The sequence below is a fragment of the Longimicrobium sp. genome (genome assembly GCF_036399935.1).
GTDB lineage: Bacteria > Gemmatimonadota > Gemmatimonadetes > Longimicrobiales > Longimicrobiaceae > Longimicrobium.
The window spans coordinates 56,819-156,990 of the sequence record NZ_DASWMD010000069.1 but is presented as its reverse complement, the minus strand read 5'-3'; the positions used below and the strand labels follow the sequence as shown (position 1 = coordinate 156,990).

The 100,172-nt window shown below is 69.6% G+C and carries 93 protein-coding genes (1 of these 93 cut by a window edge); 57 read left to right on the top strand and 36 right to left on the bottom strand.

The features are described 5' to 3' along the window. Positions 1–61: 61 nt before the first annotated feature. The 4 genes from VGB24_RS21090 to VGB24_RS25515 all read right to left on the bottom strand — a co-directional run bounded on the left by VGB24_RS21090 (position 62) and on the right by VGB24_RS25515 (position 3,475). The gene (locus tag VGB24_RS21090; protein ID WP_331074898.1) at positions 62–463 is read right to left on the bottom strand and encodes a metal-sulfur cluster assembly factor; all 402 of its coding nucleotides are present in this window, start codon (positions 461–463) and stop codon (positions 62–64) included. Then, positions 463–1,404 carry a Phenylacetic acid catabolic protein gene (locus VGB24_RS21085; RefSeq protein ID WP_331074897.1) on the bottom strand — a complete coding sequence of 314 codons (942 nt, stop codon included), beginning with the start codon at positions 1,402–1,404 and terminating at the stop codon, positions 463–465. Before VGB24_RS21085 ends, VGB24_RS21090 begins: the two co-directional genes overlap by 1 nt. 604 nt (positions 1,405–2,008) lie before the next feature. Continuing rightward, positions 2,009–3,139, bottom strand: coding sequence for a DUF4238 domain-containing protein (locus VGB24_RS21080; protein WP_331074896.1), 1,131 nt, complete (start codon positions 3,137–3,139; stop codon positions 2,009–2,011). Between the two features lie 66 nt (positions 3,140–3,205). Beyond that, positions 3,206–3,475, bottom strand: a complete 270-nt coding sequence (locus tag VGB24_RS25515; protein WP_414676739.1) for a helix-turn-helix domain-containing protein — start codon at positions 3,473–3,475, stop codon at positions 3,206–3,208. A gap of 199 nt (positions 3,476–3,674) precedes the next feature. Here VGB24_RS25515 and VGB24_RS21075 point away from each other — a divergent pair, with 199 nt between their 5' ends. Beyond that, positions 3,675–3,848 (top strand): hypothetical protein, encoded by a 174-nt coding sequence (locus tag VGB24_RS21075; RefSeq protein WP_331074895.1) that lies wholly within the window; start codon positions 3,675–3,677, stop codon positions 3,846–3,848. A 65-nt stretch (positions 3,849–3,913) separates the two neighbouring features. On the opposite strand, the gene VGB24_RS21070 is transcribed toward VGB24_RS21075, so the two are convergent. The 7 genes from VGB24_RS21070 to VGB24_RS21040 form a co-directional block, all read right to left on the bottom strand. Then, a complete protein-coding gene (locus VGB24_RS21070) occupies positions 3,914–4,270 on the bottom strand; it encodes a hypothetical protein (protein WP_331074894.1) in 357 nt (118 codons plus the stop codon). Continuing rightward, on the bottom strand, positions 4,267–4,491 hold the full coding sequence (locus VGB24_RS21065) for a DUF433 domain-containing protein (protein WP_331074893.1): 225 nt from the start codon (positions 4,489–4,491) through the stop codon (positions 4,267–4,269). The genes VGB24_RS21070 and VGB24_RS21065 overlap by 4 nt, the downstream gene beginning before the upstream one ends. 101 nt (positions 4,492–4,592) lie before the next feature. Next, positions 4,593–5,087 (bottom strand): nuclear transport factor 2 family protein, encoded by a 495-nt coding sequence (locus tag VGB24_RS21060; RefSeq protein ID WP_331074892.1) that lies wholly within the window; start codon positions 5,085–5,087, stop codon positions 4,593–4,595. A 153-nt stretch (positions 5,088–5,240) separates the two neighbouring features. Further along, positions 5,241–5,462, bottom strand: coding sequence for a pinensin family lanthipeptide (locus VGB24_RS21055; protein ID WP_331074891.1), 222 nt, complete (start codon positions 5,460–5,462; stop codon positions 5,241–5,243). 668 nt (positions 5,463–6,130) lie between these two features. Then, positions 6,131–6,268 (bottom strand): hypothetical protein, encoded by a 138-nt coding sequence (locus VGB24_RS21050; protein WP_331074890.1) that lies wholly within the window; start codon positions 6,266–6,268, stop codon positions 6,131–6,133. A 23-nt stretch (positions 6,269–6,291) separates the two neighbouring features. Next, entirely contained in the window at positions 6,292–7,446 is a 1,155-nt protein-coding gene (locus VGB24_RS21045) for a PQQ-binding-like beta-propeller repeat protein (protein ID WP_331074889.1), read from the bottom strand. Between the two features lie 165 nt (positions 7,447–7,611). Beyond that, complete coding sequence (locus tag VGB24_RS21040) at positions 7,612–8,040, bottom strand: YciI family protein (RefSeq protein WP_331074888.1); 429 nt, start codon at positions 8,038–8,040, stop codon at positions 7,612–7,614. 233 nt (positions 8,041–8,273) lie between these two features. Here VGB24_RS21040 and VGB24_RS21035 point away from each other — a divergent pair, with 233 nt between their 5' ends. The 9 genes from VGB24_RS21035 to VGB24_RS20995 all read left to right on the top strand — a co-directional run bounded on the left by VGB24_RS21035 (position 8,274) and on the right by VGB24_RS20995 (position 21,158). Further along, on the top strand, positions 8,274–10,427 hold the full coding sequence (locus VGB24_RS21035; RefSeq protein ID WP_331074887.1) for an efflux RND transporter permease subunit: 2,154 nt from the start codon (positions 8,274–8,276) through the stop codon (positions 10,425–10,427). 104 nt (positions 10,428–10,531) lie between these two features. Then, complete coding sequence (locus tag VGB24_RS21030) at positions 10,532–11,449, top strand: GNAT family N-acetyltransferase (RefSeq protein WP_331074886.1); 918 nt, start codon at positions 10,532–10,534, stop codon at positions 11,447–11,449. 610 nt (positions 11,450–12,059) lie between these two features. Next, a complete protein-coding gene (locus tag VGB24_RS21025; protein ID WP_331074885.1) occupies positions 12,060–13,646 on the top strand; it encodes an AMP-binding protein in 1,587 nt (528 codons plus the stop codon). Between the two features lie 110 nt (positions 13,647–13,756). Further along, positions 13,757–15,235 carry a class II fructose-bisphosphate aldolase gene (locus tag VGB24_RS21020; protein WP_331074884.1) on the top strand — a complete coding sequence of 493 codons (1,479 nt, stop codon included), beginning with the start codon at positions 13,757–13,759 and terminating at the stop codon, positions 15,233–15,235. A 184-nt stretch (positions 15,236–15,419) separates the two neighbouring features. After that, complete coding sequence (locus VGB24_RS21015; RefSeq protein ID WP_331074883.1) at positions 15,420–17,123, top strand: two-component system sensor histidine kinase NtrB; 1,704 nt, start codon at positions 15,420–15,422, stop codon at positions 17,121–17,123. Positions 17,124–17,729: 606 nt separating this feature from the next. After that, on the top strand, positions 17,730–19,097 hold the full coding sequence (locus tag VGB24_RS21010) for a sigma-54 dependent transcriptional regulator (RefSeq protein ID WP_331074882.1): 1,368 nt from the start codon (positions 17,730–17,732) through the stop codon (positions 19,095–19,097). A 641-nt stretch (positions 19,098–19,738) separates the two neighbouring features. Further along, positions 19,739–20,293: a hypothetical protein gene (locus tag VGB24_RS21005; RefSeq protein ID WP_331074881.1), complete on the top strand. Its 555-nt coding sequence runs from the start codon at positions 19,739–19,741 to the stop codon at positions 20,291–20,293. A gap of 117 nt (positions 20,294–20,410) precedes the next feature. Then, complete coding sequence (locus VGB24_RS21000) at positions 20,411–20,809, top strand: hypothetical protein (RefSeq protein ID WP_331074880.1); 399 nt, start codon at positions 20,411–20,413, stop codon at positions 20,807–20,809. A gap of 160 nt (positions 20,810–20,969) precedes the next feature. Then, on the top strand, positions 20,970–21,158 hold the full coding sequence (locus VGB24_RS20995) for a hypothetical protein (protein ID WP_331074879.1): 189 nt from the start codon (positions 20,970–20,972) through the stop codon (positions 21,156–21,158). A gap of 87 nt (positions 21,159–21,245) precedes the next feature. On the opposite strand, the gene VGB24_RS20990 is transcribed toward VGB24_RS20995, so the two are convergent. Continuing rightward, positions 21,246–22,595 carry a TldD/PmbA family protein gene (locus VGB24_RS20990; RefSeq protein WP_331074878.1) on the bottom strand — a complete coding sequence of 450 codons (1,350 nt, stop codon included), beginning with the start codon at positions 22,593–22,595 and terminating at the stop codon, positions 21,246–21,248. Between the two features lie 2 nt (positions 22,596–22,597). Next, positions 22,598–24,208 (bottom strand): TldD/PmbA family protein, encoded by a 1,611-nt coding sequence (locus tag VGB24_RS20985; RefSeq protein WP_331074877.1) that lies wholly within the window; start codon positions 24,206–24,208, stop codon positions 22,598–22,600. A 101-nt stretch (positions 24,209–24,309) separates the two neighbouring features. On the opposite strand from VGB24_RS20985, the gene VGB24_RS20980 reads away from it, so the two are divergent. From VGB24_RS20980 to VGB24_RS20965, 4 genes are all read left to right on the top strand, one after another. Further along, positions 24,310–25,659 carry a protoporphyrinogen/coproporphyrinogen oxidase gene (locus VGB24_RS20980; protein ID WP_331074876.1) on the top strand — a complete coding sequence of 450 codons (1,350 nt, stop codon included), beginning with the start codon at positions 24,310–24,312 and terminating at the stop codon, positions 25,657–25,659. A gap of 76 nt (positions 25,660–25,735) precedes the next feature. Then, positions 25,736–26,434 carry a hypothetical protein gene (locus VGB24_RS20975; protein WP_331074875.1) on the top strand — a complete coding sequence of 233 codons (699 nt, stop codon included), beginning with the start codon at positions 25,736–25,738 and terminating at the stop codon, positions 26,432–26,434. A gap of 54 nt (positions 26,435–26,488) precedes the next feature. Further along, positions 26,489–27,682 carry a threonine synthase gene (locus VGB24_RS20970; RefSeq protein ID WP_331074874.1) on the top strand — a complete coding sequence of 398 codons (1,194 nt, stop codon included), beginning with the start codon at positions 26,489–26,491 and terminating at the stop codon, positions 27,680–27,682. Between the two features lie 108 nt (positions 27,683–27,790). After that, a complete protein-coding gene (locus tag VGB24_RS20965; RefSeq protein ID WP_331074873.1) occupies positions 27,791–28,597 on the top strand; it encodes an energy transducer TonB in 807 nt (268 codons plus the stop codon). An 81-nt stretch (positions 28,598–28,678) separates the two neighbouring features. On the opposite strand, the gene VGB24_RS20960 is transcribed toward VGB24_RS20965, so the two are convergent. Then, the gene (locus tag VGB24_RS20960) at positions 28,679–29,275 is read right to left on the bottom strand and encodes a hypothetical protein (protein WP_331074872.1); all 597 of its coding nucleotides are present in this window, start codon (positions 29,273–29,275) and stop codon (positions 28,679–28,681) included. 163 nt (positions 29,276–29,438) lie between these two features. Beyond that, positions 29,439–30,080 carry a regulatory protein RecX gene (locus tag VGB24_RS20955; RefSeq protein WP_331074871.1) on the bottom strand — a complete coding sequence of 214 codons (642 nt, stop codon included), beginning with the start codon at positions 30,078–30,080 and terminating at the stop codon, positions 29,439–29,441. 89 nt (positions 30,081–30,169) lie between these two features. Between VGB24_RS20955 and VGB24_RS20950 the strand changes: the two genes are divergently transcribed. The 12 genes from VGB24_RS20950 (at position 30,170) to VGB24_RS20895 (ending at position 40,657) form a co-directional block, all read left to right on the top strand. Then, entirely contained in the window at positions 30,170–31,348 is a 1,179-nt protein-coding gene (locus tag VGB24_RS20950; protein WP_331074870.1) for an aminotransferase class V-fold PLP-dependent enzyme, read from the top strand. After that, entirely contained in the window at positions 31,345–32,394 is a 1,050-nt protein-coding gene (locus VGB24_RS20945) for an SH3 domain-containing C40 family peptidase (RefSeq protein ID WP_331074869.1), read from the top strand. The genes VGB24_RS20950 and VGB24_RS20945 overlap by 4 nt, the downstream gene beginning before the upstream one ends. Before the next feature lie 276 nt (positions 32,395–32,670). Next, entirely contained in the window at positions 32,671–33,255 is a 585-nt protein-coding gene (locus VGB24_RS20940; protein WP_331074868.1) for a YdeI/OmpD-associated family protein, read from the top strand. Positions 33,256–33,261: 6 nt separating this feature from the next. Then, the gene (locus VGB24_RS20935) at positions 33,262–34,023 is read left to right on the top strand and encodes a hypothetical protein (RefSeq protein WP_331074867.1); all 762 of its coding nucleotides are present in this window, start codon (positions 33,262–33,264) and stop codon (positions 34,021–34,023) included. A 49-nt stretch (positions 34,024–34,072) separates the two neighbouring features. Further along, the gene (locus VGB24_RS20930) at positions 34,073–34,642 is read left to right on the top strand and encodes a hypothetical protein (protein ID WP_331074866.1); all 570 of its coding nucleotides are present in this window, start codon (positions 34,073–34,075) and stop codon (positions 34,640–34,642) included. 98 nt (positions 34,643–34,740) lie between these two features. Continuing rightward, positions 34,741–36,417, top strand: coding sequence for a D-aminoacylase (locus VGB24_RS20925; RefSeq protein WP_331074865.1), 1,677 nt, complete (start codon positions 34,741–34,743; stop codon positions 36,415–36,417). A 173-nt stretch (positions 36,418–36,590) separates the two neighbouring features. After that, complete coding sequence (locus VGB24_RS20920) at positions 36,591–37,634, top strand: DUF1028 domain-containing protein (protein ID WP_331074864.1); 1,044 nt, start codon at positions 36,591–36,593, stop codon at positions 37,632–37,634. A 68-nt stretch (positions 37,635–37,702) separates the two neighbouring features. Further along, the gene (locus tag VGB24_RS20915; RefSeq protein WP_331074863.1) at positions 37,703–38,008 is read left to right on the top strand and encodes a hypothetical protein; all 306 of its coding nucleotides are present in this window, start codon (positions 37,703–37,705) and stop codon (positions 38,006–38,008) included. 621 nt (positions 38,009–38,629) lie between these two features. Next, positions 38,630–39,178, top strand: a complete 549-nt coding sequence (locus tag VGB24_RS20910; protein ID WP_331074862.1) for a GNAT family N-acetyltransferase — start codon at positions 38,630–38,632, stop codon at positions 39,176–39,178. Between the two features lie 9 nt (positions 39,179–39,187). Beyond that, positions 39,188–39,718, top strand: coding sequence for a GNAT family N-acetyltransferase (locus VGB24_RS20905; RefSeq protein ID WP_331074861.1), 531 nt, complete (start codon positions 39,188–39,190; stop codon positions 39,716–39,718). A gap of 80 nt (positions 39,719–39,798) precedes the next feature. Continuing rightward, the gene (locus tag VGB24_RS20900; protein WP_331074860.1) at positions 39,799–40,152 is read left to right on the top strand and encodes a hypothetical protein; all 354 of its coding nucleotides are present in this window, start codon (positions 39,799–39,801) and stop codon (positions 40,150–40,152) included. Positions 40,153–40,174: 22 nt separating this feature from the next. After that, entirely contained in the window at positions 40,175–40,657 is a 483-nt protein-coding gene (locus VGB24_RS20895) for an NUDIX domain-containing protein (protein WP_331074859.1), read from the top strand. 1 nt (position 40,658) lies between these two features. On the opposite strand, the gene VGB24_RS20890 is transcribed toward VGB24_RS20895, so the two are convergent. Further along, positions 40,659–41,048, bottom strand: coding sequence for a hypothetical protein (locus tag VGB24_RS20890; RefSeq protein ID WP_331074858.1), 390 nt, complete (start codon positions 41,046–41,048; stop codon positions 40,659–40,661). A gap of 246 nt (positions 41,049–41,294) precedes the next feature. Next, positions 41,295–43,874 (bottom strand): zinc-dependent metalloprotease, encoded by a 2,580-nt coding sequence (locus VGB24_RS20885; RefSeq protein ID WP_331074857.1) that lies wholly within the window; start codon positions 43,872–43,874, stop codon positions 41,295–41,297. A gap of 407 nt (positions 43,875–44,281) precedes the next feature. Here VGB24_RS20885 and VGB24_RS20880 point away from each other — a divergent pair, with 407 nt between their 5' ends. Further along, a complete protein-coding gene (locus VGB24_RS20880; RefSeq protein WP_331074856.1) occupies positions 44,282–44,698 on the top strand; it encodes a hypothetical protein in 417 nt (138 codons plus the stop codon). Positions 44,699–45,671: 973 nt separating this feature from the next. Here the strand turns inward: VGB24_RS20880 and VGB24_RS20875 are convergent. Next, on the bottom strand, positions 45,672–46,793 hold the full coding sequence (locus tag VGB24_RS20875) for an RDD family protein (RefSeq protein ID WP_331074855.1): 1,122 nt from the start codon (positions 46,791–46,793) through the stop codon (positions 45,672–45,674). A 251-nt stretch (positions 46,794–47,044) separates the two neighbouring features. Here VGB24_RS20875 and VGB24_RS20870 point away from each other — a divergent pair, with 251 nt between their 5' ends. From VGB24_RS20870 to VGB24_RS20790, 17 genes are all read left to right on the top strand, one after another. Further along, the gene (locus VGB24_RS20870) at positions 47,045–47,494 is read left to right on the top strand and encodes a hypothetical protein (RefSeq protein WP_331074854.1); all 450 of its coding nucleotides are present in this window, start codon (positions 47,045–47,047) and stop codon (positions 47,492–47,494) included. 24 nt (positions 47,495–47,518) lie between these two features. Further along, the gene (locus VGB24_RS20865) at positions 47,519–47,956 is read left to right on the top strand and encodes a DUF3293 domain-containing protein (RefSeq protein WP_331074853.1); all 438 of its coding nucleotides are present in this window, start codon (positions 47,519–47,521) and stop codon (positions 47,954–47,956) included. Between the two features lie 75 nt (positions 47,957–48,031). Further along, on the top strand, positions 48,032–48,703 hold the full coding sequence (locus VGB24_RS20860) for a CBS and ACT domain-containing protein (protein WP_331074852.1): 672 nt from the start codon (positions 48,032–48,034) through the stop codon (positions 48,701–48,703). Continuing rightward, positions 48,700–49,878 (top strand): acetoin utilization protein AcuC, encoded by a 1,179-nt coding sequence (locus VGB24_RS20855; RefSeq protein ID WP_331074851.1) that lies wholly within the window; start codon positions 48,700–48,702, stop codon positions 49,876–49,878. The genes VGB24_RS20860 and VGB24_RS20855 overlap by 4 nt, the downstream gene beginning before the upstream one ends. Next, positions 49,879–50,415: a GNAT family N-acetyltransferase gene (locus VGB24_RS20850; RefSeq protein ID WP_331074850.1), complete on the top strand. Its 537-nt coding sequence runs from the start codon at positions 49,879–49,881 to the stop codon at positions 50,413–50,415. 892 nt (positions 50,416–51,307) lie between these two features. Then, positions 51,308–52,300 (top strand): deoxyribose-phosphate aldolase, encoded by a 993-nt coding sequence (gene deoC, locus VGB24_RS20845; RefSeq protein ID WP_331074849.1) that lies wholly within the window; start codon positions 51,308–51,310, stop codon positions 52,298–52,300. Positions 52,301–52,432: 132 nt separating this feature from the next. Beyond that, positions 52,433–52,606 (top strand): hypothetical protein, encoded by a 174-nt coding sequence (locus tag VGB24_RS20840; protein ID WP_331074848.1) that lies wholly within the window; start codon positions 52,433–52,435, stop codon positions 52,604–52,606. A gap of 188 nt (positions 52,607–52,794) precedes the next feature. Next, positions 52,795–55,968, top strand: coding sequence for a hypothetical protein (locus tag VGB24_RS20835; RefSeq protein ID WP_331074847.1), 3,174 nt, complete (start codon positions 52,795–52,797; stop codon positions 55,966–55,968). A 199-nt stretch (positions 55,969–56,167) separates the two neighbouring features. Further along, positions 56,168–56,773 (top strand): TetR/AcrR family transcriptional regulator, encoded by a 606-nt coding sequence (locus tag VGB24_RS20830; RefSeq protein WP_331074846.1) that lies wholly within the window; start codon positions 56,168–56,170, stop codon positions 56,771–56,773. Between the two features lie 112 nt (positions 56,774–56,885). Then, on the top strand, positions 56,886–57,044 hold the full coding sequence (locus tag VGB24_RS20825) for a hypothetical protein (RefSeq protein WP_331023042.1): 159 nt from the start codon (positions 56,886–56,888) through the stop codon (positions 57,042–57,044). A 141-nt stretch (positions 57,045–57,185) separates the two neighbouring features. Continuing rightward, on the top strand, positions 57,186–59,693 hold the full coding sequence (locus VGB24_RS20820) for an MHYT domain-containing protein (RefSeq protein WP_331074845.1): 2,508 nt from the start codon (positions 57,186–57,188) through the stop codon (positions 59,691–59,693). 166 nt (positions 59,694–59,859) lie between these two features. Then, complete coding sequence (locus VGB24_RS20815; RefSeq protein ID WP_331074844.1) at positions 59,860–62,178, top strand: DUF2723 domain-containing protein; 2,319 nt, start codon at positions 59,860–59,862, stop codon at positions 62,176–62,178. A gap of 186 nt (positions 62,179–62,364) precedes the next feature. Further along, positions 62,365–62,547, top strand: a complete 183-nt coding sequence (locus VGB24_RS20810; protein ID WP_331023045.1) for a DUF1540 domain-containing protein — start codon at positions 62,365–62,367, stop codon at positions 62,545–62,547. A 590-nt stretch (positions 62,548–63,137) separates the two neighbouring features. Then, positions 63,138–63,899, top strand: coding sequence for a hypothetical protein (locus VGB24_RS20805; protein ID WP_331074843.1), 762 nt, complete (start codon positions 63,138–63,140; stop codon positions 63,897–63,899). 334 nt (positions 63,900–64,233) lie between these two features. Then, positions 64,234–65,631, top strand: a complete 1,398-nt coding sequence (locus VGB24_RS20800; RefSeq protein WP_331074842.1) for a hypothetical protein — start codon at positions 64,234–64,236, stop codon at positions 65,629–65,631. 58 nt (positions 65,632–65,689) lie between these two features. Next, on the top strand, positions 65,690–68,950 hold the full coding sequence (locus tag VGB24_RS20795; protein ID WP_331074841.1) for an error-prone DNA polymerase: 3,261 nt from the start codon (positions 65,690–65,692) through the stop codon (positions 68,948–68,950). A 545-nt stretch (positions 68,951–69,495) separates the two neighbouring features. Next, complete coding sequence (locus tag VGB24_RS20790) at positions 69,496–70,191, top strand: hypothetical protein (protein WP_331074840.1); 696 nt, start codon at positions 69,496–69,498, stop codon at positions 70,189–70,191. Positions 70,192–70,968: 777 nt separating this feature from the next. Here VGB24_RS20790 and VGB24_RS20785 read toward each other — a convergent pair. Beyond that, the gene (locus tag VGB24_RS20785) at positions 70,969–71,142 is read right to left on the bottom strand and encodes a hypothetical protein (protein WP_331074839.1); all 174 of its coding nucleotides are present in this window, start codon (positions 71,140–71,142) and stop codon (positions 70,969–70,971) included. Positions 71,143–71,354: 212 nt separating this feature from the next. Between VGB24_RS20785 and VGB24_RS20780 the strand changes: the two genes are divergently transcribed. The 9 genes from VGB24_RS20780 to VGB24_RS20750 all read left to right on the top strand — a co-directional run bounded on the left by VGB24_RS20780 (position 71,355) and on the right by VGB24_RS20750 (position 78,817). After that, positions 71,355–71,594, top strand: coding sequence for a hypothetical protein (locus VGB24_RS20780; protein ID WP_331074838.1), 240 nt, complete (start codon positions 71,355–71,357; stop codon positions 71,592–71,594). A 128-nt stretch (positions 71,595–71,722) separates the two neighbouring features. Continuing rightward, positions 71,723–72,658 carry a DUF4062 domain-containing protein gene (locus VGB24_RS20775; RefSeq protein WP_331074837.1) on the top strand — a complete coding sequence of 312 codons (936 nt, stop codon included), beginning with the start codon at positions 71,723–71,725 and terminating at the stop codon, positions 72,656–72,658. A 168-nt stretch (positions 72,659–72,826) separates the two neighbouring features. After that, positions 72,827–73,267 carry a hypothetical protein gene (locus VGB24_RS20770; protein WP_331074836.1) on the top strand — a complete coding sequence of 147 codons (441 nt, stop codon included), beginning with the start codon at positions 72,827–72,829 and terminating at the stop codon, positions 73,265–73,267. 248 nt (positions 73,268–73,515) lie between these two features. Then, positions 73,516–73,692: a helix-turn-helix domain-containing protein gene (locus VGB24_RS25510; RefSeq protein ID WP_414676738.1), complete on the top strand. Its 177-nt coding sequence runs from the start codon at positions 73,516–73,518 to the stop codon at positions 73,690–73,692. 822 nt (positions 73,693–74,514) lie between these two features. Further along, positions 74,515–75,192, top strand: a complete 678-nt coding sequence (locus tag VGB24_RS25505; protein ID WP_414676737.1) for an energy transducer TonB — start codon at positions 74,515–74,517, stop codon at positions 75,190–75,192. 141 nt (positions 75,193–75,333) lie between these two features. Beyond that, positions 75,334–75,552, top strand: coding sequence for a hypothetical protein (locus VGB24_RS20765; protein ID WP_331074835.1), 219 nt, complete (start codon positions 75,334–75,336; stop codon positions 75,550–75,552). Between the two features lie 256 nt (positions 75,553–75,808). Beyond that, positions 75,809–76,315: a hypothetical protein gene (locus tag VGB24_RS20760; RefSeq protein WP_331074834.1), complete on the top strand. Its 507-nt coding sequence runs from the start codon at positions 75,809–75,811 to the stop codon at positions 76,313–76,315. A 487-nt stretch (positions 76,316–76,802) separates the two neighbouring features. Beyond that, positions 76,803–78,113: a serine hydrolase domain-containing protein gene (locus VGB24_RS20755; RefSeq protein WP_331074833.1), complete on the top strand. Its 1,311-nt coding sequence runs from the start codon at positions 76,803–76,805 to the stop codon at positions 78,111–78,113. Between the two features lie 269 nt (positions 78,114–78,382). Continuing rightward, positions 78,383–78,817, top strand: coding sequence for an alpha/beta hydrolase (locus VGB24_RS20750; RefSeq protein WP_331074832.1), 435 nt, complete (start codon positions 78,383–78,385; stop codon positions 78,815–78,817). Here the strand turns inward: VGB24_RS20750 and VGB24_RS20745 are convergent. Continuing rightward, the gene (locus tag VGB24_RS20745; RefSeq protein WP_349263944.1) at positions 78,808–79,131 is read right to left on the bottom strand and encodes a hypothetical protein; all 324 of its coding nucleotides are present in this window, start codon (positions 79,129–79,131) and stop codon (positions 78,808–78,810) included. The two genes, VGB24_RS20750 and VGB24_RS20745, sit on opposite strands and share 10 nt — an antisense overlap. Positions 79,132–79,364: 233 nt before the next feature. Between VGB24_RS20745 and VGB24_RS25500 the strand changes: the two genes are divergently transcribed. Continuing rightward, entirely contained in the window at positions 79,365–79,706 is a 342-nt protein-coding gene (locus tag VGB24_RS25500) for a hypothetical protein (protein WP_414676736.1), read from the top strand. Positions 79,707–79,916: 210 nt separating this feature from the next. Continuing rightward, a complete protein-coding gene (locus tag VGB24_RS20740; protein WP_331074830.1) occupies positions 79,917–80,399 on the top strand; it encodes a nuclear transport factor 2 family protein in 483 nt (160 codons plus the stop codon). A gap of 359 nt (positions 80,400–80,758) precedes the next feature. Here VGB24_RS20740 and VGB24_RS20735 read toward each other — a convergent pair whose 3' ends face one another. Continuing rightward, positions 80,759–81,061 carry a hypothetical protein gene (locus VGB24_RS20735; protein WP_331074829.1) on the bottom strand — a complete coding sequence of 101 codons (303 nt, stop codon included), beginning with the start codon at positions 81,059–81,061 and terminating at the stop codon, positions 80,759–80,761. Between the two features lie 278 nt (positions 81,062–81,339). On the opposite strand from VGB24_RS20735, the gene VGB24_RS20730 reads away from it, so the two are divergent. After that, positions 81,340–82,422, top strand: coding sequence for a serine/threonine-protein kinase (locus VGB24_RS20730; protein WP_331074828.1), 1,083 nt, complete (start codon positions 81,340–81,342; stop codon positions 82,420–82,422). Here the strand turns inward: VGB24_RS20730 and VGB24_RS20725 are convergent, their stop codons facing one another. Beyond that, the gene (locus VGB24_RS20725) at positions 82,423–83,340 is read right to left on the bottom strand and encodes an NAD(P)/FAD-dependent oxidoreductase (RefSeq protein WP_331074827.1); all 918 of its coding nucleotides are present in this window, start codon (positions 83,338–83,340) and stop codon (positions 82,423–82,425) included. It lies immediately after the preceding gene. 199 nt (positions 83,341–83,539) lie between these two features. Between VGB24_RS20725 and VGB24_RS20720 the strand changes: the two genes are divergently transcribed. Continuing rightward, complete coding sequence (locus VGB24_RS20720) at positions 83,540–84,922, top strand: M28 family peptidase (RefSeq protein WP_331074826.1); 1,383 nt, start codon at positions 83,540–83,542, stop codon at positions 84,920–84,922. Positions 84,923–85,002: 80 nt separating this feature from the next. Here the strand turns inward: VGB24_RS20720 and VGB24_RS20715 are convergent, their stop codons facing one another. From VGB24_RS20715 to VGB24_RS20650, 14 genes are all read right to left on the bottom strand, one after another. After that, positions 85,003–86,661, bottom strand: coding sequence for a type II secretion system protein GspD (locus tag VGB24_RS20715; protein WP_331074825.1), 1,659 nt, complete (start codon positions 86,659–86,661; stop codon positions 85,003–85,005). Continuing rightward, positions 86,649–87,164 carry a hypothetical protein gene (locus VGB24_RS20710; RefSeq protein ID WP_331074824.1) on the bottom strand — a complete coding sequence of 172 codons (516 nt, stop codon included), beginning with the start codon at positions 87,162–87,164 and terminating at the stop codon, positions 86,649–86,651. The genes VGB24_RS20715 and VGB24_RS20710 overlap by 13 nt, the downstream gene beginning before the upstream one ends. Further along, positions 87,161–87,829, bottom strand: a complete 669-nt coding sequence (gspM, locus tag VGB24_RS20705; protein ID WP_331074823.1) for a type II secretion system protein GspM — start codon at positions 87,827–87,829, stop codon at positions 87,161–87,163. Before gspM ends, VGB24_RS20710 begins: the two co-directional genes overlap by 4 nt. After that, positions 87,826–89,037, bottom strand: a complete 1,212-nt coding sequence (locus tag VGB24_RS20700) for a hypothetical protein (RefSeq protein WP_331074822.1) — start codon at positions 89,035–89,037, stop codon at positions 87,826–87,828. The genes gspM and VGB24_RS20700 overlap by 4 nt, the downstream gene beginning before the upstream one ends. Then, positions 89,034–89,966 carry a hypothetical protein gene (locus VGB24_RS20695; RefSeq protein ID WP_331074821.1) on the bottom strand — a complete coding sequence of 311 codons (933 nt, stop codon included), beginning with the start codon at positions 89,964–89,966 and terminating at the stop codon, positions 89,034–89,036. The genes VGB24_RS20700 and VGB24_RS20695 overlap by 4 nt, the downstream gene beginning before the upstream one ends. Then, complete coding sequence (locus VGB24_RS20690) at positions 89,963–90,523, bottom strand: prepilin-type N-terminal cleavage/methylation domain-containing protein (RefSeq protein WP_331074820.1); 561 nt, start codon at positions 90,521–90,523, stop codon at positions 89,963–89,965. The genes VGB24_RS20695 and VGB24_RS20690 overlap by 4 nt, the downstream gene beginning before the upstream one ends. Further along, complete coding sequence (locus VGB24_RS20685; RefSeq protein ID WP_331074819.1) at positions 90,507–90,911, bottom strand: hypothetical protein; 405 nt, start codon at positions 90,909–90,911, stop codon at positions 90,507–90,509. Before VGB24_RS20685 ends, VGB24_RS20690 begins: the two co-directional genes overlap by 17 nt. Next, positions 90,898–91,203, bottom strand: coding sequence for a prepilin-type N-terminal cleavage/methylation domain-containing protein (locus VGB24_RS20680; protein WP_331074818.1), 306 nt, complete (start codon positions 91,201–91,203; stop codon positions 90,898–90,900). The genes VGB24_RS20685 and VGB24_RS20680 overlap by 14 nt, the downstream gene beginning before the upstream one ends. 62 nt (positions 91,204–91,265) lie before the next feature. Then, positions 91,266–92,462 (bottom strand): type II secretion system F family protein, encoded by a 1,197-nt coding sequence (locus VGB24_RS20675; RefSeq protein ID WP_331074817.1) that lies wholly within the window; start codon positions 92,460–92,462, stop codon positions 91,266–91,268. A gap of 4 nt (positions 92,463–92,466) precedes the next feature. Then, complete coding sequence (gspG, locus tag VGB24_RS20670) at positions 92,467–92,922, bottom strand: type II secretion system major pseudopilin GspG (protein ID WP_331074816.1); 456 nt, start codon at positions 92,920–92,922, stop codon at positions 92,467–92,469. Further along, complete coding sequence (locus VGB24_RS20665) at positions 92,906–94,366, bottom strand: GspE/PulE family protein (RefSeq protein WP_331074815.1); 1,461 nt, start codon at positions 94,364–94,366, stop codon at positions 92,906–92,908. The genes gspG and VGB24_RS20665 overlap by 17 nt, the downstream gene beginning before the upstream one ends. Positions 94,367–95,294: 928 nt before the next feature. Next, positions 95,295–96,392 carry an RHS repeat-associated core domain-containing protein gene (locus tag VGB24_RS20660; RefSeq protein ID WP_331074814.1) on the bottom strand — a complete coding sequence of 366 codons (1,098 nt, stop codon included), beginning with the start codon at positions 96,390–96,392 and terminating at the stop codon, positions 95,295–95,297. A 632-nt stretch (positions 96,393–97,024) separates the two neighbouring features. Then, entirely contained in the window at positions 97,025–97,489 is a 465-nt protein-coding gene (locus VGB24_RS20655; protein ID WP_331074813.1) for a hypothetical protein, read from the bottom strand. A gap of 12 nt (positions 97,490–97,501) precedes the next feature. Next, positions 97,502–100,172 carry the final stretch of a PA14 domain-containing protein gene (locus VGB24_RS20650; protein WP_331074812.1) on the bottom strand. The gene runs 3,059 nt beyond the window's last position, so 2,671 of the gene's 5,730 nt are visible here — the last part of the coding sequence; the start codon falls outside the window, past its right edge; it ends in the stop codon at positions 97,502–97,504.

Sequence of the window (100,172 nt, the reverse complement as noted above, 5' to 3'; positions counted from 1 at the left end):
GTGGCGCCTCGTGCAGTTTACTCCCGCACTAACGCACTCACGCACTTCCGCACTTCTTCGTTTACATCGACACGCCGAAGGTCTTCAGCGCCGCCCTGCCTTCGGGCGAAATCCGCGACTTGGTCCACGCCGGGGTCCAGGTCTCGATCACCTTTACCTCGTCAACGCCCGGCTCGCGCTGCAGGCGGTCCTGGATGTCGTAGTGGATGAATGCCATGCAGGGGCAGGCCGTGGCGGTGAACGTAAGGTCCACCTCCACCGATCCGCCGTCCTGGCGCACGTCGTAGATCAGCCCCAGGTCCACCAGCGAGATGGGGATCTCGGGATCCATCACCTCGCGCAGCGCGTTCCACAGCGGGCCGGTGCGCGCCTCGGGGGGAACGGGATAGGGGCGTGGCTCGTCGAGAACGGCGACGCCGCCGTCCGCCTCCCTGAACCGGTCGGGGCTCGTGGCGCAGGCCATCAGGCGGCGGCCAGCTGGGCGCGGAAGCCGCGGCCGTCCTGGATGGCCTCGATGAACTGCTTGTTGGCCGGGCCGCGGCGCTTCCAGCGCTCGAACACGGCCTCCCAGCTGATCTGGCCCTCGCCGAACAGCCAGCGCTTCTCGTCTTCGTCGTACTGGCAGGGGAAGGCGAAGTCCAGCACGAACTTCTGCTCGTCCTCGCTCCAGTGCGCGGGCACGTCGATGCCCAGCCCCTCGCACAGCGGGACGGTGGACTTCATCCACGTCTGCCGGAGCTCGTCGTTGGTCATCCCCTTGAGCTTGTAGTCCAGCTGGCCCGAGTGGCGCTTCATGTCGTCGGGCAGGCCGAACCACTCCACCGCCATGGGGAACATCCAGTCTACCGCGCGCTGGATCTGCTCCTTGGCCTCGCCGCCCGCGTTGGCCAGGCGCTTCATCCACATCTCGCCGTGGCGCAGGTGGAAGGTCTCTTCCTGGTCCACCTTCACCAGCGCGCGCTTCAGCGGGCCGTACGACGTGTTCTTGAAGACGTCGCCCAGCAGCGTGATCCCCGCGCGGTCGTACAGGCCGTTGGCGACCACGAGCTCCGCCCAGTTCTCCAGCGGATGGTCGAAGCCGTACGGATGCTTGAACTCGTGCGGCTGCCGGCCGTACACCAGCTGCTCCTTGTCGAGCCCCAGGTCTTCCAGCAGGCGGTAGGCGATGTTGGCGTGCGCCAGCTCGTCCTGGATGATGGCCGTGGCGCTGACCATCGTGTTCGTCGACGGGGCGTCCTTGGCCGCGCCGAAGTACGCCGGCGCGGAGACGAGCTCCGTGTCGGCCTGCACCATCAGCTGCACGATCAACGCTTTCCGGTAGCCCTCAGTCATCTCGTCGGGATACTCGACGATGAAGCCGTTGTGGACCTTTTCCTTCAGCTCTTCTTCGGTATAGCGGGCCATCCGTTCGTCTCCGTGCGGGGGCGAAGGGCTCAGTTTCTCAGGGTGCGCTCACGGCGAGCGGCGGTGGGCCGGAGCCCTCCGCCGTTTCCGTGCCGCAACTCTATCGAACGATCGTTCGAACGGCCGTTCGGGAAGCGGGAACGTAAGGCCGGGCGGGCGGGGGTGTCAAGCGGGGCCATCCGGGCGGTCAATGCGAATGTAACGGCGCCGCCGGTCTGGCGGTTAGGTGCGGAAGGTGGAGGGCTAGTTGCGTCTGGTGGAATGCGCGTGAACACGTACCGGGGGGGAACCGATGGAAGATGGTCGCATGACGGCTTGGCAGGTCTACGAAACACCGGGCCGGAACGGCGAGCCCGCGCACTACTCAGTCGCGCGCGCACAGGCTTTCCCAGACCAGCCGGTCGGGTCGGTGGCGGGGCCATTCGCAACGCGCGATGAGGCGGACCGCGAGGCTGACAAACGTAACCGCCAAGCTCGCAACGGCGGATTCAGCGGCCCGGAAAAACCGTGAGACCCAGATTGACCGCTACCTGCGTCTGCGTTCACGGTCGAGGCGGGTGCGTGCCTTTCCCTACGTAGGTTTGCTTGGTACAATCACACTTCCTCACCGCTGGCGCGGGCTATGACGGCTCGGAAAATTCTGATTTGATGGCGAATCAGCGCGGACGAAGACATGATGGTCAGCATCATTTGGTCGCATTACGGTTTTGGCCCGAACACCATCATCACCCAGCCCCCTAAGCACTTCCGGTCGATTGAACAGCGGAACGCGTCTAGCACTCCGACGGATGCTCATGAATGATAGCTGAAGTTTCAGATCAGGCATCTGCTGGAACGAGTGAAGTAATCCATGATTTGCATCCTCTTTGTCGATGAATTCCAAGACTCTCGCTCCACCGTTATCGCGAAGGCGCCGAGTTTCTAGGTTCAGGTCTCGACAGTGCTGCGCCAGCGTCCACGCATGGAAGTACACATTCTCGTCGGCGCTCAGGAACTGCAGCCGGTTGAGAGTTCGCACGTCGCCTGCTGAGGCGTGCACAACGTCCGGTGATTTTCGACTGCCGATCTTGTAAACGCTTGCATCGGAGAGAAGGAGCAACGTCGTCGGAGAAAGTGGAACGAAGATTTGAAAGCCTCGCTGAGCCCATCCCACCGTGCCTCGATCCCTGATACCCTCACAATATAAGTTATACCGATACGTCGGATTGTCGCTCGTTACGAAAGGGGTCGTTTCTGGGGTGCATACGAGGTGCACCTGAAGATCGACTATCCCAGCCAAGATATCCCCGAAACTGCTAAGCGAAAGCAGGACTGCCTCATGCTCGTCAATCCTCATTTCCTCGATCCCTGAATCCCGCCCTTCCACGCCAGGCCGCCAGACGGCCTCTGCAAATAGATCCGCACTGGTCTTCACCTCGTTGGCAGCCGCTGCTGTTCGAAGCGATTGGAGCGCTACAAACGTGAGTAGCCAATCCCGATCTGCCGAGTCTAAGGGCAGAGATCGATTTTCGGCAGTTGATCGAACCACAGGAGCGATTTTGTTCTCCATCGCCATCAGAGCGTTTTCAAGGTCCTCAGTTGGGCCGTAAAACCGGTGCTGGTAGCACTGATCCGCCAAGCTCGCGTTGTCGATCGCGCGACCGCGGCGGAGGTTGTAGAGGTGTATCCGTTTCGGGGCACTAGCGAATGCCTTTAGATAGAACCGCGGAACAAAATGGTGTTTTCGTTTGCTCATGCCCCTTCTCCACCATTCAGCCAACAATCCGAGTCTCTGCACACCACGCTCACGCGGTGCCCGCAGTTAATGGTCTTTGTCCCGTAACTCGGCGGCCAGCCGCTCCGCCCCGTCCGCCCGCTCCCGGTTTGCGGCGGCGCCACGCTCCGCCATCCCAGCCAATATTGATTCCCAGCCCGCGCGGGGTTTGTGACGACCCGTTTCGGCTCGCCAACGGTGGGCGAGGTTCAGGCTTACACCGAACTCCTGCGCGACTTCGTCCATCGAGTAGCCGCAGGACTGCCGAAGCCGATCAACGGCATCCCTGAATCGTGCCCGTTCGCTCGCTGCATCCATGGTGGTTTAGGGTTATCGTTACACTTGACTTCCTGCCCCTGGTTTAGTATCTTAGTGACCAGCAGGGACAAAGAAAAGGCTGACCGTTCTCCCGCGAAGAAGTACCGGCCAGCCTCACCAGCGAACAGACCCGAAGGCCGCCCGCTACCGCAAGTGTAGCCCTGCCGGGCGGCAAGGGTCAAGCCCAACGGAGACCAGCATGCCTACCAAGCAGAAGCCCGAAGCGCCCGCGCCAGAGCAGCAGACCGCCTACACGATCAAGAAGCGCCACGCATACCGGGACTGGATGGTGATCGATCCCCAAGGCGAGTTGGTGTGCCTGACCGTCTACAAGCGCGGCGCGGCGGAGGTGGTGCGGCGGCTGACGGCGTGACCAGGGATAACAATGACGGCAGCCGCGGCTCGCTTGGCCTCGGCTGCCGTTCTTGATCAAGCAGATTATCGGTAGTGCGGGCCGACTTGGATCAACTCTCCGACTGCGACGCGCTCAACCGCGAGCCGGATAGCGTCCGCGAAGGGCTTCAGAGTTTCCAGCTTCGTCCCGCCCAGCGCGAGGACCACTACACCGAAGCGCCTGCCGGTGAGCGTCTGCTGGTACTGCATCTTCCGATCGGCGGTAATGAAAACGTCGATCCCCGCGTTCTCCATTCGTAGGAGCAACTGACCGTTCACCGTACCCGTCCACCCTGCCTGAGTGACCGTCGTAACCTCGTGGCCAGGCAGCTCCCGCGCGAGCAGCCGCGGAAGCATTTCGTCCAGGAGGACGCGCTTTGGGGTTTGCTGGTCCTCCTTCACGCGGCTTCAGGCACCTTGGACAGGAAGTCTTCGGCCGCTTGTCCTAGAAAGCCGACCACCTGTTCACGTGTGACAGACGGGAAGTTGTCGAGGAATTCATCAATCGTGGATCCGCCCTCGATCCACTCAAGCAGATTCCGAGCAGGGACGCGCGTCCCTACGAAAACAGGTTCTCCGCTCACGATTTCGGGATGACTGTGGACGAACGATCGTTGCTTCATGGCTCCTGCTCCGAGGAGTTAACGGCCAGACGCTCCGATCAATCTAACGTGGTGGTCGTCGTCGGCACACTCCGTAGCGGCCGGCGACGGACGTTGCCGGGTCAGGTCGGCTCCGCATTCGCGCCGGTGCCGCTCTCGCGCATGTACTTGTCCAGTCCCTGCCGCGCCATCGAGCGCACCTTGTTCTGCAGCGGGGGCGTCCAGCCGAGCGCCAGGCCGGCGGGGCCCAGCGCCTGGCGCGCCCACTTCCAGAACGAGAACGTGTCGGTGTGGCGCACGATCAGCCCGTCGCGGAACTCGAATTCCGCGTCGATCTGGTTGAGCACCTTTCGCCCCGTCTGCCCGAAGGTGTAGCGCGCATCCCAGTGCGCGCGGCCGCGCTCCTCGTCGGCCTGCACGTTGCTGGCGGTGACCTCCAGGTCCGTGGCGCGGGCGCAGAGCATGGCCCACATGGCGCCCGCCTCCGGCCCGCGCAGCTCGCCGAACGCGGGGTCGCTGAAGACGACCTCCGGGTGGTAGCACGCCGCCATCCCCGCCGCGTCCAGTGCCGAGAACGAGTCGTAGAACCGATGGATGAGCGCGACGTTGGGATGCATGGCGTTCCCGCGGCAGAGGTGGGCCTGCTGTTCGACAGGATGGTGCGGCGAGCGACGGGTCGCGGAGAGAATTGTGCTTCAGTGGGGAGATACTGCAAGGATCGGGAGCGTGCGCAGGTGAAGCTTTGCGCACGCTCCCCGATCCATCCGTAATTATGCGCAGTCGAAGCCGGTCTCGCCACAGCCCGCGGCGCAGTCGGTGTTGACCGAGCAGCCGAACGTGCAGTCGAAGTACCGGGTGTCGCCACATTCTTCGATGTCGTAGGTCTCGATGGTGTGGTGCTGCTGGTGGGCGTGCATGGTTCCGCGCTGACGCGCGGCCGGCGCGGTTTCGAACGACTCTACCTGCAGTGATTCCAGCTTCAGCTTGCGCATTGGGGGCTCCGTACCGGGAAAGGGGAGTGCCTGCGGATGCAGGCCACCCAATCTCACGGATTGGCGGAAATTATTCAAGCCACCGCGCTGGATCCCGTGGATCGGTCTAGGCGCCCCGCGGGCCTGACCGTCCACAAGCGCGGCGCGGTGAAGGTGGTGCGGCGGGTGACAACGCGATTCAACGAGAAGAGGGGATGCCGCTGGCAGCATCCCCTCTTCTCGCATGTACCGCGGGTCAGCCGCAGTACGAGGTGTCGCAGTACACAGTCTCGCACCCATTGGTCTCGCAGCCGAGGGTCTCGCAGTACACAGTCTCGCAGTACTCAGTCTCGCAGTAGACCTGGGTCGAGCAGCCGAAGGTACAATCCATGTCCGCGTTGGTGTCGGGACCACAGTCTCGCTTCGTGGGCGGGGGCTGGTGGGCGTACATGGTTCCGCGCTCACGCGGGGCCGGCGCGGTCTCGAACGACTCCACCTGCAACGATTCCAGCTTCAACTTGCGCATCGGGAGCTCCGTGATAGGGGAGGGGAGGGCCTGAGTCCAACGATCTTCCAATCTCACGGAGTGTCGTGAATTATGCAAGAAGATTTTGCGATGAATCCCGCGGTGCACTCCGGGTGCCCCGCGGGATTCTTCGTCAGCGCCCGACGTACATGGCGCCGGGGTTCTACTGGCGCGCGGCCACCTCGGCGCGAAGGCGGTCTTCCAGTTCCTGCATCTCCGGCGTGAACGCCTCGCCGAAATCCTCGTCCAGCGCCGAGAACGAGTCGTAGAACCGGTGGATGAGCGCGACGTTGCGATGCATGGCTGTCCAGGGCAGAGGGTGCACTACCGGCAGCGGAAGCCGTACGCCGCCTTGGTACTGAACGCAAAGAACCGGTATCCCTGGACGGCGAAGCCGGAGGTGATGAACTCTTCTTCCCGGTTGCTTCGGGAGGCGAGCACCTCTCCCGTCTGCCGATCCATCACCACCAGTCCAAGCCCGCTTGCCAGGAGCCAATCGCCACACGCCGACAGGGAATGGATGCTGGACCCGCGACTCGGGCGTTTCCAGATCACCCGGCCCGTCTCCACGTCGAACGCCCAAACGTAGGTGTCGCTGGATCCGCCGTACGCAATGCCCCCGATGACGACCAGCTCGTGGTCGATGCCGCTGCTGCCCGACAGCGGCGTTCGCCAGACCTCGCGGCCCGTGGCCCGGTCCAGCCCGACGGCAAAGGCCAGGCGTCCGCCCTCCACCACCAGAACGCGTGAGCCCGTGACCGCCGGAGCCGCGAGGATGACGTTCTCGTTCTTGGGATCGGGACTCTCGTAGCGCCAGATCTCTCGCCCCGTCCCCGTCTCGAGGGCGACTACCAGCCCCGTCACGTGCGAGGTGTTGAGCCCCTGCACCATGCGCTGAGCCGAAACGTACAGCGTGTCGCCCGCGGCGGTGATGCCGTTGACCCGCTGCTGATCGGTGGCGGGCCAGTCGGGGCCCAGGTCCACGCTCCAGAGCACCGCGCCGTCCGCACGGGCCAGCGCGTAGACGTGGCGGCCCCAGGTGCCCACGTAGAACGCCCGTTCATCCAGCGCGCTGCGGGCGAAGTCGGCCTGCTGGGGCGGGTGGAAGCGCCAGCGGATGGCGCCCGTGGCGGCATCCAGCGAGTAAACGCCGTCGGGCTCGGAAAGGAACACCTGTCCGTCGCGAGCCACGATGTTGCGCGAGGCCACCGACGTGTTCGTCCCCCGCACCCGCGTGCGCCACAGCACCCTGCCCGTCCCCGCATCGAAGGCGACGGCGTCACCCGCGATGCCTCCGAATACCCGCTCGCCCTCCACGGCCGGGACGCCGGAGAACGAGTAATCGTGCGTGTACGCCGTCCGCCACAGGCGAGGCACGTCGCCCCACTCCTCGGGTGTGAAAATCGATTCGCACGCGGCCAGCAGGAGAGCGGCCACCAGCAGAACCGTGCCGCCGCGTGCTTTCGAAGAGGATTCCACGTTCATACCGCCTGGCCGGAGTCGCCGCGAGCCTTGCGCCCGCTGCCCAAAGCAGCAGGTGCGTAACAAGACACCCAAGTTGGACCGAACTCCTTGTAAGATAATACCGCGGAGCAGCTTAGGCGTACCCCGCGGCATCGATTCATCATGGGCGGCGAGCAGCGGCTACTGGCGCGCGGCGACCTCGGCGCGAAGGCGGTCTTCCAGCTCCTGCATCTCCGGCGTGAACGCCTCGCCGAAGTCTTCGTTCTCGAACACCGGACGGATCTCGAGCTCGGCCTCGGTGCCGGGCATGGGGTTGGGGCAGCGCCGTGCCCACTCCACCGCCTCCTCCATCGAGCTCACCTGCCAGAGCCAGAAGCCGGCGACCAGCTCCTTGGTTTCCGAGAACGGGCCATCGATCACCGTGTGGCCCCCGCTGGTGAAGCGCACCCGCTTGCCGCGGCTGCTGGGGTGCAGCCCCTCGCCGGCCAGCATGATCCCTGCCTTCACCAGCTCCTCGTTGTAGGCGCCCATCGCCACGAGCAGATCCTCGTGCGGCATCACGCCGGCTTCCGAGTCCGCGCTGGCCTTTACGATCACCATGACTCGCATTGCTTCCGCTCCTGATTGGTAGGTTGGTGGCCGGGGTTCGTCCCCGTTCTATCCATGCGACGAACGAGCATCGGCCAAATCGACAACTCGATCGTCCGCGATCATCGACACGCCGGAACGGTAGCCATTCGCCAGGCGCCGGGCCAGACGTCCAGTGCCCGGGATTGTGTCGCGGCAACACCGCGGACACTATGTTTCCCACTCCGCCCCGCGCGCCTCCTCTTCCGCCCGCCATGCCGCCGCACTCTCGCCTCTACCGCATCCTGAAGCTCGTCGCCACCCGCCCGCGGACGACGCTCCTGGCGCTGCTGGTGGCCGTGGCGCCGCTGGTGATGGCCGGGGCGGCGCTGAAGCCCGACAACTCGCTGTCGGTGTGGTTCGTGGACGACGATCCGGCGCTGGTGCGCTACCGCCAGTTCGTGCGCGAGTTCGCGAACGACGAGGTGGTCGCCATCGCCTACCGCGCGCCCGGCGACGCGCTGGCCGCGGACGAGGCGCAGCTTCAGCGGCGGACGGCGGACCGGCTGCGGCGCATCGACGGCGTGCAGCTGGTGACGGCGCCCGCCCTCCTGGCCGACAGCCTGGGCCGCGGGGCGCAGGCGCGCGCGTACCTGCAGAAGGCCGGGCTCGTCTCGGAGGATGGGCGGACGGCGACGCTGCTGGTGCAGATGGCCGCGCGCGACGACATCGACGCGGTGCGCGGCGACATCCTGGACCGCATCCGCGCGGAGGTCGCGGCCACGCTGGGCGCCGCGGGCCGGCCGGCGCACTTCGCCGGCATCGGCGTGCTGTACGATGCGCTGAACCGGCAGACCATCAAGGACAGCGGGTTCTACCTGGGCATCGCCTTCCTGGTGATGGGCGTGCTGCTGTGGGTGGCCCTGCGCCGCTGGCGGGCGGTGGCCATCGCGCTCATCCCGCCAGTCGTGGTCTCGTCTGTGACCACCGGGCTGTTCGTGCTCACGGGCCGCCCGTTCACGCAGGTGACCAGCATCCTTCCCATGCTGGTGCTGGTGATCGGCCTCTCGGATGCCATCCACCTGGTCTCCCACTATTACGCGGAGCGGCGGGCGGCGGGCGCGCTGGACAGGGACGCGAGGCGCGAGCTGGTGGCACGCAGCGCGGCCTGGGTGGCGCGTCCCAACCTGTTCACCGCGCTCACCACCGCGGCGGGATTCCTGGCGCTGGCCAGCTCGCGGATGCCAGCCATCCGCGACCTGGGCGTGTTCGCGGCCATTAGCATGCTGGTGCTGTGGGTGATGACGCTGCTGGTCGGCACGGCGGCGCTGGCCATCTGGGACGTGCCGCCCCCACCCGAGCGGCCACAGGGCGACCGCCTGGATCGCGCGCTCGCCGCGCTTTCCACCCACGTCACCCGCCGACGCTGGGCCGTGCTGGGGTCGATGACGATCATCACCGCCGTCCTGCTCGCGGGCGCGGCGCGGGTGAGGGCGGACACGTACACCATCGAACTGCTGCCGCCGGACCACGTGGCGCGGACCGACAGCCGCTGGATCGAGCAGAACGCCGGCAACTATACGCCGCTGGAGTTCGTCGTGCGCGCGCCGGGCGGCGTGCTGAACGCGCAGGTGATCCAGGGCATCGCCGAGTGGCAGCGCCGGGCCGAGGCGCGCCCCGACGTCGGCCGGACGTTCGGCGTGGCGGATCTGCGGGCGAAACCCGGGGGCCCCTTCCTGTCGGCCGACGGGCGTGAGGCGCGCGTCACGGCGTTCGTGCCGATGACCAGCACGCGCGGGTTCGCCGGGACGGTGCGCGCGCTGGAGATGGAGGGCGACCGGGTGCTCCCCGACGGAGTCACCGTGCGCGCGTCGGGCTATCTGCCGCTGTACCTGCGCATCGTGGACTACGTGGTCAGCGGGACCATCTGGGGGCTGGCGATCTCCACCGTGATCGTCTTCGCGATGGTGGGCCTCCTCCTCCGCTCGCTGCCGCTGACCCTGGCCGCCGTGCCGACGAACCTGTTTCCCGTGGCGCTCGTCTTCGGCATCATGGGATGGACGGGCATTCCGCTGGACATCGCAACGGCCACCATCGGCGCCATCGTGCTGGGGATCGCCGTGGACGACACCATCCACTTTCTCTTTCGCTACCGGTCCGAGCGGCAGGCCGGGCTTTCGCGCGAGGAGGCGGTCGGGCGCACGTACCGCGAGACCGGGCGCGCCGTCGTCTTCGCGTCGATGGTACTCGCCATCGGGTTCGCGGTGCTGGCGACGAGCAGCTCGCAATCCATCGCCTACTTCGGCATCGTGGCCTCGCTTTCCATCGTCGGAGCGATGCTCGCTGACCTCTTTCTTCTTCCCGTGCTCCTGCTCTTCGGCCGCAAGGCGAGCAGCGGGATCCATCCGGACGTCGCCAGGAACGGATGAAAACCGAGGAACCGACGGTTCAAGAGTTCGGGCCCGACGACCCGCGCATGGCGGCCTTTCACGCGGTGCGCGAAGATGTGGCCTATCCTACGCCCGACGAGCCGGTGCCCGCGGGCATGCAATGCCTGGTGGCGTTCCGCGGTGGCGCTCCTGTCGCAAGGCTGTCGTACGGCACCGCGCAGGATGCTGGGGATGTTCCCGGCCCGTGCGCGCTGATCGGCCACTATGAGCGCACCGATCGCTCGGCCGGCGTGTGGTTGCTCGACGAAGCCGTGATCCGCGTGTGCGTCGGGCACAGGTTCCACGCGTTGGGGCCGATCAATGGCAGCACGTGGGGGCGCTACCGTCTGGCGCTGCCGCCCAGTACGGAGGAGGAGGGCGACGCCGAGCCGCCGTTCCTTTCCGAGCCGTGGAACCCGCCTGACTATCCGGCGGATTTCGAGGAAGCCGGCTTTCGGGTGATCGCGACCTATGAGAGCGCGATCGTGGAGGATCTCGCCGCCGCCGACCCACGGCGGGACGAACTGGCGGAGCGGGTGAGGGCGCGCGGGGCGACCATCCGCGCGCTGGACCCGGACCGGTTCGACGACGAGCTGCGCGCGATCTTTGAGCTGAGCCGCACCGCGTTCGCGGAAAACCTGTTCTACTCGCCGATCGAGTTCGACGAGTTCCGCGCGCGCTACATGCCGCTGCGGCCGCTGCTGGATCCGGAGATGGTGCGCCTGGCGGAGGATGCGGACGGCCGGCTGCTCGGGTTCGTGTTCGCGTTCCCGGACCTGCTCTCCGCCGCGCCGGGCGGGCCGCCCACACGCGTGGTGCTGAAGACGCTGGCGTCGGCACCGGCGGCGCGAGGACTCGGGTTGGGGACGTTTCTTACGGATGAAGTGCGGCGGGTGGCGCACGAGAAGGGGTATCGATCGGTGATCCACGCGCTAATGCAGGCGGACAACGAGTCCGTTCGCATCAGCCGCCACAGCGCGCGTGTGTTCCGGCGGTACGCGCTGTACGAGCTGGTGGATTGATGGACGGCGGCAGGTGGGGGTTCGATGGGGCGCGTCGCATGCTACGGCAGCCCCCTCTCCCGGCCTCTCCCCCGCAAACTGCGCGGGAGAGAGGGGAACTTCGGTCGGGGTTCGATCGGGTGCCTCGCATGCTGCGGCAGCCCCCTCTCCCGGCCTCTCCCCCGCAAACTGCGCGGGAGAGAGGGGAACTTCGGTCGGGGTTCGATGGAGTGCCTCGCATGCTACGGCAGCCCCCTCCCCCGGCCTCTCCCCCGCAAACTGCGCGGGAGAGAGGGGAACTTCGGTCGGGGTTCGATGGAGTGCCTTGCATGCTACGGCAGCCCCCTCCCCCCGGCCCCCTCCCCCGCTTCGCAGGGGAGGGGGAGACCTTAGCGCCGGGTGCCGCTGATTGTTGCTCACGCCTCAAAGAAGGATGGGCGCGCACCCGATGTCATCCTGAGACGCAGGCGCGCCACACTCTCCCGCGGCACACCCCACGCGCGCCGAAGGATCTAGCTTGCGCCACCTCTCAGCTTGGGCGCGGTAGCGTCACGCCACCCCGCCCAACGCCGCCCTTCTCCCCCTCTCCGCACGTAGTTTGTGCGGGGAGGGGGCCGCGGGGTGGGGCGCCGTGAACATCGCCGCGCGCCTGAGCGAGCGTGCCGCCCGGCACCCGGAGCGCCCCGCCATCGTAGAAGGCACCGGGCGCCGTACCCGTCGCACAACCTTCGGCGAGCTGGACCGCCGGGTGCGCGCGCTGGCGGGCGGCTTGGCCCAGCGCGGCATCGGCCCAGGGGACTCGGTGCTGCTGTTCGTGCCCATGTCGGCGGACCTGTACGTGGCGCTGCTCGCCTGCCTGCATCGCGGCGCCACGGCGGTGTTCGTCGACGCGTGGGCAGACCGGCGGCGGTTGGATGCCGCGGTGCGCATCGCGAATCCAAAGGCATTCATCGGTACCCCCAAGGCGCACCTGCTGCGGCTGGTGAGCCCCGCCGTGCGCCGCATTCCCATCCACCTCGTCGCGGGCGGGCGGCTCCTCTCGTTGCAGCGGTACGAGGCGGGCGGGGTGGGGGACGCCATCGTGGTCGAGGGCTCCGCGCCGGCGCTCGTCACCTTTACCACGGGCAGCACCGGCGCGCCCAAGGCGGCGGCGCGCTCGCACGAGTTCCTGTGGGCGCAGCACCGGGCGCTCGCGGCGCACCTCCGTCCCCACGAGGGCGACATCGACATGCCCACGCTGCCCGTCTTCGTCCTCAACAACCTGGCGAGCGGCACTCCCAGCGTGATTCCCGACTTCGACCCGCGCCGCCCGGCCGAGATCGACCCCGCGCCCATCCATCGGCAGATGCGGGACGAGGGCGTCACCACCAGCAGCGGCTCGCCCGCGTTCTACGACCGCCTCGGCCGCTGGTGCGCCGAGACGGGCAACCGCATTCCCCTGCGCGCGATGTTCACCGGCGGCGCGCCCGTCCTTCCGCCGCTCGCCCGGCTCCTGGCGGCGGTGGCGGATGGCGACGTCGGCGTGGTTTACGGCAGCAGCGAGGCCGAGCCGATCGCCGGCATCGATGCGCGCGAGATGCTCGCCGCGATGGAGCGGGGGATCGAGGCCGAGCGGCCGGAGGGCATCTGCGTCGGCTCGCCGGTGCCGGAGGTCGATGTGAAGCTGCTCCGCCCCCACGACGGGCCGATCACCCTCGGCGCCGATGGAACCGCGGGATGGGAAGTCGGGCCGGGCGAGGTGGGCGAGGTGGCGGTCGCGGGATCGCACGTGCTCGCCGGCTACCTGAACGATCCCGATGCCGAGCGCCTGAACAAGATCCGCGACGGCAGCCGGGTCTGGCATCGCACCGGCGACGCCGCGTGGATGGACACGCAGGGCAGGCTCTGGCTGATGGGACGCGTCGCAGAGCGGGTGCGGCGCGACGGGCAGACCTGGTGGGGCGGGGCAGCGGAGGCGCGGGCACTGGACGTCCCCGGCGTGCACCACGCCGCCTACCTCGGCATCACCGATGCGGAACTGGGACACCGCGCGGTGCTGTGCGTGGAGACGGCGTCCGGCACGCTCACCCCAGCGGAGCAGGACGCGATCCGCGCCGCCTTGGGCCCGATGCTATTGGACGAGATCCGCGCGTTCCGCCGCATCCCCCGCGATCCCCGGCACGCATCGAAGACGGACATCGCGGCGCTCCGCCGCCTGCTGGACGGAAGGGCCGGCTGATCGCCGCCTAGCGCGCATCTTGCCGCTGCCCCGCGGCGCGCGCACATTAGCGCCCGCCGCGGCCTGGCCCGGCCCTGACGACCGAAAAAGCGATCCATCCAGAGGAGATCATGGTGAACACCGCCGCGACCACCGCGGACGGGCTGGAGCTGTTCTCCCGCCCGGCCGTTCGCTCGTTGCTGGAAGAAGTCCGCGAGTCCGTCCGCGTGAGCGACGCAGGCGCGTTCGAACTGGTGAGCGCCGACGCCCTGCGCGCGGACGGCATCGACCGCCTGGCCCACGACGCCGCGCTCTCCGACAACGAGGACCGCCGCGACACCGCCCGGTGGCTGATTCTGCAGGCCGGGCGGGCGGTGGGCATCGCCCCGGCGTCCATCCACGAGCTGTACATGGCCCGCGGCCGCGGCGAGATCACCGGCTTCACGGTGCCCGCCATCAACGTGCGCGCGGCCTCGTTCGATACGGGCCGCTCACTCTTCCGCGCGGCCAACGAGCTGAAGGTGGGCGCGCTGATCTGCGAGATCGCCCGGTCGGAGATCGGCTACACCGACCAGCGGCCGATGGAGTACGTGGCGGTGCTGATGGCGGCGGCCATCAAGGAAGGCTGGACGGGGCCGCTGTTCGTGCAGGGCGACCACTTCCAGGTGAACGCCAAGAAGTACAAGGCCGATCCCGACGCCGAGCTGCGCGCGGTGAAGGACATCATCCGCGAGGGGCTGCACGCCGGGTTCTACAACATCGACATCGACACCAGCACCCTCGTCGACCTGGACAGGGGCTCGCTCGACGAGCAGCAGCACCTGAACTACACCCTCTCCGCCGAGCTGACGGCGTACGTGCGCAAGTACGAGCCGGCGGGGGTAACGGTGAGCATCGGCGGCGAGATCGGCGAGGTGGGCACCGAGAACAGCACGCCCGAAGAGCTGCGCGCCTACATGGATGGCTACGTCCGCGCGCTGGCCGAGGTGTCGGCAAAGGTCGGCAAGCCGGTGGCGGGGCAGAGCAAGATCAGCGTGCAGTCGGGCACCACGCACGGCGGCACCGTGCTCCCCGATGGCTCCATCGCCGACGTGGCGATCGACTTCGAGACGCTGCGCACGCTGTCGGACATCTCCCGCCGCGAGTACGGCTTGGCCGGCGCGGTGCAGCACGGCGCGTCGACGCTGCCGCAGAGCGCGTTCGGCAACTTCCCGGCGGTGGAAACGGCCGAGATTCACCTGGCCACCAACTTCCAGAACATCCTGTACGACCACCTGCCGTCCGAGCTGCGCGAGCTGATGTACGAGCACTGCCGGCAGAACTTCCAGGACGAGCGCAAGCCCAGCGACACCGAAGAGCAGTTCATCTACAAGGCCCGCAAGAAGGCGCTGGGGCACTTCAAGCGCGACCTGTGGCACCTGCCCGAAGAGGACCGCGAGCGGATCCGCGCGGCGCTGTACGACCAGTTCGTCTTCCTCTTCCGCCAGCTCGCGGTAGAGAACACGATGGACATCGCGCAGAAGTACGTGCCGCTTCCCGAAGTGCCGCGCGCCACCCCCGCCGACCTGCGCATGAAGGCCGCCGCGGACGACTGGGACCTGTCGGACTGACGATAACGACGGTAACCACGGTGGAGCCGGGGTCGCTAAGGCGGCGCCGGCTCTCGTGTTTTGGCGCACGCACGCTGTCGCCGATCCGTTCTGGCCCGCTATTCTCGTGCGGCGCTCCCATCGTTCCCTTTGCGACGGGTACCGTAGTGACCGTAGTTACCGTTCTTACCGCAGTGACCTCACGATGACCTCCGGCCGCCTGCCGCAGCCGCGGCGCGTGCTGACGTGGGTGTACCTGGGGCGCACCTGCCTGGCCACGGGAATCTTCCTGGCGGCGGCGCTGGCGTGGGACCAGGCTCCATCCAGCACCACGCTGGCCGCCACGCTCCTGCTGATCTTCTCGGCCACGTTCGCCGCCGGATCGTTCTGGTGGACGCACGTCCATCGGCACGAGCCGGGGCTCAACTACCTGTACTGCCAGGTCCTGTACGACGTGCTGCTGGTGACCGCCGTCGTGCACCTGACGGGCGGAAAGGACAGCGACTTCGCCCCGCTGTTCGTGCTGGTGATCGTGGCCGGCGCCATCCTGCTGCCCTTCGTCGGCGGTATTCTCATCGGCATCCTGGCCAGCCTGCTCTACTTCGCCGACGTGGTGTGGAGCGCGCACACCGTCGACCTCGCCGTGGTCCTGCAGGGGGTGCTGTTCAGCGTGGTGGCGCTCGCCACCGGGTACCTGGGCGGCCGGCTGCGGCAGACCGGCGCCACGCTGGGCGAGGTAGAGGCCGAGCTGCGGCTGCTGCGGCTGGATACCGACGACGTGCTGGCCAGCATCGCCACCGGGCTGATCACGGTGGATGGGCGCGGCCGGCTGGGTTTCATCAACCCTGCTGCCGCCGACCTGCTGAAGGTGCGCGCCTCGGACTGGCTGGGGCGGCCCTTCCTGGACAAGCTCGAGGCCACCGCGCCGGGGCTGGGCAGCGTCATCCGCCGCTCGATGGAAACGCGAGCCGCCATCCGCCGCTTCGAGACGGAGGAGACCGAGGCGGGAATGGTCTTCGGCGTCAGCACCACGCTCATCCAGCGCGGCGAGCGCGAGCTGCCGTCGGTGACCGCCATCTTCCAGGACATCACCGAGCGCAAGCGCATCGACCAGCTCAACCGCCGGGCGGAGCGGCTGGAGGCGGTCGCCGAGCTGTCGGCGTCGCTGGCGCACGAGATCAAGAACCCGCTGGCGTCCATCCGCAGCGCCACCGAGCAGCTCGCCGGCGACCGCATCGACAACGACGACCGGGTGGTGCTGGGCGGCCTCGTGGTGCGTGAGTCGGACCGGCTGAGCCGCCTGCTGACGGAGTTCATCGACTTCGCCCGGGTACGGATGCGCGCGACGGACCGGGTGGAGGTTGCTCCCCTGGTCACGCAGGCGCTGGACGTGGTGCGCGCCCACCCCCAGGCGGCGGGGGTCACGGTGGACCTGGCCGTGTCGCCCGAAGCCGCCACCGCCGCGACAGCCGGCGACGGCGACCTGCTGCACCGCGCCGTGCTGAACCTGGCGCTGAACGCGGTGCAGTGGGCGGGGCAGGGGGGGCGGGTGGAGGTGGAGGTGGACCAGTTGGAAACGGACCTGCTGACGCCCAGCAGCGGAAGCGCCCGCACCGTCCGCATTCGCGTGTCGGACACGGGCCCGGGGGTTCCCGAGGGCGAGGCCGACCACGTGTTCGATCCGTTCTTCACCCTGCGGCCGGGCGGCACGGGGCTCGGGCTGGCCCTGGTGCAGCGCGCGGCCGAGGCGCACGGAGGCGCGGTCTTCGTAGACCAGCCCCGCGGCGACGGCTGGGGCGCCACTTTCGCCCTGTACCTTCCCGTGGTCGGCGCAGTCACGAGCGGCACGGGCGCGGACACGGCGTCGCGAACGGATGCGGACGCCGCATCAGAAGCCCTGTCATCCTGAGGCCCAAGCGCACCGCACTGGCCCGCAGTACCCACGTCGCGGGCCGAAGGATCTAGCCTGGGGCACGTAAACGGTTGGGCGCGGCAGCGGTCACGGCAGCCGAGGCCTCGGCTGCCGTGGGGCCCTCACCCGGCCGCGCTGACACGCGTGCCACCCTCTCCCACAAACAGCGTGGGCGAGGGGGTACACTTCGGAGTTGGGCGCGTCAGGGTCAGTTCGGTGCTCGGGCCGGCGCCCCCCATCCCCAACCCTTCCCCCGCAAACAGCGCGGGGGAAGGGAGCCAGTGTGGCGCGCGGGGCCAGCCGGAGCGCAATCGAATTCTCCTCTCCCTCATGCGGTTTATGGGGGAGAGGCCGGGAGAGGGGGGCTGCCAGGGGCATGCGCCAGTGTCAGCCGAAGCGCAATTCCGGTCTCCCCCTCCCCTGCGCAGCGGGGGGCGGGGCCGGGGGGAGGAGGCTCCCGCGGCATGCGCGGCAGCCAGTTGAACCTCGACCGAAGTTGCGCCGGACGCTCTCGCACCCCATCGACCGAACCGGCGCCCCGATCTTGCGTCTGCCCTGACCGTAGTGGCTTCTGACCGTAGTTCCCGTTCTGACCGCGATCCCGTGAGCGAACCCAAGATCCTCATCGTCGACGACGAGGTCGGCATCCTCGACACCCTGCGCATCCTGCTGAAGCGCGAGGGGTTCCAGGTGGAAACGGCCGTCGGCGGCCAGGCGGGCATCGACCGCATCGCCGACGTGCGCCCCGACGTGGTGCTTTCCGACGTGCGCATGCCCGGCGTCGGCGGGCTGGAGGTGCTGATGGCCGCCAAGGAATCAGACCCCTCCCTCCCCGTCATCCTGATGACCGCGCAGGCGTCGCTGCAGACGGCGATGCGCGCGGTGAACGAGGGGGCGTTCTACTACATCCAGAAGCCCTTCAGCAACGACGAGCTGGTCGCCATCTGCCGCCGCGCCGCCGAGTCGCGCCAGCTGAAGCGCGAAAACCAGGCGCTGAAGACCGAGATCCGCCGCCGCGACCGCTCCGACACCACGCGCCCCATCGGCCGCAGCCGGCGCTTCGTGGACGTGCTGAAGACGGCGGAAACGGTGGCCCCCAGCGACTCCACCGTGCTCATCACGGGCGCCTCGGGAACGGGCAAGGAGGTGCTGGCCCGGTACATCCACACCATCTCCGACCGCGGCGACGGCCCGTTCGTCTCCATCAACTGCGGCGCGCTTCCCGAGAACCTGCTGGAAAGCGAGCTGTTCGGGCACGTGCGCGGCTCGTTCACGGGTGCGGTGCGCGACAAGCAGGGGCTGTTCGTGGCGGCCAAGGGCGGCAGCTTCTTTTTGGACGAGGTAGGCGAAATGTCGCCGGCCCTGCAGGTGAAGCTGCTTCGCGCCCTGCAGGAGCGCGAGGTGATTCCGGTGGGCGCGACGGAGCCGGTGCCGGTGGACGTGCGCATCATGGCGGCCACCAACCGCGACCTGGACGAGGAGATCCGCCGCGGCGGCTTTCGCAGCGACCTGTTCTACCGCCTGAACGTCATCACGCTGCAGCTGCCGGAGCTGCAGGAGCGGCCGGAAGACATTCCCATCCTGGCCGAGTTCTTTCTGGACCGCTTTGCCGCCCAGCGCGGGCGCGCCGTGCCGCGCCTCTCGTCCGAGGTGCTGGCGCTGCTGCAGAGCTACGACTGGCCCGGCAACGTGCGCGAGCTGGAGAACGCGCTGGAACGCGCCGCGGTGCTCACGGCCGACGGCGGCGAGATCGGGGCGGGCACGCTGCCGACGCGCATCACCCAGCGCCAGGCGCAGCCGCTGGTGTCGGCCACGCTTCCGCCCAACCCCACGCTTGAGATCGTGGAGCGGGCGTACATCCACTGGGTGCTGCACTCCGAGGGCGGCAACAAGACCAAGGCCGCGGAGGTGCTGGGGATCGACCCGTCGACGCTGTACCGAAAGCTGCAGCGGTACGGGATGGACCAGTAGGTTCCCCCTCCCCCGGCCCCTCCCCCGCAAACTGCGCGGGAGAGGGGGGAACTTCGGTCGGGGTTCGACGGGCTGCCTCGCATGCCGCGGGTGGGCCCCTCCCCCCGGCCCCCGTCCCCCGCTGCGCAGGGGAGGGGGAGACCTTCGGGTGCCTTCAACGGGGTTTGCGTCGCATCTGCGTCCGGAGTCGTCCGCACGGCGCAGCCGAAGCGCGATCGAATTCTCCCCCCCCCCGCTTGCGGGAGAGGGGCCGGGGGAGAGGGCAGCCGGGGACTGCACGGCGGTCCGCGAAGCGCTCCAAGGCTGGTACAGGGCCAGTTGCCACGACCTCACCGCCGAGGCGCGTCGACAGCCGAGGCCCCAGGTTCCGTGCCGCTGCCGCGCCTATGCTTGGAGGCGCCTCAGGCTAGATCCTTCGCCCCGCATGCGACGGTTTGCGGGCGAGTGCGGTACGCTTGGGGCTCAGGATGACAGGCCTTTGTGACGCTCCAACAGCTTGGGGGACGCTCCACACTGGCTCCTCCCCCGCGGCTGTTTGCGGGGGAAGGGCTGGGGATGGGGGGCCCCGGCCCGAGCGCCGGGCTCGACCTGACGCACCACCATCGCCCTTCACCCGTTTCGCCCGGCATGATCGATCCGTCGTGATCCGCCGCAATGGTCCACCGCCCGTCGAACTCGTCCCCGTGGGCGAGGTGCCCATGGGGCTGCTCCAAAATCTCGGCGACGACCTGCGCGCGCGGGCGGGAGTGCAATGCAGCGTCGGCGGGGCGATGCCGCTCGCCGGCGAGTGGCGCGACGCGGAAAGCCATCTGTATCGCTCCGGCGACATCATGCAGGCCCTGATCGCCAGCCACGGCGCGGGTGCGCGGTCCTGGAAGCTGGCAATAGCCGACGCGGGCCTTTGCGCCGAGGGCGTGGGACCCGTGTTCGGCGAGGCCGCCATGGACGGGTGCTGCGCCGTCATCGGGCTGCTGCCGCTGAGGCATGGATCGGGCGCGGACGCGGACGTTCTTCGCGGCCGGCTGCTCACCGAGGCGCTCCACGAGCTGGCGCACCTGGACGGAGCGGACCACTGCGGGCGCGAGTCGTGCGTCATGTATCCCTCCCGCCACATTGCCGACACCGATCGCAAGGCGGCCGGGTTCTGCGACGACTGCCGCCGGGCGTTGAAATGGCGCGGCTTACGAAAGCCTTGACGCCCGCATGTCATTGATCCTAACTTGCCGCGACATTCGGTTTCGACCCTATCGCGCCACCTTCGAACTTCCTTTGCCTCACACGCCGCACCTGCTCTCCAGCGTCGGAGGAAGCCGATGAGCTCCCGCTCGCCCCGTTCGCTGCGCCGCGCCTACGTAGAGTGGGTAGAGGAGCAGCTCGAGGAGTTCAAGGACCGGATTCCCCGTGCCCAGCTCCTGTCGCTTGCCGACGAGGTGGTGACCGAGCTGCGCGTGAACGACGCGGGGCAGTACCAGCTGACCGAGATCCTGCTGTGCAACGCCATGGACCGGCGCATCCTGCGGATGCTGAAGCTGCCGGGCTACCGCGCGTGGTGCGCGCAGCACCGGGCCGAGGCGGCCGCCCCCGCGGAGCCGACGGTGATCGCCTTTCCGCTTCCGGAGCGCTTCACCTCGGCGCCGGTGACGGTGGCCCCGCCCATCCGCGCGGCCGCGGAGTACGCCGAGCCGGAAGAGGCCCTGGTGTGTGTCGGTTGAACACACCCCGTGTGTCCCTCTGACACGGAAGCGGCCGCCCGATGAGGCGGCCGCTTCCGTAAGTAGCTGCACAGTGCTATCTTAGGTCCGGCTTGCGCCAGGGTATGGCGCGTGCATCCAGGGTTGCTGCTGAAGGGCAGCAATCTCTTGAGGTATTCCGATGCGAAATCTACAGAAAGTCGCCGGCGCGGTGCCGGCCGAAGCATACGCCACCGACGCCGGCGCGGCGCTCGAGCAGCCCGGCGTGCCGCGGCTGTCGCGCAGCGTGGCGTTCGTGTGGGGCGGCGAGGCGGCGCCTGCGCCGTCGCTGCCGTTCGGGCGCTGGAAGCCGGGCGCCCGCGCGGCCTGACCGGCCCTGAAATTTCGCGTTGAAAACGCCCCCCGGGGCGACTACGGCGGGTGAGCTGAACGCGGCTCACCCGCCGTTTCGTTGTCCTCAGACCGCGTCCGAGAGCGACGTGAAGGTGAAGTCGCGCGCCTTGATCGCCGGCACCATCACCGCGCCGCCGTCGCCGTCTTCCGAGGCGCTGACCCGCACCGGCTCGCTCATCGCCTCGATGTTGTTCAGCAAAAAGATGGGCGACTCGTTCCAGCGCAGGTTCTTGACGGCCGTGGTGATGCGGCCGTTCTCCACCAGGAAGGTGCCGTCGCGGGTAAGGCCCGTGAACAGGATGGTACGCGGGTCCACCGGGCGGATGTACCACATGCGCGTCACCAGCAGCCCGCGCTCGGTGGAGCGGATCATCTGCTCGACCGAGGTGTCGCCCCCCGACATCAGGTAGGTGCCCGGGTTGCCCGTGGGCTCGCGGTTGTTGCGCTGCGCCCAGAAGCGGTTGTACGCCAGGTTGCGAAGGGTGCCGTTCTCCACCCACACCTGCCGCCGGTTCGGCAGCCCCTCGCCGCTGAACGGGTTGGCCGCGATGCGCGGGTCCGCCGGGTCGGAGACGATGGTCACCCGCTCGTCCAGGAACTTTTCGCCCAGCTTGTTGCCGCCGCCCTGCTTGCTGAAGAACGAGCGGCCCTCGTCGGCTGTACGGGCGTTCAGCGCGAACGCCATCAGGTTCACCATGTTGGCGACGGCGGTAGGCTCCAGGATCACCGTCCACTCGCCCGGCTCCACCGCGCGCGGGTTGCGCGACAGCTCGGCCTTGCGGATGGCGCGCTCGCCCAGGGCCGCCACGTTCAGCCGCGCCCAGTCGTTCTCGCCGCCGCCGGCCCAGCCGGAGCCGGTTCCGTCGGGGGTGCGCACCGTGGACGTCAGGCTGACACCGGTGGAGCGGGCGTAGGCGAAGAGGCCGCGCTTGGTGGCCACGGCGTTGCTGCCGGTGGCGTGCACCAGGAACCCGGTGGAAACCAGGTTCTGCCGCCCCGCGGGCCCGGCGATCTGCATGACCGCGCGGGCGCGCTCTTCGGGCGTCAGGTTGGCGGTGGCGTCGAAGTACGGCTCCGACTGCACGTACTGCTGCGGCCCCAGCTCGCCCAGGTACTCGGGATCTTCGGGAACCAGCCGGGCCAGCCGCTCGGCCGTCTGCACCACCTGGCGAAGCCCCTCGTCGTCGAAGCGGTTCGTGGTGGCCGAGGCCACCTTCTTTCCGAACGCCGTGGTGACGGTGACCGTGGCGTCGTACGAGTCGCCCGAGGTGCTCACCTGGTTCATGGCCCAGCGCGTGTTGCCGCTGGTGGAGCTGTTCAGGTTCACCCGCGCCTCGTCGGCGGTGGTGAACGAAAGGACCTTCTGCGCCAGCGCCTCGGCGTCGGCGCGCGAAAGGTAGCGGGGTTCGGCCATGCTCAAGCCCTCCGACCGGTGTTGATGACGTTGACCCCGCGGAAGCGCGCGGCCGGACAGCCGTGCGACACCGCGTTGACCTGGGAAGGCTGCCCCTTGCCGTCGAAGAAGGAGCCGCCGATGAAGTACGTGCCCTGACCGCCGATCAGGTCCATCCCGTTCCAGAACTCGGGGGTGCGCATCTGGTAGGCGACGTCCTTCAGGTCGCCCACGATGCGGCCGTTGCGGATTTCCTTGAACACCTGCCCGCCGAACTGCGCGTTGTAGCGCTGCTGGTCGATGGAGAACGACCCGTCGCCGTCGATCAGAATGCCGTTCTCCACCCCGCCGATCAGCTCGTCGAGCGGCACGTCGCGCTCGGGGTGCGGAAGCAGGTTCACGTTGGGCATGCGCTGGAACTGCACCACGTTCCAGTTCTGCGCGTAGCTGTTGCCGTGGCTGCGCACCGGCTTGCCGGTCTGCCGGTACCAGTCGGCCAGCATGGGCGCCTGCTCGCGGGTGGTCTGCAGGTCGTTCAAAATGCCGTTCTTGACGATCAGGTACTCGTCGGGCTTCACCCCTTCGTCGTCCCACCCGATGGACGACAGGCCCCCGGGGGTGCTGCGCTCGCCCTGGATGTTCATGAAGTCGCGCCCGTAGCGGAACTTGCCCAGGAACTCGGACACCGGGGAGATGAACGACGTGCCGGCGTAGTTGGCCTCGAACCCCATGATGCGGTCCAGCTCGGTGGGGTGGGCGATGGACTCGTGGATGGTCAGCCACAGGTGCGTGGGGAGCAGCACCAGGTCGTACCGTCCCGGCTCCACCGGCTTGGCGGTGAGCTTGCGGACCGCTTCTTCGGCCCAGCGCCCGGCGTTGCCCGGCAGGTTGGCGTCGCGCACGTGCTCGTACCCCATGGCGCGCGGGGCCACGTCGGTGCTGGCCCGGCTCTGGAAGTCGCCGTCGGCGCCCACCGCCGTGATGTTCATCTGCGGGTACGAGCGGTACAGCGTCTGCTCGATGTACGACCCGTCGGTGGACGCGAACGTCTTGTCGATGCGCAGGAAGTTCATCGACGAGGTGACGAAGCGCGCGCCGGTCACCTTGAGCGCCTCGGCGTTGGCGCGCAGCAGCAGGTCTACCTTTTCCTCGATGGGCACGTTGAAGGGGTCGATCTCCAGCGGCGACGACCAGCGTCCGTTGGGCACCGCCTCTACCGGGGCCAGCTCCAGCGGGCGCTGGCGGGCGGCGGAGTTGGCGCGCGCCTGGGCGGCCGCCTGGCGGGCCACGCGCACCACCTCGTCGGCGTTCACCTCGCGGCTGGCGGCGAAGCCCCAGGCGCCGTTCACGATCACGCGCACCCCGAAGCCGGTGCTTTCGGCGTCGTTGAAGAAGGTGATCTGCCGCTCGCGCGTGCCCAGCGCCTGCGAGCGGTTGCCCGAGATGCGGACGTCGGCGTAGCTGGCCCCGGCGGCGCGGGCGGCCTCGAGCGCGCGCATGGCCAGGTCGCGGCTGACGGCGGGATCCATGGGATCGATGGGCGCGGCGGCCGCCAGCCGGGGCAGAATGGCCGATCCCGCGCCGAGCGCAGCCGTCGCGGCGGCGCCGTGCAGGAGGAACTCTCTCCGCTTCATGGGTTCTCCGTCATGGAGGTGGTTGGGATGACCGGCAAACTAGAACGAGCGTCCGTACGCCGCAACGCCGCGCGGGCGCGGGGGTTGCGGATCGGGAGCGCATGAACGGACCTCGATTCGCCGCCGCCGTCGTGGGCGCCGGCCCCGCCGGGCTGGCCGCCGCGCTGCGCCTGCAGGGACTGGGCGCGGCGGTCACCGTCTTCGATTCCGCCCCCGCCGCCGGGGGGCGCGCCTGCACCGACTCCGTCGCCGGGTTCCACGTGGACCCCGCCGTCCAGCTGCTGAGCTCGGGGTACGCCTCCACCCTTCGCGTGGCCCGGGCCGTGGGCGCCGACCGGCTGCTGCAGCGCTCGCCCGGGCGCGACGCGCTCTGGCGCAAGGGGCGCGCGCACGAGGTGGTCTACGGCTCCCCCGCCAGCATGCTGGCCTCGGGCGCCCTTCCGCTCGCCCTGAAGCTGCGGATGGGTGCGCAGTACCTTCCCTTCCTGCAGCGCCACGGGTCCGCGCTGGACCTGGCGGCGCTGGAGCGCGCGGCCGGGGCGGGGCTGGACGCCGAGTCGGCCGCGGCGTGGGGGCAGCGCGAGCTGGGGTCCGACTTCGTGGACCTGCTCGTCGCTCCGCTGCTGGCCACGCTGTACGGCACGGGGCCCGACGAGGCCAGCGCCGGGTTCTACCACGCCCTGGCGCACCAGGGAATGAACCTGCAGGTGATGGCCCTGGCCGGCGGCATCGGCGAGTTCGGACGTGTCTGCGCCGAGCGCATCGCCGCCGGGGCGGGGTCTCTTCGCCTCGGCACGCCCGTGCACGCGGTGGAGACGGACGGCGCGCGCGTCCATCTTTCCGGCGACGGGTGGACGGAATCCTTCGATGCCGCCGTCCTGGCGATGCCCGCGCCCGCCGCCCTGGGCGTTGCTAAATTTCTGACACCGCAGGCCGCGGAAAGGTTGGCGCGGGTGCGCGTGCGGCCGGCGGCGTCTCTCGCGCTGCTGCTGGATCGTCCCCTGGGGGTGCGCTGGTTCGGCCTGTCGTTCGCGCGGGGCGAGTCGCGGGTGGCGGCCGCGCTGTGCGCCGAAGAGAACAAGGTCTCCGGGCTGGTGCCCCCCGGCAAGGGGCTGCTGGTGGTCTTCGCCCAGCCGCGCACCGCCGGGCGCCTGGCCGGTGCCGACGCGGCGGAGGCCCTGCGCGAGCTGATGCCCGACGTCGCCCGCGTATTTCCGCGCATCGAGAGCACCGTGCAGGAGGCGCGGCTCTACACCTGGAGCCACGGGTGGACGGTGTTCTATCCCGGGCACCTGGGCGCCCTTCCCGCGCTGCGTAGTGCCGCGTTCGACGCGGCGGACAGGGTGGCGCTCGCGGGCGACTATCTCCATGCGCCCACCGTGGAGGGCGCCGTCACCTCCGGGCTTGCCGCCGCCGAGCGCCTCGCCTCGCGTATCGCTCCAAATTCCTGACCATCCACGGTTTCGGTGGCAGAGGCACGGGGCTACCTTGTCGCGCCTTCGTGACGACGTTTCCCGGCCCGGATGGATGATGGAGTTTCCCGAGCTTTTCGAACCGGACCTGTGGTGTCCGCTCACCGACCGCGCGCGCCGCGACCGGCTGGCCGCCGCGCTTCTCGCCGAGCTGGGGGATGCCCCCGGCGTGCTGGACACGCGCATCGAGGTGGGCACCGTCGACCGGCCGTACGACTACACCGGCGTGGTGGAGACGGACGTGGGCGACATGAAGACGCCGCTCTGGTCTCACGCCCGAGCCACCGTCTTCTGCGACCCGTCCATCCATTCCGCCAACCGCAAGCAGCTGGCGCCGGGGCTGGAGGTGCAGCGCGCGGCCGCCCGGCTGCGGACGCGGCTGGACGTGCGGTTCGCCCTGGAGACCCGCGGGCTGACGCTGACCCTCTCGCCGGAGCCGGGGGTGGAGCGCACGTGGACGGCGGAAAAGGCCCGCTTCCGCGACCGGACCGCGGTCACGCGCGAGGACGTGATCGCCAAGGCGGGCGACGTGGACCTGCGCGACCTGCTGGCCCACTTCTACACCGGTCCGTCGCTTCGCGTGGTGGGCGAGGATGGCGCCGCCTTTCTCCTGCCGGCCGCCAGCGAGGAGGAGGGGAGGCTGGTGACCCTCTGCCCGGCCTGCCAGCACTGGCGGGAGGGGTCTGCGGCCACCTGCGAGAAGTGCGGGGCCCCGGCCGACACGGTCCTGGCGGCCCGGCCGGGGCGACGGTAGGGTCCCAGCAGAGCCGCGGCTACTCCATCTCAGGGTCTACAACAGAGGATTTCGATGACCGACACAACCATCGGCGGGGCGAACGCCGCGTTCGGCGGGGCCACGCACCTGGAGTGCACCCGCTGCGGCGCCATGCACGAGAGCGAGGTGCTGCACCGCCTTTCGCCCTGCTGCGAAAAGCCGCTGTACCCCCGCTACGCGCTGGACCTCATCGGCGGGCGGCTGCGGCGCGGCGACCTGGCCGGGCGCTCGGCAGACCTGTGGCGCTACGCCGAGCTGCTGCCGGTGCGCGATCCCGCCAACGCCGTTCGCCTGGGCGAGGGGTTCACCCCCATGATCGACGCGCCGCGGCTGGCCGGCCGCCTGGGCGTGGCGCAGTGCTGGGTGAAGGACGAGGGGCAGAACCCCACCGCGTCGTTCAAGGCGCGCGGGCTGTGCATGGCCATCTCGCGGGCCAAGGAGCTGGGCGTCACCGAGGTGGGCATCCCCTCGGCCGGCAACGCGGGGAGCGCCACCGCCGCCTACGCCGCCGCCGCGGGGATGACGGCCCACGTCGTGGTCCCCAACGACACGCCGCACCCCATCATCGAGGAGATGCGGGCGCTGGGTGCAGATGTCGAGCTCCTGGCCGGGCTGATCACCGACTGCGCCGCCCGCGTGGCCGAGGGCACCCGCGAGCACGGCTGGTTCGACCTGTCCACGCTCAAGGAGCCGTACCGCGTGGAAGGCAAGAAGACGATGGGCTACGAGGTGGCCGAGCAGCTCGGGTGGACGCTCCCCGACGTCATCGTCTATCCCACCGGCGGCGGCACCGGGCTGGTGGGGATGTGGAAGGCGTTCGACGAGATGGAGCGGCTGGGGTGGATCGGCCCGGAGCGCCCGCGGATGGTGTGCGTGCAGGCGGAGGGCTGCGCGCCCATGGTCCGCGCTTTCGAGCAGGGCACCGAGTACGCCGAGCCCTGGGCGAACGCGCACACCTACGCGTCGGGGCTGCGCGTTCCCCGCGCCGTGGGCGACTTCCTGATCCTGGACGCCCTGCGCAGCTCCGGCGGCGCCGCCCTGGCCGTGAGCGACGACGAGATGCGCGAGTGGACGCGCATCGTGGGCACCGACACCGGCGTGTTCTGCGCGCCGGAAGGGGCCGCCACCGCCGTCGCCGCCGCGCGCCTGCGGCAGCTGGGCGCCATCCACGCCGACGACCACGTGGTGCTGTTCAACACGGGAAGCGGGCTCAAGTACGTCGTCTGAGCTTGAAACATCCGGCGTGCTCCGTCCGTTCTGGATCAACGGCGGGGCAACGGAGGTATCAGTAGGACAGCCGGCGCACGGGGCGCGGCGCAACGCGGAGACGAAGCGGTGTTCGAGTACGCCAGCGGGATCAAGAAGCCGGCTCGACGGGGCACGCTGGCGGCGGCGGCGTCCGCCGCCGTGCTGCACGTCGTGCTCGTCGGCCTCATCCTGTGGATGGGCCACTCCGGCGTGCTGCTGGCGCTGGAGCCCACGGGCACCGGGCCTGCGCTTGAGTTCCCCGAGGGCGGCGGAGGCGGTGGGGGCGGCAGCGCGGGAACGGAGCTGGTGACGTACGTCGACATCGCCCCCCCCGCGCCGGTGGTGGAGCCGGAGCCCGTTCCGGAGGTGGTGGAGGACGTGCTGGTTCCGCCCGAGCCCACGCCGCCGCCCCCCACGCCCACGCCCGCCCCGCCGGAGGCGCAGCCGCGTCCGCCGGCGCCCACGCCGCCCGTGTCCGCGGGCACAGGCGGGGGAACGGGCGCGGGGCAGGGCCCCGGCGAGGGGCCGGGGCAGGGACCGGGTGTGGGACCCGGCTCCGGCGGCGGATCGGGCGGGGGCACCGGTGGCGGAATCGGCGCGGGGGTGGGGCCGGGAACGGGCGGTGGAGGCAGCCGCATCCGCCCGCCCGCCACCGACCTGCTGCTGATTCCCCCCGACAAGCCGCGTGGCGTGGCCAGCCAGGAAGTCACCATCCGCTTTCGCGTGGACGTGCGGGGCAGGGTGCGCGAGGCGCGGCTGCTGACCAGCACCGGCAACCGGGGCTACGACGAGCGCATCCGGCGCTGGGGGATGGAGCTGCAGTTTCGCCCCGCCGTCAGCCTTGACACCAACCGGCCGGTGGAGGCGGAGACGGAAATCACCATCTCCGTCTAGCACGCGCCTTGGCCCGAAACCGAAAGAGCCCGCCGCGATCGAGGATCGCGGCGGGCTCTTTCCATCCGTGCGCCGTCCGGCTCAGGCGGCGGCGAGCACTCCGGCGCTGGACGCGGTGCCTTCCATCAGCTGCAACCACACCTGCGCGTCGGCCCCGGGCTGTGCGTCGGCGGCGGGATCGTGGCGCTGGCTCAGGCGGCCGGCGTGCTCGCCCTCGCCCAGGCGAAGGAGCGCGAACACGATGCGCTCGCGCAGCGGACCCTCGCCCGCCGCGTCGAACATCCACCCCAGCTGCTGGGCGGCCATCTGCTGCTGCCCCGCCTTGCCCGCGGCCTCGGCGTACTCCCAGACGCGCGCGGCGGCCTGTTCGTGGCGGCCGCCGGCGATGTCGATCCAGCAGAGCGTGCAGCGGGCGCGAACGGCCTCGGGGTGCACGTGCAGGATCATCCGGCAGATCAGCCCGGCGGCGGCGGTGTCGCGCAGTTCCAGGTACTGGTCTACCGCGCGGCCGTACCACACCAGGGCGCGGCGGCCTTCGCCCATGCTGGCGCACAGGTCCCCGGCGCGCTTCAGCAGGATGCCGCGGGTGCGCGGTGCCGCGGTTTCCAGCGATCCCTCGATCGCCGTGAGTCCCGCCTCGAGGGCGGCGGGGAGGTCGTTCTGTCGCCGGTTGCGCACTGCTGGTCCTTCCACTTCAGGGCCTGCCGAACAGGCGGCCACCCCCTGGGGTGCGGCCGGTAGAACGGCCGTTTCCCAATGCAACGCCCGTTCCACTGATGCGGACATCCGTTGCAGTAAACGTTTGTAGAATGTTGGACGGCGATCGGGTCGGAGCGCCCCCCTACTCGATGCCGTCCCGTGGCAGCACTTCGTCGATCACCTCGCGGATGGTTTCGCCGCCGAAGCCGCGGCGCGCCAGGAAGCCGTGCAGCCTGCGCCGGGCCCGGTCGCGCTCCTCGCCGGGGCGCGTTCGCCACTTTTCCGCCGCGCGCAGGGCCAGCTCCCGCTCGTCGGTGCCCTCGCCTTCGAAGGTGTCGCGGATGGCCTCGCGCGCCACCTCTTCGTCCACGCCCTTGGCGCGCAGTTCGCTCGCCAGCCGCCGCGCGCCGGAGGGGCGCAGGCGCACGCGGTCGCGCACCACCGTTTCGGCGAACGCCGCATCATCGATCATCCCCAGCTCACGGAGGCGTTCGATCACCTCGTCCGTCACCTCGGGCTCGTAGCCCTTCATCCGCAGCCGCCGGGCTAGCTCCACCGCCGCGCGCGGACGCACGGCCAGCAGGTGCAGCGCGGCCTCGCGGGCCTGCCATCCGCGGTCGCGCCGCTCCACCTCGGCCAGGCGCGCCTCGGTCACCTCGTCCCCCACGCACAGGTGGGCGGCGTGCGCGATCTCCACGGACACGCCCATGCGGAACTCGCCGTCCACGAACACGCTCACGCGATCGGGATCGTGCTTCTGCGGCTCGATGGCGGTGATCTTCATCCGGCTCGTTCGCTGCGTGCGGGCTTGTGTGGGCTGGGACGCGGGGATTATGCTAGCCCCATGCACGAACCGAAACCCGGTTGAGCCCCATGGCCCTCTCCACGGCCCCGCCGCAGACCGACTTTTGCGCCCTTCGCGACGCCGAGTTCGAGTACGTCGCCAGGTCGCCGTACCTGAACGCGGCCTCGGTGGGGCCGCTTCCCGAGCGCGCCCGCCGCGCCATCGACGCGTACAACCTGCGGCGCTCCAACCCGCACGCCCTGCGCGGCGACGACTTCGAGCCCACGCTAGTCCGCTGCCGCCAGGCCGCGGCGGCGCTGATCGGCGCGGGGGAGGACGAGATCGCGCTGCTCCCCAACACCAGCTTCGGCGTGAACCTGGCGGCGCTGTGCCTGCCGCTGGAGGCCGGGCGGCGGGTGATCGTCAGCGACCGCGAGTTTCCGGCGAACATGTATCCCTGGCTGGCGCTGCGGCGGCTGCGCGGCGTGCGGGTGGACGTGATCCCGGCGGAGGCGCGCGGCAACCCCGACGAGGCGCGCATTTTGGAGGAGCTGGCGCGGGGCGACGTGGGGCTGGTGGCGCTCTCGGCCGTGCAGTTCACCAACGGCTGGCTGGCGGACGGCGAAACGATCGGCCGCGCCTGCCGCGCGCAGGGGGCCTGGTTCGTGGTGGATGGCATCCAGGCGCTGGGCCAGCTTCCCCTGGACGTGGCCGCGTGGAACGCCCACGTGCTGGCGACGGGCGGGCAGAAGTGGCTCTGCTCGCCGTTCGGCACGGGGTTCACGTACGTGCGGCGCGAGCTGGTCGGCCGGATGGAGCCGCGGGTGGTGGGATGGACCGCGATGGCGGCCTCGGCAGACCTGGAGCGCGTGCTGGAGTATCGCCAGGAGTGGGTGCCCGGCGCGCGCCGCTTCGAGGTGGGGGCGCAGCCGTGGCAGGACTACGCGGGAATGGCCGAGTCCCTGGAGCTGCTCGGGGAAGCCGGTCCCGCGCAGATCCGCGCGCACGTGCTGGCGCTGCTGGACCCGCTGGCGGCGTTCCTGGAAGAGCGGGGGGTGGAAGTCGTCAGCGACATGCGCCCGGAGCGCCGGTCGGGGATCATCTCGTTCCGCCCTGCGGACGCGGCCGGCGCCTTCGACGCGCTCACGCAAGCCGGCGTGGGATGCGTGCTGCGCGAGGGGGCCGTCCGGCTTTCCGCGCACCTGTACAATCAGCCCGAGGACGTGGCCACGGTGATGAACGTGCTGGATGGGTGGATGCCGCGATGAGGGCTGCGGTGGACGACGTGCAGCTGCTGGTGCAGGAGGTGCGCGACCGGCATGCGCCCGACCCGCGGACCGCGGTGTTCGAGGTAGAGGTGGAGGTGCGCGGCGACGCGGTGAAGTTCCTGGGGTTCACCTCCGAGCCCGACGCCGCGCTGGAGCTCCATCGCCGCGCGGCGGAGCTGACGGCCTGGCGCGAGGTGGTGGATGCGGTGCAGGTGCTGCCCGAGGCGCACCCGGAAGAGATGGTGCACGCGCTGGTGACCTCGGCCGTGGCGCCGATGATGGGTGGGCCGGCCGTCCGCAGCACGCAGGTCTCGCAGGCCGTGCTGGGCAGCCGGTTGATCGTGTTTCGCCGCGAGGGGCGCTGGCTGCAGTGCAAGGGGCCTGACGGCTACATCGGGTGGATCCACGCGGGCTACGTGGCGCTCAAGGACGAGACCGCGGCCCGCGGGTGGGAGCTGGGGGCGGATGGGGACGTGTGGATCTCGCTGGGCGCCGACGTGCTGGCCGACGATGGAGAGGTGCTGATGCGCCTGCCGTGGAACGCCCGCGTGGTCCGCGACGCCGAGGGGCTCGCCCTGCTTCCGGACGGCCGCAAGGGGCACGTGCGGGGCGAGCTGGTGCCGCTGGGCGCACGGGCGCTGGGCTTTCCGGCGAACGGCGCCGCCGTGGCGGAGTCGTCGGCCCGGTGGATGGGCGTGCCGTACCTGTGGGGCGGGGTGACGATGGGAGGCGTGGACTGCTCGGGCTTCGTGCAGGCGCTCTACAAGCTGCACGGCCACGCGCTGCCCCGCGACTCCGACCAGCAGTCGCGCACGGGCGCTGAGGTGGAGCCGGGGGAGGACTTCGCCAACCTGCGGGCCGGCGACCTGCTCTTCTTTGCGGAGGAGCCCGGGCGCTGTACGCACGTGGCCATGTCCACGGGCGGTCCGAACATCATCCACGCGTCGCTCGGCAATGGAGGGGTGGCGCGCAACGACATGTCGGGCCGACGCAGCTACGAGCGCGAGCTGCGCCGCATCTTTATCTGGGCCCGTCGCATGGTGTAGGTCGGCGTTGCGGCATCTGTTCTCCAGACGAGCGACACTCTGTCATCCAGAGGCGCAAGCGCACCGGACCAGCCCATGCGCCGTCCTTTGCGCGCCGAAGGATCCAGCCGCGGCCGGCACGAAGTCAGGGCGCGGCAGCGGTCACATCAGCCGAGGCCCTCGGACCCGCGGGCGAATGAATTCGCTCCAACGACCACGCGAAGTCCACCTTCGTGGACTGGATGCCCTCGTGCGTGGTCGGCATCGTGGCTCGACCGTGAACTTTCTCCAGCATCCATGAAAGCACCTGCCCCGGAACTGCCGATCATCCTGTTCGACGACCAGGCCGCCTGGGCCGAGTGGCTGGATGAGCACCACGCCGACTCGCCGGGCGTGTGGCTGCGGCTGGCCAAGAAGGGCGCGCCCTACGCCTCCGTCTCGTACGCCGAGGCGCTGGACGTGGCGCTGTGCTACGGGTGGATCGACAGCCAGAAGAAGACCTTCGACCAGCACTCCTTCCTGCAGAAGTTCGGTCCGCGGGGCGCCAGGAGCATCTGGAGCAAGGTGAACCGCGAGAAGATCCAGGCGCTGATCGATGCGGGGCGGATGAAGCCGGCAGGCGCCCGGGCGGTGGAAAGCGCCAAGGCGGACGGCCGCTGGGACGCCGCGTACGACCCCGCGAGCACCGCTACCGTGCCGGACGACCTGCAAGCCGCGCTCGACGCCAATCCCAAGGCGAAGGAATTCTTCGCCACGCTCAACGGCGCCAACCGCTACGCCGTCCTCTTCCGCGTGCAGACCGCCAAGAAGCCGGAGACGCGCGCCAAGCGGATCGCCACGCTGGTGGAGATGCTGGAGCGGAACGAGAAGATCCACGGCTAGGCTGGGATGATGCCCATCTCCCGTTCCGCCCGGCTGGCGAGCACCCTTACCGCGATCGCGGTCCTTGCCGGCTGCCAGCAGCCCGGAACGGATCGTCCCGCATCCGCATCCCGCGCGTCCGACACCCCCGCCGCGGCCCACGCCGACAGCGCACCGAAGGCCTATGAGCCGGCGCTCGCGGCCGCCATCGCCGCCACCCGGCCCTACGAGGTTCCCGGCCGGCCGTGCCTGGCGAAGGTCGATTCGTGGCCCGCCGTCACGCCGGACCAGCGGCCGCGCATCCGCGAGATCCAGTCGGACAGCCACTGGCTCAACCGCTACGTCCGCGAGCGATACGGCGATCGGCTGGCGTTCACCGGCCTGGATGCGCGCGGGGGACGATACCGCCACGTCGTCGCGCTGACGGGAACGGAGCCCGTCCCGCCGCTGAAGCTCGCTGGCCGCGCGGCGGACGTGCCGGTCGTCATCACGTACGATGCGCCGTGGAGCCTGCGGGATGTGGAGCGGCGGCGCGAGCAGGCGCACGCGGCGCTGATGCGGCTCGTTCCCGACGCGCAGGGCGTCGGGTTCATGGAGAGCCCCGACGGCGGGTGGGTGAACATCGATGTCTCCTCTCCCGACGGACAGCCCCGTGCGGACGTGCTGGCCCACTGCGACGCGCTCCGCCGCGCGTACCGCCTGCCCGTGCTCCTGGAGTTCAATGCGGGCAAGGTGTTTCCCACGAACGACCTGGGGCCGCCGGCCGCTCCATCGGTTCCCCGGCTGTGATGAACATTCCGCTCGTCGGCGTTCCCATCGATCAAGGTTTAGGAGAGCGATGCGCGTTTTCGAACCTCTGCTGTTGAGCTTGCCTATGGCGATGCTGCTGCTTGCTTGTGGTGCGCCCGAGACAGCGGATCAGAAGGGCAGTGCAGTCAGGCTCGACACGATCGCCGGCTTCAAACTGGGGATGCTTCTGCCCGAGGCGAGATCCGTCGCGGATGTTCGGGGTGAGGGCTTGAGGTGCGAGCGTCCGGCCGAACGACTGTCGAAGCGCGAGGAAATCGCCGACTCGATGCTGCAATTCTTCTCCGCGATCGAAAACTGTTATCCTGCGGATGGCCCATACCGGTACAGCCTTCAATTCCGCAAAGGCACTCTCCACCAGGTGAGGCTGGGTATGTCGGAGGACTGGGACCTCATCCCGGTCGATACGCTGGTGAGTCGTTTTGCGCGGGTCTATGGCCCTCCCTCCGTGACGGACGAGACGGACCGGGATGGGGGAGGCAAATACTTCAACTACTACTGGGAGCGGGCCAGTTCTCCAGCGGTGCTCCAAATACGCTGCCCCGATCGCGAGCACGCGAACCAGTGCGAAGTGGAGTATTATCTCAGCCGGCGCACATAGGCTTCGCCGCCGCCGGCGGACGCCGAACCAGCCGCCGCCGGCAACGCAGGCCGCAGCATCCCCCCCAGAAAACGAACCCCGTTCCGCTGCCTGATCGGATGATGAACCGCCGCACCTTCCTGCAGGCCAGCGCCGCCTTCGCGCTCTTTCCCGAGCGCGCCACCTGGGCCGCGCAACCGTATTCCGCCACGCACGTGCTTCGCGGCGCCCTGCTGTACGACGGCACCGGTGCGCCGCCGCGCGAGGCAGACGTGGCGCTGGACGGCGCATGCATCGTGGGCGTGGGCCCGCGGCTGCAGGTGGGGCGCGTGGAAGAGACGGACCTGCGGGGACTGGCGCTGGCCCCCGGCTTCGTCGACATCCACTCGCACACCGACCTGAACCTGCTGGTGAACCCGCGCGCCGAGAGCAAGGTGCGGCAGGGGGTAACGACCGAGGTCACCGGCCAGGACGGCGGGTCCGTCGGCCCGTGGACGGACGAAACCTACCAGGAGATGCGGGCGGAGTACCGGGGGCGCGGCCTGGACCTTCCCTTTCGCGACCTGGCGGGGTTCTTCGGGTGGATGGACGAGCACGGGGCGGCCGTGCACGTGGCCAGCATGGTGGGCCACGGAACCATCCGCGGCCGGGTGATGGGCCACCAGGACCGCCCCGCGACGGATGCCGAGCTCCGCCGGATGAAGGACGAGGTGGCGCGCGCGGTGGCGGCTGGCGCCTGCGGCCTTTCCAGCGGCCTCGAGTACACACCCGGCGCGTTCGGCAGCACGGCCGAGCTGGTGGAGCTCGCCACGGCGCTCGCGGGGACGGGGCTGCCGTACGCGTCGCACATGCGCAACGAGGACGACCGCCTTTTCGCCGCCGTCGAAGAGGCCATCCACGTCGGACGCGTGGCCGGGGTGCCGGTGGAGATTTCGCACCTCAAGGCGCAGGGCGGGCGAAACTGGTGGAAGGCGGGCTCCACGCTGCACGCCATCGAGCAGGCGCGCGCCGCGGGGGTGGAGGTGGCGTTCGACGTGTACCCGTACGTGGCCTACAGCACGGGGCTCGCGAACCTGTTTCCTGTGACTGCGCGCGATGGCGGAACGGATGCCTTTCTCGCCCGCCTGCGCGATCCCGCCCAGCGCGGCCGGGTGGAGCGCGCGGTCCGCGACAAGATCGCGCAGCTGGGCAGCTGGAACTCCGTGCAGGTGACCTCCACCGGCTCCGACGCGCTCGCCTGGGCGCGTGGCCGCAGGCTCGGGGACCTGGCGGCGGAGCGCGGGGTGGAGCCCTTCGCCCTTCTCGTGCAGCTGATCGTGGACGATCGCAACCGTGCGGGGATGGTGGGTTTCGGGATGAGCGAAGAGAACGTGGAGCGCAGCCTGGCCCATCCGCTCTCCGCCGTCTGTTCCGACGGCGGCGCGTGGGCACCCTACGGCCCGCTCTCCACGGGCGTTCCCCATCCGCGGACGTACGGCACCTTCCCGCGCGTGCTGGGCCGCTACGTCCGCGAGCGGAAGCTGATGCCGCTGGAAACGGCGATCCACAAGATGACGGCGCTCCCGGCCCGCCGGGTGGGGCTGCACGACCGCGGCACCGTCACACCCGGCGCGCGGGCGGACCTGGTGGCGTTCGATCCGGACACGGTCATCGACCAGGCCACCTTCGAGAAGCCTCACCAGTACCCGCTGGGCATTCCACACGTGTGGGTGAACGGCGTGGCTGTCATTCGCGGCGGCGAGCACACCGGCGCGCGTCCCGGGCGCAGCGCCCGCCCGACGTCGCGTCCGGGCTGACCACGGGCGCCGTTCCTGCACCAAGCAAAGAAAAGAACAGTTTCACGCAGAGGACGCAGAGAAAACGGAGAGGACGCAGAGGGCTCAGCGATGTTCTCTGCGTCCTCTCTTTTCACCCCTGCGTCCTCTGCGTGAAACATCGACATTCCTTCACCCACACCGGGATCGTCTCGATGCACCGGATTGCAGTCCTGGCGCTGCTCGTGGCCGCCGCACCTGCCGCCGCGCAGGAGCCCGCTTCCTGGGGCGAAAGCCTGAACTTCAGCACGTTCTCCATCGCCGCGGTGGATCCCGCCACGGGCGAGGTAGGCGTGGCCGTCACCACGCGCGTGCCGTGCGTGGGCAACGCCGTGCCCCACGTGCGCGCCGGGGTGGGCGCCGTCGCCACGCAGGCCACCACGCGCGTGGAGTACGGGCCGCAGCTGCTGGCCCTGCTGGAACGCGGCGTGGCGCCGGAGGAGGCGCTTCGCCAGGCGCTCGCGGGCGACACGCTGGAGGCGCGGCGGCAGGTGGGGGTGATCGGCCGCGACGGGAGGTCGGCGCAGCACACGGGAACGGGCACCACCGCGTGGGCCGGGCACCGCGCCGGGCGCAACTTCGTCACGCAGGGCAACCTGCTCGTGGGTCCGGCGGTGCTGGATTCCGTCGCGGCCGCCTTCGAGGCCAGCGCCTCCAGTGGCCGGCACCTGGCCGACCGGCTGATCGACGCACTCGCGGCGGGCCAGGCGGCAGGTGGCGACGCGCGGAAGGGCCGCGCGCAGTCCGCCGCCGTGGTCGTCGCCGATCCCCGGCCGGGCCGCTCGCGCCGGCCCGACGGCACCACCGCCGACATCAACGTGTGCGAGCACGCGGAGCCCGTCGCCGAGCTGCGCCGCATCTACAACACCATCTCCGAAACGCTCGGCTTCCGCACCCTGCAGCAGCAGGCCGGGTCCGACGTGTGGCAGCTGAAGCTGATGCTGCACGCGCTGGGGTACTACCGGGCCGGGGAGCCGGAGCTGGCGCGCGACAGCACGGCGTTCATCTACACGCAAGAGGCGGTGGCGGCGGTGGATGCCTTCCGCCGCGCGGAGGGGCTGGCGGGTCCCGACCTGGGCGTAGCGCCGGGGCTGGTGGATGCGGAGACGGTGGCGCGGCTGTGGGCGGCGCTGGAGCGCGCCGGCAAGGCCGATGCGGTGCGGCGACTGATCCACGACCTGACCGCCGTGCGCCGCTGATCCGCCCCGGCTCGTCTTCTGCATCGGCGGGCGGCACTTCAGTGAACCGGAAACCGAGGGAAACAGACGTGGATTTCACCGCAACCGTGCTGCTGGCCTCCATCGACCACACGCTCGCCTCCGTGCGCGCCGCCCTGGCCGCGGCGGCGGACCCGGAGCAGTTCCCCGAGGCGACGAACGAGCTGGCCGGGATGGCCGGCTCCAACATCGCCGTGCTGACGCACTCGGCACTCACGGACGAGTGGCAGGGCATCCCTGAAGGCGTGTTCGAAGCCATGCGGCAGGCCCAGGTGGCGGCGCAGGACAACGACCTCGAGGAGGTGGAGCGCGTCCTGGCCGGAGCCCGCGAGCAGATCGGCGGGCGCTCGGCGTGATCCCGGGAGCGCACCAATAGGTCACCATGAGCGAGAGCCTGTCATCCTGAGGCCCAGGCGCACCCCACCGGCCCGTAGCACACCCCTCGCGGGCCGAAGGATCTAGCCGCGGCCACGTACAAGTCAGGGCGCGGCAGCGATCACGGAAGCAGGGGCCTCGGCTGCCGTGGGGGCCTCACCCGTCCTCGCTTAGACTCGTCCACCCTCTCCCACAAACAGCGTGGGAGAGGGGGTACACTTCGGGATTGGGTGCGTCAGGCCTGGGGCTCGGTGCTCGGGCCGGCGCCCCCCATCCCCAACCCTTCCCCCGCAAACAGCCGCGGGGGAAGGGAGCCAGTCGGGTGCGCCGGGCCAGCCGAAGCGCAATCGAATTCTCCTCTCCCCCATGGGGTTTATGGGGGAGAGGCCGGGAGAGGGGGGCGGCCGCGGCATGCACCAGACCGGCCGAAGCGCAATTCAGTTCTCCCCCTCCCGTGCGCAGCGGGGGACGGGGGCCGAGGGGAGGGGGCTCCCGCGGCATGCGCGGGCACCCCATCGAACCCCGACCGAAGTGGGGCGACTTGCGACCGCGCGACGTCCCGAATACCGTAGGGGCGAACCCAACGCCCGCGCCCGTGCTCCATGATGATCCAGCCCTCCGCCGACTCGCCACCCGTCTCCATCCGCCGCGGCACCCCGGCCGACGCCGCCGCGCTGGCCGAGTTCGCCGCGCGCACCTTCCAGGAAAGCTTCGGCGTGATGAACGACCCGGTCGAGGTCGCGGCGTACCTGCGCCACGCCTACGGCCCCGCACAGCAAGAGGCGGAGCTTCGCGATCCCGACCACGTCACGCTGCTCGCCGAACGGGACGGCGAATTGGCCGGATACGCGCAGCTCCGGCGCTTTCCCACGCCGCCCTGCGTCACGGGTCCGCACCCGGTGGAACTGCGCCGGTTCTACGTGGACGCGCCCTTCCACGGCCGGGGGCTGGCGCAGCGGCTGATGGGGGAAGCCGTCTCCACGGCGCGCGGACTGGGCTTCGCCACGCTCTGGCTGGCCGTGTGGGAGCACAACCCGCGGGGAATCGCCTTCTACCGCAGCAGCGGATTCACCGACGTGGGCTGGCAGCCGTTCCTGCTGGGTGCCGAGGTGCAAACGGACCGTGTGATGGCCCGCACCATCCAGGAGTAGCGCCGAACCGTGTTCACTCTGCGCCTCGCCACCCCCGCCGACCTGCCCGCGATCCGCGAGCTGATCCCGCTCTCGGCCGAGGCGCTCAGCCCGGGCTTCTACACGCCCGAGCAGGCCAGCAGCGCCATCCGCTACGTGTTCGGGCCCGACACGCAGCTGATCGCCGACGGCACCTACTTCGTCGCGGAGGCGGAAGGCGAGATCGTGGCCTGCGGCGGGTGGAGCTGGCGGCGGACGCTGTACGGCGGCGACCAGATGAAAGCGGCCGACGATCCAGCGCTGGACCCCGCCCACGAAGCGGCCCGCATCCGCGCCTTCTTCGTCCACCCGGCATGGGCGCGGCGCGGCATCGCCTCGGCCATCATGAAGGCCTGCGTCGACGCGGCGAGCGCGGCCGGCTTCCGGCGCCTGGCCCTGATGTCCACCCTTCCCGGCGAGCCGCTGTACCGGGCGTTCGGCTTCGTAGCCGGCGAGCGCATTACCGATACGCTCCCCGACGGAGTGGGCGTCCCCTTCGTGCCGATGGAGCGGGAATTGTGATCCGCCGCAACGAAGCCCGCGGTTGCGGCACCTGATTCGATCGGCAGATTCAAGCGATGAACTCTTCGCGGAGGTCCCTCATGCAACGTTCCGCCCTGCTCGTGCTGGTGCTGATGGCCGGCTGCGCCACACGCCAGACGCCATCGCCCGCCCACGAGGCCGGGAAGCTCGTCCGTCTCTCCGTAGTCCCGAGCGCCACGACGAAGCTCGCGATCACCTCGGTCGGTGGGAGGGCGTGCCAGACGAGCGACCGCATGCCCAACGCGGTCAGCGGGTCGAGCCCGTCCACGCTGGTGATCCCACGATCCGAATCGGTGGGCACCCCGGTTCCGATGCCGAACGCCTGTCCGGTGACGGCGTGGGTGGGTGCGAATGCGAAGGTCGTGACGTACCAGCGGGATAGCGCCAACGCGGCACCCGAGCCGCCACGGTGAGCCAGCGTCCGAACGCCCGCTGATGGCGAAGCGCGCGACCGAGAGCGCCGGGATGCTGCTGTTCCGGCGCGGTCCGGACGGATTGGAGGTCTTTCTCGCCCACCCCGGCGGCCCGTTCTGGAAGAACAAGGACGCGGGCGCCTGGACCATTCCCAAGGGCGAGGTGAACGAAGGCGAAGAGCCGCTGGCGGCGGCGCGCCGGGAGTTCCAGGAAGAGACGGGGATCGTTCCGGCCGAGCCGTACCTGCCCCTGGGGGCCATCCGGCAGAAGGCGGGGAAGACGGTTCACGCCTGGGCGTGGGAGGGCGATGCGGACGCGGAGGCCGTCACCAGCAACGAGATCCGCACCGAGTGGCCGCGCGGCTCGGGCCGGTGGCTGACCTTTCCCGAAGTGGACCGCTGCGCCTGGTTCACGCCGGACGCGGCGCGCGAAAAGATCAACCCCGCGCAGGCCGAGCTGATCGGGCGGCTCCAGGCCCTGCTGGACGACCCGTGCGTGGGCTGACTCAGGCGGCCAGGTGAAGCGTCGGCTCGAAGTGGCAGCCGTAGCACACCAGGGGATGGGGCGAGGCGATCCGCGAGCCCGGCTTGATCTCGATCGGCTTGGCGCAGCGGGGGCAGGCGCCCTGGAAGGCGGTCACCCGGAACCTGGCCCGCCAGCTTCTGAACGTCATCACGGCGCCCACGAAAAAGGGCATGAGCGTCATGAACGGGTCGAAGACGGTGATGAGGAACGTCGTCACGGTCGACACGAACCACGTACACGCCCACAACATCGTTCGCGACAGCCGTGACCAGCGTGAGAAGCGCTCGAACGTCAGGTGCGCCGGCGCGTCGGGGTGGCCGGCGAGGATGATCCAGGCGTTCGGCCGGTCGACGGCGGGATTGTCCATCATCTGCATCTCCACGAGCGGGCTGTGAGCGCAAAGGCATCCATCACCTGCTCCCTGACGATACCCTCCAGCACCTCCCCACGCGCATGGGAGAAGCTCCCGAATCTCCGTCGGGATTTCCCCCACGCCCGGCGGACTGCACGTGCGCAGCGGAGGATGAAAACGCGGCAGCCGCGGACGAGGTCGTCCGCGGCTGCCAGGTTTACAGCCGACTGCGTCCGTGCGCCTGACGGCGACGCACGGTCCGCGTCAGTCGTTCGGATCCAGGATGTCGCTGATCCGGTTGATCGCGCCCTGCAGGTGCAGCGTGGTGGCGCGGTCGCCCGCGCGGGGCAGGCTGCGCGTCAGCTCCGTTCGCAGCGACACCAGCTCGCCGCGAAGCTGCGACTTGGCGTCTTCCGACAGCGGGAACACGCGCGGCGCGCCCGGGAACTGCGGCTGCGGCGTGGCGCCGGCCGGCGTCTCGGGCGGGTTCAGCTTGCGGTCGATCAGCGCCAGGTAGTCCATCTGCAGCTCGCGCCGGTACGGGTCGATCACCGGGCGCGACGTGCCGATTTCCGACCAGATGCCGCGGCGCACGTCGCCCAGCATGTTCCCCAGCGGGTACACCAGGTCGCGCGTGCGCCCCAGGGCCTCCTGCTCCAGCAGGCGGTTCAGGCGGCCGTCGTCCAGCAGGGTGTTGAGCACACGGAACTGCGCGGCGTTGATGCGGTTGATCATCCCCCCCGCCTCGATGCGGCTGGCGATGTCCGGCCGGATCAGGTACTGCGGGGTGCGGAAGACGTTCTCGTTGAGGAACCGCACCGCCTCCATCTGGCGCGCCGCCGGCATGGGCGCGTACACGGCGCCGGGCTGGCTCCCCGACTTGTACTGCACCGTTCCGCCCGCCACCATCGTCGCCACGTGGTTGGCCTCGGTGGACCACTGCTGCACGGTGCGGTCGTACAGCTCGCGCATGTCGGAGTTGTCCTCACCCGGGCGCGTGCTCGCGGCGGGGATGTATCCGACGACCCGCGCGATGTTGCGGAAGCCGAGCGCCGTGGACTTCACCGGGTCGGCGTCGCCCACCGCCTCGCTCTGCGTGCCGAAGGCGCCGTACTCGTTGTTGGCCGAGAAGCGGTACCAGGGCACCGTGTCCTGCATGCGCGACCACTGCTCCAGCGTGGGGCGCTCCTCGTCGCTGGTGCGCGCGCCGGGGATGGGCTTGTACCCCCACATGATGGCGTACCGGTCGTACGGCCCCACCCGCGGGATGATGTGCTCCAGCGGAATGTTGTCTTCCGGCTGCGCCACGTAGTTGAAGCGCGAGTAGTCCATGATGCTGGGCGAGTGCCCCATCCTGGCGACCCACGTGGGGCTGCGCACGCTGTCCGCCGGGTAGGTGGAGCTGCCGATCTGGTCGTGCTGCAGGCCGATGGTGTGCCCGATCTCGTGCGCCACCACGAACTGCAGGAGCTTGCCCATCAGCGAGTCGGGCATGGGAAGCATGCGGGCGCGCGGGTCGATCGCCGCCGCCTGCGTGAAGTACCACGAGCGCTGCAGGTTGAGGATGTTGTGGAACATCCGCACCGAACCGTTCAGGATCTCGCCCGTGCGCGGGTCGTGCACGTGCGGGCCCACCGCGTTCTCGGTGGTGGACGGCAGCCAGCGGACCACCGTGTGGCGGATGTCCTCGGGCGACCAGTCGGGGTCGTTCGCCGGGACCTCGCCCGGAATGATCCCGTCCTTGAAGCCCGCGGCCTCGAACGCCTGCTGCCACTCGATGATCCCGGCGCGCACGAACGGCTTCCAGCGGTCGGGCGTCGCCGGGTCCACGTAGTACACGATGGGCTTCTTGGGGTAGCACAGGTTGCCCTCGCGCCGCTCCGAGCACTCCAGCCGGTAGCGGGTGATGTAGCGCCGCTGGGCCGAGCGGTGCTCGTCGGTGCCGAAGTCCACCTGGTTGATGGAGAAGAAGCCGACGCGCTCGTCGAAGCGGCGCGGCATCATCGGGGTTTCGGGAAGGCGCACCAGGCTCCAGTGCGCCAGCACGCTCTGCGCCAGCCGAGGCGCGGCGTTCGGCCCCTGCGGCGCCGAGCCGCCCGCGCCGGCGGGAGTGGGCACGCCCGTCTGGGTAGCCTCGATCTCCACGTTGTCGGGGAAGGCGACGGCGCGCTCCACGTACGACCGCGTGGCGTCGATCGTCCCTCGGATCCCCGCGATTTCCGGAACGCTGGTGGTGAAGAGCCGCGTCACGTCGACCACGGCGGCCGAGTCGGCGCCGTACGATTCCACGTTGAACACGGCGATGATGGGCGCGTAGTTCGACGTCTCGACGGCACGGTACACCGAGAGCGAGGTGTCGGCGGTGATGTCGAACTGCGGCGAGCGGAGGATCACCCGGTTGCCGTTGCGCTCCCAGCGCATGGTGCGCTCGGTGAACTGGTCACCGCCGTACGCGCCGAACTGCCCCGGGGGCAGGTTGGGCGAGGTGGCCGCGGCGCGGGCGTAGCGCCCCACCAGCAGCATGTCCTTGTTCAGCTCCGTCCGCGGGATCTCGAAGAATAGCTTGTCACCCACCTGGTGCACCCCGAACATCCCGCGGCGCGAGCGCGCCTCGGAGGTGATGACCGATGCGTAGGGACGGGGGCGCGCCGCGCGCATGCCTCCGCCTCCCCCGCCGCCCGCATCGCCGCCGGCTTCGGCGCCGGCGCCGTCCGGGGCCGGTGCACCGGTGCGTGCGCCGGGTGCACCACCGGGCGCGGGGGTGGGGCCGGACGGGGGCGGCGGCGGGCGGGTGCACCCCGCCACCAATGCGGCCGCCAGTACCACGGTAAGGCTGTACTTCATAGGGTTGTCGCTCCGGGAATGGATGCTCGGCGGCCGTGCGGCGGCCTGCTAAAAGCGTAGCACCCCGGAATGCGGACGGCAAGCGCCGCCGCCTCCGATCGGTGCCACGCGGGGGGGATCATACTGGGTGCGCCCGCTGCGGCCGGGGGCGCTTTGTCAGAGACGGGGCGCGTCGGGCGTTGCGATCCTGGCGGGCTTCCATGCCCTGCGGGGCGGCGCGTGACGGGCGGAGGCCGTACATCGTCAGCCTTTCGTGTGGATTTCCGCGGGAGCCGGGGCGGTCCGCAAGCGTCGTTCCGCCAGCCGCTTTCCGCGGACGCGGCGGCGGTGCGGCGAGGGTGGAACGAAGCATTGCTCGGGTGTATTCTGATCCGGTCCCCGGGGAAGGGGACACGGAGGAAAATCGTATGAACGTGATGAAGTCGCTGGCGCTGGACCTGGTGCTCGTCCTTGCCGTGCTGATGATGGCGGGGCTGGTGATGGACGGTGCGTATCATCTGTACCGCCACCTGCGGCGGCGCCGACACAGCCGCGGCGGGGCCGTGGGCGTGGTGATCGACCGCGAGGGGCGCATCCTGGGAACGTACCTGGACCCGTTCGCGCACCCCTGGCGGTCGGCCCGCATGCACGGCCCCGAGTCGCCGTGGAGCAAGCCCGGTCCGTGGGGCGAGCCTGCGTCCGCCTGGGAGGGCTTCGGCGAAACGGAGGAAGAGGCGTTCATGCACGCCAACCGGCTGCGCCGCAGGCAAGTGCAGCTGTTCGGCCTATTGGAGCCCGACGAGGACGACGGGCGGCCGGACTGGATGACGGCCAAGGCGGAGTAGGCGAAGGCAGGGATGCAGAAACGAAGCGGCGCGCCCCGAGCATCCATGCCCGGGGCGCGCCGCTTTGAACGAAGCCTCGGCTCGGCGGGAGCGGGTGAACCCGCCGCTGGGAGAGCGGAACGCCCCGGCTCGGCGGGAGCGAGTGAACCCGCCGCTGAGGAAAGCGGAAAGCCCCGGCTCGGGCCGCTGTCGCGTCCCGCCCGGGGCTTCACCTGCACGCGCGCCGCATCTGCCGAAGCGCGATTTGTCATCCCGATGGAGCGACCTCGTAGAGCCCTGCCCGCACACCATCGATCGCAGCGACTGAGGGATCCGCCACACAGCCCGCGACCCTCCGCCGGACGGCAGACACATCATTGCCGGGTGCCGTTCGCGCGGACGCGCCAGCGTTCACACGCCGGAAAACAGCGGACCGGCTCATTCCAAAGTCGGCAGCCGTTGCGCGCTGTGTGTGGCGGATCCCTCGGTCGCTGCGGTCTACGTCGCCAGGGCGGGCTCGGCGTGGCCGCTCCGTCGGGATGACAGAAGGCACCGCACCTGCCGAAGCGCGATTTGTCTCCCGATGGAGCGACCTCGGAGAGCCCTGCCCGTACACCATCGATCGCAGCGACTGAGGGATCCGCCACACACCACGCGACCCTGCGCCGGGACGGCAGACACATCATTACCGGGTGCCGTTCGCGCGGACGCGCGTCAGCGTTTACACGCCGGAAAACAGCGGACCGGCTCATCTACGGCCGGCAGCCGTTTCGCAGCGTGTGTGGCGGATCCCTCGGTCGCTGCGGTCGCCGTCGCCGGGGCCGGTTCGGCGTGGCCGCTCCGTCGGGATGACAGAAGGCGCCGCATCTGCCGAAGCGCGGTCGAATTCTCCCCTCTCCCGCTTGCGGGAGAGGGGCCGGGGGAGAGGGGAGCCGAGGCATGCGCCGGAGCCGGTCGAACCACACCCAAGCCTCCTGGGTGCTTTTCTGCTCGCCTACTTCTCCCGCACCACCACCGTCTCCACGATCTTGTCGTGGATCATCTGTCGGTTGCGGTCCCAGTACACCTGCGCGAAGCCCAGGAGGCCCGTCACCAGCCCGGCGGCGTATCCACCGAAGCGCTCGAAGCCCGTCCACAGGGTCATCGGCTCGCCGTTCAGGCGCACCACGCGGAGGCCCAGCAGCCGCTTGCCCGGCGTCTGCCCCTTCCACAGCGCCAGGAAGGCGGTGAAGTACAGGCCCGTCCAGCCGAACCCGATCCCCATCTCGTCCAGGAAACCCGTCAGCCGCGACACCAGCCCCTCGTTCTGGTGCTCCTTCAGCTCCCGCCGCGCCTGGGCCAGCTCGTTCCCCAGCTCGTCGATGCGTTCGTCCATGCGGCCCAGCGTGTCCTTGGCCAGCCGCGCCGCCAGCAGGGGTGCCACCTGGTCCGCCCGACCCGTGTCGCCCGCGGCGAGCGCCGCCGCGTAGCTGCTGGCGAGGGAGTCCGTCCGCAGCGTCAGCGCGCCCACGCTGGCCGGGGCCCGGGACTTGAGCGCGTCGTCCACCACGGCCCCCATCCAGGGCTGCTCGGCGTCTTCCACGATGTCCCGCAGCGCCTCGCCGGCATCCTCGTCCGACAGGCCGGCCTGGCGAAGCCCCGAAACCACCTGCGGCGCGATGCGGCGGGCCTCTTCTTCGCTCGGGGCGTTCTGCAGGCGCACCAGCTCGGGCGCCACGCGAAGGGCGCTCACCCCCGCTTGGGCCCCGGCGGCGGGGCCCGTGGTGACGGTGACGTTGTCGCCCCAGCCGCGGAACCAGTCGCCCACGCCGTCCCACAGGTTCAGCGCCACGACGAACAGCACGATCGCGCCGAACGAGCGGATGCCCACGCGCGCCAGCCCCGCCAGCCGTCCCGCACCCTTCGGCGCCAGGCGGGCCGCCAGGCGGAACGCCACGAAGGCGGCGGCGACGGCCAGGAGGACGCCGCCCAGGTTCACCAGGAGGGCCACCAGCAGCAGGTCCAGCAGCATGGCCGCCAGCCGCCGCGACGGGCGCGCCAGGGGCAGCCCCACGACGGCGGGGCTCAGCGTGAACGAATCGGGGGTGATGACGTACGAAGGCTTTTCGCGAGCCATGGCACTTCGGGGGAGAGCGGGGGAGGGCCGGGAGAGGAACGGCGGACGGCGTGCCCGGAGCGCTGAAAGCTAACCTGCGTCACGATTTGCGTCCAGTCCACCCAATGGCTTCCGCGCCGGGCGCAGGCCTGGAGTGACGATCGGCCCCGGCACTCGTCAACCGCACCGGGACGAGGGGCGCGAAACGGAACACTGGCGTCCGGGGCGTGTAGCGAATTATCGTTCCCCCCTTCAACCGAAAGAGGTGACGCATGCGACGCATGATTGGTGTGGCCGCCGCCGCGGCGGTCGGCCTTACCCTGGTGGCCGTCGCCACCCTGCGGGCGCAGGACAGCTGGGCGCCCCCCTCGAGCGACATGCCCGACATGCCGGCCCCGTCGTCGCTGGCGGGGCAGTGGCGCGGGACGCTGGCCTCGTGGTTCCGCGGCACCGCCGCGCTCGACGGCGTTCGCGCCGTGGGCGACGGCGTGAGCAGCGTCCGTCCCGGCGGCGCGCGCACGCGCCTGGTGCGCTTCGTGGGCGGAGCGCGTCCCGTGGCCACGTGGACGGACCGCAACGGCGACGGCCGGGCCGACATGATCGAGGTGTACCGCGACGGCGCCGTCGCGTACCAGCTGATCGACGCCGACTACGACGGCGGCGCCAACGTACTCCGCGTCTACGACGCCTCGGGCGAGCTCGCCCGGGAACAACGCTACTGAACCGTGTTTACTGCACCGGCCATCTTGAGCGATACCGACCTGCTGGAGGCCTACGGCCGCACCGCCTGGACCGTCGAAGGCCCGAGCGGCACGCTCGAGGTGCGCCTGGACGGAACCTCGCCCGACGCCTCGCTGCGTCCGGGGGGCATCGTCACCGCCTACAACCCGGCGTCCATCGAGCACGACGCCGACGCGAACCGCGCCGCCGACCAGGAGCTGCTGAAGCACGTCCGCTCGCTGGGGGTGCCCTTTCGCCGCAGCCATGCGCACGGCGGGGGCGACGGCTCGTGGGACGAGCCCGGGTTCCTGCTGACCGGCGACGTCCGCCCCCTGCTGGTGGAGCTGGGGCTGGTGTTCGGCCAGAACGCGGTGGTGTGGATCGACACCACCGGGCAGGTGTCGCTGGTGTGCACCCGGGCGGGCTTCGCCGGGCGCCTTCCGGGGCAGAAGATCGACCTCTAGCCGAACCCGCGGGCGCGCCGCCCCCACCGGGCGGCCCGCCGTGCCCGCGCCTCTTTCCATCGCCACAAGACAGCAATGCTGGTGAGCAAGCGGATGACGCGCGACCCCGTCGCCGTCTCCCCCGGCCAGTCGCTCGCGGAGGCCCTGCGGCTTACCCGCGAGCACCGCATCCGCCACCTTCCCGTCGTGGAAGGCGGCGAGCTGGTGGGCATCGTTTCCGACCGCGACATCCGCCTGGCCATGCCGTCGCCCCTGGCCGCGGGCGATGCGGAGAGCACGGCGCTGGTGAGCGAAACGCCCGTGTCGGCCATCATGGCCCGCGAGGTGATCACCATCGGTCCGTGGGACGCGGTCGAGGACGCGGCGCGCCTCCTTCACCGCCACCGGATCGGCGCGCTGCCGGTGGTGGACGCGCACGGCCGCCTGCTGGGCATCCTGTCCGAGACCGACGTCCTCGGCGCCTTCGTGGAGCTGCTGGGCCCCGCGGGCGCGTCGTCGCGGTTGGAGGTGTCCATGCCCGACCGCGCGGGCGAGCTTGCGCGGGCCATGCACGTGGTGGGCGACGAGCTGAAGGTGAACGTCTGCTCCCTGCTGGTGCCCCCCGGCAAGCACGGCGACCGCCGCGTGGCCATCCTTCACGTAAACACCATCGACCCGCGCGAGGTGATCCAGGCGCTGGAGTCCGCCGGGTTCGAGGTGGGCTGGCCGTCGCTGGAAACGGACCTCCGCAGGGGGGGCGGCGCGTGAGCGTACCCTCGGCCCTGGTGTGGGACCCGGCCGTCACCGGCTACCGCTTTCGCCCCGACCACCCCTTCAACCCCAAGCGGCTGGACCTTTCCATCTCGCTCATCGAGGCGCTGGGGCTGCTGGACGGCACCACCTGCCGGATGGAGGCGCCGCGGATGGCCACGGACGAAGAGCTGCTGGCCGTCCATTCGCGCGAGTACGTGGACGCCGTCAAGCGCTTCAGCGCCGGCGGAAGCACCGACGGCGCGGCCCGCTACGGGCTGGGGACGGACGACACGCCCATCTTCCCGGGGATGCACGACATCACGGCCCTGGTCACCGGCGCCACCCTGCGCGCGGCGGAGCTGGTGATGTCGGGAGAGGTGAAGCGTTCGTTCAGCATCGCGGGCGGGCTTCACCACGCGCACCACGACCGCGGATCGGGCTTCTGCGTGTACAGCGACCTGGCCGTCGCCATCGCGTGGATCCGCCGCGAGCACCAGGCGCGCGTGCTGTACCTGGACTACGACGCGCACCATGGCGACGGGGTGCAGGGGATCTTCTACGCCGACCCCGAGGTGCTCACCCTCTCGCTGCACGAGTCGGGGCGCTACCTGTATCCCGGCACGGGCTTCGTGGACGAGCTGGGCGAGGGCGAGGGGTACGGGTACTCGCTGAACCTGCCGCTGGAGCCCTTCACCGAGGACGGCTCCTGGCTCGACATCCACCGGAAGCTGCTTCCCGAGGTCATCGAGGCGTACCGGCCCGACGTGATCGTGGTGCAGAACGGCTGCGACGGCCACTCGCTGGACCCGCTCACCCACCTGCGCGCCAGCACCCGGCTGTACGAGGAGACCATCCGCATCGTGTGCGAGGTGGCCGACTCGGTCTGCGGGGGGCGCGTGGTGGCCACGGGCGGCGGCGGGTACGCCATCTGGCAGGTGGTGCCCCGCGCCTGGACGCTGATCTGGGGCGGCCTTTCCGGGCAGCAGGTGCCCAACCGCGTTCCCCGCGAGTGGCTGGACCGCTGGCAGGGCGAGGCCCCGGTGCTCCTTCCCGAGTGCGTGCGCGACCCGGGCGAGGACCTCGCGCCGGTGCCGCGCCGCGAAGAGATCGAAGCGACCAACCGGCGCACGCTGGAGTCGCTGCGCAGGCAGGCCCTTCCGCTGATCCGCGGGTACGGCCTGGGCTGGTAGATGGACGCTCCCCCGCTGCATCCCCCCGCGCCGGAGCCTTCTCCGGCGTTTTCTCCCGCCACCTTTCACGACCGGGACGGACGCGTGTTCACGGTACGCGCCTACACCCCCGAAGACCGGCCCGCCCTGGACCGGTTCTACGAGGACTTCCACCCCAAGCGCGCGGCGCAGGGGCTTCCGCCCGAGGGCGCGGCGCGCGTGGCGCGCTGGCTGGACGGCATCCTCCCCACCGGCACGCACCTGGTGGTGGAAAGCGAGGGCCAGCTGGCCGGCCACGCCATGCTGATGCCCACCCGCGACGACGACGTGCGCGAGTACGCCATCTTCCTGGACCACGGGGTGCGCGGCCGTGGGGTGGGGACGCAGGTCAACCGCTTTTCGGCCGAGGTGGCGCGCACGATGGACGTGAGACGCCTGTGGCTTTCGGTGGAGCCGCACAACCGCCCCGCCGTGCGCTCGTACCAGAAGGCCGGCTTCCGCTTCCGCGCGCCGACGCTGTACTCGCCCGAGGTGGAGATGGAGCTGGACCTGGGCTGAGGGGTGCCCGCCCCGCAGCCTGTCATCCTGAGCCCCAGGCGCGCCGTACCGACCCGTACGACATCCCTCGCGGGGCGAAGGATCTAGCCTGGGGCACTTCCAGGCCCGGGCGCGGCAGCGGTCACCCATCCAGAGGCCGCGACGTTGGGGCGTCTCGACCTGCGCCGGCGCATGCCTCGGGAGGCCCCTCCCCCGGCCCCTCCCCGCATGCTGCGCATGCGGAGAGGGGAGAATTCGATCGCGCTTCGGCCAGTGTGGCTCGCGCTGTCATCCCGACGGAGCGGCCACGGCGAACCTGCCTTAGCGAAGTTGACCGCAGCGACCGAGGGATCCGCCACACACTGCGCGAAACGGCTGCCGGCTTTGGAATGAGCTGGTCCGCTATTCTCAGGCGTGCAACGCCAATACGCGCGTACGCGCGGCCGACAGCCCGCCATGATGTGTCCGCCGCGCTGGAGCAGGGTCGCGGGCTGTGTGGCGGATCCCTCAGTCGCTGCCATCGAGGGTGTGCGGGCAGGGCTCTCCGAGGTCGCTCCATCGGGATGACATCGTGCGGCTTCGGCCGGTGCGGTGCGCATGCAGGTGAAGCCCCGGGCGGGACGCGACAGCGGCCCGAGCCGGGGCTTTCCGCTTTCCCAGCGGCGGGTTCACCCGCTCCCGACGCGCCGGGGCTTTCCGCCTTTCCGCGCGGGGATTCACCCGCTCCCAAAGCGCCGGGGCTTTCGCATCCCGCCCCGGGTTTACCCGCTCCGGCACGCACCCGGGCCGGCCTCCTCTCATCGCCACTGTTCCCTCCAAGTCTCGCCCTGCGCACCGCATCGCATTAGATTGTCCGGCTCACGCGTACCCGCAGCACCCGATGGCAACGCTACCGCACAACCGACTGATCGCCGTGCCCGCAAGCGGGCCCGCCGACGAGCCCGAGCCGGGGCACGACGAGCACCGCAACCCCGGCACGGCCCTGGACCTGGACTGGGTAGAGGCCGTCCGGGTCAACCGCAGCGCCGTGGAGCGCCGCGCCGCCTCGCTCCCCGCCCGCCGCACCGTCAAGAAGCAGTGGCAGGCGGCCTGGCTGCTGCGCGCCATCACCCTGATGGACCTGACCACGCTGGCCGGCGACGACACCCCGGGCAACGTCCGGCGCCTGTGCGCCAAGGCCCGGCAGCCCGTGCGCCCCGAAATCCTGGAGGGGCTGGGCGTATCGCACCTGCCCATCCACACCGGCGCCGTGTGCGTGTACCACTCGCTGGTGCCCACCGCCGTCGAGGCGCTGTACGGATCGGGAATTCCCGTCGCCGCCGTGTCGACCGGCTTTCCCGCCGGCCTTTCGCCCTGGGAGCAGCGCGTAGAGGAGATCCACGCCTCGGTCGAGGCCGGGGCGGCGGAGATCGACATCGTCATCACGCGCGCCCACGTGCTCACCGGCAACTGGCAGGCGCTGTACGACGAGGTGCGCGCCTTCCGCCAGGCGTGCGGCCCCGCGCACCTGAAGACCATCCTGGCCACCGGCGAGCTCGCGACGCTCCGCAACGTGCACAAGGCCTCGCTGGTGTGCATGATGGCGGGCGCCGACTTCATCAAGACCTCCACCGGCAAGGAGGCGGAGAACGCCACCCTTCCCGTGGGCCTGACGATGGTGCGCGCCATCCGCGAATACCGCGAGCGCACCGGACACGTGGTGGGCTTCAAGCCCGCGGGCGGCATCAAGACCGCCAAGCAGTCGCTGGACTGGATGCTGATGATGAAGGAGGAGCTGGGCACCGACTACCTGCGGCCCAACCTGTTCCGCTTCGGCGCCAGCTCGCTGCTCAACGACATCGAGCGCCAGCTGGAGCACCACCTGACGGGCCGCTACTCCGCCGCCTTCCGGCACCCCATGGCCTGACGCTCCACCCTCGTCCGCACCGAAACGCTCCGGCCCCACGGCCGGAGCGTTTTTGCGTATGGCGGAGTCCGGCACACGTCCTGCCCCGTCCGGAGGAACAGTGACCCACCATCATCCGGGAGAAGCGTCTACATGGAGAACGGCGACCTTCGCGTGCGCGGGCCGGGGCCGCGCCCGTGGATCATCGGCATCGTGCTGCTGGCCCTGGTGGCCGCGCTGGCGTTCTGGCTTCTGGACGAGCGCGCCGACGACAAGACGCTGGACAGCATCTCCGCCAGCGGGCCCGCGGCGTCGCCGGTGTCCTGAGCAGGGGCCTCCGCGCGTTGAAATCAGCGTAGAAGCCTTGTTCAGCCGGTGGGAACGGGAAGTGCATTCAATTTTCCCCGGCATCCACCGCAGCGATCCAGTCCCGGCGGCCATTCCCTGGCTTCCCGGCCCGGGGTGCTGCGCAGCGCGGATCTACATCCACCTCCGTCCGGTCGAGGGAGTCTCTCATGTCCGCAGTCACCCGGTTCCGGGCAGCGGCCGCGTTGCTCGCGCTGTGCGCCGGCACCACGGCGCTGGCGTCGGCGCCCGCACAGGCGCAGTACTTCGGAAGGAACAAGGTGCAGTACCGCACCTTCGACTTCCGCATCCTGCGCACGACGCACTTCGACATCTACTACTATCCCGAAGAGGAGCAGGCCGCCCGCGACGTGGGGCGGATGAACGAGCGCTGGTACGCGCGGCTGTCGCGCATCCTGGAGCATGAGTTCGAGGACCGCCAGCCCTTCGTGCTGTACGCCAGCCACCCGCACTTCCAGCAGACGTCGACGCTCTCGGGCGACATCGGCGAGGGAACGGGCGGCGTCACCGAGGCGTTCAAGCAGCGCATCATCCTGCCCATGGCCCACTCGTACGAGGAAACGGACCACGTGGTGGGCCACGAGCTGGTGCACGCCTTCCAGTACGACATCTCGGGGCTGGGGCGCGCCGGGGGCGGGCTGGAGCAGGCCGCGCAGCGGTACCAGGTCCCGCTGTGGTTCTCGGAGGGCATGGCCGAGTACCTTACCATCGGCCCCGTCGATGCGCACACCACCATGTGGCTGCGCGACGCGGCGCTCACCGGGCGCATTCCCACGCTGGAGCAGCTGACGTACGACCCCAGCTTCTTCCCCTATCGCTGGGGGCAGGCGTTCTGGGCCTACGTGGGCGGGCGCTGGGGCGACGCGGCCATCGGGCAGATCCTCAAGCAGGTGGGCCAGGGCGTGCCCTTTCCCGAGGCGTTCCAGCGCATTTTGAACGTGCCGCTGGAAGACATCGTCGACGACTGGGGCACCTCCATCCGCCGCACCTACCTGCCGCTGCTGGCCGACCGGCGCGAGGCGCGGGAAGAGGCGCGCCCGCTGATCACCCTTCGCACGGAGGGCGGCCGCATCAACCTGGCCCCGTCGCTTTCGCCCGACGGCACCAAGGTGGCGTTCCTGTCGGAGCTGGAGTTCCTGGACGTGGAGCTGTACATCGCCAACGCCGAAACGGGCGAGATCATCCGGCGGCTGGTGCGCGGCACCGCGTTCGACCCGCACTTCGGCAGCCTTCGCTACATCAATTCGGCGGGCACCTGGTCGCCCGATTCGCGCATGTTCGCCTTCTCGGCGCTGCGGGGCGGGCGCGACGTGCTGGTGATCATGAACGCCGTGCGCGGCGGGCGGATGGAAGAGTTCGAGATTCCCAACGTCGACGAGATCGCCAACCCCACCTGGTCGCCCGACGGCACGACCATCGTCGTCTCGGGGCTCAGCCAGGGGGTGACGGACCTGTACGCGGTGAACGCACGCAACGGCGAGGCGCGGCGGCTGACGAACGACCGCTTCGCCGACATGCAGCCCAGCTTCTCGCCCGACGGCCGGACGGTGGCGTTCACCACCGACCGCGGCGAAACGGACTTCGACCAGCTGTCGTTCGGCGAATACCGGATCGGGCTGATGGACTTCGCCACGGGCGAGATCCGCACCCTGCAGCGGGCGGACGGGGGCAAGAACATCAACCCGCAGTGGACGAGCGACGGCCGGGGATTGTACGTGATCTCCGACCGCGAGGGGATCAACAACATCTACCGCATCGAGGTGGCCACGGGGGCGCTGACCCAGGTGACCAACCTGTTCACCGGCGTCAGCGGCATCACCGACCTCAGCCCGGCCATCAGCAGCGCGTCGCGGATGGACCGGCTGGTGTTCGCGGCGTACGAGCGCGGCGGCTTCAACATCTACTCCATCAGCAACCCCACCGAGCTGGCGGGGACGGCGCCCGAGCCGGTGCAGGTGGCGGCGGCCGGCATTCCCGGCGTGCCGCTGCCGGCGCTGCTGCCGCCGGTGCCGCGCCCGGAGGACGCGCCGTACAACCGCGTGCTGCTGTCGCTGAACGAGTACCAGTTCGGCCTTCCCGACGCGGCGAACGTGGCCAGCTGGACGGTGCGGCCGTACAGCCCGCGCCTGTCGCTGGACTACCTGGGCCAGCCGCAGATCGGCGCCTCGGCCAACACGGGGGGCGGCTTCAACCGGGGCGGCCTGTACGGCGGCATCACGGGCATCTTCAGCGACGTGCTGGGGCGGCACACGGTGTTCGGAACGGTGCAGGCGCAGGGGCAGATCGAGGAGATCGGGTTCAGCACCCTGTACCTGAACCAGGCCAGCCGCTGGACGTGGGGCGTGTCGGCCCAGCGGGTGCCGTACGTGTACGGCGGCCGGGCCCAGGGCTACCGCAGCGAGACCGAGTTCGTGCAGCAGGAGGTTCGCTACCGCTACTTCGACACGCGGCTTGCGGGCATCACCCAGTATCCCATCTCGCAGGTGCAGCGGATGGAGTTTTCCGCGGGCGTGCGCCGGTTCGCGTCGGACGTGCTGGTGCGCGAGCTGGTGACCGACGTGACCACCGGCGTCAACGCCTACGACGAGCGCCGCGAAGAAGGGAATGCGTTCAACCTGGCGGAGGGTTCCGCCGCGCTGGTGTACGACAACTCGCTGCAGGGCTACACGTCGCCGTTCGCGGGGCAGCGGTATCGCTTCGAGGTGGCGCCCACCCTGGGCACGGCTCAGTTCACCAGCGTTACGGGCGACTACCGCCGCTACTTCTTCCTGCGGCCATTCACCCTGGCGTTCCGAGGCCTTCACGTGGGGCGCTACGGGCGCGACGAGGCCCTGGTGGGCAACCTGTACCTGGGCTGGCCGTTCCTGATGCGCGGGTACTCGCAGAGCGACGTTCGCAACAGCTGCATCGAGAGCGAGGAGATCCAGGGCACCGATTGCACCCTGTACGGCGACGAGCTGATCGGAACGCGGGTGGGCGTGACCAACGTGGAGCTGCGGGTGCCGGTGATCCGGCAGCTGGTGGTGGGCAACTCCTTCGCCCTGCCGCCCGTGGAGGGCTTCGCCTTCTTCGATGCCGGCACCGCGTGGGGCAACACGCCGCTGCAGAACCTGGGGACGGGGCAGCAGCAGCTGGTGCGCAGCTCGCCCAATTTCAAGCGGGGCGTGGCCCCGGGCGCGGACGAGCGCGGCGTGATGACCAGCATTGGCGTGGGAGGGCGGGTGAACCTGTTCGGGTACGCGGTGCTGGAGGCCGTGTACGTGAACCCGCTGGAGCGCGAGCGCGGCTGGCACTGGCAGTTCGCCCTGCAGCCGGGGTTCTGAACGGCAGTGCGGAAGTGCGTGAGTGCGTGAGTGCGGGAGTGGCTGCGCCGCGGGGGCGGGAGTGGAGGACCACTCCCGCCCCCGTGCGTTCCTGGCCCTTTCGCACTAACGCACTAACGCACTCACGCACTAACGCACTAACGCACTCACGCACTCACGCACTCTTGTACTTTCGCACTCCCGCACTATCTTGCCGCCCATGCCTGAGCGCCCACTCACCGAAAGCCGCGAAGCCAGGCGCCGGGCCATCCTGGACTCGGCGGTGCGCGTGTTCGCCGAGCACGGCTTCTTCGCCGCGCGCATCCGCGACATCGCGGCCGGGGCGGGGGTGGCCGAGGGAACCATCTACCTGTACTTCGAGGGCAAGGACGACCTGCTGCTGACGGCGTTCCGCGAACGGGTGAACGAGTTCGTGTCGTCGGCCGGGGCGGTGATGGAGGCCGAGGCGCCCTTCCAGGAGCGGCTGGCGCGCTTCGTTCGCCTGCAGTTCGAAAGCATCGAGGCCGACCCCCCCCTGGCCACGGTGCTGCTGCTGGAGTCGCGCCAGTCGTCCAAGTTCTTCGGCGGCGCCGTGCGCCCCGTGATGCGGCTGTACGCGCAGGCCATCGACCGGCTGCTGGCCGGCGGGGTGGAGCGCGGCGAGGTGCGCGCCGACGCCGAGATCCCGTTCGTCCGCGCGATGTTCATCGGCGCGCTGGAGGAGATCGAGCTGGAGTGGCTGCTGGGCGACCGCTCGCGCCCCCTGGCGCCGCGGGCCGACCACTTCGCGGGCACCTTCTACCGGGGGATCGCCCCCGCCCGCTAGCCCCGCTGGACAGCGCGGGGCGGGGATGATACCTTGTGCCGCGGCCGCCCCCGCGCGGCGAAACCCGGAACGAGCCCGCCTCCCGCGGGCCCTGGCAGCTGAGCTGAGGCCGATGGCAGACCTGGACCCGAACACGACGGCCGCCACCACCGACGTGGACGGCGAGGACTACGAGAACTGGGAGATCGCTCTCTGGCTCGTCGGCATCCTCTGCATTCCCATGGTGCCCATCATCATGGTGGTGGCGTTCACCCCCTGGAGCGGCCTGTAGCCCCGGTCCCCTCCCGGCGTACGCCCGACGGCCCCGCTCGCGTGCTCGCGAGCGGGGCCGTCCGCTTTTCGGCGCACCCGGCGCCCTTCTTGCGAAACGCCGCCCTGAAACCAGCTTCTCCGCTCCTCCCGAACACCGGTCATGACGGGCACGTACCACGGCGCCCTGGTGGTCTTTTCCGTTCTCATCGCCATCCTTGCGTCGTACACCGCGCTGGCCCTGGCCGCGCGCGTCACCGCCGCCGAGGGGCGCTTTCGCCTGGCGTGGCTGGCCGGCGGCAGCGTGGCGCTGGGCACGGGCATCTGGAGCATGCACTTCGTGGGCATGTTGGCGTTCCACCTTCCCGTTCCCATCTCCTACGACGTTCCCCTCTGGCTGGCCTCCATGGGCGTGGCCATCGCCGCTTCGCTGCTCGCCCTGTGGGTGGCCAGCCGCGAGCGGGTGGGCCCCGGCGCGCTGGCTGCCGCGGGGGTGCTGATGGGCGCCGCCATCGCGGGAATGCACTACGTGGGGATGGCCGCCATGCGCATTCCCGGGCGCATCGGCTACCGGCCGGGGCTGGTGGCCGCGTCCGTGGCCATCGCCGTCGTCGCGTCCGTCCTGGCCCTGTGGCTGGCCATGCGCTGGCGCACGGACGATTCGGCGCACGGCCGGTGGATGAAGGGCGCGGCGGCCGTGGTGATGGGCTTCGCCATCGCGGGGATGCACTACACGGCCATGGCGGCCGCCGTGTTCCCGGCCGGCGGCGGGCCGGCGACCGTTCCCCGGGACCACGTGCTGAGGACGGAGGGGCTGGCGGCCGGGGTGATCGTGGGCACGCTGGTGCTGCTGACCCTTACCGTCGCCGGCGCCAGGGTGGACCGGCGGCTGCGCGCCCGCTCCCAAGAAACCGAGGCGGTGCGCCGCAGCGAGGCCCGCTTCCGCTCTCTCGTGGCCGCGTCGGCGCGGGTGGTGTTCACCACCGACGCGCGGGGCCACGTCGTGGAGCCCCAGGCGGAGCTGTCGGCGTACAGCGGGGTCCCTTTCGAGCGATACGGCGGCCGCGGCTGGCTGGAGTGCATCCACCCCGACGACCGGCCCGGGACCGGGCAGGCGCTGGGCGAGGCGCTGGAGGCGTCGCGCGTGGTGGAGCTGGAATACCGCCTGTGCCGGGCCGACGGGCAGTGGCGCACGATGGCGGTGCGCGCCGTTCCCGTGTTCGAGCCCGGCGGCGGCGTCCGCGAGTGGGTGTTCGCGGCGGCGGACGTCACCGAGCGGCGGGCCGCCGAGCGCGGCCGCGAGCTCCTGGCCGAGGCCAGCAGGCTGCTGGCGTCGTCGCTCGACTACGAGACCACCCTGCGCACGGTGGCGCAGCTGGCCGTTCCCGCCCTGGCCGACTGGTGCGCCGTGGACGTGCTGACGCTGGACGACGAGGTGCAGCGGATCGCCGTGGAGCACACCGACCCCGAAAAGATCCGGCTGGTCGCGCAGATCCAGGAGCGCTGGCCCGCCCGCCGCGACGCGCCCAACGGGCTGTACCACGTGCTGCGCACGGGCGAGACGGAGTTCGTTCCCGACATCCCCACCGAACTGCTGCGCGCCGCCGCGCGGGATCCCGAGCACCTGGAGGCCATCCTGGCGCTGGGGCTGCGCTCGTACCTGTGCATTCCCCTCAGCGCCCGGGGCCGCACCCTGGGGGCGCTGACCGTGGTCTACGCCGAGTCCGGCCGCCGCTACGGGAGCACCGAGCTCGACGTGGCGGAGGAGCTGGCCCGCCGCGCCGCCGTGGCCATCGACAACGCGCGGCTGTTCGGCGAGATGGAGGACGCGCGCAACGCGCTGGAGCAGCAGACCGCCGAGCTGGAGGAAACGCAGGCGGAGATGGAGATGGCGCACGACGAGCTTCAGCACGCGTACGAAGACCTTGCCGCGCGCACCCTGGAGGCCGAGCGCGCCCGTGCCGCGGCCGACGAGGCCAACGCCGCGAAGAGCTCGTTCCTGGCCACCATGAGCCACGAGCTGCGCACCCCGCTGAACGCCATCGCCGGCTACGCGCAGCTGATGGAGATGGGCATCCACGGCGAGGTGACCCGGGCGCAGGCCGAGGCGCTGGCCAAGATCCGCCGCAACCAGGTGCACCTGCTGGGGCTGATCAACGACGTGCTGAACTTCGCCAAGCTCGAGGCTGGCCAGGTGCAGTACCAGCTCCGCGAGCTGCCGCTGGACGAGGTGCTGGCCGCGGTGGAGCCGCTGGTGGAGCCGCAGATCCGCTCCCGCGGCCTTGCGTACGTCTACCGCCCCGGCGACCCGGCGGTGACGGTGTGCGCCGACCGCGAGCGGATGGAGCAGGTGGTGCTGAACCTGCTGACCAACGCCATCAAGTTCACCGAGCCGGGCGGGCGGGTGGAGATGGGGTGGGAGGCGGACGGGGGGACGGTGCGCGTGCACGTGCGCGACACGGGGCGGGGGATTCCGGCCGACAAGCTCGACGCCATCTTCGAGCCGTTCGTGCAGGTGGACCCGGCGCTCACCCGGATCGCCGAGGGCACCGGCCTGGGGCTGGCCATCAGCCGCGACCTTGCGCGCGCCATGAACGGCGACCTGCGCGTCACCAGCCGCGAGGACGAGGGGAGCGTGTTCACCCTGGTGCTTCCGCGGGGGAGCGCGTGAGTGCGTGAGTGCGTGAGTGCGGGCAACCATCTTCGGGCCTGCCACGTCCTATGCGTGTGTGAAGGGCCTCGTCGACGCACCGACGCACTTCCGCACGCAGGCACGGTCCCTTAGTTTGCAGGGATTTTTGCCCCGGCAGGCACCCTGTCCCACACGAGCGCCCTCGATGAACCAAGCCGCCCAGACCGCGCGGGTATCCCCGACGCGGACGGAGCCCGTTTTCGCAGCCGAGACGTACCGTCCGCCCTTCCTGTGGGCGTTCGCCGCGGCTGCCGCGCTGTTCGTGCTGTACGCCGTTACCCTGGCGCCCACGACGGCGTTCTGGGACACCAGCGAGTACATCGCCACCGCGCACGTCCTGGGCGTTCCGCACCCGCCGGGAAACCCCGCGTTCGTCCTGCTGGCCAAGGCGTGGTCGCTGCTGCTGTCGCCCCTGGGGCTGCCGGTGGCCGTGCGCATCAACCTGTTCTCGGCCTTCATGACGGCGGGAGCCTCGTTCTTCTGGTTCCTGGTCGTTCACCGCATCCTGGCGTACTTCACCCCCAGCGAGCTGGTGCGCCGGGTGGGTTCCGCGGCCGCGGTGATCGTGTCGGGAACGGCGTTCACGGTGTGGAACCAGAGCAACGTGAACGAAAAGGTTTACACCGTCACGCTGTTCACCATCGCGCTGATGTCGTGGGTGGCGTTCCGCTGGCGCGACCGGGTAGAGGCGCACTCCGGGCAGAAGACCGGCCGCTGGCACGACGACAACGCCATGCTGTTCGTGCTGTACGTGCTGGCGCTTTCCATCGGCAACCACAAGATGGCGTTCCTGGCCGCGCCGGCCCTGCTCGTCTTCCTGCTGCTGGTGAAGGCCCGCTCGCTGCTCAACTGGAAGCTGTACGCCTTCGGGGTGCCGGTGGTGCTGCTGGGACTTTCCATGCAGCTGTACCTGCCCATCCGGGCGGGGCTGGACCCGGTGATCAACGAGGCCTCGCCCACCTGCCGGCAGGATGCCGGCCTGGGCGCCGCCCTGACCACCATCTTCACCGACGGCAAGGCCGACGCCGGCTGCGAGATGCTGGGCTCCGTGCTGCGCCGCGAGCAGTACCAGAAACCGCCGGTCAGCCAGCGGATGGCGCCGCTCGGCATGCAGCTGGCGAACTTCTACCAGTACTTCGACTGGCAGTGGTCGCGGTCGCTGCAGGGTCGCCTGGGCTACCTGCCGCCGGCGCGGGTTCCCTTTACGCTGCTGTTCCTAGGGCTGGGCATCTGGGGCGCCATGGAGCACTACCGGCGCGACAAGAAGAGCTTCTGGTACATCGGGACCCTGTTCTTTTCCCTGTCGTTCCTGCTGGTGTTCTACATGAACTTCAAGTACGGCTACGTGCAGGGGCAGGAGAAGCAGCTGGATACCGAGGTGCGCGAGCGCGACTACTTCTACATCTGCACCTTCTCCGTCTGGGGGCTGTGGGTGGGAATCGGGCTGACGTCGCTGTGGCTGCGCCTGGCCGACACCCTGGGGCGCAGCCGCAAGGCCATCCTGACGGCGGCGCCGGTGATGCTGATCGCCCTGCTCCCGCTGGGCCTCAACTGGAAGTACGCCAGCCGGGCGGGCGACTACGCGGCCCGCGACTTCGCGTACAACCTGCTGCAGTCGGTGGAGCCGTACGGGGTGCTGATCACCAACGGCGACAACGACACCTTCCCGCTCTGGTACGTGCAGGAGGTGGAGGGCATCCGCCGCGACGTCACGGTGATCGTGATGTCGTACCTGAACACGGGATGGTACGTCAAGCAGCTGCGCGGCCTCAGCCAGCCGTGCCCGCGCCCCGGCGCCTCCGAGGCCGATCCCACGGTCATCATCTGCCAGCGCCCGTTCGATGCGGCCAGGGCCCCCGCGTTCTACGCCGCGGCCAACCGGGCGCCCACCCGCGCCATCGTGCCGCTGACGGACGTGCAGATCGACCAGGTGGCGTCCGGGTACGCCCAGCAGGCCGGCGAAGGGATGACGTACCAGGCGCGCGGGCAAACGTTCACCATCGAGCCGGGCACCGTGCTCAGCCCCGCGCACCAGTTCCTGGCGGTGATGCTGAACCACGCCTGGGGCGACCGTCCCATCCACTTCGCGTCCACCACCTACACGCACGCCGAGCTGGGGCTGCTGGGGCACGTGGCGCGCACGGGGATGTCGTTCAAGCTGGTGACGCCCCAGGAGGCGCAGGCGGCCCGGCTGACGCCCATGCCGACGGCCCCCAACATCATGCAGTTCACCGGCGGCTACATGGACATCGACCGCAACCGGGCGATGCTGGAGCGCGAGGCCCAGTACCATGGGCTTGCGCAGAAGGCCGTCTGGGCCGACGACGCCACGCGCAACATTCCCATGCAGTACACCTACGCCTGGCTCGCGCTGGCCACCGCCGAGCGGGTGCGCCAGAACGAACAGCAGGCCGCGCGCGACGAGGTCCGGGCCCAGGAATTCCAGGCGCTCGCCGAGCGCTGAACGCGCCAGCTCCCGCTCCGCCTGAAGCGCCCCTCCGGACCTTTCCGGAGGGGCGCTTCGTGTACTGGACGATTGAGAATCATTCGCAAGCTGTTGCCAGAACGAAGTTTGCGTAATTTCTGGCCCGCAGCTTGCCTGAGTGGAGAGCCGGGCACGACACCGATACTCAACCGGAGAGGTCACACCATGCAGAATCCCCTGGAGAGGCCGCAGGCGCAGACGTCGGTGGTGGGCGCGTGCACCGTGACGGACTGCAAGTTCAACGAACACCACGAGTGCCACGCCGGGCAGATCGAGGTGCGCGTGAGCGGCAGCGGCGCCGAGTGCGGCACCTACACGCCCGAGGGCAACACCCGTCCGCGCCCGTAGTTCGCGACGGATCTGCCTCACGAGCCGGGCGCCCCTCCAGCGAGGGGCGCCCGTTCTTTTGTGTCGATCGCACCACCCTCAGACCGAGCAATCTGTCATCCAGAGGCCCGGGCGCACTGGACCGGCCCACAGTGCATACCATGCAGGGCCGTGGGATCTTGCCGCGGAAGCCACTTTGCGAGGGCGCGGCAGCGACACGGAACCGTAGGCCTCGGTCCTCGTCCTCGTGGGAGAGCGCCCCGGCCGCAAGTGCTCCTGCTGCCCCGCGCGGTGGCGGTTTCCGCATCGGCACGGAAGGGGGAGGAGAAAACATCTCCCTCGTGGACGCTCCTGACCACTTCTGCCCGCGCACCCTGTTCACGTGCCACGAATCAGTCCGCATTCCGCCGTTGAGATGGACGGAATCGCCGGGCGTGAACGTTCGCAATGTGGACGCCAGCGCATTCCGTTTACTTCATCCTAAATGCACGACTGGCAGGCACTTAGGGAAATCATAGCGCAGGCTTGATTCGGAATTTATTCGGTATTACTCTTGCTTGCCCGGTGACGGGAACCGTGAATTGTCACCCCCCCAGGCAGGACCATTGGACGTGAGTGCCGCACCCGACCTCAAGCTGCTTCGCGCCAACCTGGAACAGCGCTTCGGCAGCGCCATCGTGCCGCTGCCCGGGCAGGCGCCGTCGCGCGAGCAGCCCGGCTTTCGCACCGGCGTGGCGGCGCTGGACGCGCTGGTGCCCGGAGGCGTTCCCCGGCGCGCGCTGACCGTGTGGGCGGGCGAGGCCACCGCCGGCCGCACCGCCGCGCTGCGCGTGCTGGTGGAGGCGGCGTGCCGCGAGGTTCTGGTGGCGCTGGTGGATGCCACCCGCACGCTGGACCCGGCCTCGTGGTGCGGGGAGGATGGGCACTCCGCGACGGGACTGTGGGTGGCGCGTCCGCCCACCGCCGGGCAGGCGATGGAGGGGGCTTGGGTGGCCGAGACGCTGCTGCGCACCGGGGCCTTTGGCCTGGTGGTGCTCGACGGCCCGGCGCCCGAGCCGGTAGAGGCGCACCGGCTGCGTGCCCTGGCGCGGGAGACGGACGCGGCGCTGCTGCTCTCCACCGACGGCGCGGGCCCAAGCTGGCGGGCCGACGTGAAGCTGGAGTTCCGGCGGACGGGTGTGGGCCGGGTGGGGCTGCGCGAGGGCGGGCGCTTCCGCCGCCCCTCGGCCGTGGGGATGGCCAAGGGCTGGGGTGCGCGCACGGGCCAGCGCGAGGTGGAACTGGTGCACGAGCCGGCGGCCCGCCTTCACCCCGACAGCATCCCCGACCGTCGCGCCGGCGCACGCCGCGGAGGCAGCGCATGGGACGCGTAGCCCTGTCCCTTAGGCCCGGTGCTCGGGCCGGCGCCCCCCATCCCCAACCCTTCCCCCGCAAACTGCGCGGGGGACGGGAGCCAGTCCAGCGCGCCAGGCTGGCCGAAGCGCAATCGAATTCTCCCCCTCCCCTGCGAAGCGGGGGACGGGGGCCGGGGGGAGGGGGCTGCCGCGGCATGCACCGGCAGCAACTCGAACCCCGATCGAAGTGCACCTCTCTCCCGCGCAGTTTGCGGGGGAGAGGCCGGGAGAGGGGGCACCCGCGGCATGCACGGCCGTTCTCGAAGCCCATCCGGGCTGGTGAGCATCGGCGAGGGGCCGGGGGAGGACCTACATGACCCGCCGTATCGCGTGCATCCGCGTCCCCGTCCCCGCGGACACGCCCGCCCCGGACACCGCCTCGCGCGCCGCGCTGGCGGGCGCGCTGCTGGCCGCCGCGCCCCGCGTGGTCCCCGTCCGCGAGTACCCGTGCGCCTTCTGGGCCGACGCCAGCGGCATGGCGGGGCTGGGCGGCGACGAGGTCGTCGCGCGGCGCCTGGCCGAAGCGGCGCGCCAGGCGGGCTGGGAGGCGCGCGTGGGCATCGCCGGAACGTGCATCGCCGCGGCGGCCGCAACGCGCGAGCGGCGCCACGACGTGCGTGTCGTTCCGCCCGGCGGCGAGGCCGGCTACCTGCGCCGCCGCTCGCTCTCGCTGCTGCCCATCACCCCGGACCTGCGGCAGTCGTTCTACCTGCTGGGGCTGCGCACCTGCGGCGACCTGTGCGCGCTGGTGGCGGCGGACGTGGAGCTCCGCTTCGGCGCGGAGGGGCTGCGCGCGTGGCGCCTGGCGGGCGGCGACGACCCGCGCTGGCCCTTTCGCCCCCCCGAGCCGGGAATGGCCAGCGCCGAGGCGGAGTTCGAGCCGCCGGTGGACTCGTCCGAGCCGCTGCGGTTCGTGCTGCAGGGGCTGATCGGGCAGGTGGCGGCACAGCTGGCGCGGCGGCAGCGCATTCCCGCGCGGCTGCGGCTGACGCTGCGCGTGCCCGACGCGGCGGAAGACGAGAGGGAGGTGCGCCCCGCCCGCCCCACGGCGGACGTCCGCGTCCTGGCCGACCTGTGCCGCCGGGCCATCGACCAGCGCCCCCTGGCCGGCCCGGTGAGTGGCATCGCGCTGCTGGCGGAAGAGGAGGGCGCCGCCCGCGCCGACCAGCTGGACGCCTTCCAGGCCCCCGCGCCCGACCCCGGCGCCCTGCACGCGGCGCTCCTTCCCGTGTTCGCGCGCTGGGGCGCCGGCGCGCTCAGCCAGGCCGTGCTGCACGGCGCCCACCTGCCGGGCGAGAACGCCGTCTGGGTGGCACACGGCAGCGACGGGATCGCGCCATTCGCCGGAGCGCGCCCGCGGGCCGAACCCGCCGCGCGCGACGAGGCCATCGGCTTTCGCAACACCCTGCCGCTCTGCTTTCGGCGTCTTCCCGAACCCCTTGACATCGGCGTTCGCGAAGACCCGGAACGCCGCCCCGTACAGGTGGACATTCCTGCGGGGCAAAACGCATTGCCCGGCGTGGGGATCGAGGGTTTTCCACCCCGATTGTGGAAAACTGTTGTCCAAGGTCCGGAGAGGATTTCGGGGGGGTGGTGGGCCCAGGGAGAGGCGCGCGAGTACTGGCGGGTGGAGTCTCCCGAGGGGTGGCTTGGATTGATATACCGGGATGCCGTTACCGCTTCGTGGCACCTGGAAGGATGGTTCGACTGAGGCGGATGGGGTGGGGACCACGATGGCGCGATGCGCGCGGACTTTGGGGTAAGTCGTTGTGAATGCTGGAGATTACGTAGAGCTGCATTGTCACAGCGCCTTCTCGCTGTGTGACGGATCGTCCACGCCGGAACAGTTGGCGGCGCGGGCGGCCGAGCTGGGCTACACGCATCTGTCTCTGACGGATCACGACGATCTGGGGGGCGCCGTCCGCTTCTCGAAAGCGTGCAGGGACACGGGAATCACCCCCCTGCTGGGTGCGGAAGCGACTCTGGATGACGGCTCGCACCTCACCCTGGTTGTGGAAAACCCGGACGGCTGGAAGAGCCTCTGCGCGCTCCTGTCAAGTGCCCGGATGGAGAGCCCGCGCGGTACCCCGTCGCTGCGCTGGGAAACGCTCGCCGCGCGCTCCACGGGGCTGATCGCCCTGTCCGGCTGTCCCCGCGGCCGCATCCCCCAGTTGCTGGGCGAAGAGCGCTACGCCGAGGCGCGCGCCAGGGCGGGGGAGATGAAGGAGGTGTTCGGCGACCGCTTCTTCCTGGAGCTGTGGGACCACCGCACGCACCAGGAGGCGTCGCTGTGCGCGGACCTGCGCGACCTGGCGCGCGAGGTGGGGGTGCCTTGGGTGGTCACCCACGACGTGCACTACGCCGACCCGGGCGCGCGCGCCGTGCACGACCTGCTCACCTGCATCCGCCGCGAAACCACGCTCGACGAGGCGCACCGCCGAGGCTGGCTGCGCCCCTCGGCCGAGTGGTGCCTGCAGCCGCCATCCGAGATGGCGCGCCGCTGGCGCCACGCGCCGGAAGGCATCCGCCGCACCCGCGAGATCGCGGAGCGCTGCGGGGGCTTTCAGCTGCTGGACCTGCCCGCCCCGCGTCCCTCCTTTCCCCTGCCGCCCGGCTGGGACTCGGCCGACGCCCTGCTGGAGCACCTGGTGCGCCAGGGGCTGCGCGAGCGGCTGCCGGACGCCTCGGCGCGACACTGGAACCAGGTGGAGCACGAGCTTGCCATCATCCGCCAGGTGGGGATGGCCGACCACTTCCTGGTGGTGTGGGACATCTGCCGCTTCGCGCGCGAGTCGGGCATCCTGTGCCAGGGGCGCGGCTCGGCGGCCAACTCGCTGGCGTGCTACGCCCTGCGGGTGACGGCGGTGGATCCCGTGGCCAACCAGCTGCTCTTCGAGCGCTTCCTTTCCGTGGAGCGTCCCGAGGCGCCGGACATCGACGTGGACTTCGCCGCGCTGGACGACCGCGAGCGCGTGCTGCAGTACGTCTACACGAAGTACAGCCGTACCCACGCGGCCATGGTGTGCACCCACGTGGAGTACCGCGGCCGCTCGGCCGTACGCGACGCCATGCGCGTGCTGGCCTTTCCCGTGGCGCAGGCGGACTTCCTGGCCAAGCGGCTGGATGGATATTCGTCGGCGAAGACGGCGGCGGAGTGGCTGGAGATGGGCGAGGGGAAGGCGCTGCGGTCCATCGGGCTGGACCCGGCGGAGCCGAAGGCCAAGGCGCTGGTGAAGCTGGTGGCGGGGCTGAACGGGCTGCCGCGGCACCGGGGGATCCACAGCGGCGGGTTCGTGCTGTCCGGCGCGCGGCTGGGCGAGTCGGTGCCCATCGAGCCGGCGTCCATGCCGGGGCGCACGGTGATCCAGTGGGACAAGGACGACTGCGCCGACCGCGCCGTCCCCAAGTTCGACCTGCTGGGGCTGGGGATGCTGAAGCTGCTGGGCGAGTGCATTCGCCTGGTGCGCGAGTGGCGCGGGGTGGAGGTGGACATCGGCCGCCTGCCCATGGACGACCCCGCCGTGTTCGCGCAGATCGGCGCGGCCGACACCATCGGCCTCTTCCAGATCGAGAGCCGCGCGCAGGCCAACTTCCTTCCCCGGCTGAAGCCGACGTGCTTCTACGACGTGGTGATCTCCGTGGGCGCCATCCGCCCCGGGCCCATGCTGGGCGGGCAGGTGAAGGAGATGCTGGCGCGCCGCCGCGGCGAGGTGCCCACGGAGTATCCCCATCCGGACCTGGAAGAGGTGCTGGGGCGCACGCACGGCCTGGCGCTCTTCCAGGAGCAGCTGATGCGGTGCGCCATCGTGGTCAGCGGCTGCTCGCCGGGCGAGGCCGACCGCCTGCGCCGCGCCATGAGCCGCAAGCGCACGCGCGACGAGATGCACCGGGCCACGGAAGGCATCCGCGAGGGGATGCGCGCGCGGGGCGTGGACGACCACGCGGCGGACCGGGTGCTGGGATGGCTGGAGGCGTGCGCCAGCTACACGTTTCCCGAAAGCCACGCCATCTCGTTCGCGCTGCTGGCGTACGCCAGCGCGTGGCTGCGGCTGTACTACCCGGCCGAGTACCTGTGCGCCATCCTGAACGCGCAGCCGATGGGCTTCTACCCCGTGTCGACGCTGATCCACGACGCGCGGCAGCACGGGGTGCAGGTGCTGCCGATCGACCTGGCGGTGAGCGGGTGGGACTGCAAGTTGGAGAGTGCGTTAGTGCGTGAGTGCGTGAGTGCGGAAGTGAACGGCACCACCGGAAACGCACAGACGCCGGCCCAAGCATCGGATCCTTCCCGCACTAACGCACTAACGCACTCACGCACTTCCCCCCCCGCCGTTCGCGTCGGGCTGAGATACGTGCGCGGCCTCGGCACCGTGACGGCGCGCCGCCTCCGTGGCGCGGCGCCGTTCACCTCCGTTGCCGACGTGGTGGAGCGGTTTCCCTCGGAGCACGGGCTGCGGGCGCTGGCGGCGGCGGGGGCGTTCCGGTCGTGGATCGACGGCGGGCCGCGCCAGGCGCTGTGGACGGTGCTGGGCGAGCTACGGGCACTCCAGAGCGGGGGCCCGCTGGCGCCCGCGCCGGAGTCCTCGGCGCGCCTGCCCCAGATGCCGCCCGCCGAACGGACGCTGATGGCGCACCACGTGACCGGCTTCGACGTGGACGGGCACCCCATGCGCCACCTGCGCGAGCGGCTGGGCGGCCTGGGCGTGGTGGCGCTGGGCGACCTGCGCGGGGAGGGTCGGCGCCACGGCGAGCGCGTCACCGCCGCGGGGGTGGTGATCGTGCGCCAGCGGCCGGGAACGGCCAAGGGCTTCGTGTTCGTGGGGCTGGAGGACGAGACGGGGCGACTGGACGTGATCATCCCGCCCCAGCTCTACGAAAAGGAGCGCGAGATCATCAACGGCAACGGCATCCTGGCCGTGCGGGGAAAACTGGGGAAGGAGGACGGCGTGACGAACCTGAAGGCCGAGACGTTCTTCCCCCTCACCCTCGACGACGCCCGCGAGATCGTGCGCTCACACGACTATCACTGACGTTGGTTGCCGTGATGCACCCACTGCGCATATGCGCGCTCCGTCCGCAGGCTGAAGTGCTTCAGGCGGGCGGTCTGCCGCACTTGGTTCAGGAGCTTCGGTTCGGGCACTCGGCTCACGCAGGAAAGGATGATGACTACGTGGGAGTCGCACGTTGCTTCTCGATAATGCGCGGAACAAGAGCGCTATCGTGCCACCATGCGTACATAGCCGCGGCAGGCCGCAGGGTATTCGATCGTGTGGGCGCGATTTACTGGCGCTTGACGTTCCGATGCCCGAGTATTATCTGGAATGGAGCGGGTTCGGCCAACCACTCCGCGCTGTGGTGTTGGCCGGAATTCGTCCACTGAACAACCAATTAGGCGCCTCCCGCTGAAACCGTTGCGCGGACCTCAGCGAGCGGACAGATTGTACAATTGTACACCAGCCTGAGGAGCGCGCGTGGATTGTGTCATTGATACTTCTGCGATTATCGCTATAATCGCGAATGAACCTGTGGATATTGTTTCTGCTACGGCTGAGCTTCACCAACACGGGGGACTGTGATGACCACTAAAAGACTTCTGCTTGTTATGGCGGCCTGTACCTTGGCGAGAGCGTCAGCTCAGCAAGCGCCGCCCGCGCCCGCTGCTGCTGTTGCGGTCGCCGTTGATCCTGACCTGAAACTTGAGGGAGCCTCGCCTGAGCAAGCTGATCTCATTCAGCGCGCCAAGGCCGAGCTCGACAGGGTGTTGGATAGCGACGATTTCAGGAAAGCGATCGAAAGGGCGACGTTCGAGGGCCGCAGGCTCCGCCTGGCGAACGGCGACATCCAAGAACCCGATAATGCGGAGATCCTGAAGATCATTCTGGAGGGTCGGGAGAGACAGACCCAGGCGGACAACAAGATGACGTTGGACGTGAGGCTCCGCGAACTCCGGAGGGGCACTGTCGGTTCGACCCGGCTCGGAAGCGTTGGGAAGATCACTACGTCCTACTGGTTCGTAAATCGGTGCGTGGAAGGAAACGATCCGTACAGCATGGCCGGACATCTAGCACACGAGTGGATGCACAAAGCCGGTTTCACCCATTATCCCGACAATTCGGCTCGGGGCGACGTGCCCTATGAAGTAGGCCAGATTGTAAGGAAGCTCGCCAGGGACGAGCAGACTGCGAAGAACAAGGCCCTGGGCCTGTCTGCGGAGTACGACAGACTTCCGGGATATCTGCTGGACGAAGCAGAGGATGAGGTGATCGACTAGTGACAGCATGGCCCACCCTACGGGTGAACCAGCCGCATTCTCAATACATCCTGAAGGACGTGTAGCACTGCCGGCTTCATATCCGATGGCTCTGGCGTTAATGACAAGCGCGGCGAACTCGACGCGCGAGCGGAACATCGCTCCAAGGAGATGGGCGATCCAGAATGCTCCGCCGTGTTCTCGACCCGCAATCGACGATACCACCGGGGGGGGCCAGCCGTTAACCGGCGCCGTACGAGGACCTTCGTTCATGATTCCACCTCTCAGTCATACCATGGGGGCGTCCAGTGGACGGCACCGAGTCAGACAGTTTCCTAGACTACGGTTGGTGGGGCGTCGATCCTTCGGGTGAGTACCTGCTTGCCTGCAAAGTAACAGTCCCCCGCAGGTAGCTTTATGCTGCACCAGTCGGTTGTAGGCGGAAAGCACGTACTGTCTGCGATCCCTGCGGATACGACATGGAGACCAAGTATTGGTCACACAGGAACTCGGCAGAGGCCGAGCACCTGCGCGGCGCGTGGACGGTGCTCGTAACTGCGGTGTCGATACCGTAGCCAATTGCGTAGTGCTCGTCCGGTGCCACCTGCGCTGCCCAGACCCGACTGCGGCCGGGCCTAACATAGGTTGCAGGCGATGCAGGGCCAAGCATACTTTCGGATTACTGATCACCCAGAGGCCCTGCACGCCTGAACCATCTCCATTAGGCCGCTGGGCAAGCATCGCGGCAGCCGCAGGCAATCTCTCCCGCGGCTGCCGTGTGTTTCATCCTGGTCAGGCTCAGGTGGCGAGGCGCCGCACCACCTCTCTGGCGCCCTTGCGGTACACCGTCAGGCACACCAACTCGTCGTCCGGGCCGCGCACCTCCCACCAGCGGCTCTTCGTCTGCTTCACGATGGTGTAGCCGGGCTCTGCGGCGGCGGCGGGCGCTGGCTCCTTCGGCTTCCGTGGCATCGTAGGCTCCATCCTCTTGACCCGGGCCGTCCAGCAGGGCAGCTTTGGTGAGCGGGCGGCCCTCGGGTCTGTTCGCGTGTGAGAGGTTGGCCCGAATCTTCTTCGCGGGGGGAGCGGCCAACCTCTTTCATTTGCCCTGTGCTCACAGTATAGTGTGCATCTGGTGCGTTGTCAACACAATTATGTGAACATAACGTTCCGCGGAGGGGCAGTTGCAGAGCGAAGACATCCTCGGGCTTGTCCAGCGCGTGCTCCGCGATGGGCCGTTTTCCATGCGGCAACTCGCCGATGATGCCGGCCTGAAGTACGACGTGCTCCGCGGCTGGGCAATCGGCCGAAGGACCCCGACTGCGGAGAATCTCTCTCGCATGGCTTCTGGTTTCGAGCAGCGCGCTCAGCAGCTACAGCGGATCGCGGACGCGCTGCGCGAAGCAGCGAACGAGCGGTTGTGAAGCATCTTGGCAAGGAGATAGCTAGAGCGATGGGTGGAGCCTGACAATTGGCTGCAGGGGTTTGGCCCCGTAGACTATCTATTGAGGCTCACACGTGTTTGGACCGCCAGTTCGACCTGGAAACCATCATGTCAAGAGATCGTAAACTGCAGGTGTTCGTGTCATCGACTTACCTTGATCTGATCCCTGAGCGTCAGGCAGCCGTGACCGCCATCCTAGAAGCGGGACACATTCCCGCAGGCATGGAACTATTTGCTGCCGGCAGCGACGAACAACTCAAGGTAATCAGACGTTGGATTGATGCATCAGACATCTTCTTGCTCGTTCTTGGTGGGCGCTACGGCAGCCTCGAACCTGGAAGCGGGTTGAGCTATACTGAACTGGAATATCGTTATGCCATCGAGACAGGGAAGCCTTTTTTCGCAATTCTCTTATCCGATGCTTTTCTGGATCGTAAGGTGCGCGAAGGGGCGGCGATCCATGAGGTAATGGAACGCGATGCTCCAGAAAAATTGAAAGCTTTTCGGTGTCTCGTAATGTCTCGTTTGTGCAGGTTCGTCGAGGATGAGAAAGATATCCGGCTCTGGGTTGCGCGTAGCATACATGATCTTGAGAAACGCCACGAGTTTGTAGGTTGGATCTCCGGCCGTTCGTTCCATGCTTCTCCAGCGACTGATCCTTGGCCGCTATACACCGGTCGGAACCTCGACAAGGTTCTAAGCGGCAAATGGACCGGAACTGCGCAGGAGATTGATGCAGCAGGCAGGGCGCCACCTATTCGGTATGATGTGTCGTGGGACTTCTATGTGAACGGTGGGGAGGTCGGTGCAACGTCTTCAGCTCGAGGCCCCACGGGAGTCGATACCTACGCCCTTCGAGGACGATTCCTTCACGACCGGTTCGTGCGCCTCGAATACTTTAATGAGAATATGGGGGAGGTGAATTTTGGGACTGAAGTTCTGCAGGTATCGGACACCGGTCGCCATTTTGTCGGACGCTTTGTCGGATACTCATCGACGCGCTCTACCATTATCTCGGGCACTATTGAAGGAACAAAGGAATAGCTTCCTCGCTCTTGGAAACCTCATGCTCGTAGCCAACAAGCTGCCTAACAATCGGCTGCAGCGGATGCGGGGCCTTGCATGCTTTCGGCCGGAAGAAAGTCTTGCGCGACGGCCCCGCACCCCTGACCCTTGTGTCGTTAGGTGGCCACGGGCTCGGTCTCTATGACGGTGCAGACGTTCTACGGGTGCGCGGTGTGGCTGCCAATCGCTATCCCGGCCCTCGTGGCGACCGCGGTCCATGCTGCCGGCTGGAGTCCGAGCCTCTCGCCCGTCGTGAAGCTCGTTCAACTCCTGCTGATGTCCTTGATGTACGGCGGTCTGCCTTACGCCGCGCTGGCAGCGTGGGCGACCTGGTGGATTGGCCGGCGCCTCGAACCGGCGATCCGCCACGGCGCGCTGCAGGCACCGCTCTGGATGGTGGCCGCCTGGCTCCCCTTCACCGCGGTCATCGGAGGGCTCGCTGGCCGTGCCGAGCTTTTTCTGGGGCTGGCGGGCCTCGGCATTCTTGTAATCCTGCCGCTCGGCTATGCCTATGTCACACTGGTGTTCCTGCTCCGCCGCTGGTTGGGCCGGGCGGGAGCGCTCTCGTCTTCCCGGGCGGCCACCTGACGTTGCGTTGCAGCCTGACGCAGCACTTATGGCCGACATGTTCTCGCCTGGAGAGCGGCTCTCGCGCTGCCGACCTGCATCTTGGCTGGACGGCGTCCGCTGCGCAGCTGAACTTGGGCGTTAGGCCGCTGGGCAAGCATCGCGGCAGCCGCAGGTGATCCGTCCCGCGGCTGCCGGATCCCTCAGGCAAGCGGTGCCACCCCCCGCGCCCGAGCCCACTCGCTCGCGTCGCCCCGGCGCCGTTCTCAATGCGGCAACTTGCTGAGGAAGCGGGAATAAGCTACGACGCAATTCGCTCTTGGGCGGCAGATCGTCGGACGCCGCGACCCGAAAACCTCATACAATTGGCTGCCGCGCTTGAACGGCGGGGTTCTCGTTTGCATGAGATCGCAGACGAGGTGCGCCGGACTACGCCTTCCAACTGAGTTGCGGCGGCTTAACGCTCAACGCGGCCTAACAATCGGCTGTAAGGGTGCGGGGCCTCGTATGCTTTTGGGCGGACGAAAGGCTTGCGCGCCGGCCCCGCACCCCTGACCCTTGTGTCGTTAGGCCACTGGGCAATCATCATCTCGAGCAGCACGTGAGCTAGGAGGCCCTGAGCTGAGTGGCAGCGTCAATTGTCGCTCGCTCAATATTCATTCGGGGGTAACCGATCATGCCGATGTGTGGGCAAGGGCACCTTCTATCCCCGACCGTTCACCGGCGCTCTTGCGCACTGTGTCGCAAGTGTAGCGGTAGCGGCGATATGACCTGCCTGAGTTGCTGTGGCCACAGGTCGCGCTGAACTTCAACCGAGTGCACTCATATGGCAGAGAACAGTCAATTGACTCGGTGTGGGTGGTGTAAGGGCATCGGACTCTCGCCTTGCCCAGGATGTTATGGGTCGGGTACACAGGCGTTTACGCATGGAGTGCGGACGCTCATTATCCCGTGCAATCGCTGCCACGGCCAGGGACACTCACTTGATAAGAAGTGTATATGGTGCGAGGGCTACGGCTGGGTTTGAGTTGTGTCGGGCGGTGCCTTGGTCTCCTAGAAGCGGGGGGCGCTGCTTACCTCACTCAGCGCGAAAGGCCTTGAGGCAACGGAGGTGGGCTGTGCCCATAGCTCGGTGCGGGCCCTCGCCGCGATGTAACAATCGGCTGCAGGGGATGCGGGGCCGGCCATGTTTTCGGCCAAAGGAAAGTCTTGCGCGCCAGCCCCGCAACCTGACCCTTATGTCGCAGCTCACCTGATCGCCAAGGGATATGCGTATAGTCTCAACTCTCGCAGCGGTTTGCTTTGCCGCTGGTTGCGCGTCAGCTCCGGGTTCATCGCCCGCGGCATCACCGACCTCAGGCTCGGGCCAGCCGTCTGGGACAGCCTCCGTTGTCGCCTGGGTAGATTCTGCAGCACTGCACTCCGATCTCGCCCGACTGAGTGGCCCGCAGGCGGGAGCCATCGTATTCTCTGTGCGGTACAGTTCGGCAGGAGAGGTTGAGCGGGTCGGTCCCATTTTCCAGGGTTACCCGGACGGCTACGTTCGTCCGCTGGAGTCGGCCCTGCGCGCTCACCTCCGACACCGGAGCGATCTCCAGGAGCCCAGCGATGCTGTCCTGGTGCAGGGCGGTGCCTCTCCGCTGATCCGATTCGTTCGACTGGGCCACGCTCAGGCAGTGCCTGCGCTTCGGAATGGTGGCGAAGTCAACGCCGCAATTGCCCGAGCCACGCAGACCAACGGAAGCACGCGGGGCCAAACCGTGGTGATCGGCGGCGTGGTCGCCGTGGACGGTGCTCTGGCATCCCCGACGGTTGCTCGGTCGAGCGGCAGCACGGAGGTAGATCGAGAGGCGTTACGCATCGCGCGGCTGATGCGTTTCTCTCCCGCTCGCATCGACGGAGTGGCTATCCAGGCGCCGACTTCCATCCCAGTGACCTTCCAGTAGCAGGTCCCTGGCGTTGCACTGTTGCGCCACCGAACAACGCGTTGCAGCGGACACCGAGCCCAGTATGGGCAGCGAGCCGAAACTGCGCCTCCGATCTGGACAGCCACCCATGCGCCACCTGCGGGGACGGCCAAGGGCTTCGTGTTCGTGCGGCTGGAAGACGAGATGGGGCGCCTGGACGTAATCAGTCAGCCCCAGGTCTGCGAAAAGGAGCGAGAGATCATCAACGGCAACGGCATCCTGGCCGTGCGCGGAAAGCTGGGAAAGGAGGACGGCGTGACGAACCTGAAGGCCGAGACGTTCTTCCCCCTCACTCTCGACGACGCGCGCGAGATCGTCCGCTCACACGACTATCACTGACGCAAACGCGGGGTCCGCGAGCGTCGAGCGTGGGCGTGGCCCGGTGTGTTATTGTCAGTTGACGCCGGCACCTAATCGGCAGCAGGGGATGCGGGTCGGGTCCAAGCTTTCGCCGACGGCTGGCTTGTGCACCGGTCCCGCATCCCTGACCTTTGTGTCGTCAGGCACACCTGCTCAGTTGTCACGAGTTGCCTCTGGCGCACGTTGTCCTCCCGTGGTGGACCCCCGACTGCACCTGCGCTCGCGAGAGACTCCGATGCGTTCTGCACCATCCCTGCTCACGATCCCCCTGGCTGCGCTCGCCGCCGCGATTCTCAGCGCCTGCTCCTTCGGACCGAGTGATCCATCCGAGCGTCGGGTGGGCTCCTTCGAGGGCCGCTGGGACGGCCTCCCCTGGCGCGGACGTTCCTATGCCGTGCTGCAACGGGATACCCTGTTCGTGGTGGGGCACCGTCCAGATCCGAAGGCCTACTACGATGAGTACGTTCGAGCCCGCGTTCCTTTCTCCGGCACAGGCACTTACCGCATCGAAGGACGCGCGGGGCAACTCGCGAAGATCGTCGGAGGCGATGCCGGGTACTTCCCCGATGCTACGGGTACGCTCACGATCCGCAGCTACGACGCTCAGGCCCGCACCGTCGCCGGTGAGATCAGCCTCAGTGCGGAATCGGTAACACCGGCCTGGCATGCGGAGGGAGAGTTTCATGCGCGCGTCTACTCCAGCTTCGCAGAGGTCCCGTCCGCGCGGCCACGCTCGCCCTGATCCAGGTCCGGGTGCCTGACGACTGCGCTGCAGGTGACACGCAACTCCTTTGATGAGGCGCAGAGCTGCCATCCCTGCCGTCATCGTTTTCGCAGCCGGCGCGGCCTACCTCCTCAGGAACGGGATTGCGCACCCGGACGCGGAGCGCACGGATCAGTGCACTGGCAACTCCATCGCCGCCGTGGCCGTACACCCGATCATCGACGCACGGACCCGGGAGGGGATCTTCGATGAGATCGCCAGCAGGGGGACCCTGATCGTGCAGGACGGCGCGTACGCGGACACCACCCCGCTCCTCATCGGCGCCGCACCGCGCCGGTCCCGCACCCTGACCCTTGTGTCGTTCGGCGGCTCCCCTCCTTCGCGGCCTTGGTGGGCTGGCAGCCGCATGCTGGGGCCGAAGCCTCCTCATTCGGTCCCCGATCGTGCCGGGTTCGTCATCCCATGAGGCGAAGTCCGCACGCACAACCGCGATCGGAAAGTGCTTATGAAACGCGCAAGAGCGTTGCTGGCCGGATGGTTGGTGGCTGCGTCGTTCGCCGCATGCGACAAGACGCCGCCGCCTGTCTCTCTTCCGGTTACGCCTCCCGCGGAGATTCCGATCAGCGGTGCCGCCGTGCCGGGAATGGAGTCGTATGATCAGACCATCACCGAGTTCATGCGGAAGTTCGCCATTCCGGGTGGCGCGGTCGCCGTCATGCGCGACGGCAAGCTGATCTATGCGCGAGGCTTTGGATACGCGGATGTCGAGGCCAAGGCGCCGGTGCAGCCCAACGCGCTGCTCCGGATCGCCAGCGTGTCGAAGCCGATCACCGCCGCCGCCATCATGACGCTGATGGAAGAAGGCAAGCTCCATCTCGATGATCGCGTGGCACCACTCATCGCGCACCTCACCCCTGCGCCGGGAGCGACGGTCGATCCGCGGTGGGAGCAGATTACCATCCGGCACCTGCTCAACCACGCCGGGGGCTGGGATCGTACCAAGCCGAACGGCGGCTTCGATCCCATCGATCGGCCGGCGATCGCCGCGGCCGCGGTCAACGCGCCCGCGCCGGCGTCCGGTGAAACACTCATCCGGTACATGAAGGGAATGCCGCTCGACTTCAATCCGGGTGAACGGTTCGCCTACTCGAACTTTGGATACATCATCCTCGGCCGCGTGATCGAGCGCGTGAGCGGCATGCGGTACGAGGAGTACGTGCGCGCACGCGTGCTGCAGCCCGTGGGCGCCACTCGCACGCGGCAGGGCAGGTCGCGCATGAGCGACGCGCACCCGGAGGAGGTGAAGTACTATTCGCCGTTGGACCCTGGGCTGGGCATGACCGCGCCACTGGTGCCATCCGTGTTCCCGGGCGAAGGCACGGTGCCCATCAACTACGGGGGCTTTCACCTCGAAGTGTCTGATGCAAGCGGCGCCTGGGTCTCATCGACCGTCGATCTCCTGCGCTTCCTGGCCGGCGTCGATGGCCGTGCCACTCGTCCGGACATCCTCAGCGCCGGACTCGTCGCGGAGATGACCAGTACCGGTCCCACCGTTTGTGCCAGTGGCGCGTGCTTCTACGGATTGGGATGGTTCGTCCGCCCGACCCACGGCGACGCGAACTGGTGGCACGGGGGATCGCTCCCCGGCACGACGGCCATGCGCGTGCGCTCGTATGACAACGTCTCGATGGTCGGGCTGTTCAACGCTCGCTCCCTGACGCCCAACTCCGAGCCCGCGCTGGAGGCCGCGCTATGGAGTGCGCTCGCCGGCGTCACATCGATCCCGACGCACGACCTGTTTTCGACCTTCCAATAAGATGAAGTCGCAAGAGGCGTCCGAGGCCTGACCAGGTTTCCTTTGACGAGCGCACACACCCTCGATCACGGCGGTTGCCGGCTCGCCTTCGAAGTGGTGGGCGAGGGTCCGCCCGTACTCTTCATCCAGGGCGTCGGCGTGCACGGCGGCGGCTGGTCGCCCCAGGTCGAGGCGCTCTCGTCCGGGTTCCACTGCCTCTCCTTCGACAACCGCGGCATGGGAGCCAGCCAGCCTCTCACACTGCCGATGCCACCCGGCTTTCGCGGCGAATGCTGTGGCTGGGGCTTCGCTCCTCGGTGGGCACGCGGCGGATGCGGCGGCGTGCGTTCCTGGAGATCGTCATGCCACCCGGGGCGGTCGTGGCGAGCGAGGCGGAGGGGCTGGCGGCGCGCCTGGAACCGCTCTTCGGGCACGATCTGGCGGATCAGCCGCCCGTGGCGATGCGGCAGCTGCGGGCACTGCGCGCATACGATGCGAGTACGCGGCTGGGCCGGCTGGCAGGCGTGCCGACGCTGGTCGTCAGTGCCACGCACGATCCGATCGCACTGCCGCGGTTTGGACGGGCGCTGGCGGATGGGGTGCCGGGCGCCCGCTTCGTCGAGGTGAGGGACGCCTCGCACGGAGTGACGATCCAGCATGCGGAGCAGATCAACGCCCTGCTGAGGGAGCACCTCACGCGAGCGGAGGCGCTGCGTCACTCCTGAGCCGGGAGGCTTGCGAACCACGCCCGATAGGAGGTGTTCCTCGCCAGGTGCCGGTTGTAGTCGGGGGCTCCGTCCGTCCACCAGACCGCCCCTCGCTCGCCCAGGGCGACTTTCGCCCGGTTCACCGCGGCGCGAGCCAGGCGCACACCGTCCTCGTCTTCCGCGCGCTTCGCCCGTCCCACCGCGGCACGCGCCTGCATCAGCTCCCGCGTGAGCTTCCCGCGCTCGTCCTGGCTCAACCCCGGGTTGGTACAGCGCCAGAGACGGCCCCGCACCACGAAGTATCGACCATCGGGGGTGACCGGGTAGCGCATCTGCACCGTGTCCCGTAAGCTGAGCCCAGGCGTCTCCGTCGGGGCGTCAGCAGGGTTCGTTCCCCCCGTGGCGCGTTGCTCCGGCCGCTGCGCCGCAGGTCCGAGCCCAGTTGCTCCTTTGATGAGACAAGGGATCGCAAGCTCCTTCACCGGCTGGAGTTGCCTCGGGGCGGTGTCGATGTGGTATGACTTCCTCGGCAGTTGGAGTACGATTCCGAGGCGAGTGCTAGGGAATGACCGCTGATCTGATTGACGAAATCGAAATCGACGCTGAGGGACGGCTGCACGTGAGACCGCAATCGGCGGCCTTTCCGCTCGTCTGGCGTGAGGCCATGGGGGTCAACTGGGATCCGGTCAGGCGCACCCTTCACTCGCCCCCTCCGAGAGAGTGGAGCCACGCCCGCTGGTTCGCCCAAATTCTGGCCGCGGCCCAGGAGCAGGGGTGCAAACTTCAGGTCTCAGGCGCCACGCGCTGGAGGAACGTGCCGCAGCCCCTCAGAAATGAGATTGGGCTCGTTGCTTCTGGATCATCGACGGCAACAGCATCTTCGCGTGATCGTGAAGGCGACGAGTGATCTCAGCGCCATGGGCGCGGTCCTTAGCGTACGTCGCGCATCGCGTGCTCCAATCCTCTTGACCATCACCGTCCAGCAGGGCAGCTTGGCGAACGGGCGGCTTTTGAGTCGCTCGTGGATGAGGCTTGCCCTAGCTTTGTTTCGGGAGAGCAGCCCCGGATGGCTGCGTTCGGCCGTACCGAAGCTCCTCACCTCCGACCCGCCATGCCCATGCGCCTCGCAGCCATTCTGACGTCCCTCCTCGTGATCGCCCTTGCCGGGGAGTCGCACGCGCAGGCCGCACCGCCGCCGCCCGAACTGCCAACGGTGGAACTGTCGCCGGAGCTGGACCGGGTGCTTCGCGACTACGAGTCTGCCTGGCGGCGCGGCGACGCAGCGGGGCTGGCCGCGCTCTTCGCCGAGGACGGCTTCGTCCTGCAGGGCGGGCGCGCGCCCATCCGCGGGCGGGCCGCGATCCAGGCGGCATACGCCGGCCAGGCAGGGGGGCCGCTCCGCCTGCGGGCGCTCGCGGCGGCGACGGCGGACACGGTGGGCTACATCATCGGCGCGTACGGCTATGGCGACGCCCCGGGTGACCAGGGCAAGTTCACGCTGACGCTCAGCCGGGGGCCAGACGGGCGATGGCTCATCTTCTCGGACATGGATAACTCGAGCCGGCCGCCGCGCCAGCCTGGCGCCGCGCCGCCGCCCTGACGAACCGATGCCGCTGCCAGGAGCCGCGGGCGGGCTTTACCGTCTGCGTTCCCTTCACGTGGCGTCAGAGTGGCGCGAACACCTTTCGGGGGGAGGGAGGCTCGATTCGCTGGGGAGTGGGCAGTACCGGTCGTCGGTCGTCGATCACGCGCCTTCCGGATTGCCGCTCCAGCGCCATGTAGTGCTGGCCCATCTTGAGCGGATCATTATCGAACCGCTCCCAGATCTTCCGGCGGACTCCCAGATCTCTTCGATGATCGCGTCTACCTGTCGGCGTAGTGGATCGGCTCACTCATCTCCCCCTCCTGGGCAGATCGCCTGGAGCGACGATGCGCCCAGTGTCTTCTGCTTACCAACGATCACTGCGGTGCGTGCGCCTCAGGCGATTGTTCCTGCGCCTCGTGTTCTCTCAGGAGAGCCTGGCAAGCGGCGATGATCCGGGCCTCCTCTTCTGGAGATGACGACGACTTGAGTTCAGGGTGACCTTGGGCGACGCGGTCGGCGTGCCGCTTCATCATGTGGGCAGACATCTTGTGAGGATCATTGTCGAACTCCTCCCACATCTTGCGGCGAATCTCCCAGATCTCTTCGATGATCGCGTCTACCTCGTCATCCCATTCAAGAGCGGCATCGAAATCATCGGCATCGAAAGCATCGCTCATGGTTCCCTCCTGAGGAGATCCTGTCGAGTGACGAGGCAGGCTTCGGCATGCGGCGGAAGGTAACAGCGTCCAGATTGGATGCGTAACCCCGCGCAGAAAAGCGGCCACGGGCGTAGCGGAGTGTCCACGTATGGCGGAAATAGAGTAGATCCTGGCCCTGTCGCGGCCCACTTCCCGAATGTGCAGGGTACGCCCGTTGCGTTGGAAAACTCCCGTCACGGCGCGGCCGGACGGGGATGATCCCGCCCGGGAGCCGCAACCTGTTCCAGGAAAGAGACATGGCATCTCCGGCGATTGCGCGGGCGCGCTACCAGGGGCTGGCGGCGGCGCGCAGGTGGGAGCACGAGCCGGCGCGGCCCAAGGAAAAGTTCACGCTGTCCGTCGGCGACCGCGTGGGCGAGCTGACGGTGATCGGCCACGTGGCGTGCGGGCGCATGACCGAGCTGTACCAGGTGTGGAGCAACCGCCACTGGTGCGCGCTCACGGGAAAGATCCTGCTCCCCGAGCACTGCGTGAACGGCGTGGCGCCCGTGTCGTTCCGCCGCGAGGCCGAGGTGCTCGACAAGCTGAAGCACCCCAACATCGTGCGGCTGTTCGGCAGCGGCGAGGCAGACGGGCGGGCGTTCATCCTGCTGGAGTACCTGGCCGGGCCCTCGCTGTTCGACGTGCTCGAGGGGCTCACGCAGCGCCGCCTGCAGGTGCCCGACGCCATCCGCGCCATCATGCACGTGGGCGCCGCCATCCACTACCTGCACCGCTGCGGCTACCTTTACCGCGACCTGAAGCCCGGCAACGTGCACCTGCGCGAGGGCGTGCCGGTGCTGCTGGACTTCGACGTGGTGCGCGAGATCGAGCCCATCCGCCGCCCCGCCGACCGTTTGGGGACGGCGCCGTACATGGCGCCCGAGCAGGTGATGAAGCAGCCGCTGACCGCCGCGACAGACGTCTACGGCCTGGGGGCGCTGCTGTACGAGTGCGTCACCGGCAAGTGGCCCACCGAGGAGCCCGAAGACGAGGACGACGAGGCGTTCTGGGACGAGCTGGACGAGGACGAGGAGACGGACGAGCGCCCCGTGGCGCGGGTTCGTCCCCCCACCGAGGGCCGCGAGCTGACCACAAAGGAGCTGGAGCAGCGCTATCCGCAGATCACCCAGGCACCCGTGCCGCCGCGCGCCCACAACCCGGGCGTGCCCCGCGACCTGGAAAAGCTGATCCTGCGCTGCCTGGCCGCCGACCCCGCCGACCGCTTCCAGACCGTCTCGGGGATGCTGGCCGCCCTGGCCCCCATGCTCAAGGGCCGCCACCGCATGTGGCCGGAGAACGCGCCCATCGAACGGCGCGCCGATACCGCAACCCGGTAGCTACTTCAGTCTCCGGTCGTCCGGAATCAGCGACTTGTGGATGCCCACCGCCGCCCGCGCGCCCTCGGCGGCGGCGCGGAGGGCCAGGCGCGAGCCGGGGATGATGTCGCCCGCCGCGTACACGCCGGGCACCGTGGTCTGGTGCTCCTTGTCTACCTCCAGGATCCCGTCCAGGTCCGCCTCGCACCCCAGGTCCGCGGGAAAGCTGGAGCCGGGGCCCGACGCGATGTGAAAGAACAGCGCGTCGAATTCCTCCGTCTCCCCTCCGTGGTAGACGACGCGCTGGATCTGCCCGCCCTCGCCTTCCAGCCGTTCGATCACGGCCTCCCGCACCGGGATGTTCCACCGCTCCAGCGCCGCTTTCGCGGGCTCCTCCATGTCGGGCGGGTGGCCATGCGTGAGGATGGTCAGGTTCTCCGTCCAGGTCAGCATGTACATGCAATACGCGGCGATGGAGCGGCCCCAGCCGATCACCCCCACCTTCCTGTCGGAGATGCCCGGGCCGTCACAGTCCGGGCAGTGCCAGATGCTGGTGCCGTAGAAGTCCTCGAACCCCGAAATTTCGGGGACGATGTCGCGCAGCCCCGTCGCGATCAGAATGCGCCGCGCGCCGAAGGTGCGGCCGTCCTCCACCGTGACCGTGAAGTCGTCCTGCTTGCCCGTGATCTCCGTAACCACGATGGGCTCGTACTCGGCGCCGGCGTCGATGGCCTGCTGGCGGGCCACCTTCCTGAGCTCCGCGGGGGGCGGGTCCTTGATGCCCAGGTAGCCGTGGACGGCCCAGGTCTCGGCGTTGCGCGGGTCTTCGGCGTCGAAGATGCGCACCTTGCGGCGGTAGCGCGCCAGCCACAGCCCCGCCGCCAGCCCCGCCGGCCCGCCGCCCACCACGATCACGTCGTACATCCCGCCGTACGGCATCCGGTATCCCTCCGCGCGTTTTCACCAATGGAACGACGGACGGCGCGGGTGCAATCGGCGGGCCGGGTACGCGCCAACGCACCGGCGGTTGCCGTGGGGACGGTGGCGTGTATACTGCATTTTCCCGATCGATCCACCGATCCCGCCGCCGCCGGGCCGACCTCGTTTGCCCGTGCCTGACCGCTGTCTGGAGGCTGCCGTGCTCCGTTGCATCCGAACCGTTCCCCTCGCGGCGCTCGCGCTGGCCGCGTCCGCCCCAGCCCTGAACGCGCAGGCCTCACCCGGCGCGAGCGGCCCCGGCGCCGAGAACCCGCGGATTCATGACATCGTTCGCCAGGTGTCGCCCGCGCGCATCGAGGCCGACGTGCGGCGGCTCGCCGCATTCGGCACGCGGCACACGACATCGGACACGGTTTCGGCCACGCGCGGCATTGGGGCCGCGCGCCGGTGGATCTTCGCCGAGTTCCAGCGCATCTCGCGCGAGTGCGGCGGGTGCCTTGACGTGCAATACGTCAGCGAGGTGATTCCGGGCGGGCAGAACCAGCGCATTCCCCGCGACACGCGCGTGGTGAACGTGGTCGCCATCCAGCGCGGGCAGACGGACCCCAACCGCCACGTGCTGCTCCTGGGGCACTACGACTCGCGGGTGACGGACGTGATGAACGACACCTCCGACGCGCCGGGGGCCAACGACGACGCGTCGGGAACGGCGGCGGTGATCGAGGCCGCGCGCGTGCTGAGCAGGCACCGCTTCGACGGCACCCTGGTGTATGCCGCGCTGGCGGGCGAGGAGCAGGGGCTGAACGGGGCGCAGATCCTCACCCGCCACGCACAGGCGAACGACTGGCGCATCGCGGGGGTGCTGAACAACGACATCATCGGCAACTCGCGGGGCATCAACGGCGCGGCCGACAACACGGTCGTGCGCATCCTGTCACCCGGCATTCCGCCCGAGGCGCCGGCCGCCGTGCTGCGCCAGTACCTGTACAGCGGCGGCGAGCTGGACGTCCCCACCCGCCAGCTGGCGCGCTACGTGGACCGCATCGCCGACCGCTACGTGCCCAACCTGGACGCGCAGATCATCTACCGCCTGGACCGCTTCGGCCGCGGCGGCGACCATACGCCGTTTTTCCTGGCCGGCTTTCCCGCGGTGCGCCTGACGGAGCTGTACGAGGACTACACGCGCCAGCACCAGGACCTGCGCGTGGAGAACGGCATCGAGTACGGCGACGTGCCCGACGCGATGGACTTCGTCTACAATGCCAGGGTCACGGCGCTGAACACCGCTTCCATGGCGTCGCTGGCCTGGGCGCCCGCCGCGCCGGACTCGGTGACCATCCGCGGCGCCGTGACGCCGCACACGGTGCTGCGCTGGAAGGCGGTGGACGCGCCGGACCTGGCGGGCTACCGCGTGTACTGGCGCCTGCCGACGGACGCCAACTGGACGCACTCGCGCTGGGTGGGCAACGTGTCCGAGGCCACGCTGGAGAACATCGTCATCGACAACTGGTTCTTCGCCGTCGCCGCCGTGGACCGCGACGGCAACGAGAGCCTCACCGTCTTCCCGTCCCCAGGCAGGTAGTCGACGGGTCCTGGAAACGACGAAGCCGCCGGGATCGATACCCGACGGCTTCGTCGTTTCTCCGATCGAGACACACAGTGCTACGGCCGCGGCGGCACGGGAAGGGGCTGGGGTTGGGCGGGGGAGGGCTCTGGCGAAGCGGGCGCGGCGGCCGGTGCCGGTGCGGCCTGGGCCTCCTGCTCGCGTTCCCTGCCCACCATCGGAGGGCGCCGGTCGGAGGCCCGTCCCGCCCGGGTGCCGCGCTTCAGGCCGCCCGTGGTGTCGTCCAGCTCCTCGTCGCTGCTGATCACGTGGGGGGTGATGAAGATGAACAGCTCGAAGTCGTCGCTCCGCCGCGTCTTGCGTCCGAAGATCCCCCCGATCAGGGGGATGCTGGAAAGCAGCGGCACCCCCCCGCTGGTCCGGTCGCGCTGCAGCCCCGACAGGCCGCCGAGCACCGCCGTGTGGCCGTCGCGCACCAGCAGCTGGGTGCTCACCGATCGCGTGTTGATCACCGGCGCGTCGAGCCCCGACGCGGACGCCGACACGCTGTTGATTTCCTGCACCACCTGCATCTGCACGAAGCCGTCGGCGCTGATGGTGGGCAGCACGCGCAGGGTGGTGCCCACGTCCTTGTACTGCACCACCTCGTCCAGCACGCCGCCGTCGGTGGACCGCTGCACCTGCACGAACGGGCGCTGCTCGCCCACGACGATCTCGGCTTCTTCGTTGTTGGCGGCCAGCAGCAGCGGACGGTCGAGGATCAGCACATTGCTGCGGCTCTCGCCCGCGCGCAGCACCACGTCGAGGTCGATGCCGCCCAGGTTCAGCGCCCGGATCACCAGGTCGCCGACGCCCACGCCGCCGCGGGTGGAGCCGCCGACCGTCGCGTCGCGCGACTCTTCCAGCCGCGAGTCGGGCGCGTCGACGTCCAGCCCCAGCGCGAAGGTGTAGTCGCGCCGCACGTACGCAACGGTGGTCTCGATCACCACCTGCAGGGGGCGCACGTCCACCTGCTCCACCGCGGCGCGGATCAGCTCGAAGTCGGCGCGGCTGCCGCGGATGAGCAGGCTGTTGGTGCGCGCGTCGGGAACGATCACCAGGTTGCCCGACACGTTCCCCGAAGCCGGTCCCGGCCCCGCCGTGGCGGTTGGGCGCTGGGTGCCGTAGTCCGGGATCCGGTTCTGGGCCAGGTCGCCCCCCAGCGTGGAGCCCCGCGAGCCCAGCTCGCCCAGGGCGCCGCCGCGGCCGTACAGCGCGTTGATGGTGGCCGCCACGTCGGCCGCGCGCGCGTGCCGCAGCCGGACGACGAACAGCTCCACCCCACCCGCGCTGGCCAGCGACGCGCCCCCCGCCCCCGGGTCGTACGCGGGCGGGCCGTTCGTCCCCATCCCGGGCTGCGGCGGTCCGCCGGGCGGTGCGCCACCCTCGCGGCCGCGGATGCGATAGCCGCCCTCGGCCTCTTCCATCACGTAGCCCTGGTCGGCCAGCAGCGTGCGCAGCAGCCCCGGGATGTCGCCGCGGGCCAGCGGCCGGGGGCTGACGAAGGTGATCCGCTGGTTTCCCAGCTGCCCGTACAGCACCGGGCGGTCCAGGTACTGGCTGAGCACGGCGACGGCCGCGCGCAGCTCGGTGTCCACCAGGTTCACGTTGACGCCCTGCGCGCCCTCCGAGACCAGCGGGTCCTGCGCGCGGAGCGGCGCCGCGAGGCACGCCGCCGCCACCAGGGCGCCCAGGGTGGCGCGTGTCATTGCTGCCATGGTTTCCGTACGGAAAGGGTCCAACTGGTGTCGGCGCCCGCGACGACTACCCGGTCGCGGGTCACCGAGCGGACGCGAAGGTCGCCCAGCACGGTGCCGGCGCGCACGGCGACCGCGCCCTCGCGGCCGGGTACGCCCTCGAGCAGCGCCTGCCACGGCGGGCCCACGATGCCGGTGACGGCCAGCGCGGGGCGGGGCGGGGGCGGCGGAGTGTACGTCGGCGGCGGGGGCATCGTGCCCATCCCCATCGGGCCGGCGAGGGGCCGGCTGTAGCCGACCGGGGCCGGAACGCGGTCCAGGCGGAACGGGTTGGCGGCGGCGACGGAGCGTGCCGCCGCCGCCAGCCGGCCGGGCGCGGGACGGGGCGGGTCGCCAGGGGCGCCGGCCACGCCGGCCGGAACGGGTCGAACGCGGGGCACGGCATCGCGCCAGCGCAGCCATCCGCCCAGCGCCACCGCCAGGGCCGCGGCCCACAGCACCCGCTCCCACCGCCGCCGCGTCATGGAGTTCCTTCTTCCGCCGCCAGGGACGTGGTGTCCGCACTGACGGTCACCGAGTCCGCGTCCGTCCGCGTGCGGCGGGGCGGGCCGTCGGTGCCGGGCGCGAGCGCCATCCCCTCCACCGCCACCTCCAGGCGCAGGGCCTCGGGCTGCTCGGCGGGCCCGCCGGGGTTGGGCTGGGTGATGGACAGCTCGCGCACGGCCAGCCGCTCGGGCGCGCCTTCCAGCAGGGCGAGCATGCGGGTGATGGACGGCAGGTCGCCCGTGGCGTCGGCGCGGACGACGACGCGAAGAAAGGTGCCGGCCGAGGCGGTGTCGGGCCGCACCTGGACCGAGCCCACCTGCACCCCCGCGCGCGCCGCCGCGCCTGACACCAGCGACGCGAGCGCCGCCCCGGCGGCGGCGGGAGACCCGCCCTCCAGCACCGTGCCCCCCAGGGCCAGGAAGCGCGTGCGCCGCGCCTCCAGCGAATCGAGCGCGGCGGGCAGCTCCCGCACGGCCGCCTCGGAGCGCGCGGCGGCCTCCGCCTGCCGCTCGGCGCCGGCGCGGACGCGCTCGTCCCAGCGCCGCCACGCGGGGATCCCGCGTCCCACCAGCAGGATCAGCGCGATGGCGGCCGCACCCGCGACCAGCACGCGCCGGTCGCGCCCGGAGATCGCCGCGGTCATGGCCGTGCCTCCCGCGATGGACCCGCGCGGCGGGCCGGGTAAACGGTGAAGCGGATGGTCACCCGCTCCAGCTCCCTGCCCATCAGCGCCTCGCGGGTGACCGGGCCGACGATTTCGGGCGCCGCCACGCCGGGCACCTTTTCCAGCGGCTGCACCAGCGAGCCGGCGCGCGGGGCCAGCGCCACCAGGCTGCCGGACGCGGAATCCGCGCGGAAGCTCACCAGCGCCCCGCCGGGAGGAAGCGCGGCGGCCACGTCGGCCAGCAGCAGCGTGGGCGAGTAGTGATGCCGGCCGAACTCGGCGGCCTCCCGCAGGGCCGCCGTCACCCGGGCCAGCTCGCGGTCCGTCTGCACCGCGGCGCGGTGTCGGGCCTGCACCGACGCGATCCGCGCCGCGGCCGCGTCCTGGGCCTGCATGGCGCGGGCGGCCGGGGCCAGGGCGGCGAAGAGGAGGGAGGCGGCCAGCGCCGACGCCGCCACGTTCACCCGCCAGCGGGGTGCGTCCCCGTCCGCCGCCGATCCGCGCAGCGCCAGGGGCTCCCAGGCGGGGAGCGCGGCCGCGCCGTACGCGTCGGCATAGCGCCATGCCTCGTCGCCCAGGCGGGCCAGGGCGGGCGTCACCGACGGCGCGGGCGGGGCGGGCGCATGCGCGGCGCCAAGGCGGCGGACGGACACCATCTCGCCCCCTGCCAGCGTCACCTGCGCCACGGCGCCGCCGTCGGGCCACAGCACCTCGCCATCGGCCAGGGCGCGACCCAGCACGGCGACGGAGGGAACGAAGCGGTCCACACGATGCCCCCCGGCGCGGCACCCGGCCTCGACCGCGCGGACGGTGCGCTCGTCCAGCGCGGCCGCCCAGACCACGCCCGGCTCCACGATGCGGACGCCCGTGGTGGCCAGTGGAGCGCCGTTGCGCAGAAAGAACTTCGACGCACCCTCGCGGACGATCTGCGCCAGCACGCGGGGGTCGTCCAGCGGCGGCAGGCCGGCGATCCGGCGGGTCTGCGACAGCGACGGCCCCAGCGCCACCACCACGCGCGGCCGTGGAAAGCGGGGGAGCGGCGCGCCCGAAAGCAGCTCCGCCAGCGCGTCGGCCAGCGAGTCTCCCGCTTCCACGGAGGTCTCGTTGGCGGCCACCACGCGCCCGGCGTTCAGCGCCACGGCGCGAATGCGGTCCGCGCCCACCGCGATTCCCAGGGTCAGCCTCATTCGGTCCACGTCTTTCGCCGCACCACGGCTGCGCGCTCGCCCGCGCGGACCAGCCGCACTTCCACCACGCTGACCGCGGGCGGGGTTCCCACGCCGGTCCGGGCGCGGACGATCCAGGCTTCCGGCTCCGTCCCGGCGGCGCCCACGAACTCGGTGAACCGCCGCAGCAGCACCTCGCGCGCGCCGGGCGAGAGCTGTCCGGGAAAGGCGGACAGGTCGGTGATGGTTTCGCCGCGGGAGCGCAGGTCCACCACGCGCGCCACCGCCTCGGGGGTGAACCCGGGAAGCGAGGCCAGCACGGCGGCGGGCGCATGGCCCAGCGGCACGCGCCCGGATTCGGGGGAAAGCAGGGCCTCGATCCCGGGCACGGCGTCGAAGCCGCGGACCAGGGCCAGCTCCCGCGCGTCCACCAGGGGTCCGTCGCGAGGCGCCCGCCGCGCGTGGGCCCGGTACCATCCGTGCTCGGCACCGCGGGGGCGCGGCACGGAGTCGGCGTCGCGCCAGTCCGCCAGCGCATCGACCAGCGAGTCGGCGCGGGCGGCGGGAACGCCGTGGGCGGCCAGCGCCCGGTGGATGGCGTCGTCCGGGGTGGCGTTCACGTCCAGCGCGGCGCCCGCGGCGATCGTCTCCACCGTGCACCCCGACCCCGCCAGCAGCGGCGACTCGCGGACGGCGCGGTCCATCCCGTTCCAGGCGCCGAGCCCGGGCGCCTGGTTGCGCGCGGCCTTCAGCGCCTGCGACAGGGCCGCGCGGGCGCGCTCCAGGCACCCTTCGGCGCGCCAGGCGGCGTCCGCCAGGTCCGCCCGGTTGCGCGCGGACGCCACCGCCTCGCGCCCGGCCAGGCTCCCAGCCATCGCCAGCGCCGAGACGCCGACCAGGATCCAGAGGACGGAGATCAGCGCGAACCCGCCCCTGCGGCGCGCGGTCATCCACGCTCCCCGATGCGCACGATGGTGGTGTCGCCATCGATCACCAGCCCCAAGGCGAGCGGCGCGGTGATGCTGGATCCCCACGAGCGCAGCCACCATCCGCCCTCTCCCGCCGGGCGCAGGTACAGGATCTCGCCCCGCTGGAACCCCGACCTCAGCGGCACCAGCTCGCCGGTGGAAAGGCGGAGGGCGAGGACGTTCCCGCCGTTCACCTGGATCAACCCGAGCGACGCGTCACATTCTTCCAGCCACCCGTCAGGCACCTCGCACCAGCTCCGGAAGCGGGCCATCCCGGGCTCGCCCTGGAAGCGGACCTCGCTCCCCGGGACGGCCGAGACCTGCGTGCGGCCGGCGATGGACCGGACCAGCGCGTCGGCGTTGCCGTCGCGGTCCGCCGCTTCTGCCGCCCCGGCGATGCGTTCCGCGTGGTCGGCCACCTGCTCCAGCATGGCGCGCGCGCCCACCAGCACCACTCCCATCACGGCGAGGGCTACCATCACCTCCACCAGCGTAAAGCCGGCGGAGCGCAGGGCGCGCGGGTCAGGGAAGCAGGTCACGGGCGGTGTCGGGGCGAAAGAGGGAGGTGCGCAGGATCACGCGCGCACCGGCGCTGTCCGTCAGCGCCACGTCGTACAGCTCGGGGTCCGGCCGCTGCACCGAAAGGCGCCAGGGCCCCTGCGGCCGGCTGCCCAGGCGGCGGTCCAGGTCTTCCCGCGTCCACAGCGCGACCGCGTGCATCAGCGCCGAGGCTTCGCGCGCCTCCACGTCCGCCGCGCGCGCCCTCCGCACGCCCTCCGCCGCCTGGCCCACCATCGCCACGGCCGCCGTTCCCGCCACGGCGAGGATGACGATGGCGACGATGGCTTCGAGCAGGACCGCGCCGGAACGGCAGTGCGTGAGTGCGTGAGTGCGTGAGTGCGTAAGAGAGGGATCAAGGAACGGCACGGGGCCTCCCGGTCAGCGGGTCCAGTCCGAGCGCGCTGTCGCCGCGCACGCTGCCGTCGGGGAGGGCGATCAGGCGAAGGACGGTGTCGCCGGTGGCAAGCGTCAGCGGCACAGGCCGGCGGGTGTCCAGCGCCCTGCGCCGCGCATCCGCGATGGCCGCCGCGCGCTGGCCGGCGGGGTCCGTGTCGTCCAGCGAGCGCACGGCCAGCCCGGTCACCCCGGCCATGATCCCCAGCACGACGAGCACCACCATCAGCTCCACCAGCGTGAACCCGGCCTGGCGAGCGCCCACGCGTGGCCGCGCGCAACCCACGCTCCCGCACTCCCGCACTCCCGCACTCACGCACTTCCCCATCATCCCGGCCTCACGCTGTAGACCGCCTGCAGCAGCGCGGCGGCCACCAGCGCCACCACCCCCCCGAAGGCGATGATCAGGGCCGGCTCCAGCACGCGTACGGCGGAGCGCACCAGCGACTGCGCGCGCTCGCCCTCGATGCGCGACGCGTGGGCCAGCATGTGCGGCACACGCCCGCTCTCCTCGCCCGCGCGGATCAGCCGCACGGCCGTGGGCGTGGCGGCGTCCGCCTCGGCCAGCGACCCCCCGATGGCGCGGCCGGCGACCACCTGCTCGCGGGCCGCCAGGATGCGCGCGGTCAGCGCGGCGTCGTCTGTGGCGCGGGTGGCGTGCAGGAGCCCCGGCGCGATGGGGACGCCGCTTTCCAGCAGGGCGCCCAGCGCCGCGCAGAACCGCGACACCGCCGCCGCGCGCCGCACCGCGCCGACGACGGGAAGCGCCAGCAGGAACGCGTGCCAGCGCGCCTTCCCCGTCTCGGTTTCGGTCCACACCCGCCACGCGACGAACCCCACCGCCAGCACGAACACCCCGGGAATCCAGCCCGCGCGCGCCGCCCGCGATCCGTGCAGCACCAGCCGGGCGAGCGGGGGCAGCTCCTGGCCCAGCCCCTCCAGGATCTGCGTGAAGCGGGGAAGGACGAAGCCCACCAGCAGCCCCAGCGACGCCGTTCCCGCGCAGGCCAGCAGGAGCGGATAGGCAAGGGCCCCGCGCACGGCGCGGCGGGTCTCGGCGGCGGACTCCATCAGCTCGGCCGCGCGGACCACCGCGGAGGCGAGCCCGCTTCCCGCCTCGCCCGCCTGCACCAGGCCCACCACCAGGGGCGGGAACGCGACCGGCGCGGACGCCAGCGCGGCGCCCAGCCCGCTCCCCTGGCGCACGGAGTCGCGCAGGTGCGGGAGCGCGGGCGTCCAGGCGGGCGGAACCAGGTCGTCCATGGCGGCCAGCGCCCGGCCCACGGGCAGCCCCGACTCCAGCAGCGTGGCCAGCACCCGCAGCCCCAGCGCCAGGTCGCCCGACGACATCCGGGGCCCCCGCGCCTCGCGCCCGCGCTCCAGCTTCACCTCCAGCGGAAAGAGCCCGCGCGCGAAGAGAAGGTCGCGCGCGGCGTCGGCGCTGTCGGCGCGCACGGTGCCCGTTTCCATGGCCCCGGTGCGCTGCGCGGCGCGGTAGGCGAAGGTGGTTCCGGCGGTGCTCACGACATCACCGCGGCGCCCCGGCGCCCCACGAGGTGACGTCGGCGTCCTCGCTCTCGCCCCCCTCGCGGCCGTCGCGCCCCAGCGAGTACAGGTCGTATCCCTGCGGGTTCAGCCGCCCGGGAGCCACGTACACGTACGGCTTGCCCCACGGGTCCGCCGGAACGTCGCGGCGCAGGTACGGGCCCCGCCAGCGGATGGGCCGCGCGCCCGTTACGGGCTCGGTGCGCAGGGCCGCCAGCCCCTGCTCGGTGCTGGGATAGGCGTGGTTGTCGAGGCGGTAGTTGTCGAGCGCCGCGCCCAGCAGCTCGATCTGCTGCCGGGCCGCGCTGGAGTTGGCGTCGCCCACGTTGCGGAACACCTCGGGCGCAACCACCGCCGCCAGCACCGCGATGATGGCGATGATCACCAGCATCTCGATCAGCGTAAAGCCGGCCCGCCGCCGGTCACTCCTGTACGACACGCAGCACCTCCTCCACCGTCGTCGTTCCCGCGCGGGCGCGCGCCCACCCGTCCGCGCGCATGGGTGTCATCCCCGCGCGCCGCGCGGCCTCGCGCAGCTCCGGCCTGGGCGCGCGCCTCATCACCGCCTCGCGCAGCACGTCGTCCATCTTCATCAGCTCGAACACCCCGGTACGGCCGCGGTACCCCGTGCCGCGGCACGCCGGACACCCCGCGCCCCGGTGGAAGTCGCCGCGCGGGTCGTCGCCGCCCGCCAGGCGAAGGACGGCCTCGCGCGGCGGATCGTACGGCTGGCGGCACCCGTCGCACACCCGCCGCACCAGCCGCTGCGCGAGGATGCCGTCCACCGTCGCCGCCACCAGGTAGTCGGGAATTCCCAGGTCCAGCAGGCGGGGCAGGGCGCCCACGGCGTCGTTGGTGTGCAGCGTCGAAAAGACCATGTGCCCGGTCATGGCGGCCTGCACCGCGATCTCGGCCGTTTCGGGGTCGCGCATCTCCCCCACCATGATCACGTCCGGGTCCTGGCGCAGGATGGACCTCAGCGCCTGCCCGAAGCTCACCCCGGCCTGCCGGTGCACGGGCACCTGCGCGATGCCGGGAAGCTGGTATTCCACCGGGTCTTCCACGGTGATCACCTTTTCCGTGCGTGCGTCGCGCAGCCCCAGCGCGGCGTACAGCGTGGTGGTCTTTCCCGACCCGGTGGGCCCGGTCACCAGGATCATCCCGTACGGCTGCCGGGCGAGCGCCTCCATCCCCGCCAGCACGTGCCCCGGCATCCCCAGCTCCCCCAGCTGCACCGGGCGCCCGCCGCGGTCCAGCAGGCGCAGCACCACGCTTTCGCCGAAGAGGGTGGGGACGGTGGATACGCGCAGGTCCAGCTCGCGGCTTTCCAGCCGCACGCGGATGCGCCCGTCCTGCGGACGCCGGCGCTCGGAGATGTCCAGTTCGGCCAGCAGCTTGATGCGGCTGACCACCGCCTGCTGCAGCTCGGCGGGGGCCTCGGGGGCGGGGGCCAGCACGCCGTCCATGCGAAAGCGCGCCGTAAGCCCGCTGCGCTCGGCCTCCAGGTGGATGTCGCTGGCGCCCGCGTCGAAGGCGTCGCGCACCAGCAGGTTCACGTAGCGGATGACGGGGGGCTGGTTGGCCAGGTCGCGCACGTCGGCGGCCAGGTCGTCGCCGTCGCCGTGCACCTGCGCCAGCTCGATCAGCCGGTCGGCGCGCGTGGCCAGGCGCTCGATCATGCGCTCCACGTCGGCGAGGGTGGCCGGCTCCGTCACCACGGCGCGGCCGTATGCGAACGTGAGCTCGTCCAGCGCGTCGAGCAGCGCCCCGTCCGCCGCGGCCACCAGCAGCGTGCCGTCCGGCGCCAGCTCGCGCGGGCACAGGCGGTGATGCAGCAGGAACTCGCGCGAGATTCCTTCGGCCAGCGGTACTTCGGCGGACATCGGCATCCCGGAACGCGCCCATACCACCGGGCAACGAAAGGAGAAGTTCGGCTCATCTACCGAAGATTAACCGAAGAAATCGTGCCTGACAACCCTGCGCTTGAAGGTGTGCGGAGGGCACGCATGTTCAGGGACCGGAGCGGCGCACGCTGCTGGCAAGGCTGCGCAACTCCGCGAACCCAGCAGAGGTGGGTGGTGGCATGAAGGAAAGGCCCCGGAGCGTTCGCATCCGGGGCCTTCCTCGTGGTGTGATGATCGGTGCGGCGCCTATCAGCTATCTCCTGATACCGCCCTAACGCCCTGAAGATGTGCGGCGGGTCGCCGCGCGAAAGCACTAATAACCCCGTGACGCTAACGGTGGGAACCTCATGCTTTCGTCACGGACGGTGTGCACCAGGGGAGGTGGTGTCCGCTCGACGCCGAAGTTCCGCACACGCAGGGGGAGCGCTCGCCGGATCAACGATGAGACCATTCGCGTGCCGTAGTCGGCACGGGCGTCGATGGCCCCCGATTCCCCAGATAACAACATCATCATCGGACGGCTCCACCCCGTCGGCACCAGCAGAGCGGAGTTCGTACGTAGTTCCCACTGCCCGGTAGATGATCTCTCGCCCCCAGGGGTCAACCCGGTCACCCGGACGTCTGGCAGTGAACGCATTCAGGTTAGCAGGTATGTTCCGATGTTCTGCTGCGTACAATTGGGCGTGGTACTGGAGCTGGTCAAGCTGCACCATCGCTGCAGTGTTCGGATCGCCAATGCTCTCCCGGAATATCGGACGCTTTGGTGCGCCAGGGATTCCACAGCCTTGGAGGAGGCACAGGAGCGCAATGCACAGGATCCGCGTACGCACTGGTTCTCTCCACATAGCGTTAGCTGCGTCGGACTGTGAAACCCGGCCGACGGAGGGGTATCCTGCGCGTAACGTGATCACTGGCTGCATGTGGCCGCCCAAACGTTAAGTTCCCCAGTGCTATTCGCGCACGCGTAGCGATTTGCTGATCGTTCATGTGTTCGCTGCCCATGTGGCAGATGCTGCTGGCTTTTCATGGAGTTCCACCGTTCCCCCTGTTGCCCGGTTGCAATAGCGGCCTCTTCGTCAACAACGTGGCCGTGCTCGTGGGCGAGCGCCCATGCACGATCTCCAGGGGCTTGATTCAAAAGCGGTACTGACCCGTCGCTATCTTCGCGCAGCACGATGTTTGGGGACCGTCTGCGACGTATGGGTACATGGGCAAGAGCCGCTGGCTCACCGGGCTTTGCCGGGAGAATCGTGCCAGTTCGGATCCTCCCTCCATACAACATGCTGCGCAATCCACTTGCGGCAACTGAAGTGAGGTGGGGAAAGCTTTCCTCCACTCGGCTCCATTGGCCCTTGCTCAGACCTCCTGGGCAGGACCGGCCGCCGAGACCGAAGAAGCCCCGGCGTTTGAATAGCTCGTCGGGGCACAGCCCATACGGATCAGAATACGACACAGGGTCCCCCGCCGCGAACCCGTACAGGTTCAGCCCTCCGGCCAGGCCGATGGGGTCCTCCTGGGTAAACCGCCCCGCCGCCGGGTCGTAGTAGCGGTTGCGGCGGTAGAGCAGCCCCGAAGCGTCCTGCTGGTCCTCCATCACACTGCCCAGCCACAGCTGATCGTATCCGGTCGGGGAAGTCACTTCGGCGTTGTTCGCCGGTCCGTACGCCTCCTTCGCCAGCAGCCACCAGGTCCCCAGCTTGATGTGCGGGTGCGCCGGGTGCGCGAGCGTTCGCTGCCCATCGCTGAACATCACGTACGGCGCCCGACCCTGCGTGTTCCAGATGGGGATCACGGCGAAGTCCGGCCAATGCAGAACCTCCTCCTGCATGTAGTTCATGCGGATCACGCTGAGCGGCTGGTCCATCCCCGGCCCGTGCGTCAGCAGCACCCTGCCGGCGAGCACGTTCGGGTCGAAGATGCTGGGCGGCATGTGGTCCGCGGGCCTGCGCTCCGTGTCGTTCTCGCGCGACAGGTCCGAGTCCTCCATCTGGATCTCGTACAGCACCTGGTTGCGCGGACCAAGATGGGCCGATGGTGCTCGCCGCGTAAAACCACTCGTCGCAGCGAAAGCTCCACGCCGTGCGCGTTTCGTAGTCGTGATACGCAACCGCCACCGAGAGCGCGCCCGCGTCGTCGGCGAGCTTGCGGACCTTGGTGCGAAAGGGGTCGTCGTCTTCCTTCCGGTCTTTCCCGGCTGCCATCTGGGTCGTGGCGGGTCGCCCGGCCTGCCGGTTCTGTCCGGGCGGACCCGGTCGTACGAGAACCGGACCGGCCTTGCAGGTGTACGCCAGCCAGCGGCTCAGTCGCTGCTGAGCAGCGTTCATCGCGGGTGTGGTTCATGAGCGGGCCCGCGATGAAAAAGGAGAGCCGTGGACGCATCTCAACGCGTCCGCGGCTCGCCTTATTTCGTTGTCTCGCCGGCGGATACGTGCGGCGTATCCCGGCGCGGATCGGCCTGCTCGCGAGGCGCCCTACGGGGTCTGAGACGACACTTGATCGCCCCGGCCTCCGCTGATCACTCCAGCGTGGACCCGGGGACCCGGTTGAGGCGGGTCCGCACGGCCACGGACGAGACACTTGGTCGTGCTGGTGTCGATCCGGCCCGGATCATGTCCGATCCCAGAAGACAACGCTTGTTCAGTCGATTATGACAGGTATACCGAAGCTCTCAACACGCAGCTTGTCAGATACCCGCGAGATTCTCAGGCCGGCCCGATACCGCCGGCCTTCGTAGTTGTATGGGAAGACTATGTCGGAACCATCCGCATACATCGTCGCCTGCGCGCTTCTGTTATCAAAAGCACCCCGAGCGGCTTGCACGTGCTGAGCAGCTGCGGCGCGGTGGAGCGTCAGAACCTCGGCCACCACGGAATCAGACGCAACTGCAGCGAGGCTCAGCGAGTCAGGCCGCGATGCGGCCGTTAGAAACGCGACGGCGATCTCATAGGCTTCCTTTCGCGAAACCCGCAGGTTTTCCGCGACGCGCTCTTGCCCGCGTGCGCGACACCCTTCGATCGCGATACATAGGAGTAATAGTGACATCGCAGCCGTGGTAATCCTGCGCGCCGTCCGAACCCGCTCGGATTTGTAGTTATGGCTCATTTGTTTACCTCCTCAGTGGCCACATCGACGTGGCATTCCCATAGCGGCTTGGTAGATGTTATCTACGCTCCGAATCGTATGCATTTCGGATAGGCCGGCTGCTCCATTGCCGTATGCATAGAACTCAAATCCATGTCCAATTAGTTCGTGGGCAACAACGTTCGCTAGTGTGGGGCGGGTGCTTCCCCATGGCATGCAAAAACCCAAGACTTCTGTGCTCCGATAGTCTTGTGCCCAACCGGAGCCGATTTCTACGCGCCGGGGACAAACTGTCCCGGGGCAGTTCGGGTGAGCACCAGACCAACTCTGGCCTACCCTCCCAGCACCTGCAATGATCTCCGAATCGGTCTCGGACGACCGCGCACTGAAGGAAACGTTGTAGATATCGTCTATACCAGCCAGCAGCGCCAGCCGATTTCGGAGGCCCGCCAACCTTCTGTTGCTCGTAGCCCCAACCTCCGAGATGCAGTTGGTCCGATCGAGCGTCACCTTGGCGCCGACGGCTTCCGATGTTGCTGAGCGTAGTGCTTCTACTTGGCGGGCGCTACCTTTGTAGCAGACCTTCAGACCGTACGGATCAGAATACGACACCGGGTCCCCCGCCGCAAAGCCATAGAGGTTCAGGCCCCCGGCGAGGCCGATCGGGTCCTCTTGGGTAAACCGCCCGGTGGCTGGGTCGTAGTAGCGGTTGCGGCGGTAGAGCAGTCCCGAGGCGTCCTGCTGGTCTTCCATGACGCTGCCCAGCCACACCTGATCGTACCCGCTCGGGGAAGTCACTTCGGCGTTGTTCGCCGGTCCATACGCCTCCTTCGCCAGCAGCCACCAAGTCCCCAGCTTTATGTTCGGGTGCGCGGGGTGCGCCAGCGTCCGCTGCCCATCACTGAACATCACGTACGGCGCCCGCCCCTGCGTGTTCCAGATGGGGATCACGGCGAAGTTCGGCCAGTCCAGGACCTCATCTGCTACGTAATGCATGCGGATCACGCTGAGCGGCTGGTCCATCCCCGGCCCGTGCGTCAGCAGCACCCTGCCGACGAGCACGTTCGGGTCGAAGATGCTGGGCGGCATGTGGTCCGCGGGCCTGCGCTCCGTGTCGTTCTCGCGCGACAGGTCCGAGTCCTCCATCTGGATCTCGTACAGCACCTGGTCGCCGTCCCAGACGGTGCGCCGAATGGTGTTGAACGAGCACTCCTGCCGGTTGGTGACGTAGTCGCACCAATTGCGCTCGCGGACCAGGATGCGCCGGCCCAGCGGATCGTAGCGGTACTCCTCCCACGTCAGACGGTGCTCCGTCAGGTTGGTGAGGCTTCGCGTTTCCGCGAAGCGCAGGGTGCCGTCCGCCGCGTAGTACGACACGCGGTCGTTGGCCGTGGTCCCGGACCCGGTAACCTGGAAATTCTGGTTCCCCGACCGGTCATAAGCGTAGGAGGTGCTGGTGCCACTCCCGGGAGACACCCTCGTCTGCCGGCCCGTGTAGGGCTGATACGTCGACGTGCCGCCGGTGGTCGTGGAATCGTTGCTATCAGCCATCCTGCGGGCGTGAGACGAAGTCGTCACGTGGGTGTTGCCCAGCGCGTCGTACTGGTACGTCCCGTACGCCCTGTGCTTTATGATGTCGTTCGCGTGGTTTAGTGCCCTGGAACGCTGCTCGTACTCGACCAGGTGCCCCAGACCCGAGTAGCGGTTCCGCATCCACTCCTCGCTCCTCGTCAGGTTGTTGCTGAACAGGAGCTTGCCGCGCTGATCGTACTCCGCGACCATGTTGTCCAGCGGCCCACCAGAGAGTACGGTCGGCACCCACAGAGTGTCCCGGGTAAGCCGGCCGTCCTGATCGTACCCATAGCCCCGACGCGCGTTGGCCGGTAACGTCCTGCTGCTGAGCTGCCCCCGCTGGTCGTATTGGAAGGTGAATCCGTGGTTCAGCGGGTCGGTGACGCTTTCCAGCTCGCCCGTCAGCGGGTCGTAGGTGTAGCGCGTCACCGCGCCCGCCGCGGGCGCGAGCCCCGCCGGATGGTGCAGCACCGTCCGACGCCCGTTCAGGTCGTACGTGTAGCCGAGGGCGTACACGTGCTTCGTCGTATCGTTCAGCGCCAGCGTCTGGATCTTGAGCGTGTCGGCCCGCAGCTGACCGTTCGGATAGTAGCCGCGCCGCACCCGCGCGAAGCGGTTCTCCGCGCGTCGCAGGTTGCCCATTTCGTCGTAGCCAAAGTGCGTCGTGTCGCCGGGGATGGTCAGGCTGCAGTCGGCGGTGTTGCTCGGATAGTAGGGGTAGGACAGGTAGATGTTGTCGTTGCTGTTGTCACAGCCCTCCTGGACCCCCGTCCGGGTCGGGATTCCGGAATCGGCGACCGCTGCGTACCGGAAGGCCGACGTAGAGCGCCAGAACGGCCTCCGCAACACATCGAAGCGTGTGCGGATGGTGTCGCCGCGACGGGTGATGACCACCGTGGGGTTGCCAGCCGGGTCGTACACCGTACTGTCCCGGGGATTGTCCGTGCTGTTGGTAGGAGTTGCGTCCGGCGCCCATTCGCGGATGGCGCGCCCCGCGGCATCGTAGTCCCAGCGCGTCGTGATCACGCGGATGTTCGTGGGGTCGGGCGTAGACCAGCGGTCCACGCGCAGCACGTTCCCTTCATTGTCGTAGTGGTTCTCCACCGCTACCGTCTGCAACTGGCCTGGATTC

What these genes read in the sequence shown, in the direction of transcription:
- VGB24_RS21090 (WP_331074898.1), bottom strand. Translation starts at nt 463, where the DNA reads ATGGCCTGCGCCACGAGCCCCGACCGGTTCAGGGAGGCGGACGGCGGC.
- VGB24_RS21085 (WP_331074897.1), bottom strand. Translation starts at nt 1,404, where the DNA reads ATGGCCCGCTATACCGAAGAAGAGCTGAAGGAAAAGGTCCACAACGGC.
- VGB24_RS21080 (WP_331074896.1), bottom strand. Translation starts at nt 3,139, where the DNA reads ATGAGCAAACGAAAACACCATTTTGTTCCGCGGTTCTATCTAAAGGCA.
- VGB24_RS25515 (WP_414676739.1), bottom strand. Translation starts at nt 3,475, where the DNA reads ATGGATGCAGCGAGCGAACGGGCACGATTCAGGGATGCCGTTGATCGG.
- VGB24_RS21075 (WP_331074895.1), top strand. Translation starts at nt 3,675, where the DNA reads ATGCCTACCAAGCAGAAGCCCGAAGCGCCCGCGCCAGAGCAGCAGACC.
- VGB24_RS21065 (WP_331074893.1), bottom strand. Translation starts at nt 4,491, where the DNA reads ATGAAGCAACGATCGTTCGTCCACAGTCATCCCGAAATCGTGAGCGGA.
- VGB24_RS21060 (WP_331074892.1), bottom strand. Translation starts at nt 5,087, where the DNA reads ATGCATCCCAACGTCGCGCTCATCCATCGGTTCTACGACTCGTTCTCG.
- VGB24_RS21055 (WP_331074891.1), bottom strand. Translation starts at nt 5,462, where the DNA reads ATGCGCAAGCTGAAGCTGGAATCACTGCAGGTAGAGTCGTTCGAAACC.
- VGB24_RS21050 (WP_331074890.1), bottom strand. Translation starts at nt 6,268, where the DNA reads ATGCATCGCAACGTCGCGCTCATCCACCGGTTCTACGACTCGTTCTCG.
- VGB24_RS21040 (WP_331074888.1), bottom strand. Translation starts at nt 8,040, where the DNA reads ATGCGAGTCATGGTGATCGTAAAGGCCAGCGCGGACTCGGAAGCCGGC.
- VGB24_RS21035 (WP_331074887.1), top strand. Translation starts at nt 8,274, where the DNA reads ATGCCGCCGCACTCTCGCCTCTACCGCATCCTGAAGCTCGTCGCCACC.
- VGB24_RS21020 (WP_331074884.1), top strand. Translation starts at nt 13,757, where the DNA reads ATGGTGAACACCGCCGCGACCACCGCGGACGGGCTGGAGCTGTTCTCC.
- VGB24_RS21015 (WP_331074883.1), top strand. Translation starts at nt 15,420, where the DNA reads ATGACCTCCGGCCGCCTGCCGCAGCCGCGGCGCGTGCTGACGTGGGTG.
- VGB24_RS21000 (WP_331074880.1), top strand. Translation starts at nt 20,411, where the DNA reads ATGAGCTCCCGCTCGCCCCGTTCGCTGCGCCGCGCCTACGTAGAGTGG.
- VGB24_RS20995 (WP_331074879.1), top strand. Translation starts at nt 20,970, where the DNA reads ATGCGAAATCTACAGAAAGTCGCCGGCGCGGTGCCGGCCGAAGCATAC.
- VGB24_RS20990 (WP_331074878.1), bottom strand. Translation starts at nt 22,595, where the DNA reads ATGGCCGAACCCCGCTACCTTTCGCGCGCCGACGCCGAGGCGCTGGCG.
- VGB24_RS20985 (WP_331074877.1), bottom strand. Translation starts at nt 24,208, where the DNA reads ATGAAGCGGAGAGAGTTCCTCCTGCACGGCGCCGCCGCGACGGCTGCG.
- VGB24_RS20980 (WP_331074876.1), top strand. Translation starts at nt 24,310, where the DNA reads ATGAACGGACCTCGATTCGCCGCCGCCGTCGTGGGCGCCGGCCCCGCC.
- VGB24_RS20975 (WP_331074875.1), top strand. Translation starts at nt 25,736, where the DNA reads ATGATGGAGTTTCCCGAGCTTTTCGAACCGGACCTGTGGTGTCCGCTC.
- VGB24_RS20970 (WP_331074874.1), top strand. Translation starts at nt 26,489, where the DNA reads ATGACCGACACAACCATCGGCGGGGCGAACGCCGCGTTCGGCGGGGCC.
- VGB24_RS20955 (WP_331074871.1), bottom strand. Translation starts at nt 30,080, where the DNA reads ATGAAGATCACCGCCATCGAGCCGCAGAAGCACGATCCCGATCGCGTG.
- VGB24_RS20950 (WP_331074870.1), top strand. Translation starts at nt 30,170, where the DNA reads ATGGCCCTCTCCACGGCCCCGCCGCAGACCGACTTTTGCGCCCTTCGC.
- VGB24_RS20945 (WP_331074869.1), top strand. Translation starts at nt 31,345, where the DNA reads ATGAGGGCTGCGGTGGACGACGTGCAGCTGCTGGTGCAGGAGGTGCGC.
- VGB24_RS20940 (WP_331074868.1), top strand. Translation starts at nt 32,671, where the DNA reads ATGAAAGCACCTGCCCCGGAACTGCCGATCATCCTGTTCGACGACCAG.
- VGB24_RS20935 (WP_331074867.1), top strand. Translation starts at nt 33,262, where the DNA reads ATGATGCCCATCTCCCGTTCCGCCCGGCTGGCGAGCACCCTTACCGCG.
- VGB24_RS20930 (WP_331074866.1), top strand. Translation starts at nt 34,073, where the DNA reads ATGCGCGTTTTCGAACCTCTGCTGTTGAGCTTGCCTATGGCGATGCTG.
- VGB24_RS20925 (WP_331074865.1), top strand. Translation starts at nt 34,741, where the DNA reads ATGATGAACCGCCGCACCTTCCTGCAGGCCAGCGCCGCCTTCGCGCTC.
- VGB24_RS20920 (WP_331074864.1), top strand. Translation starts at nt 36,591, where the DNA reads ATGCACCGGATTGCAGTCCTGGCGCTGCTCGTGGCCGCCGCACCTGCC.
- VGB24_RS20910 (WP_331074862.1), top strand. Translation starts at nt 38,630, where the DNA reads ATGATGATCCAGCCCTCCGCCGACTCGCCACCCGTCTCCATCCGCCGC.
- VGB24_RS20900 (WP_331074860.1), top strand. Translation starts at nt 39,799, where the DNA reads ATGCAACGTTCCGCCCTGCTCGTGCTGGTGCTGATGGCCGGCTGCGCC.
- VGB24_RS20895 (WP_331074859.1), top strand. Translation starts at nt 40,175, where the DNA reads ATGGCGAAGCGCGCGACCGAGAGCGCCGGGATGCTGCTGTTCCGGCGC.
- VGB24_RS20890 (WP_331074858.1), bottom strand. Translation starts at nt 41,048, where the DNA reads ATGATGGACAATCCCGCCGTCGACCGGCCGAACGCCTGGATCATCCTC.
- VGB24_RS20885 (WP_331074857.1), bottom strand. Translation starts at nt 43,874, where the DNA reads ATGAAGTACAGCCTTACCGTGGTACTGGCGGCCGCATTGGTGGCGGGG.
- VGB24_RS20880 (WP_331074856.1), top strand. Translation starts at nt 44,282, where the DNA reads ATGAACGTGATGAAGTCGCTGGCGCTGGACCTGGTGCTCGTCCTTGCC.
- VGB24_RS20875 (WP_331074855.1), bottom strand. Translation starts at nt 46,793, where the DNA reads ATGGCTCGCGAAAAGCCTTCGTACGTCATCACCCCCGATTCGTTCACG.
- VGB24_RS20870 (WP_331074854.1), top strand. Translation starts at nt 47,045, where the DNA reads ATGCGACGCATGATTGGTGTGGCCGCCGCCGCGGCGGTCGGCCTTACC.
- VGB24_RS20860 (WP_331074852.1), top strand. Translation starts at nt 48,032, where the DNA reads ATGCTGGTGAGCAAGCGGATGACGCGCGACCCCGTCGCCGTCTCCCCC.
- VGB24_RS20850 (WP_331074850.1), top strand. Translation starts at nt 49,879, where the DNA reads ATGGACGCTCCCCCGCTGCATCCCCCCGCGCCGGAGCCTTCTCCGGCG.
- VGB24_RS20840 (WP_331074848.1), top strand. Translation starts at nt 52,433, where the DNA reads ATGGAGAACGGCGACCTTCGCGTGCGCGGGCCGGGGCCGCGCCCGTGG.
- VGB24_RS20835 (WP_331074847.1), top strand. Translation starts at nt 52,795, where the DNA reads ATGTCCGCAGTCACCCGGTTCCGGGCAGCGGCCGCGTTGCTCGCGCTG.
- VGB24_RS20830 (WP_331074846.1), top strand. Translation starts at nt 56,168, where the DNA reads ATGCCTGAGCGCCCACTCACCGAAAGCCGCGAAGCCAGGCGCCGGGCC.
- VGB24_RS20825 (WP_331023042.1), top strand. Translation starts at nt 56,886, where the DNA reads ATGGCAGACCTGGACCCGAACACGACGGCCGCCACCACCGACGTGGAC.
- VGB24_RS20820 (WP_331074845.1), top strand. Translation starts at nt 57,186, where the DNA reads ATGACGGGCACGTACCACGGCGCCCTGGTGGTCTTTTCCGTTCTCATC.
- VGB24_RS20815 (WP_331074844.1), top strand. Translation starts at nt 59,860, where the DNA reads ATGAACCAAGCCGCCCAGACCGCGCGGGTATCCCCGACGCGGACGGAG.
- VGB24_RS20810 (WP_331023045.1), top strand. Translation starts at nt 62,365, where the DNA reads ATGCAGAATCCCCTGGAGAGGCCGCAGGCGCAGACGTCGGTGGTGGGC.
- VGB24_RS20800 (WP_331074842.1), top strand. Translation starts at nt 64,234, where the DNA reads ATGACCCGCCGTATCGCGTGCATCCGCGTCCCCGTCCCCGCGGACACG.
- VGB24_RS20790 (WP_331074840.1), top strand. Translation starts at nt 69,496, where the DNA reads ATGACCACTAAAAGACTTCTGCTTGTTATGGCGGCCTGTACCTTGGCG.
- VGB24_RS20785 (WP_331074839.1), bottom strand. Translation starts at nt 71,142, where the DNA reads ATGCCACGGAAGCCGAAGGAGCCAGCGCCCGCCGCCGCCGCAGAGCCC.
- VGB24_RS20775 (WP_331074837.1), top strand. Translation starts at nt 71,723, where the DNA reads ATGTCAAGAGATCGTAAACTGCAGGTGTTCGTGTCATCGACTTACCTT.
- VGB24_RS25510 (WP_414676738.1), top strand. Translation starts at nt 73,516, where the DNA reads ATGCGGCAACTTGCTGAGGAAGCGGGAATAAGCTACGACGCAATTCGC.
- VGB24_RS25505 (WP_414676737.1), top strand. Translation starts at nt 74,515, where the DNA reads ATGCGTATAGTCTCAACTCTCGCAGCGGTTTGCTTTGCCGCTGGTTGC.
- VGB24_RS20760 (WP_331074834.1), top strand. Translation starts at nt 75,809, where the DNA reads ATGCGTTCTGCACCATCCCTGCTCACGATCCCCCTGGCTGCGCTCGCC.
- VGB24_RS20755 (WP_331074833.1), top strand. Translation starts at nt 76,803, where the DNA reads ATGAAACGCGCAAGAGCGTTGCTGGCCGGATGGTTGGTGGCTGCGTCG.
- VGB24_RS20750 (WP_331074832.1), top strand. Translation starts at nt 78,383, where the DNA reads ATGCTGTGGCTGGGGCTTCGCTCCTCGGTGGGCACGCGGCGGATGCGG.
- VGB24_RS20745 (WP_349263944.1), bottom strand. Translation starts at nt 79,131, where the DNA reads ATGCGCTACCCGGTCACCCCCGATGGTCGATACTTCGTGGTGCGGGGC.
- VGB24_RS25500 (WP_414676736.1), top strand. Translation starts at nt 79,365, where the DNA reads ATGACCGCTGATCTGATTGACGAAATCGAAATCGACGCTGAGGGACGG.
- VGB24_RS20740 (WP_331074830.1), top strand. Translation starts at nt 79,917, where the DNA reads ATGCGCCTCGCAGCCATTCTGACGTCCCTCCTCGTGATCGCCCTTGCC.
- VGB24_RS20735 (WP_331074829.1), bottom strand. Translation starts at nt 81,061, where the DNA reads ATGAGCGATGCTTTCGATGCCGATGATTTCGATGCCGCTCTTGAATGG.
- VGB24_RS20730 (WP_331074828.1), top strand. Translation starts at nt 81,340, where the DNA reads ATGGCATCTCCGGCGATTGCGCGGGCGCGCTACCAGGGGCTGGCGGCG.
- VGB24_RS20725 (WP_331074827.1), bottom strand. Translation starts at nt 83,340, where the DNA reads ATGCCGTACGGCGGGATGTACGACGTGATCGTGGTGGGCGGCGGGCCG.
- VGB24_RS20715 (WP_331074825.1), bottom strand. Translation starts at nt 86,661, where the DNA reads ATGGCAGCAATGACACGCGCCACCCTGGGCGCCCTGGTGGCGGCGGCG.
- VGB24_RS20710 (WP_331074824.1), bottom strand. Translation starts at nt 87,164, where the DNA reads ATGACGCGGCGGCGGTGGGAGCGGGTGCTGTGGGCCGCGGCCCTGGCG.
- gspM (WP_331074823.1), bottom strand. Translation starts at nt 87,829, where the DNA reads ATGACCGCGGCGATCTCCGGGCGCGACCGGCGCGTGCTGGTCGCGGGT.
- VGB24_RS20700 (WP_331074822.1), bottom strand. Translation starts at nt 89,037, where the DNA reads ATGAGGCTGACCCTGGGAATCGCGGTGGGCGCGGACCGCATTCGCGCC.
- VGB24_RS20695 (WP_331074821.1), bottom strand. Translation starts at nt 89,966, where the DNA reads ATGACCGCGCGCCGCAGGGGCGGGTTCGCGCTGATCTCCGTCCTCTGG.
- VGB24_RS20665 (WP_331074815.1), bottom strand. Translation starts at nt 94,366, where the DNA reads ATGTCCGCCGAAGTACCGCTGGCCGAAGGAATCTCGCGCGAGTTCCTG.
- VGB24_RS20655 (WP_331074813.1), bottom strand. Translation starts at nt 97,489, where the DNA reads ATGAGCCATAACTACAAATCCGAGCGGGTTCGGACGGCGCGCAGGATT.